General features: G+C 65.5%; 114 protein-coding genes and 1 tRNA gene (2 of these 115 running past the window's edge). 42 read left to right on the top strand and 73 right to left on the bottom strand.

Translation table 11 applies throughout. From position 1 onward, the window contains the following. The 3 genes in view from ACU0B3_RS15305 to fahA are tightly spaced (at most 12 nt apart) and all read left to right on the top strand, a layout consistent with a single transcriptional unit that may run on beyond the window. Positions 1 to 33: the final stretch of a DUF2783 domain-containing protein gene (locus ACU0B3_RS15305; RefSeq protein WP_446261739.1), read on the top strand. Its footprint begins 180 nt before the window's first position; 33 of the gene's 213 nt are visible here — the last part of the coding sequence; the start codon falls outside the window, past its left edge; its stop codon occupies positions 31 to 33. Between the two features lie 12 nt (positions 34 to 45). Continuing rightward, entirely contained in the window at positions 46 to 1,398 is a 1,353-nt protein-coding gene (hmgA, locus tag ACU0B3_RS15310) for a homogentisate 1,2-dioxygenase (protein WP_446261740.1), read from the top strand. Between the two features lie 4 nt (positions 1,399 to 1,402). Beyond that, the gene (gene fahA, locus ACU0B3_RS15315) at positions 1,403 to 2,635 is read left to right on the top strand and encodes a fumarylacetoacetase (RefSeq protein WP_446261741.1); all 1,233 of its coding nucleotides are present in this window, start codon (positions 1,403 to 1,405) and stop codon (positions 2,633 to 2,635) included. Between the two features lie 6 nt (positions 2,636 to 2,641). Here the strand turns inward: fahA and nusB are convergent, their stop codons facing one another. The 5 genes from nusB to rlmB all read right to left on the bottom strand — a co-directional run bounded on the left by nusB (position 2,642) and on the right by rlmB (position 6,062). Then, positions 2,642 to 3,145 (bottom strand): transcription antitermination factor NusB, encoded by a 504-nt coding sequence (nusB, locus tag ACU0B3_RS15320; RefSeq protein ID WP_446261742.1) that lies wholly within the window; start codon positions 3,143 to 3,145, stop codon positions 2,642 to 2,644. Continuing rightward, the gene (locus ACU0B3_RS15325) at positions 3,142 to 3,678 is read right to left on the bottom strand and encodes a 6,7-dimethyl-8-ribityllumazine synthase (RefSeq protein WP_446261743.1); all 537 of its coding nucleotides are present in this window, start codon (positions 3,676 to 3,678) and stop codon (positions 3,142 to 3,144) included. The genes nusB and ACU0B3_RS15325 overlap by 4 nt, the downstream gene beginning before the upstream one ends. After that, positions 3,678 to 4,802, bottom strand: coding sequence for a 3,4-dihydroxy-2-butanone-4-phosphate synthase (gene ribB, locus ACU0B3_RS15330; RefSeq protein ID WP_446261744.1), 1,125 nt, complete (start codon positions 4,800 to 4,802; stop codon positions 3,678 to 3,680). The genes ACU0B3_RS15325 and ribB overlap by 1 nt, the downstream gene beginning before the upstream one ends. Before the next feature lie 75 nt (positions 4,803 to 4,877). Continuing rightward, positions 4,878 to 5,240 (bottom strand): hypothetical protein, encoded by a 363-nt coding sequence (locus ACU0B3_RS15335; RefSeq protein ID WP_446261745.1) that lies wholly within the window; start codon positions 5,238 to 5,240, stop codon positions 4,878 to 4,880. Positions 5,241 to 5,297: 57 nt separating this feature from the next. Beyond that, positions 5,298 to 6,062 carry a 23S rRNA (guanosine(2251)-2'-O)-methyltransferase RlmB gene (gene rlmB, locus ACU0B3_RS15340; protein WP_446261746.1) on the bottom strand — a complete coding sequence of 255 codons (765 nt, stop codon included), beginning with the start codon at positions 6,060 to 6,062 and terminating at the stop codon, positions 5,298 to 5,300. 88 nt (positions 6,063 to 6,150) lie between these two features. Between rlmB and ACU0B3_RS15345 the strand changes: the two genes are divergently transcribed. The 4 genes from ACU0B3_RS15345 (at position 6,151) to ACU0B3_RS15360 (ending at position 9,400) form a co-directional block, all read left to right on the top strand. After that, positions 6,151 to 6,234: transfer RNA gene (locus ACU0B3_RS15345), tRNA-Tyr, on the top strand. A gap of 421 nt (positions 6,235 to 6,655) precedes the next feature. Continuing rightward, positions 6,656 to 7,591 (top strand): phosphoadenosine phosphosulfate reductase, encoded by a 936-nt coding sequence (locus ACU0B3_RS15350; RefSeq protein ID WP_446261747.1) that lies wholly within the window; start codon positions 6,656 to 6,658, stop codon positions 7,589 to 7,591. 41 nt (positions 7,592 to 7,632) lie between these two features. After that, the gene (gene pyrC, locus ACU0B3_RS15355; protein ID WP_446261748.1) at positions 7,633 to 8,691 is read left to right on the top strand and encodes a dihydroorotase; all 1,059 of its coding nucleotides are present in this window, start codon (positions 7,633 to 7,635) and stop codon (positions 8,689 to 8,691) included. A 34-nt stretch (positions 8,692 to 8,725) separates the two neighbouring features. Next, entirely contained in the window at positions 8,726 to 9,400 is a 675-nt protein-coding gene (locus ACU0B3_RS15360; RefSeq protein ID WP_446261749.1) for an orotate phosphoribosyltransferase, read from the top strand. Here the strand turns inward: ACU0B3_RS15360 and ACU0B3_RS15365 are convergent. After that, positions 9,363 to 10,085, bottom strand: a complete 723-nt coding sequence (locus ACU0B3_RS15365) for a vWA domain-containing protein (protein WP_446261750.1) — start codon at positions 10,083 to 10,085, stop codon at positions 9,363 to 9,365. The two genes, ACU0B3_RS15360 and ACU0B3_RS15365, sit on opposite strands and share 38 nt — an antisense overlap. Before the next feature lie 446 nt (positions 10,086 to 10,531). On the opposite strand from ACU0B3_RS15365, the gene ACU0B3_RS15370 reads away from it, so the two are divergent. The 7 genes from ACU0B3_RS15370 to ACU0B3_RS15400 all read left to right on the top strand — a co-directional run bounded on the left by ACU0B3_RS15370 (position 10,532) and on the right by ACU0B3_RS15400 (position 17,860). Next, entirely contained in the window at positions 10,532 to 12,043 is a 1,512-nt protein-coding gene (locus ACU0B3_RS15370; protein WP_446261751.1) for a replicative DNA helicase, read from the top strand. A gap of 80 nt (positions 12,044 to 12,123) precedes the next feature. Beyond that, positions 12,124 to 13,161 carry an alanine racemase gene (gene alr, locus ACU0B3_RS15375; RefSeq protein ID WP_446261752.1) on the top strand — a complete coding sequence of 346 codons (1,038 nt, stop codon included), beginning with the start codon at positions 12,124 to 12,126 and terminating at the stop codon, positions 13,159 to 13,161. Between the two features lie 23 nt (positions 13,162 to 13,184). Next, complete coding sequence (locus tag ACU0B3_RS15380) at positions 13,185 to 13,943, top strand: MlaE family ABC transporter permease (protein ID WP_446261753.1); 759 nt, start codon at positions 13,185 to 13,187, stop codon at positions 13,941 to 13,943. Further along, a complete protein-coding gene (locus tag ACU0B3_RS15385) occupies positions 13,940 to 14,668 on the top strand; it encodes an ABC transporter ATP-binding protein (protein WP_446261754.1) in 729 nt (242 codons plus the stop codon). The genes ACU0B3_RS15380 and ACU0B3_RS15385 overlap by 4 nt, the downstream gene beginning before the upstream one ends. Before the next feature lie 304 nt (positions 14,669 to 14,972). Further along, a complete protein-coding gene (locus ACU0B3_RS15390; protein ID WP_446261755.1) occupies positions 14,973 to 15,857 on the top strand; it encodes a DNA repair protein in 885 nt (294 codons plus the stop codon). Between the two features lie 50 nt (positions 15,858 to 15,907). Further along, entirely contained in the window at positions 15,908 to 17,278 is a 1,371-nt protein-coding gene (gene radA, locus ACU0B3_RS15395; RefSeq protein ID WP_446261756.1) for a DNA repair protein RadA, read from the top strand. A 30-nt stretch (positions 17,279 to 17,308) separates the two neighbouring features. Continuing rightward, positions 17,309 to 17,860, top strand: coding sequence for a CvpA family protein (locus ACU0B3_RS15400; protein ID WP_446261757.1), 552 nt, complete (start codon positions 17,309 to 17,311; stop codon positions 17,858 to 17,860). 109 nt (positions 17,861 to 17,969) lie between these two features. Here ACU0B3_RS15400 and ACU0B3_RS15405 read toward each other — a convergent pair whose 3' ends face one another. The 3 genes from ACU0B3_RS15405 to recA all read right to left on the bottom strand — a co-directional run bounded on the left by ACU0B3_RS15405 (position 17,970) and on the right by recA (position 22,146). Next, a complete protein-coding gene (locus ACU0B3_RS15405) occupies positions 17,970 to 18,257 on the bottom strand; it encodes a DUF1330 domain-containing protein (protein WP_446261758.1) in 288 nt (95 codons plus the stop codon). Between the two features lies 1 nt (position 18,258). Then, positions 18,259 to 20,904: an alanine--tRNA ligase gene (alaS, locus tag ACU0B3_RS15410; RefSeq protein WP_446261759.1), complete on the bottom strand. Its 2,646-nt coding sequence runs from the start codon at positions 20,902 to 20,904 to the stop codon at positions 18,259 to 18,261. Between the two features lie 162 nt (positions 20,905 to 21,066). Next, the gene (gene recA, locus ACU0B3_RS15415; RefSeq protein WP_446261760.1) at positions 21,067 to 22,146 is read right to left on the bottom strand and encodes a recombinase RecA; all 1,080 of its coding nucleotides are present in this window, start codon (positions 22,144 to 22,146) and stop codon (positions 21,067 to 21,069) included. A gap of 431 nt (positions 22,147 to 22,577) precedes the next feature. Between recA and ACU0B3_RS15420 the strand changes: the two genes are divergently transcribed. Beyond that, positions 22,578 to 23,186 carry a gamma-glutamyl kinase gene (locus ACU0B3_RS15420; RefSeq protein ID WP_446261761.1) on the top strand — a complete coding sequence of 203 codons (609 nt, stop codon included), beginning with the start codon at positions 22,578 to 22,580 and terminating at the stop codon, positions 23,184 to 23,186. Here the strand turns inward: ACU0B3_RS15420 and ACU0B3_RS15425 are convergent. The 4 genes from ACU0B3_RS15425 to ACU0B3_RS15440 all read right to left on the bottom strand — a co-directional run bounded on the left by ACU0B3_RS15425 (position 23,174) and on the right by ACU0B3_RS15440 (position 29,148). Next, positions 23,174 to 25,480, bottom strand: a complete 2,307-nt coding sequence (locus ACU0B3_RS15425; protein ID WP_446261869.1) for an ATP-binding protein — start codon at positions 25,478 to 25,480, stop codon at positions 23,174 to 23,176. The genes ACU0B3_RS15420 and ACU0B3_RS15425 overlap by 13 nt on opposite strands. 244 nt (positions 25,481 to 25,724) lie before the next feature. Then, a complete protein-coding gene (locus tag ACU0B3_RS15430; RefSeq protein WP_446261762.1) occupies positions 25,725 to 26,876 on the bottom strand; it encodes an RsmB/NOP family class I SAM-dependent RNA methyltransferase in 1,152 nt (383 codons plus the stop codon). Between the two features lie 58 nt (positions 26,877 to 26,934). After that, complete coding sequence (gene guaB, locus ACU0B3_RS15435; RefSeq protein WP_446261763.1) at positions 26,935 to 28,383, bottom strand: IMP dehydrogenase; 1,449 nt, start codon at positions 28,381 to 28,383, stop codon at positions 26,935 to 26,937. 168 nt (positions 28,384 to 28,551) lie between these two features. Beyond that, entirely contained in the window at positions 28,552 to 29,148 is a 597-nt protein-coding gene (locus tag ACU0B3_RS15440) for a biotin transporter BioY (protein ID WP_446261764.1), read from the bottom strand. Between the two features lie 134 nt (positions 29,149 to 29,282). Between ACU0B3_RS15440 and ACU0B3_RS15445 the strand changes: the two genes are divergently transcribed. From ACU0B3_RS15445 to ACU0B3_RS15460, 4 genes are all read left to right on the top strand, one after another. Further along, entirely contained in the window at positions 29,283 to 29,930 is a 648-nt protein-coding gene (locus tag ACU0B3_RS15445) for an SDR family NAD(P)-dependent oxidoreductase (protein ID WP_446261765.1), read from the top strand. Between the two features lie 73 nt (positions 29,931 to 30,003). After that, the gene (gene surE, locus ACU0B3_RS15450; protein WP_446261766.1) at positions 30,004 to 30,762 is read left to right on the top strand and encodes a 5'/3'-nucleotidase SurE; all 759 of its coding nucleotides are present in this window, start codon (positions 30,004 to 30,006) and stop codon (positions 30,760 to 30,762) included. A gap of 13 nt (positions 30,763 to 30,775) precedes the next feature. Beyond that, entirely contained in the window at positions 30,776 to 31,420 is a 645-nt protein-coding gene (locus ACU0B3_RS15455) for a protein-L-isoaspartate(D-aspartate) O-methyltransferase (RefSeq protein ID WP_446261767.1), read from the top strand. 97 nt (positions 31,421 to 31,517) lie between these two features. Further along, positions 31,518 to 32,708, top strand: a complete 1,191-nt coding sequence (locus tag ACU0B3_RS15460) for a peptidoglycan DD-metalloendopeptidase family protein (protein WP_446261768.1) — start codon at positions 31,518 to 31,520, stop codon at positions 32,706 to 32,708. A gap of 168 nt (positions 32,709 to 32,876) precedes the next feature. On the opposite strand, the gene ACU0B3_RS15465 is transcribed toward ACU0B3_RS15460, so the two are convergent. From ACU0B3_RS15465 to ACU0B3_RS15480, 4 genes are read right to left on the bottom strand one after another with little or no spacing between them, the layout of a single operon-like run. After that, positions 32,877 to 33,728: an ATP-binding protein gene (locus ACU0B3_RS15465; RefSeq protein ID WP_446261769.1), complete on the bottom strand. Its 852-nt coding sequence runs from the start codon at positions 33,726 to 33,728 to the stop codon at positions 32,877 to 32,879. Next, complete coding sequence (gene tatC, locus ACU0B3_RS15470; RefSeq protein WP_446261770.1) at positions 33,718 to 34,629, bottom strand: twin-arginine translocase subunit TatC; 912 nt, start codon at positions 34,627 to 34,629, stop codon at positions 33,718 to 33,720. Before tatC ends, ACU0B3_RS15465 begins: the two co-directional genes overlap by 11 nt. A gap of 1 nt (position 34,630) precedes the next feature. Then, positions 34,631 to 35,107 (bottom strand): Sec-independent protein translocase protein TatB, encoded by a 477-nt coding sequence (tatB, locus tag ACU0B3_RS15475; protein ID WP_446261771.1) that lies wholly within the window; start codon positions 35,105 to 35,107, stop codon positions 34,631 to 34,633. Positions 35,108 to 35,117: 10 nt separating this feature from the next. Further along, positions 35,118 to 35,375, bottom strand: a complete 258-nt coding sequence (locus tag ACU0B3_RS15480) for a twin-arginine translocase TatA/TatE family subunit (RefSeq protein WP_446261772.1) — start codon at positions 35,373 to 35,375, stop codon at positions 35,118 to 35,120. Positions 35,376 to 35,594: 219 nt separating this feature from the next. Here ACU0B3_RS15480 and ACU0B3_RS15485 point away from each other — a divergent pair, with 219 nt between their 5' ends. Next, on the top strand, positions 35,595 to 35,900 hold the full coding sequence (locus ACU0B3_RS15485) for a hypothetical protein (RefSeq protein ID WP_446261773.1): 306 nt from the start codon (positions 35,595 to 35,597) through the stop codon (positions 35,898 to 35,900). Between the two features lie 7 nt (positions 35,901 to 35,907). Continuing rightward, positions 35,908 to 36,582, top strand: a complete 675-nt coding sequence (locus tag ACU0B3_RS15490; RefSeq protein ID WP_446261774.1) for a helix-turn-helix transcriptional regulator — start codon at positions 35,908 to 35,910, stop codon at positions 36,580 to 36,582. Positions 36,583 to 36,752: 170 nt separating this feature from the next. On the opposite strand, the gene ACU0B3_RS15495 is transcribed toward ACU0B3_RS15490, so the two are convergent. The 3 genes from ACU0B3_RS15495 to ACU0B3_RS15505 form a co-directional block, all read right to left on the bottom strand. After that, positions 36,753 to 37,844, bottom strand: a complete 1,092-nt coding sequence (locus ACU0B3_RS15495) for an ABC transporter ATP-binding protein (protein WP_446261775.1) — start codon at positions 37,842 to 37,844, stop codon at positions 36,753 to 36,755. Positions 37,845 to 38,061: 217 nt separating this feature from the next. Further along, complete coding sequence (locus ACU0B3_RS15500) at positions 38,062 to 39,198, bottom strand: hypothetical protein (protein ID WP_446261776.1); 1,137 nt, start codon at positions 39,196 to 39,198, stop codon at positions 38,062 to 38,064. A gap of 12 nt (positions 39,199 to 39,210) precedes the next feature. Continuing rightward, positions 39,211 to 39,990, bottom strand: a complete 780-nt coding sequence (locus tag ACU0B3_RS15505; protein ID WP_446261777.1) for an SDR family oxidoreductase — start codon at positions 39,988 to 39,990, stop codon at positions 39,211 to 39,213. A gap of 201 nt (positions 39,991 to 40,191) precedes the next feature. Here ACU0B3_RS15505 and ACU0B3_RS15510 point away from each other — a divergent pair, with 201 nt between their 5' ends. Further along, complete coding sequence (locus ACU0B3_RS15510) at positions 40,192 to 41,211, top strand: Hint domain-containing protein (RefSeq protein WP_446261778.1); 1,020 nt, start codon at positions 40,192 to 40,194, stop codon at positions 41,209 to 41,211. Between the two features lie 49 nt (positions 41,212 to 41,260). On the opposite strand, the gene ACU0B3_RS15515 is transcribed toward ACU0B3_RS15510, so the two are convergent. Continuing rightward, positions 41,261 to 41,644, bottom strand: coding sequence for a SnoaL-like domain-containing protein (locus ACU0B3_RS15515; protein WP_446261779.1), 384 nt, complete (start codon positions 41,642 to 41,644; stop codon positions 41,261 to 41,263). 111 nt (positions 41,645 to 41,755) lie between these two features. Between ACU0B3_RS15515 and ACU0B3_RS15520 the strand changes: the two genes are divergently transcribed. The 3 genes from ACU0B3_RS15520 to ACU0B3_RS15530 all read left to right on the top strand — a co-directional run bounded on the left by ACU0B3_RS15520 (position 41,756) and on the right by ACU0B3_RS15530 (position 45,911). Further along, positions 41,756 to 43,372, top strand: a complete 1,617-nt coding sequence (locus ACU0B3_RS15520; protein ID WP_446261780.1) for a peptide chain release factor 3 — start codon at positions 41,756 to 41,758, stop codon at positions 43,370 to 43,372. Positions 43,373 to 43,440: 68 nt separating this feature from the next. Further along, positions 43,441 to 44,379: a glycosyltransferase family 2 protein gene (locus ACU0B3_RS15525; protein ID WP_446261781.1), complete on the top strand. Its 939-nt coding sequence runs from the start codon at positions 43,441 to 43,443 to the stop codon at positions 44,377 to 44,379. Positions 44,380 to 44,531: 152 nt separating this feature from the next. After that, complete coding sequence (locus ACU0B3_RS15530) at positions 44,532 to 45,911, top strand: DEAD/DEAH box helicase (RefSeq protein WP_446261782.1); 1,380 nt, start codon at positions 44,532 to 44,534, stop codon at positions 45,909 to 45,911. 54 nt (positions 45,912 to 45,965) lie between these two features. On the opposite strand, the gene ACU0B3_RS15535 is transcribed toward ACU0B3_RS15530, so the two are convergent. From ACU0B3_RS15535 to ACU0B3_RS15670, 28 genes are all read right to left on the bottom strand, one after another. Continuing rightward, positions 45,966 to 47,633, bottom strand: coding sequence for a ribonuclease J (locus ACU0B3_RS15535; protein WP_446261783.1), 1,668 nt, complete (start codon positions 47,631 to 47,633; stop codon positions 45,966 to 45,968). Between the two features lie 5 nt (positions 47,634 to 47,638). Beyond that, positions 47,639 to 48,409: a type III pantothenate kinase gene (locus ACU0B3_RS15540; RefSeq protein ID WP_446261784.1), complete on the bottom strand. Its 771-nt coding sequence runs from the start codon at positions 48,407 to 48,409 to the stop codon at positions 47,639 to 47,641. An 11-nt stretch (positions 48,410 to 48,420) separates the two neighbouring features. After that, the gene (locus ACU0B3_RS15545) at positions 48,421 to 49,158 is read right to left on the bottom strand and encodes a biotin--[acetyl-CoA-carboxylase] ligase (protein WP_446261785.1); all 738 of its coding nucleotides are present in this window, start codon (positions 49,156 to 49,158) and stop codon (positions 48,421 to 48,423) included. An 83-nt stretch (positions 49,159 to 49,241) separates the two neighbouring features. Continuing rightward, on the bottom strand, positions 49,242 to 50,678 hold the full coding sequence (gene nuoN, locus ACU0B3_RS15550) for an NADH-quinone oxidoreductase subunit NuoN (RefSeq protein ID WP_446261786.1): 1,437 nt from the start codon (positions 50,676 to 50,678) through the stop codon (positions 49,242 to 49,244). Between the two features lie 4 nt (positions 50,679 to 50,682). After that, complete coding sequence (locus tag ACU0B3_RS15555; RefSeq protein ID WP_446261787.1) at positions 50,683 to 52,239, bottom strand: NADH-quinone oxidoreductase subunit M; 1,557 nt, start codon at positions 52,237 to 52,239, stop codon at positions 50,683 to 50,685. Then, positions 52,239 to 54,305, bottom strand: coding sequence for an NADH-quinone oxidoreductase subunit L (gene nuoL, locus ACU0B3_RS15560; RefSeq protein WP_446261788.1), 2,067 nt, complete (start codon positions 54,303 to 54,305; stop codon positions 52,239 to 52,241). The genes ACU0B3_RS15555 and nuoL overlap by 1 nt, the downstream gene beginning before the upstream one ends. A 4-nt stretch (positions 54,306 to 54,309) precedes the next feature. Next, complete coding sequence (nuoK, locus tag ACU0B3_RS15565) at positions 54,310 to 54,615, bottom strand: NADH-quinone oxidoreductase subunit NuoK (RefSeq protein WP_050532271.1); 306 nt, start codon at positions 54,613 to 54,615, stop codon at positions 54,310 to 54,312. 72 nt (positions 54,616 to 54,687) lie between these two features. Further along, positions 54,688 to 55,152 (bottom strand): hypothetical protein, encoded by a 465-nt coding sequence (locus tag ACU0B3_RS15570; protein WP_446261789.1) that lies wholly within the window; start codon positions 55,150 to 55,152, stop codon positions 54,688 to 54,690. Between the two features lie 2 nt (positions 55,153 to 55,154). Next, positions 55,155 to 55,763, bottom strand: coding sequence for an NADH-quinone oxidoreductase subunit J (locus ACU0B3_RS15575; RefSeq protein WP_446261790.1), 609 nt, complete (start codon positions 55,761 to 55,763; stop codon positions 55,155 to 55,157). Further along, on the bottom strand, positions 55,760 to 56,155 hold the full coding sequence (locus ACU0B3_RS15580; RefSeq protein ID WP_446261791.1) for a carboxymuconolactone decarboxylase family protein: 396 nt from the start codon (positions 56,153 to 56,155) through the stop codon (positions 55,760 to 55,762). Before ACU0B3_RS15580 ends, ACU0B3_RS15575 begins: the two co-directional genes overlap by 4 nt. 3 nt (positions 56,156 to 56,158) lie before the next feature. Beyond that, complete coding sequence (gene nuoI, locus ACU0B3_RS15585; protein ID WP_446261792.1) at positions 56,159 to 56,653, bottom strand: NADH-quinone oxidoreductase subunit NuoI; 495 nt, start codon at positions 56,651 to 56,653, stop codon at positions 56,159 to 56,161. Positions 56,654 to 56,665: 12 nt separating this feature from the next. Next, positions 56,666 to 57,694 carry an NADH-quinone oxidoreductase subunit NuoH gene (gene nuoH / locus ACU0B3_RS15590; protein ID WP_446261793.1) on the bottom strand — a complete coding sequence of 343 codons (1,029 nt, stop codon included), beginning with the start codon at positions 57,692 to 57,694 and terminating at the stop codon, positions 56,666 to 56,668. A 6-nt stretch (positions 57,695 to 57,700) separates the two neighbouring features. Next, positions 57,701 to 58,099, bottom strand: coding sequence for a hypothetical protein (locus ACU0B3_RS15595; RefSeq protein WP_446261794.1), 399 nt, complete (start codon positions 58,097 to 58,099; stop codon positions 57,701 to 57,703). Further along, on the bottom strand, positions 58,096 to 60,108 hold the full coding sequence (nuoG, locus tag ACU0B3_RS15600; RefSeq protein ID WP_446261795.1) for an NADH-quinone oxidoreductase subunit NuoG: 2,013 nt from the start codon (positions 60,106 to 60,108) through the stop codon (positions 58,096 to 58,098). Before nuoG ends, ACU0B3_RS15595 begins: the two co-directional genes overlap by 4 nt. 3 nt (positions 60,109 to 60,111) lie before the next feature. After that, the gene (locus ACU0B3_RS15605) at positions 60,112 to 60,522 is read right to left on the bottom strand and encodes a DUF5333 domain-containing protein (protein WP_446261796.1); all 411 of its coding nucleotides are present in this window, start codon (positions 60,520 to 60,522) and stop codon (positions 60,112 to 60,114) included. Between the two features lie 116 nt (positions 60,523 to 60,638). Continuing rightward, entirely contained in the window at positions 60,639 to 60,959 is a 321-nt protein-coding gene (locus ACU0B3_RS15610) for a hypothetical protein (protein ID WP_446261797.1), read from the bottom strand. Between the two features lie 27 nt (positions 60,960 to 60,986). Beyond that, positions 60,987 to 62,282 carry an NADH-quinone oxidoreductase subunit NuoF gene (nuoF, locus tag ACU0B3_RS15615; protein ID WP_446261798.1) on the bottom strand — a complete coding sequence of 432 codons (1,296 nt, stop codon included), beginning with the start codon at positions 62,280 to 62,282 and terminating at the stop codon, positions 60,987 to 60,989. A gap of 7 nt (positions 62,283 to 62,289) precedes the next feature. Then, complete coding sequence (locus ACU0B3_RS15620) at positions 62,290 to 62,523, bottom strand: DUF5337 domain-containing protein (RefSeq protein WP_446261799.1); 234 nt, start codon at positions 62,521 to 62,523, stop codon at positions 62,290 to 62,292. Between the two features lie 20 nt (positions 62,524 to 62,543). Continuing rightward, on the bottom strand, positions 62,544 to 63,401 hold the full coding sequence (locus ACU0B3_RS15625; RefSeq protein ID WP_446261800.1) for an endonuclease: 858 nt from the start codon (positions 63,399 to 63,401) through the stop codon (positions 62,544 to 62,546). 56 nt (positions 63,402 to 63,457) lie between these two features. Beyond that, positions 63,458 to 64,654, bottom strand: coding sequence for an NADH-quinone oxidoreductase subunit E (locus tag ACU0B3_RS15630; protein WP_446261801.1), 1,197 nt, complete (start codon positions 64,652 to 64,654; stop codon positions 63,458 to 63,460). 78 nt (positions 64,655 to 64,732) lie between these two features. Continuing rightward, positions 64,733 to 64,996, bottom strand: coding sequence for a hypothetical protein (locus ACU0B3_RS15635; RefSeq protein ID WP_446261802.1), 264 nt, complete (start codon positions 64,994 to 64,996; stop codon positions 64,733 to 64,735). After that, positions 64,993 to 66,210: an NADH-quinone oxidoreductase subunit D gene (locus tag ACU0B3_RS15640; RefSeq protein WP_446261803.1), complete on the bottom strand. Its 1,218-nt coding sequence runs from the start codon at positions 66,208 to 66,210 to the stop codon at positions 64,993 to 64,995. The genes ACU0B3_RS15635 and ACU0B3_RS15640 overlap by 4 nt, the downstream gene beginning before the upstream one ends. 10 nt (positions 66,211 to 66,220) lie before the next feature. Further along, positions 66,221 to 66,583, bottom strand: a complete 363-nt coding sequence (locus tag ACU0B3_RS15645; protein WP_446261804.1) for a nuclear transport factor 2 family protein — start codon at positions 66,581 to 66,583, stop codon at positions 66,221 to 66,223. A 28-nt stretch (positions 66,584 to 66,611) separates the two neighbouring features. Next, positions 66,612 to 66,830 carry a hypothetical protein gene (locus tag ACU0B3_RS15650; RefSeq protein ID WP_446261805.1) on the bottom strand — a complete coding sequence of 73 codons (219 nt, stop codon included), beginning with the start codon at positions 66,828 to 66,830 and terminating at the stop codon, positions 66,612 to 66,614. 68 nt (positions 66,831 to 66,898) lie between these two features. Further along, complete coding sequence (locus tag ACU0B3_RS15655) at positions 66,899 to 67,510, bottom strand: NADH-quinone oxidoreductase subunit C (protein WP_446261806.1); 612 nt, start codon at positions 67,508 to 67,510, stop codon at positions 66,899 to 66,901. Between the two features lie 12 nt (positions 67,511 to 67,522). Beyond that, entirely contained in the window at positions 67,523 to 68,056 is a 534-nt protein-coding gene (locus ACU0B3_RS15660; protein ID WP_446261807.1) for a NuoB/complex I 20 kDa subunit family protein, read from the bottom strand. Between the two features lie 160 nt (positions 68,057 to 68,216). Continuing rightward, positions 68,217 to 68,582, bottom strand: a complete 366-nt coding sequence (locus ACU0B3_RS15665; RefSeq protein WP_446261808.1) for an NADH-quinone oxidoreductase subunit A — start codon at positions 68,580 to 68,582, stop codon at positions 68,217 to 68,219. Positions 68,583 to 68,716: 134 nt separating this feature from the next. Next, a complete protein-coding gene (locus tag ACU0B3_RS15670; protein WP_446261809.1) occupies positions 68,717 to 69,670 on the bottom strand; it encodes a LysR family transcriptional regulator in 954 nt (317 codons plus the stop codon). A gap of 115 nt (positions 69,671 to 69,785) precedes the next feature. On the opposite strand from ACU0B3_RS15670, the gene ACU0B3_RS15675 reads away from it, so the two are divergent. Next, positions 69,786 to 69,998, top strand: coding sequence for a hypothetical protein (locus ACU0B3_RS15675; protein WP_446261810.1), 213 nt, complete (start codon positions 69,786 to 69,788; stop codon positions 69,996 to 69,998). A 196-nt stretch (positions 69,999 to 70,194) separates the two neighbouring features. Here ACU0B3_RS15675 and ACU0B3_RS15680 read toward each other — a convergent pair whose 3' ends face one another. From ACU0B3_RS15680 to ACU0B3_RS15715, 8 genes are all read right to left on the bottom strand, one after another. After that, positions 70,195 to 70,995 carry a crotonase/enoyl-CoA hydratase family protein gene (locus ACU0B3_RS15680; protein ID WP_446261811.1) on the bottom strand — a complete coding sequence of 267 codons (801 nt, stop codon included), beginning with the start codon at positions 70,993 to 70,995 and terminating at the stop codon, positions 70,195 to 70,197. After that, positions 70,985 to 71,500 carry a DUF6653 family protein gene (locus ACU0B3_RS15685; RefSeq protein ID WP_446261812.1) on the bottom strand — a complete coding sequence of 172 codons (516 nt, stop codon included), beginning with the start codon at positions 71,498 to 71,500 and terminating at the stop codon, positions 70,985 to 70,987. The genes ACU0B3_RS15680 and ACU0B3_RS15685 overlap by 11 nt, the downstream gene beginning before the upstream one ends. Beyond that, entirely contained in the window at positions 71,497 to 72,348 is an 852-nt protein-coding gene (locus ACU0B3_RS15690) for a hydroxymethylglutaryl-CoA lyase (RefSeq protein WP_446261813.1), read from the bottom strand. The genes ACU0B3_RS15685 and ACU0B3_RS15690 overlap by 4 nt, the downstream gene beginning before the upstream one ends. A gap of 2 nt (positions 72,349 to 72,350) precedes the next feature. Continuing rightward, positions 72,351 to 73,022 (bottom strand): glutathione S-transferase family protein, encoded by a 672-nt coding sequence (locus ACU0B3_RS15695; protein ID WP_446261814.1) that lies wholly within the window; start codon positions 73,020 to 73,022, stop codon positions 72,351 to 72,353. Then, positions 73,019 to 74,974 (bottom strand): acetyl/propionyl/methylcrotonyl-CoA carboxylase subunit alpha, encoded by a 1,956-nt coding sequence (locus ACU0B3_RS15700; RefSeq protein WP_446261815.1) that lies wholly within the window; start codon positions 74,972 to 74,974, stop codon positions 73,019 to 73,021. The genes ACU0B3_RS15695 and ACU0B3_RS15700 overlap by 4 nt, the downstream gene beginning before the upstream one ends. 261 nt (positions 74,975 to 75,235) lie before the next feature. After that, the gene (locus ACU0B3_RS15705) at positions 75,236 to 76,840 is read right to left on the bottom strand and encodes a carboxyl transferase domain-containing protein (RefSeq protein ID WP_446261816.1); all 1,605 of its coding nucleotides are present in this window, start codon (positions 76,838 to 76,840) and stop codon (positions 75,236 to 75,238) included. 10 nt (positions 76,841 to 76,850) lie between these two features. Further along, positions 76,851 to 78,389 carry an AMP-binding protein gene (locus tag ACU0B3_RS15710; RefSeq protein ID WP_446261817.1) on the bottom strand — a complete coding sequence of 513 codons (1,539 nt, stop codon included), beginning with the start codon at positions 78,387 to 78,389 and terminating at the stop codon, positions 76,851 to 76,853. After that, entirely contained in the window at positions 78,386 to 78,667 is a 282-nt protein-coding gene (locus ACU0B3_RS15715; protein ID WP_446261818.1) for a hypothetical protein, read from the bottom strand. Before ACU0B3_RS15715 ends, ACU0B3_RS15710 begins: the two co-directional genes overlap by 4 nt. A 59-nt stretch (positions 78,668 to 78,726) precedes the next feature. Between ACU0B3_RS15715 and ACU0B3_RS15720 the strand changes: the two genes are divergently transcribed. Continuing rightward, positions 78,727 to 79,158 (top strand): hypothetical protein, encoded by a 432-nt coding sequence (locus ACU0B3_RS15720; protein ID WP_446261819.1) that lies wholly within the window; start codon positions 78,727 to 78,729, stop codon positions 79,156 to 79,158. Between the two features lie 56 nt (positions 79,159 to 79,214). Here ACU0B3_RS15720 and ACU0B3_RS15725 read toward each other — a convergent pair whose 3' ends face one another. The 6 genes from ACU0B3_RS15725 to ACU0B3_RS15750 all read right to left on the bottom strand — a co-directional run bounded on the left by ACU0B3_RS15725 (position 79,215) and on the right by ACU0B3_RS15750 (position 85,650). After that, positions 79,215 to 80,378, bottom strand: a complete 1,164-nt coding sequence (locus ACU0B3_RS15725) for an isovaleryl-CoA dehydrogenase (RefSeq protein WP_446261820.1) — start codon at positions 80,376 to 80,378, stop codon at positions 79,215 to 79,217. Positions 80,379 to 80,457: 79 nt separating this feature from the next. Continuing rightward, on the bottom strand, positions 80,458 to 81,369 hold the full coding sequence (locus ACU0B3_RS15730) for a hypothetical protein (RefSeq protein WP_446261821.1): 912 nt from the start codon (positions 81,367 to 81,369) through the stop codon (positions 80,458 to 80,460). Positions 81,370 to 81,375: 6 nt separating this feature from the next. Next, a complete protein-coding gene (locus ACU0B3_RS15735) occupies positions 81,376 to 82,686 on the bottom strand; it encodes a TRAP transporter large permease (protein ID WP_446261822.1) in 1,311 nt (436 codons plus the stop codon). 5 nt (positions 82,687 to 82,691) lie between these two features. Continuing rightward, entirely contained in the window at positions 82,692 to 83,213 is a 522-nt protein-coding gene (locus tag ACU0B3_RS15740; RefSeq protein WP_446261823.1) for a TRAP transporter small permease, read from the bottom strand. Between the two features lie 177 nt (positions 83,214 to 83,390). Beyond that, a complete protein-coding gene (locus tag ACU0B3_RS15745) occupies positions 83,391 to 84,368 on the bottom strand; it encodes a TRAP transporter substrate-binding protein (RefSeq protein WP_446261824.1) in 978 nt (325 codons plus the stop codon). Between the two features lie 31 nt (positions 84,369 to 84,399). Beyond that, complete coding sequence (locus tag ACU0B3_RS15750) at positions 84,400 to 85,650, bottom strand: NAD(P)/FAD-dependent oxidoreductase (RefSeq protein WP_446261825.1); 1,251 nt, start codon at positions 85,648 to 85,650, stop codon at positions 84,400 to 84,402. A gap of 204 nt (positions 85,651 to 85,854) precedes the next feature. On the opposite strand from ACU0B3_RS15750, the gene ACU0B3_RS15755 reads away from it, so the two are divergent. Together ACU0B3_RS15755 and ACU0B3_RS15760 are read left to right on the top strand one after the other, a co-directional pair. After that, positions 85,855 to 86,583 carry an aspartate/glutamate racemase family protein gene (locus tag ACU0B3_RS15755; protein WP_446261826.1) on the top strand — a complete coding sequence of 243 codons (729 nt, stop codon included), beginning with the start codon at positions 85,855 to 85,857 and terminating at the stop codon, positions 86,581 to 86,583. A gap of 120 nt (positions 86,584 to 86,703) precedes the next feature. Next, positions 86,704 to 87,036, top strand: a complete 333-nt coding sequence (locus ACU0B3_RS15760) for a hypothetical protein (protein ID WP_446261827.1) — start codon at positions 86,704 to 86,706, stop codon at positions 87,034 to 87,036. A gap of 131 nt (positions 87,037 to 87,167) precedes the next feature. Here the strand turns inward: ACU0B3_RS15760 and ACU0B3_RS15765 are convergent, their stop codons facing one another. The 5 genes from ACU0B3_RS15765 to ACU0B3_RS15785 form a co-directional block, all read right to left on the bottom strand. Beyond that, positions 87,168 to 87,860, bottom strand: a complete 693-nt coding sequence (locus ACU0B3_RS15765; RefSeq protein ID WP_446261828.1) for an SOS response-associated peptidase — start codon at positions 87,858 to 87,860, stop codon at positions 87,168 to 87,170. Between the two features lie 3 nt (positions 87,861 to 87,863). Beyond that, complete coding sequence (locus ACU0B3_RS15770) at positions 87,864 to 88,109, bottom strand: DUF2798 domain-containing protein (protein WP_446261829.1); 246 nt, start codon at positions 88,107 to 88,109, stop codon at positions 87,864 to 87,866. 67 nt (positions 88,110 to 88,176) lie between these two features. After that, complete coding sequence (locus ACU0B3_RS15775) at positions 88,177 to 89,373, bottom strand: class I SAM-dependent methyltransferase (RefSeq protein WP_446261830.1); 1,197 nt, start codon at positions 89,371 to 89,373, stop codon at positions 88,177 to 88,179. Positions 89,374 to 89,382: 9 nt separating this feature from the next. Further along, positions 89,383 to 89,940 (bottom strand): GNAT family N-acetyltransferase, encoded by a 558-nt coding sequence (locus ACU0B3_RS15780; protein WP_446261831.1) that lies wholly within the window; start codon positions 89,938 to 89,940, stop codon positions 89,383 to 89,385. Between the two features lie 53 nt (positions 89,941 to 89,993). Beyond that, on the bottom strand, positions 89,994 to 91,574 hold the full coding sequence (locus tag ACU0B3_RS15785) for a bifunctional metallophosphatase/5'-nucleotidase (RefSeq protein ID WP_446261832.1): 1,581 nt from the start codon (positions 91,572 to 91,574) through the stop codon (positions 89,994 to 89,996). Positions 91,575 to 91,747: 173 nt separating this feature from the next. Here ACU0B3_RS15785 and ACU0B3_RS15790 point away from each other — a divergent pair, with 173 nt between their 5' ends. The 10 genes from ACU0B3_RS15790 (at position 91,748) to ACU0B3_RS15835 (ending at position 102,786) form a co-directional block, all read left to right on the top strand. Next, positions 91,748 to 92,095, top strand: coding sequence for a DUF952 domain-containing protein (locus tag ACU0B3_RS15790; RefSeq protein ID WP_446261833.1), 348 nt, complete (start codon positions 91,748 to 91,750; stop codon positions 92,093 to 92,095). Continuing rightward, entirely contained in the window at positions 92,088 to 93,137 is a 1,050-nt protein-coding gene (locus ACU0B3_RS15795; RefSeq protein WP_446261834.1) for a quinone-dependent dihydroorotate dehydrogenase, read from the top strand. The genes ACU0B3_RS15790 and ACU0B3_RS15795 overlap by 8 nt, the downstream gene beginning before the upstream one ends. Positions 93,138 to 93,412: 275 nt before the next feature. Next, positions 93,413 to 93,814: a MerR family transcriptional regulator gene (locus tag ACU0B3_RS15800; RefSeq protein ID WP_446261835.1), complete on the top strand. Its 402-nt coding sequence runs from the start codon at positions 93,413 to 93,415 to the stop codon at positions 93,812 to 93,814. Positions 93,815 to 93,860: 46 nt separating this feature from the next. Further along, complete coding sequence (locus tag ACU0B3_RS15805; protein WP_446261836.1) at positions 93,861 to 95,639, top strand: acyl-CoA dehydrogenase C-terminal domain-containing protein; 1,779 nt, start codon at positions 93,861 to 93,863, stop codon at positions 95,637 to 95,639. A 54-nt stretch (positions 95,640 to 95,693) separates the two neighbouring features. Beyond that, positions 95,694 to 96,833 (top strand): acyl-CoA dehydrogenase family protein, encoded by a 1,140-nt coding sequence (locus tag ACU0B3_RS15810; RefSeq protein ID WP_446261837.1) that lies wholly within the window; start codon positions 95,694 to 95,696, stop codon positions 96,831 to 96,833. A 322-nt stretch (positions 96,834 to 97,155) separates the two neighbouring features. Further along, complete coding sequence (locus tag ACU0B3_RS15815) at positions 97,156 to 97,788, top strand: glutathione S-transferase family protein (RefSeq protein ID WP_446261838.1); 633 nt, start codon at positions 97,156 to 97,158, stop codon at positions 97,786 to 97,788. Positions 97,789 to 97,791: 3 nt separating this feature from the next. Then, positions 97,792 to 98,253 carry a cupin domain-containing protein gene (locus ACU0B3_RS15820; protein WP_446261839.1) on the top strand — a complete coding sequence of 154 codons (462 nt, stop codon included), beginning with the start codon at positions 97,792 to 97,794 and terminating at the stop codon, positions 98,251 to 98,253. A 32-nt stretch (positions 98,254 to 98,285) separates the two neighbouring features. Further along, positions 98,286 to 99,497 (top strand): acetyl-CoA C-acetyltransferase, encoded by a 1,212-nt coding sequence (locus ACU0B3_RS15825; protein ID WP_446261840.1) that lies wholly within the window; start codon positions 98,286 to 98,288, stop codon positions 99,495 to 99,497. Positions 99,498 to 99,504: 7 nt separating this feature from the next. Beyond that, complete coding sequence (locus tag ACU0B3_RS15830; RefSeq protein ID WP_446261841.1) at positions 99,505 to 100,524, top strand: hypothetical protein; 1,020 nt, start codon at positions 99,505 to 99,507, stop codon at positions 100,522 to 100,524. Between the two features lie 60 nt (positions 100,525 to 100,584). Then, a complete protein-coding gene (locus ACU0B3_RS15835; protein WP_446261842.1) occupies positions 100,585 to 102,786 on the top strand; it encodes a 3-hydroxyacyl-CoA dehydrogenase NAD-binding domain-containing protein in 2,202 nt (733 codons plus the stop codon). Between the two features lie 39 nt (positions 102,787 to 102,825). Here the strand turns inward: ACU0B3_RS15835 and ACU0B3_RS15840 are convergent, their stop codons facing one another. Further along, positions 102,826 to 103,431: a TetR/AcrR family transcriptional regulator gene (locus ACU0B3_RS15840; RefSeq protein ID WP_446261843.1), complete on the bottom strand. Its 606-nt coding sequence runs from the start codon at positions 103,429 to 103,431 to the stop codon at positions 102,826 to 102,828. Positions 103,432 to 103,503: 72 nt separating this feature from the next. Between ACU0B3_RS15840 and ACU0B3_RS15845 the strand changes: the two genes are divergently transcribed. After that, positions 103,504 to 104,103: an FMN-dependent NADH-azoreductase gene (locus ACU0B3_RS15845; RefSeq protein ID WP_446261844.1), complete on the top strand. Its 600-nt coding sequence runs from the start codon at positions 103,504 to 103,506 to the stop codon at positions 104,101 to 104,103. A 228-nt stretch (positions 104,104 to 104,331) separates the two neighbouring features. Here ACU0B3_RS15845 and ACU0B3_RS15850 read toward each other — a convergent pair whose 3' ends face one another. Next, positions 104,332 to 104,982, bottom strand: a complete 651-nt coding sequence (locus tag ACU0B3_RS15850) for a sulfotransferase family 2 domain-containing protein (protein WP_446261845.1) — start codon at positions 104,980 to 104,982, stop codon at positions 104,332 to 104,334. Then, entirely contained in the window at positions 104,979 to 105,872 is an 894-nt protein-coding gene (locus tag ACU0B3_RS15855; RefSeq protein ID WP_446261846.1) for a DMT family transporter, read from the bottom strand. Before ACU0B3_RS15855 ends, ACU0B3_RS15850 begins: the two co-directional genes overlap by 4 nt. 73 nt (positions 105,873 to 105,945) lie before the next feature. Here ACU0B3_RS15855 and ACU0B3_RS15860 point away from each other — a divergent pair, with 73 nt between their 5' ends. Both ACU0B3_RS15860 and ACU0B3_RS15865 read left to right on the top strand, forming a co-directional pair. Further along, on the top strand, positions 105,946 to 107,571 hold the full coding sequence (locus ACU0B3_RS15860) for an AMP-binding protein (RefSeq protein WP_446261847.1): 1,626 nt from the start codon (positions 105,946 to 105,948) through the stop codon (positions 107,569 to 107,571). 399 nt (positions 107,572 to 107,970) lie between these two features. After that, complete coding sequence (locus ACU0B3_RS15865; RefSeq protein WP_446261848.1) at positions 107,971 to 108,996, top strand: hypothetical protein; 1,026 nt, start codon at positions 107,971 to 107,973, stop codon at positions 108,994 to 108,996. 4 nt (positions 108,997 to 109,000) lie between these two features. Here ACU0B3_RS15865 and trmB read toward each other — a convergent pair whose 3' ends face one another. Both trmB and metK read right to left on the bottom strand, forming a co-directional pair. Beyond that, complete coding sequence (gene trmB / locus ACU0B3_RS15870) at positions 109,001 to 109,705, bottom strand: tRNA (guanine(46)-N(7))-methyltransferase TrmB (RefSeq protein ID WP_446261849.1); 705 nt, start codon at positions 109,703 to 109,705, stop codon at positions 109,001 to 109,003. A 155-nt stretch (positions 109,706 to 109,860) separates the two neighbouring features. Further along, on the bottom strand, positions 109,861 to 109,946 hold the final stretch of the coding sequence (metK, locus tag ACU0B3_RS15875) for a methionine adenosyltransferase (protein WP_446261850.1). 1,093 nt of this gene lie beyond the right edge of the window; only the last 86 of its 1,179 coding nucleotides appear in the window; its start codon lies beyond the right edge, outside the window; its stop codon occupies positions 109,861 to 109,863.

The following is a 109,946-nucleotide window of genomic DNA, read 5'->3' on the forward strand; positions in this document are numbered from 1 at the left end:
GCCAAGATCGCAAGCGATGCAACGACCTCTTGAAAGGAGTTCGACATGAACGTGCAGGACGTGAGAAACATCACGCAAGCGCCTGATACCCATGCATCTTCTCCCGGTTACATGCCCGGGTGGGGCAATGATTTCGAGACCGAGGCGCTGCCGGACGCGCTGCCGCAAGGGATGAATTCGCCGCAAAAATGCGCCTACGGGCTTTATGCCGAACAATTGAGCGGGACAGCATTTACAGACGTGCGCCCGGAGCGGACATGGTGCTACCGTATCCGGCCGTCGGTCAAGCACTCGGGGCGGTACCGCGCCATCGACGTGCCTTACTGGAAGTCCGCGCCGCATGTACCTGAAAACGTGACATCTTTGGGTCAGTACCGTTGGAATCCGGTGCCGCATACCGAGGCGCCGCTGACGTGGCTCACAGGCATGCGCACGATGACCACGGCGGGTGACGTCAACACGCAGACCGGCATGGCGGCGCACATCTACCTTGTCACGCAGTCGATGGTCGACAGCTATTTCTACAGCGCCGACAGTGAGTTGCTGGTCGTTCCTCAAGCCGGACGCCTGCGGTTTCACACCGAGCTTGGGATCCTCGACGTTGCACCCCAGGAGATCGCGATTCTGCCGCGCGGGCTGGTATATCGGGTTGAACTGCTCGAAGGGCCGGCGCGCGGGTTTGTTTGTGAGAATTACGGGCAGAAATTCGAGTTGCCGGGACGTGGGCCGATTGGAGCAAATTGTCTTGCGAACCCAAGGGACTTTAAGGCGCCGGTGGCTGCGTTCGAGGATCGCGAAGTGCCGTCGACGCTGACGATCAAATGGTGCGGGCAATTTCATGAGACGGAAATCGCGCAGAGCCCGCTCGACATCGTGGCGTGGCACGGGAATTACGCGCCCGTGAAGTACGATCTGCGCGCCTACTGCCCCGTCGGCGCGATCCTTTTCGACCATCCCGATCCGTCGATCTTTACCGTTCTGACGGCGCCGTCGGGTCAGCCGGGGGTGGCGAATATCGATTTCGTGCTGTTCCGCGAGCGCTGGCTGGTGGCGGAAAACACCTTCCGCCCGCCGTGGTACCACAAGAACGTCATGTCGGAACTTATGGGAAACATTCACGGAATCTACGATGCGAAGCCGCAGGGATTTGTGCCGGGTGGGATGTCGCTCCACAACATGATGCTGCCGCACGGCCCGGACAAGACGGCCTTTGAAGGCGCGTCAAACGCAAATCTGGGACCAGATAAGCTCGATAACACGATGTCCTTCATGTTCGAGACGAGGTTCCCCCAGCATCTCACTGAATTCGCTGGGAAAGAGGCGCCTCTACAGGACGATTACATTTCGTGTTGGGCGGACCTCGTGAAACACTTCGATGGCTCGAAGAACGGCACGTAACCTCATGGGATTGCTCCAATCTTGGGTCGATAGTGCCAACACTGCGGAGACGGACTTCCCGCTCAACAATCTGCCTTATGGCGTATTCTCCACGGGCGGCGGACCGGCTCGGTGCGGCGTTGCGATTGGGGATCAGGTGCTGGACCTCGCGGCGCTCGAAGCGCGCGGTCAGCTGGCCTATGGCGGGACTTTTGCGCAGGACGATTGGCGGGCCTTTATGGGGCTGGGTCAGGCGGCGTGGGACGAGCTGCGTGCGTGGTTGCAGATGGCTTTGGGCGCAGGTGGGGACACCGGTTTGAGCGCGCTGCTGACGCCGCTAGACGAGGCCGCGCTGCATCTGCCGTTTCGGGTGACTGAGTTCACGGATTTTTATGCGTCGCGCCACCATGCGACAAACGTCGGGACGATGTTCCGCGGGGCGGAAAATGCGTTGCCGCCCAATTGGTTGCACATGCCGATTGGGTATAACGGGCGTGCCTCATCGGTGGTTGTTTCGGGCACGCCGCTCACGCGGCCGCATGGTCAGATTAGGGGCATTGATGAAGCCATGCCTCGGTTTGAGCCCTCTGCGCGGTTCGATTTTGAGCTGGAGCTGGGGGCGGTGGTCGGGCAGCCGTCGCGGGGGCCGGTGACGGTGGCTGAGGCGGACGCGATGATTTTTGGGTACGTGCTGCTCAACGACTGGTCGGCGCGGGACATTCAGGCGTGGGAGTACCAGCCGCTGGGTCCGTTTCAGGGGAAAGCGACGGCGACGACGATCTCTCCGTGGATCGTGACGCGCGCGGCGCTGGAGCCGTTTCGGGTGGAGACACCGCCGTCGGAGGTCGAATTGCTCCCGCATCTGAAGGCGCCGGGGCCGATGCTCTATGACATCGATCTGGAGGTTGGGTTAACGCCAGAGGGCGGCGCGGAAACGCGGATCACAAAGACGAATTATCGTGAGATGTCATATTCTTCGGCGCAGCAGCTCACGCATCACGCGAGCTCTGGGTGCCCGATGCGGGTGGGTGATCTACTTGGGTCCGGGACGGTGTCCGGGCCGGACCGGGAGTCGCGCGGGGCGCTGCTCGAGCTGAGCTGGGGCGGGCAAGAGCCGGTTAACCTTGCGGGCGGAATTCAGCGGACTTTTCTCGAAGATGGAGATACTGTCACGCTTTATGGTGCTGCGCGAGGCGACGGTTACCGGATCGGGTTCGGAGCTTGTGCGGGACAGGTTCTGCCTGCCCGGAAGCTTTAGGGCAGCTTAGAACGCTTCGGGTTTCATTTCGCGCGCCATGTGGTCGAGCACGGCGTTGACGAACTTGGGCTCTTTGCCATCGGGGAAGAAGGCGCGGGCGACGTCGACGAACTCAGTGATCACCACGCGGGGCGGCGTGGAAGCGAGGCCGATTTCAGCGCCGGCTGCGCGGAAGAGCGCGCGCAAGGTCGGGTCGATCCGGGCGATCGGCCATTTGGCGACAAGCGCGCGGTCGGTGGTCTGGTCGATAGCCGCCTGACGCGTCACGGCGCGCTCGAGGAGGTCGCGGAAGAGGTCCATGTCGCCGTCGATCATCTCGTCGCCGTCGACGGTCGCGCCGAACCGATGGTCGAGAAATTCGCGGCGGACGCGGTCAACGGAGTGGCCGGCCTGCTCCATCTGGAAGAGCGCCTGAACGGCGTAAAGACGCGCGGCGGAGCGCATCTTGCGCTTTTGGTTGTTCGACAGGGTCGGTTTTGGCGCCTGTTCGGGGGCCGCGTCGGAGGTCATACAGTTGTGCCTCCGGTCGCGTAGAGCGTGTCGTCGCCGAGCGGCTTGAAGCCGATGCTAGACGACGTGCCGCCAAACTTGCGGGTGAGCGCGATGAGGTGGAGCGCCGCTGCAGCCGCACCCCCGCCCTTGTTCTGTTCGCCGGCGCGAGCCTCAGCCTGGGCACGGTTTTCGACCGTGAGGATGCCGTTGCCGATGCAGAGCCCTTGCAGACCGAGCAGCGTGATGGCGCGGGAGCTGTCGTTGCAGACTGTGTCATAATGCGTGGTCTCGCCACGGATCACGCAGCCAAGCGCGACATAGCCGTCGTACTCGCCGAGCCGTTCGGCGATGCCGATTGCGGTGGGCACTTCTAGCGCGCCGGGCACTTCGATGACCTCGGAGGTGCCGCCTGCAGCAGCGATCTCGGCCTTAGCCCCCGCAACCAGATCATCCGCGATGTCCTTGTAATACGGCGCGACGACGATCAGCAGCTTGACCGGCGCGTCGAACGACGGGCGCGGCAGGGTGTAGTGGTTTTCGTTTGCGGCCATCAGCCCAGCTCCGAGATTTTGCGGGTTCCGACGATCTCGAGCCCATAGGCATCGAGGCCCACCACCCGCGGCGTCGGAGAATTCGTGAGGAGAATCAAGTCGCTGAGCCCCAGCGACGACAGGATCTGCGCGCCAAGACCGTACTGTCGCAAAGTGTTGGGGGAGACGCCCGCGTCAGGCTCGAGCTTCATCGTTGTGTCGCGCAACAGCACGATCACGCCGCGGCCCTCCCCCTCGACCGCTTTCATGCAGTCGCGGAACTCGTCCGCGCGGCCCTTGGGTCCGGTCCCCACAACGTCGAGCATCGGGTCCATTGCGTGCATCCGCACCAGCACCGGCTCGGGGGTCGAAACGTCGCCCTTGATCAGCACGATATGCTCGGCGCCCTGCGTCTCGTCGGTGTAGATGCGCAGCGTCCAGTCGCCGCCGAATTCGGAGGAGATCGTCTCCTCGCGGCGCACGCCCACCAGATTATCGTGGCGGCGGCGGTAGGCGATGAGGTCGCTAATCGTCCCGATCTTGAGCCCGTGCAGCTGCGCGAACGACACCAGCTCGGGCAGGCGCGCCATGCTGCCGTCCTCGTTCATGATCTCGCAGATCACACCCGACGGGTTGAGCCCGGCAAGGCGCGAAATGTCGACGGCGGCCTCGGTATGGCCGGCACGGACCAGCACGCCGCCCTTGCGCGCGCGCAGCGGAAAGACGTGGCCGGGGGTCGCGATGTCCGCCTCGGTCGAGGCGCTGTCGATCGCGACGGCGACGGTGCGCGCCCGGTCGTGGGCGGAGATGCCGGTGGTCACCCCCTCCCGCGCCTCGATGGACACGGTGAACGCGGTCTCGTGGCGGGAAGAATTGTTGGTCGACATCAGCTGCAATCCCAGCGCGTCGAGCCGGTCGGCAGTCAGCGCGAGGCAAATGAGCCCGCGCCCGTGCTTGGCCATGAAGTTGATCGCATCCGGCGTCGCCATCTGCGCGGGGATCACCAGATCGCCCTCGTTCTCCCGGTCCTCGTGGTCGACCAGCACGAACATGCGCCCGTTGCGCGCGTCGTCGATGATCTCCTCGACCGAGCTGATCGCATCGCGCCAGCTTTCCTCGACGGCTCCGGGGGTTTCGTAGCTCATGGGTTCTCCCAACGGGTGGTGCCCGGCGTGTAGGCCATCGCGTGCGCGGGATAAAGGCCCGACGTCGCGCAAAACTCAGTCAAAAATGTCCTCGATCACGTCGAAAGCCTCGTCAAAGAGCTTGGACATCAGGCCCTTGCGGCGCTTCTTGCGCTTTTTGAGGGGTTTGGACTTGCCCCTGGCGATCTCGCCGAACGCCTCGCTGGCCTGGAGCGCGGCAAAGAAGCCGCCTCCCGCCGGCCCCTGGTGCGAGATCGCAGGCTTGGGGGTTCCCGCCTTCTTCTTGGCTTCGGAAGTCTTGGCGCTTGGCAGGCGTTTCATGTTGTGCAGCGGCGCGCCGCAGTTCGAGCACGCGAGCTCGTGCCGGTCACTGCCCCGCAGCGTCAGCGCCGTGCGTGCGCCGCAATAACAGCATGTCGCGATCTTTTCGTAGGCCATGCGGGCTCCGTCCTCGTCGCCTAGGATATAGGGCGCGCACCGCCCGGTCGAAAGGGCCTAGGGGCGCAGCGCATAGAGCGCGACCGCCGCCGCGTTCGAGACGTTGAGCGAGCCGAAGTCCGAGGCAAAGGGGATTTTCACGAGGTGATCCGCGACCTCCTTGGTTCGCGCGCGGAGGCCCGGCCCTTCGGCGCCCAGAACCAGCGCGATCGGCAGGTGACGGATCGGGGCGGCGACCTCTTCGAGAGTCTGCTCCGCCTCCCCGTCGAGCGCCAGCACGGTGTAGCCGAGCGCCTTGAGCGCCTCGATCGTCTCGGCGAGGTTGCGTTCGCGCAGGTAAGGCTGCCGCTCGAGCGCGCCTGACGCCGTCTTGGCCAGCGCGCCGGTTTCGGGCGCGGCGTGGCGCTGGGTGCCGATGACGGCGGTTGCGCCAAACACCTCCGCCGAGCGCAGGATCGCGCCCACGTTGTGCGGGTCACTCACCCGGTCGAGCAGCACGACGCGCTCGGCAGCCACCGGCGCGCAGACCTCGTTCACGCTCCCCCAAGCCAGCGGCTTGACCTCGAGCGCAGCGCCCTGGTGGACCGAGCCCGCGTCGAGCGGCACCGGGAACTTGCGCGCATCGGCCAGCTCGGCTTCCATGCCGCCGATGGTGTCCGCGAGGCGGTCCCGCGCGTTCCTCGTGACTACCAGACGCAGCTTTTCCCGGGCCGGGTTCAAGAGCGCATCGCGCACCGCGTGCAGGCCAAAAAGCCAGACTGTCGCTGCCTCTTCGGCGCGCCGCGCCTGCTCCTTTTCGATGACCCACTTGGGTTTTTTCATGCCTGCGATCCCGTCCCCATGCGCCCGCCGGTAGGCCCGATTTTGCCGCTTGACGCAACCCTGCCCCTTGGGTATCCCGCGCCGCAGTGGGCGACAGGCCGCAAGGTGTGGCAGGGGACTGTAACTCCCTCGCGGAGACGCACGCTTGGTTCGATTCCAAGGTCGCCCACCATCTCATTTACCAATATTAGCGTTGCAAGGCATTCGCTCAGAAACGCATGCGTTTTCCGGCGCGCGCAAGGTGTGGCAGTGGCCGCCTGCGGCTCCCTCGCGGAGACGCACGCTTGGTTCGATTCCAAGGTCGCCCACCACCTACCGACATCAGCCTCGTCAGGCATTCGCTTGAAAACGCATGCGTTTTCTTACGCGAGCAAGCTGTGGCAGTGGCCGCCTGCGGCTCCCTCGCGTAAACTAGCAAATGTGCCGGGTGTTATTTGCCAGCAAGCGTCTTTAATCCGACCCTCTCTTCCGGCTCCAACACCCCCAAATCACTCCCCAGCCCCCGCATTGGTGCAATTCTTTCTTAATTCTGCCCACTTGCCCGCCTATCGCACCACAACTCAAACGCGACGAACAGGCAGCGAGGCTGACCTATGCAAGACCAGGCAGACATCTTCGACACGCCCATGCAGGGGCTGAACCTGGCCGACTGGACCGCCGCGCTCACGCAGATCGCGTCCGAGCACGGCTTCTTTCAGGACCTCGGCCCCAAGCACATGTCGACCTACGTCGACCGCGGCAATGTCCTTCTGGTCACTTTCGAGACGCGCCAGGGCATCCAGGCGCTGTCGGACAGCGGACAACCGCTCGGGTTCGAACTTGTGCGCGAGATGGACTGGTCGCACCTCTGCGTGGTCTCCGAGGGTGACACCTGGTTCCGCGACCCAGCCGTCTACGAATATTTCGACAACCTCACCGACGACGGCTTTTTCGACGAGTTCGAATCCGTGCTCTTTTACGGCGCCGGCCCCTGTGGATACGCGGCCTGCGCCTTTTCGGTTTCGACCCCCGGCGCCAAGGTCGTCGCGGTCCAGCCGCAAGCGACGCTCGATCCGCAAGACGCCGGCTGGGACGACCGTTTCACCGAGATGCGGCGTACCGATTTCACCTCGCGTTACGGGTTCGCGCCCGACATGCTCGAGGCGGCCCACCAGGTGCACCTGATCCACGACCCGTTCGTGCAGCTCGACGCGATGCACGCCGCGCTTTTTCGCGCGCCCAACGTTACCCAGCTGCGGATGCCGCTGATGGGCGAGGCGCTGCAGTCGGACCTGCTCGAAATGGAGCAGCTCTTCGACGTGCTCTCCCTCGCCTGCAAGGAGCGCCTGACGCCGGCCCGCTTTGCCAAGCGTCTGCGCGCGCGGCGCGAGCATCGCCCCTACCTGCGTGCGCTCCTCTCCCGGCTTGACCGGGACGACCGACCCGGCCTTGCGCGCCTCCTCTGCCGCAACGTGATCGCGCGCATGCCCGCGCCGCAATTCGAACGCCGGCTCGAGGCGCTGGACGCCGCAGCCACGCAAGACGCCTAAGACGCCTACCCAAGGCCCGCAGGCCGTGCTAGGCGCGCGGCATGACCCAGACGCTGACCCTGCGCCGCCCCGACGACTGGCACCTGCACCTGCGCGATGGCGCCGTGCTCGAGGCCGTGCTGCCCGAGACTGCCCGCGACTTTGCCCGCGCGATCATCATGCCGAACCTCGTGCCGCCCGTGGTCACCGGCAAAGACGCCACAGCCTACCGGGACCGCATCCTGGCCGCCCTGCCCGAGGGCTCCGACTTTACCCCGCTGATGACGCTCTACCTGACCGAGGACACCGACCCCGCGGACGTCGTCACAGCGCACCAAAGCGGCCTCATCACGGCGGTCAAACTCTATCCAGCTGGCGCAACCACCAACTCCGCCTCTGGCGTGCGCAACATGGACAAGGTCCGCCCGGTGCTCGAATCCATGGCAGACCACGGCGTCCCCCTCTGCATGCACGGCGAGGTCACCGACGCGGACATCGACATCTTCGACCGGGAGGCCGTCTTCATCGACCGCGTCCTCGACCCGCTGCGCAGGGCCCTGCCCGAGCTCAAGGTGATCATGGAGCACATCACGACCGCCCAGGCTGTCGGCTACGTCAAGGCCGCGAACAAAAACCTCGCGGCCACGATCACGACGCACCACCTGGTGATCAACCGCAACCACCTGCTCGTCGGCGGCATCCGCCCGCACTACTACTGCCTGCCCGTGGCCAAGCGCGAGGAGCACCGCCAGGCGCTGCGCGCCTTCGCCACCTCCGGCGACAAACGCGTCTTCCTCGGCACCGACAGCGCGCCCCACGTGGACGCCACCAAGGAGACGGGATGCGGCTGCGCTGGCTGCTTCACAGCAACCAACACGCTCTCCATCCTCGCCCACGTCTTCGAGGACGAAGGCGCCCTGGACCAGCTCGAAGCCTTCGCCTCGCTGAACGGCGCCGCCTACTACGGCCTGCACCCCAACGCCGCGAAAATCACCCTCACGCGACACCCGGACCCCGTCTCCTACCCCGAAAAGATCACCTGCCCCGCAGGCCCCATCACCGTCTTCGACCCGGGCTTCCCGCTCTACTGGCGCGCCTCGGGTCCACCTTCTTCTGGCTAAAAATATCCAAATTCCGCACGAGGCCACAGGCACCATGATCCCCAGCACATACCCCGCGCCCGACACGATCGCCCAGCTGACGGCGGGCATGTTGCTCGACATCGAGGCGGTGCATTTCAACGCGCGCGAGCCCTTCACCCTCGCCTCCGGCCTGCCTTCGCCAACCTATATCGACTGCCGAAAGCTCATCTCCTTCCCGCGCATCCGCAGCACGCTCATGGACTTTCTCGCGGTCACAGTGATGCGCCGTGCTGGCCTCGAGGCATTCGACAATGTCGCCGGAGGGGAGACGGCGGGCATCCCCTTCGCAGCCCTCGTCGCTGAGCGCATGGCCCTGCCCATGACTTATGTGCGCAAAAAGCCCAAAGGGTACGGGCGCAACGCACGGATCGAGGGGGCGATGCACGAAGGGCAGCGCGTTCTCTTGGTCGAGGATCTGACCACCGACGGCGGCTCCAAGCTCTCCTTCGTGGACGCCATCCGCGAGACCGGCGCCACCTGCGGGCACACGGCGGTGATCTTTTCCTACGGCATCTTTCCGGAGACCGAAAAGACGCTGGGCGATCACGACATCACGCTGCACCACCTCTGCACCTGGTGGGATGTCTTGGCCGAGGCGAAAAGGCGCGGCAGTTTTGATGCCGAAACGCTGGCGGGCGTTGAGGACTTCCTCAAGAGTCCCCGTGCCTGGCAAGCTGCGCGGTCCTGAAAGGAGCCTGCGGAAGAGGCGCAAGACCCACAACCGGACAGCCCAGCGTTTCGTCCAGCGCGCGCACAAGATCGTCCACCGTTTCCGCCGAAGTGTAAGTGCCGCCAGTCAAATCCGAGAGGCACCGCGCCACAGTGACCTCGGTCTCGTGATCGCCGCCCTCGCCGCTTTCCCAGTCAAAATAGGGCGCGCGCACACGAAAGCCGATGACATGCACGGTCAGGTCTGCGGCCGCGAGGGCCAGGTCCTGGGCCAAGGCGCAGGGCGCGCCGCCACAGGTCTCCTTCCCGTCGGTGACCAGCACAATGACCCCGGGCTTTGCGCGGAAGTCGAGCACCGCTGCCGCCTGCGCCACGGACGCCGTGAGCGGCGTTGATCCCCCCGGCACAAGCCGATCTACCTCGGAGATGATGCGCAAAGACGAGTCCGAAGCGGGCGCAAAGCGCAGGTCGATCGACCGGCACCCAACAGACTCCGATACATGCTCTCCCGGTCCATCGCCGGGCGTCCCATTGGGGCCGTAAACAAGAAGACCAACGCGGCGCACCGGCGCTATCTGCGGAAGAGCCCGCGCCAAAGCCGCCCGCGCCTCGACAATCCGCGGCACCCGGGTGCGCGCATCTCCCGTCTCAGCCATCGAGGCGGAGCCGTCAAAGACCAGCATCGCGTCGCTCAAGCAGGACATGGCGGCCCAAGCCGGCGCCACGCCCAGCCAAACACCCAGCGCCGCCGCACATCCGCTCTTAAAGCTTCTGCTCCATCTGCCAGTCATGCGGCCCTCCCCTCACACAAGGGTAGACCCTAAAAAGCGCTTCGCCACAAAGCTGGGGAAATTCGCGCCAAGCCTGCGGAAAAGTCGCGATTCGACGCTTGGTCAGAGACAAGATGTTGTGATCTTTGCGCTGCATGGTACTCTATCTGCTAAGGCGCAGGTTTGCCCACAGGGTTTTCCCGCAGATGTTCGCTGAAGATATGCCGATTTGCGGCTCACCGCTTTTCTGGCATCAGACCGGTTAACAACCACGGGACATCAGCCTCAGACGCATTTGGAAGGACCCGAGACGCACCAAAAGGTGCGGCGAGGCGCTCCCAACCCAGGCGTGGCCCAAAAACAAAGGGACGAGCGGCACTATGAACGATCTGACAGCTTTCCGCGCAGCAGACCCGGCCAAGCCGGACCCGGATGCCGCTGGTGTCATGCCGCACTCCATCGAGGCGGAGCAGCAGCTCCTCGGCGCGGTGCTGACCAACAACGACGTCTACGACCGCGTCGCCAGCCTCATCGGCCCCCAGCACTTCTACGATCCCGTGCACGGCCGCATCTTCGAGATCGCCGCCGCCCGCATTGCCAAGAACAACCTGGCCTCCCCCGTCACCCTCGCCGCCTTCCTCGAAGACGACGAAGGGCTCAAGGTCCTCGGCGGCAAGACCTACCTCGCCCGCCTCGCCTCCATGGCCATCTCCGCCTTTGCCGTGCGCGAATACGCCCAGATGATCTACGATCTCGCCATCCGGCGCGAGCTCATCGGCCTCGGCCAGGACATCAGCGCCCGCGCCGCCAAGGTCGACGTGCAGTCCGAACCCAAGGAGCAGATCGTCGCCGCCGAACAGGCGCTCTACAAGCTCGGCGAGCAGGGCCAGACCGACAGCGGCTTCCAATCCTTCCTCAAGGCCGTAACCGACGCCGTGAACGTCGCCAACGCCGCCTACCAGCGGGACGGCGGCCTTGCCGGCGTCTCCACGGGGCTCGAGGACATGGACAAGAAACTGGGCGGCCTGCACCGCTCGGACCTTCTGATCCTTGCCGGCCGCCCCTCTATGGGCAAGACGTCGCTCGCCACCAACATCGCCTTCAACATAGCCAAAGCCTACCAGCGCGGCACACTGCATGACGGCTCCGAAGGCGCGGTGAACGGCGGCGTCGTGGGCTTTTACTCGCTCGAAATGAGCGCCGAGCAGCTCGCCGCCCGGATCCTCTCCGAAGCTGCCGAAGTCCCCTCCGAGCAGATCCGCAAAGGCGACATGACCGAGGCCGAGTTCCGCCGCTTCGTCGAAGCCGCCAAGGCGCTCGAAGCCTGCCCGCTTTACATCGACGACACGCCCGCGCTGCCGATCTCGCAACTCGCCGCCCGCGCCCGCAGGCTCAAGCGCACCCACGGCCTCGACGTGCTGATCGTGGACTACCTGCAACTCGTGCGCCCAGCGTCAGCCAAAGACAGCCGCGTCAACGAAGTCTCTGAAATCACCCAGGGCCTCAAGGCCATCGCCAAAGAGCTCGACATCCCCGTCGTCGCCCTCTCCCAGCTCTCGCGTCAGGTCGAAAACCGCGAGGACAAGCGCCCGCAGCTGAGCGACCTGCGCGAATCCGGCTCGATCGAGCAGGACGCGGACGTCGTGATGTTCGTCTTCCGCGAGGAATACTACAAGGAACGCGAGAAACCCGGCGATCACGACCTCGAAAAGATGGCGACCTGGCAGGAGGAGATGGAGCGTCTTCACGGCCGCGCCGAAGTCATCATCGGCAAGCAGCGCCACGGTCCCATCGGCACGGTCGAGCTCAGCTTCGAGGGGCGCTTCACCCGCTTCGGCAACCTCGTCAAACCCTGGCAATCGGGCAGCGGCGGCGGCGACGTCGGGTTCTGAGCCTGAGCGCAGCGCCGCCTGCCGCGCAAGCGCCGCCAAACGCCCCTTGACCAGGCCTGCGCGCCGCAGGACAAGGCCGCATGGCCACCGGACGTCTCTTTATCAGCCTCGACGCAATCGCCGCCAACTGGCAGGCGCTCGACCGTCTGTCTGGCCCGCATGTCGAAACCGGCGCCTGCGTCAAGGCGGACGGTTACGGCCTCGGTGCCGCGGCTGTTGCCACGCGCCTCGCGCAAGCCGGCGTCCGCCGCTTCTTTGTCGCTGTCGCCGAAGAGGGCGTCGCCTTGCGCAAGGCCCTCGGCCACGGCCCCGAGATCAACGTCTTTTCCGGCCATATGGACGGCGACACCGAGGCCCTGAGAGACGCGCAGCTGACGCCGCTCCTCAATTCCATCGACCAGATGCTGCGCCATGTCGAAGCGCTGCCCGGCCACGCCTTCGGCATCCAGCTCGACAGCGGCATGAACCGCCTCGGGATGGAGCCCGCCGAATGGGCGGCTCTGCGCGAGATCGCCGAGGCCGAAAAGCCGACGCTGGTGATGTCCCACCTCGCTTGCGCGGACGAGCCCGAACACCCGATGAACGCCCAGCAGCTGCAGGTGTTTCTCGAGATGACCCAAGGGCTTGGCTGCCCGCGCTCGCTTGCCGCGACAGGTGGCACGCTTCTCGGACCCGCCCTGCACTTTGACGTCACCCGCCCCGGCATCGGCCTTTATGGCGGGCTTCCGTTCGAGGCGGCACGCCCCGTGGTGCAACTCGACCTGCCCGTCATACAGGTTCGCTCCGTCGCACCCGGAGAGACCGTGGGCTACGGCAACACCTTCACAGCCACGCGCGACACGCAAGTCGCTACCGTCGCCGCAGGCTACGCCGACGGCCTGATCCGCGCGGCCAGTGGCAATTGCGCGCTCTGGGCGCATGACGTGCCCTGCCCTATCGTCGGGCGCATCTCGATGGATCTCATCACCGTCGACGTGACCGACGTGGCGGACATGCCGACCCACCTGACAATTCTCGGCGCGCACCAAGGCGTCGACACCTTTGCGACCGCCGCCGGCACCATCGGCTACGAGGTCCTCACCTCCCTCGGCGCGCGCTACGATCGGCACTATTCGTGACCACCCTGCTGCGACCCCTGGGCATGCTCGGCGCAGCCGTCCTCGGCGCGCTGGGCGCCGTCGGGCGCGTCACGCTCTTTGCAGGCTCCGCCCTCTCGCACTGCCTGCGCCCGCCGCTTTACTTGCCGGCCCTCGCGCAACAGCTCTTCCAGATTGGCTGGCTCTCGCTGCCTGTGGTCGGCCTCACCGCGCTCTTCACCGGCGCCGCGCTCGCGCTGCAAATCTACGCCGGCGGCGCGCGGTTCTCGGCCGAAGAGGTCGTGCCCTCCATCGTCGCCATCGGCATGGTGCGCGAGCTTGGACCGGTGCTGGGCGGGCTCATGGTCGCCGCCCGCGTCGCCTCTTCCATCGCCGCCGAAATCGCCACGATGAAAGTCACCGAGCAGATCGACGCCCTGGTGACGCTCTCAACAAACCCGCTCAAATACCTCGTCGTGCCGCGCCTCGTCGCCGCCACCCTCACCGTACCGGTGCTCGTCGCAGTCGGAGACGCCGTCGGCATCTTCGGCGGCTACGCGGTTGGCATCACGCGGCTCGGGTTCAATCCGGCAGCCTACCTGCAGAACACCGTCGACTTTCTCGAACTCTGGGACGTGCTCTCCGGCCTCGTCAAAGGCGCCGTCTTCGGATTTCTCGTCGCGCTCATGGGGTGCTATCACGGCATGACCGCCGGCCGCGGCGCCGAAGGCGTGGGCGCCGCCACGAAATCCGCCGTCGTCTCCGCCTCTGTGCTGATCCTCGCCGCCAATTACCTGCTGACAGAGGCGTTCTTCGCGGCATGATCAGCTACAGGGACGTGCACAAATCCTTTGGATCAAACGCGGTCCTGCGCGGCCTCGACCTCGAGGTCGCCACGGGCCAGTCCATGGTCATCATCGGCGGCTCCGGCACCGGCAAATCCGTCGCCCTCAAATGCGCGCTCGGCCTCGTCACCCCCGACCGTGGCACGATCACTGTGGACGGCAAACCCGGCATGCCGCCCGAAACGCTCGCCCGCTTCGGGATGCTCTTTCAAGGCGCCGCCCTCTTCGACAGCCTGCCAGTCTGGCGCAACGTCGCCTTCCGCCTCCTACGTGACAGGCCCAAACACGAAGCCCGCGAGATCGCCATCGAGAAGCTGCGCCGCGTCGGCCTCACACCTGAGACCGCCGACCTCTTTCCCGCCGACCTCTCAGGCGGCATGCAAAAACGCGTCGGCCTCGCGCGCGCCATCGCCGCCGAGCCGGACATCATCTTCTTCGACGAGCCGACCACCGGGCTCGATCCGATCATGTCCGGCGTCATCAACGACCTCATCCGCGAGATCGTCACCGAGATGGGCGCGACCACGATGACGATCACCCACGACATGACCTCGGTACGCACCATCGCCGACCGCGTTGCCATGCTGCACGCCGGCCGCATCCAATGGACCGGCCTCATCGCCGACCTCGACCAATCCGGCGACGCCCATGTCGACCAGTTCATCCACGGCCGCGCCACCGGCCCCATCGAAGCGGTACGCTGACTTCCGCCGACGCCCGCCGCAAAGCACAGCCCCAGCAGCTTCTTCTGGCTAAAAATATCCCCGCCGGAGGCTCCCGCAAGCGACGTCAGACCGGCCATCGCAAGGCGGGCGTTTCGCTCCAAAACCGCACAATCGCGCCTCAGCTAAGGCACCGTTTCCGCAGCGAAAACAATAAAGGCAAGGAATTCCTGACTACCCTGCGACAGGGGAAAAATGCCCTGATTTCACCTCACGGGAACCTATCTGCCGCGCTAGTGGTTAACGCGGTAAGCGAAAAGTTGCCAACAGAGGTCCGATGATGAAGATGTTCCGCCAGATTGCCCGGCTTACGCACGGGGTGCTGCAAATCTTCATGTACGGCCTCGTCATCCTCCTGGCCCTTGCAAGTCTCGCCCTCCTCGGAGCCGGCCTGGCAGGCTATCTGCCCTGGCCCGAGGTCATGGTCGATCTCGGCGAATTCGGCACCCACAACGCTGGTCCCTGGCTGATCGGCGCCGTTGCCGCGTTCTTCGTCGGGCTGGCGAGCTTTCTGCCGTCCAACAAGCGCATCCTCCAGCTCGAAACCTCGCATCGCAATTTCCACATCCGGATGGAGGACGTGGCCAAAGCGTATTACGTCGCCCACCAGGCCGACCGGACGGGCGTGTTCACCATGACCTCCGAGTTCGACGGCGTGCGCGAGCGGCTGGCGTTCCTGCGCGATCACCCCGATCTCGCGACGCTCGAAGCTGGCGTGCTCGAGGTCTCCGCCCAGATGAGCGAGACCTCCCGCGACCTGGCCACCACCTATTCGGACGAGGCCGTGGCGCGCGCGCGCAACTTCCTCGATGAGCGCACCGAAGAGCTCCTGAGCATCCGCCGCCGCATCGACACCGCCAAGCGCGAGATGACCGACATTCGCAGCCGGACCGAGGCGACGCTGGCCGCCAGCTACGCCACCAAAACCGAAGTCGAGGAGCTGCGCATGGCCGCCGAATCCATGCTCTCAGACCTCAGCGACATCCCGGTGCAGGCCGCCGCCAAACAGGGCCCCAAGCTCAAGGCCGTCACAACCGAAGAGCCCGCACCCACCAAGCCGCGTACGGCGACCGCCAGGAAACGCAGCGCCACCGCAAAACCACGCCGGCCCAAGACCGGCAAGGCTGAAAACAGCAACGTCACACCGCTTCTGCGCGAGCCTGCCGAATAAGGCGCACACCACCCGTTGTGTCCGCGCGCCTGCCGGTCCACAAGACAGGCATGGCCGCGAAACCCGTCACCTCCTTTGTCTGCTCCGCCTGCGGCGCGCGCACGGCCAAATGGTCAGGGCGCTGCGATGCCTGCGGCGAGTGGAACACGATCTCCGAAGAAAAACCGCTGAGCGCCGGTCCGGGCGCCAAATCGCTCGGCGCACGACGCGGCAACGCCGTGGCGCTGGGCGATCTCAGCACAGACGAGGCGCCTCCGCCGCGCACGACCTCGGCCCTGTCCGAGCTCGACCGCGTGCTCGGCGGCGGGCTGGTGCCGGGCTCGGCAAGCCTCGTCGGCGGCGATCCCGGCATCGGCAAATCCACACTGCTCTTGCAGGCCGCAGCTGCCTTTGCCCAGGCCGGGCTCAAAACGGTCTATGTGTCGGGCGAGGAAGCCTCTGCGCAGGTGCGCATGCGCGCCGGGCGGCTCGGGCTCAAGGGCGCGCCGGTGCAGCTCGCCGCCGAGACCAACCTGCGCAACATCCTGACAACGCTCGAAGCGGAAAAGCCGGATCTCGCGATCGTCGATTCGATCCAGACCATGTGGCTTGACACGGTCGAGGCCGCTCCGGGCTCGGTCAGCCAGGTCCGCGCCGCGGCGCACGAGCTGACGACGTTTGCCAAACGGACCGGGACGGCGGTGATCCTCGTCGGCCACGTGACCAAGGACGGGCAGATCGCCGGTCCCCGCGTGGTCGAGCACATGGTCGACACCGTGCTCTATTTCGAAGGCGAGCGCGGGCATCAGTTCCGCATACTGCGCGCGGTCAAGAACCGCTTTGGCCCCGCCGACGAGATCGGTGTGTTCGAGATGACCGGGCGCGGGCTGACGGAGGTCGCCAACCCCTCGGCGCTGTTTCTCGGGGACCGAGACAGCTCGACGCCCGGCGCGGCGGTCTTTGCCGGGATCGAAGGCACGCGGCCCATGCTGGTCGAAATCCAGGCGCTCGTCGCGCCGACGCCGCACGCCCAGCCCCGCCGCAGCGTGGTCGGCTGGGACGGACAGCGCCTCGCGATGATCCTCGCAGTGCTCGAATCGCGCTGCGGCGTGCCCTTCACCGGGCTCGACGTCTACCTCAACGTCGCGGGCGGGATGAAGATCACCGAACCCGCCGCCGATCTCGCCGTCGCCGCCGCGCTGCTGAGCGCCCGCGAGGACAGCGCGCTGCCACAAGCGTCGGTTGTCTTTGGTGAAATATCGCTCTCCGGCGCGCTTCGGCCGGTCTCTCAGGCGGAAAATCGGTTGAAAGAAGCGGCAAAACTTGGTTTCACGTCGGCGATTGCGCCCACGGCGAGCAAGGCTTTGTCGGTCCCGGGCATGTCAATCATGACGATGTCGGACCTGACGGCCTTTGTGGGCGACGTGTTCGGCGCCGGGTAACGCGGAACGACAGCAAGGCAGGCGCGCGCGATGGAAGGTTTCACAATCGTTGACGGGGTTGTCGCGCTCACCGTGGTGATGTCCGCCCTTCTGGCCTACTCGCGCGGCTTCGTGCGCGAGGCTTTGGCGATTGCGGGCTGGGCGCTGGCGACCATTCTGGCGTTCATGTTCGCGCCGAGTATCGAGCCTCTGGTTAAGGAGATCCCCGTCATCGGCGGGTTCCTCGCCGACAGTTGCGAGCTGGCGGTCATCGCCGCCTTCGCGGTGGTCTTTGCAATCGTTCTGGTGATCTCGTCGCTCTTCACGCCGCTCTTTTCATCGGTGGTGCAGCGCTCGTCGGTCGGCGTGTTCGACCAGGGGCTGGGCTTTCTCTTCGGCGTGGCGCGCGGCATCCTGCTGATCGCCATCGCCTTTTTCGTCTATGATACGATCATGACGGCGCAGAACATCTCGATCATCGATGAAAGTCGCTCGGCCCGTGTCTTCACGCGGTTCACCGGCAACATCGAGAACCAGGACCCCGAAGCGGCGCTGGGCTGGATCACGCGTCAGTACGAAAACCTGGTCGGCGCCTGCGAGTAACTTAGCACCCCGGCTGCCCAAAATGCCCGCCCCGGGCTTGACCCGGGGCCTCGTCATTCATCAGCGCTGCAGGTAGCAAAAAGGTCCCGGATCAGGTCCGGGACGGGCGTCACTCGGACGTTTCCACGATCACCAACTCACGTTGGGACGCACCGCGCGCATGCTCCAGCGCGGCCTGATAGGCGTCGCTGCGGTAGCATGCCTCGGCGGTCTCGAGGTCCGGGAACCTGGCCACCACGTTGCGCGGACGGTCGGTGCCCTCGAGCTGCACATACCGCCCACCACGCGCGATGAAGGTCCCGCCGTGGGCGGCGATCGCCTCGGTCGCGCCTGCGGCGTATTTCTTGTAGGCCGCCTCGTCCGTGACGGTCACATGAGCGATCCAGAGTGCTGGCATCTTATCCTCCCAAAACCTGTTTTGCAGCAGCGATGGCGGCCTCCGCGTTGTCCGCGCTCGGGCCTCCGCCCTGCGCCATGTCCGGCCGGCCTCCGCCGCCCTTGCCGCCCAGTTCCGCCACCGCCGCCTTGACCACATCGACCGCTGAGACGTCGACACCCGCCGTGCCCGCCGCCACCGCCGCCTTGCCGCCCGTGTCCGCGATCAGCAGCACGACGCCCTTGCCCATCCGCTCCTTGTGCGCGTCGATAAGCGGGGGCAGGTCCTTGCCCGTCACGCCGGTCAGCACCTGCGCGAGGAACTGTACGCCGTTCACCTCTTCGGCGGCCGGGTCTGCGCCGCCGCCACCCCCCGCCATCGCCAACTCACGCCGGAGTTGCGCCACCTCGTTCGTCAGCGCCTTGCGTTCGTCCATCAGCGCCCGCACGCGGTCCGCGACCTCGCCCGGCTGCGCCTTGAGCTCGAGCGAGAGAGCGGCCATCCGGTGGTCCTGCGCGCTGAGGTAGTCGAACGCCGCCGCCCCTGTCAGCGCCTCGATCCGGCGCACGCCCGCGCTGCTGGCGCTGTCGCCAAGCGTCACGAACACACCGATGTCGCCCGTCTGGCGCACATGCGTGCCGCCGCAGAGCTCGATCGAGTAGGTCTGGCCGTCCTGCCCCTTGCCGGTCTGGGCCTGGCCCATGCTGACCACACGCACCTCGTCGCCGTACTTCTCGCCAAAGAGCGCCTGCGCCCCGATCGCCCGCGCGTCGTCGGGCGTCATGATGCGCGTCTCGACGCTCGAATTCTGGCGGATATAGGCGTTCACCTCCTGCTCAACCTGTTTCAGCTCATCGAGGCTCAGCGCCTTGGTATGGCTGAAATCGAACCGCAGACGGTCCTCGGCATTGAGCGAGCCGCGCTGCGCGACGTGCTCGCCGAGCGCATTGCGCAGCGCCTCGTGCAGCAGGTGCGTCGCGGAGTGATTGGCCCGGATCGCGTTGCGCCGCGCATGATCGACCGCCAGCACCGCCGCCGCGCCCTTGGCGATCTCGCCCTCGGTCACTTCGGCCACGTGGATAAAGACGCCCGCAACCTTGCGCGTGTCCGTGATCCGCGCCTTGCCCGTGTCTGTGGTGAGTGTGCCTTCGTCGCCCACCTGCCCGCCGCTTTCGGCGTAGAAAGGCGTCTGGTTCAGCACGACCTGCACGGCCTCGCCGGCCTTTGCCAGGTCCGTCTCGGACCCGTCCTGCACCAGCGCGAGCACCTGCCCTTCGGCCTGCTCGGTGTCGTACCCGAGGAAATCCGTCGCGCCATGCGCCTCTGCAAGGTCGAACCAGATCGCCGCATCCGCCGCATCTCCCGAGCCGGACCAGGCCGCGCGCGCCTTCGCCTTTTGCTCGGCCATGGCCGCGTCAAAGCCCTCGGTATCGACGCCACGTCCCTTTTCGCGCAGCGCATCCTGCGTCAGATCGAGCGGGAAGCCGTAGGTGTCATATAGCTTGAACGCCGTCTCGCCCGGCAAATCCGCGCCTTCATCAAGGGCGCCAAGCTCGTCGTCGAGCAACTTGAGCCCCCGGTCCAACGTCGCTTTGAACCGCGTTTCCTCGAGCTTGAGCGTCTCGGTGATCAGCGCCTGCGCCTGACCAAGCTCAGGGTACGCCTGCCCCATTTGCTGCACCAACGCCGGCACCAGACGGTGCATCAGCGGGTCCTTGGCGCCAAGCAAATGCGCGTGCCGCATCGCGCGGCGCATGATCCGGCGCAGCACATACCCCCGCCCGTCATTCGACGGCATCACGCCATCGGCCATCAAGAACGAGGTCGAGCGCAGGTGATCCGCGATCACCCGATGGTGCGTCTTGCCCGGACCGTCCGGCTCGCTCGACGTCGCATCCGCGCTCGCCTCGATCAGCGCCCGCATCGTGTCGGTGTCGTAATTGTCGTTCGAACCCTGCAGCAGCGCTGCGATCCGCTCGAGCCCCATGCCGGTGTCGATCGATTGCATGTCAAGCGCGCGCATCGAGCCGTCCTCGAACTGCTCGTTCTGCATGAAGACGATGTTCCAGATCTCGATGAACCGGTCGCCGTCCTCCTCGGGCGAGCCCGGAGGTCCGCCCCAGATGTGATCGCCGTGATCATAGAAGATCTCGGTACACGGCCCGCACGGCCCCGTCGGGCCCATCTGCCAAAAGTTGTCGGACGTATCGATGCGGATGATCCGGCTTTCCGGCACGCCCACCTTCTTCCAAATCTCGAACGCTTCGTCGTCGGTATGGTAAACGGTTGTGTAAAGCTTGTCCTTGGGGATGCCGAAATCGCGCGTGATCAGCTCCCAGGCAAACGGGATCGCCTCGGTCTTGAAGTAATCGCCGAACGAGAAATTCCCCAGCATTTCAAAGAACGTATGGTGCCGCGCCGTGTACCCGACATTGTCGAGATCGTTGTGCTTGCCGCCCGCCCGCACACATTTCTGCGAGCTTGTCGCCCGCACGTAGTCGCGCCTTTCCAGGCCGGTAAAGAGGTTCTTGAACTGCACCATCCCGGAGTTCACGAACATCAGCGTCGGATCGTTGCGCGGGACAAGCGGGCTCGACGGGACCACCGCGTGGCCCTGCTTTTCAAAGTAGCTCAGGAAGGTCGAGCGGATCTCGTTCATCGTCGGCATGGCGCAGCCCTTTTCTCGCGTCTGTTCCGCGTTCTAGGGCAGGCACAGGCCAAGGAAAACCGCCAAAACGAAGCGAGGCGGCCCCGTCAGGCCGCCCCGCTCCGAGTATTCTCCGTTCCGCGTCCGAAACGTGGGGGTTTCTGCTGTCCCCGTCAGCGACCGTCACGCCTCGAGGATGTCGTCATCCGCCCCGCGTTCATCTTCGGGCATATCGAAATCGAGCCCATGTGCCGCGCGGATCTTGTCCTCGATCTCAAGCGCCACACGCTTGTTTTCGCGCAGGAAATTCTTGGCGTTCTCACGGCCCTGACCAATCCGTTCGTCACCATAGCTGAACCACGAGCCGGACTTCTCGACCACGCCCGCCTTGACGCCCAGGTCCAGAAGCTCGCCCATCTTCGAGATGCCCTCGCCGTACATGATGTCGAACTCGACCACCTTAAAGGGCGGCGCCACCTTGTTCTTGACCACCTTGACCTTGGTCTGGTTGCCCACAACCTCGTCGCGATCCTTGATCGACCCGATGCGGCGGATGTCGAGACGCACGGACGAGTAGAACTTGAGCGCGTTGCCGCCCGTCGTCGTTTCGGGCGAGCCGAACATCACGCCGATCTTCATCCTAATCTGGTTGATGAAGATGACCATGCAATTCGAACGGGAGATCGCCGCCGTCAGCTTGCGCATCGCCTGGCTCATCAGGCGCGCCTGCAGGCCCGGCGCGCTGTCGCCCATGTCGCCTTCGAGCTCCTTTTGCGGCGTGAGCGCCGCCACCGAGTCGACGACAACCATGTTCACCGCACCCGAGCGCACCAGCGTCTCCGTGATCTCGAGCGCCTGCTCGCCGGTGTCCGGCTGCGAAATCAAGAGCTCGTCGAGGTCCACGCCCAACTTGCGCGCGTATTGCGGGTCGAGCGCGTGCTCAGCATCGACAAAAGCGCAGACGCCGCCTTTCTTTTGCTCTTCTGCCACGCAATGCAGTGTCAGCGTTGTCTTGCCGGAGCTTTCCGGGCCGTAAATCTCGATGATCCGCCCTTTCGGCAGACCGCCGATGCCCAGCGCGATGTCGAGGCCCAGCGAGCCCGTCGAGGTTGCCTCGATCTCCTGCACGGCATTTTCGCCGCCCAGCTTCATGATCGACCCCTTGCCGAACTGCCGTTCGATCTGCGCCAGCGCGCTGTCGAGCGCCTTTTGCTTGTTTGCGTCTGCTTTCGAGCTCATCGTCAATAGGTCTGCCGTTGCCATCGTTTGCGTCCTTATTCCACACGCCGCCCCGGGCGGCAATCACCGCCATGTTCTTGCCTTGTTCTTATTAACCTTAATGAGACCAAAAAGAGAACATGGCAAGGGTTTTGTTGCCATCTCACCCTGCGCGCGTTGGCTTAAGGAATGATTGACGCCGCTACGACGCGCGCACTTTTTTTCGTCGATGTCCGAGAAAGTGGCCAATCGCCGAAGCCTCCGGCGGGGATATTTTGGGCCAGAAGAAGTGACGAGGTCCCTCCCAGCTTCTTCTGGCGGATAAATATCCTCCCCGAAGGGCCGCTCTGCCACTTTGCGCGGCGCTGGAATCGTGGCGCGCGGGACTCAGTTCAAGCCCTCCCGATCCCATGCCCGGTGCGAGCGTCGCAGCACCGTGATACCTACGCTCAAAATAAATTGGCGAGGTGCGGTGCATGTTGGTGTTCTGGAAAGAGCGGCTGGTGTTTCTGGCGGTGCCCAAGACGGGCAGCACCGCTTACGAAAGCGCGCTGGGGCCGAGGGCGGACATCGTGGTGTCGAACCCGCCCGAACTCAAGCACGCGCCGATTTATCGATATAACCGTTTCTTCAGGCCGATGTTCGAAAAGAACGGTGCGCCGGACATGGAGTCGCTGGCGGTCGTGCGCGAGCCGATTTCATGGCTGGGGAGCTGGTACCGCTTTCGCCGGCGTCCATTCATGGAAGGCAAACCCAACTCGACGCATGGCGTGACCTTTGACGACTTTGTTGCGGCCTATCTGGAAAAGGAGCGGCCGGCCTTTGCGAACGTTGGCTCGCAGGCCAAGTTCCTGGAACCGCGACCGAACGGGACGCGGGCGACCTACCTTTTCCGCTACGAAGAACAGGGGCGGCTGAGGCGCTTTCTCGAAGCGCGGCTGAACGTGACGCTCGAGACCGAGCAGCGGAACGTGTCTCCGCAGATGGAGCTGTCGCTGGACCCCGGCCTCGAGCGGAAACTGCGGCGGCGGCATGCGGACGACTTCGCGCTCTGGGAAGAGATCGGCACCGATCAGCAGAGCTGACGGTGCACGGCGTCGGTCAATTCACCGAGTGAAAAGGGTTTGGGCAGGAACGTCGAGTTCGGCACCTTTTGCTGGCTGTCGGTCAGCGCGTCCTCGGCATAGCCCGAGACAAAGATCACGCTCACATCGGGCCGCGTCTCGCGCGCCTTGCGCACCCAGGTCGGCCCGTCGAGGCCGGGCATGACCACGTCGGTGACAAAAAGGTCGATCTCGAGCGCGGCGTCCTCGAGAAGGTCCAGCGCGGTCTCGGCGCTGTCGGCCTCGACCACCGTGTATCCGCGCAGGCGCAGCGCGCGGGAGGCGAAGGCGCGGACGGGCGCCTCATCCTCGACCAGCAGCACCGAGCCTTCGCCCGCGCGGGCGGTCGTCGGTGCCTTGGCGGCGGGGCTTTGCGCTTCGGCGCTTTCTGCGCCTTCTGCGTTGGCGGGCAGGAGCACCGTGAATTCGGTCCCGACGTTGAGGCGCGACTCGACAAAGATGAAACCGCCCGTCTGTTTGACGATGCCGTAGACGGTCGAGAGGCCAAGCCCAGTGCCCTCGCCGGTGCGCTTGGTGGTGAAGAAGGGCTCGAAGACCTTTTGCAGCTTGTCGGCCGGGATGCCGTGGCCTTCGTCGATGACGCGGATCGCGACATAGGCGCCGGGCGGGACGACGGCGCGTTCGCGCTCGAGCGGGACGGTGAGCACGTGGTGCTCGGTCTCGATCCGTATCTCGCCGCCCTCCGGCATGGCGTCGCGGGCGTTTACGACAAGGTTCATCATCACTTGCTCGAGCTGGCGGCGGTCCGCGCGGATCGAGGCGACGTCGGGGCCGTGCAGCAGCTTGAGCTGAACCCGTTCGCCCACCAGCCGGTTGAGCAGATGGGCCATGTCGGAGACGCATTCGCGCAGGTCGAGGATCTCGGGCCGCAGCGTCTGCTTGCGCGAAAACGCGAGCAGCTGGCCGACAAGCGAGGCCGCGCGGTTGGCATTCTGGTGGATTTGCACGAGGTCGGCGTAGTCGCTGTCCTGCTGGTCATGCTTGAGCAGCAGTAGGTCGCAATGGCCTGAAATCGCAGTCAAAAGGTTGTTGAAGTCGTGCGCCACGCCGCCGGCGAGCTGGCCAATGGCCTGCATCTTTTGGCTCTGCACGAACTGCGCCTCGAGCGTCTTGAGCTCGGTGGCGTCGTTGAGCACGGCAACGAGACCGGGCTCGCCCTGTTCGATCGTGCGCTTGAGCGTGACCTGCACGAAGACCTCTCGGTCGTCGCGCTGGACGCGCAAAAATTCGGTGTGGTGCGAGGCGCGGTCGGTGATCGATTCCTCGAGCCAATCGGGGATCGAGCGGCCAAGCCCCTCCATGAGGCCACCGATGGGCTGGCCCTGCACGTCGGCGCGCCCGAGGAGCCGCCCGGCCTCGGCATTGGCGCGCAGGACGGTGCCGTCCTTGGCGATCTTGAGCATCGGCACGGGCAGCTCTTCAAAGGCCACCGGGTCGCGGGTCTCGGGCGTGCGCGGCTCGACGCCCGGCAGGAAGTAATATTCGCGCCGACCCGGGCGCGACGAAAGCTCACCCACAAGGCAGTGCGCCTGTCCGTCCTCGGTGTGGATCGCGTTGACTTCGCCGGGGCGCAGAGGCGGGCTGACGAGCATCTGCTCGAGCAGCTTGACGCGTTTGCCGATCATGTCCCGCGCGGCGGGGTTCATGTGAAGGACCGCGCCGTTGCGCCCGATGGTCACCAGCGGCAGGTCCGCCTGATCGGGGAGCGGTGTTGCGGGGCGGTCCGGGTTGAACTCCTCGCAGCGCCACAGGAACGTCGCGGGCCCGACGCGGGTGACGCTGAGGCGGTGATGCGAACGGCCGACGATGACATCTTCGAGCCCGGCGCCGTGCGCCTCTGCCCGGGCCTGCAGGCGGGCAATGAGTGGCGAGGGGTTTGCGACGATCGGGTTCAGGAGCGCCGAGAGCGTCGGGCGGGCATGGCCGCCCAGACTGCGCCGCGCGGTGCTGTTGGCAAACCGCACCTCGCCAGTGTCGTCGCACACAAGGCACATGGCGGCATCGTTGAGGACAAAGGCGCCGATCGCGCCGCTGGTGCGCAGTTGCAGGAACCGCAGCCACCCCTCACGCACGCCGAGCGCGATCACGATGGCCGAGAGCGTCAGCACCCCGGCGTAAAGCCCGATCTGCGCCCGTTGGTAGGGCATGAAGGCCGCCGCGAGGAGCAGCAGCAGGCACACCACCGACAGGCTGACAATCTTGCGCCACCGCAGCAGACGCACCGGCACGGGGCCGGTGTGGGGGCGCATCACCATCGTCACGGGCGGTCTCTTCCTTTGTTGCGCAGCATCTTTCTCCGCGTCAGTTTCAGGGCGTGGCGCAGCATGTCAGCGCGACCCGCGTGGCGCGGTGCGAGTCGCATGGAGCTGTTAAAGCGCACGACCCGTTAAGGGCGGATTAAAGATGGCACGGTTTTTGCCCGGTTGCAAAACTTCGATCAACTCTCCCTTTAGGTGAGTTGCGAGCTTGCACAAGAGGTTAGTGCTCGGGCGCGACCGGTCAGCTGCGGGTCAGGAGCGCGAGGTAAAAGCCGTCTCCGCCCTCTGACACGCGCCAGGACCTGTCGCTGAGGCACGTCCACCGAGGGTGTCTGGCGACAAAGGCGCGGACGCGGTCGCCATTTTCGCAGGCAAGCATCGAGCAGGTTGCGTAGGCGAGGACGCCTCCTTCGGCGACGCGGGCGGCGGCGGCGTCGAGGACGGCATCCTGCGCGGTTTCGAGGCGCGTGAGATCGTCCAGGGTGAGGCGCCACTTGGCGTCCGGGCTGCGCCGCCAGGCGCCCGAGCCGGAACAGGGCGCGTCCGCAAAGACGAGGGCGTAGCTTTTGGAGGGCGGCTCCGCGAGGCACGTGATGCGGGCGCCGGCGCGCGCGGCACGGGCGGGGATGTCCCGCATCCGACGCGGGTCGATGTCCCAGGCGTCGACGGGTTTGCCGTAGCGCGCCGCGAGCGCGAGGGTCTTGCCGCCTCCCCCAGCGCAAGTGTCGAGGATGGAGCCGGCGACGTCGGGCAATGCGGCAACGGCCGCCTGGCTGTGCACGTCCTGTGGCTCCACCAGACCGTCCAGAAAGGCGCGCGTCTGGCGGAGGCGGTGGCCGCCCTCGATCAACTCCAGCGCATCGGGTGCGGCGTGGTGCGGACGGGCGGCGATCCCCTCATCCGCGAGCGCTTTGACGGCCGTGTCTGGAGAAGTTTTCAACCGGTTGACGCGCACAAACAGCGGCGCGCGCGTCTGCAGCGCGAGGGCCTCGGCCTCGGCTTGCGGTCCGAGCGCGGTTTGAAACGCCTTCACCAGCCAGGGTGGCAAGTTCCAGCGGGCGGCCACGTCCGGGTCAGTCTCGCGCGGGCCGTCAGCCTCGGACAAAGGTGCCGGGCAGAAACGGTCCCCGGTGAAAAACGCTTTCGGGTCAGTGCCTTGCGCCCGGAGCGTGCCGAGCATGAGGCCGCGACCGGTTGCGCGGCCGCCGAGGTGCGCGGCGAGCGCCTTGACCCGCAACGCGTCAAAGACATGGTCGCGCACGGCGCGGCGGTCCTTGGACCCTGCATAGCGGTTCGCGCGTGCCCAGCGGGTGAGTGCCTGCTCGGCGGGCGCGCCATCGGTGATGGCATCGAGAACCTCGATGGCGGCCTGGATGCGCGCGCCGGGGATCATGTGTGCGGCACCTTGCGGAGGGCTTCCAGCGTGAAGGTCGAGCGTGGCACAGCCGCGCTCACATCACGCGATAATTGGGGCTTTCGCGGGTGATCTGCACGTCGTGCACGTGGCTTTCCTTGAGCCCGGCGCCGGTGATCTTGACGAAGGAGCAGCGCGTGCGCATCTCCTCGACCGTGGCATTGCCGGTGTAGCCCATGGCCGCGCGGAGACCACCCACAAGCTGGTGCACCACCGCGCCCGCGGGACCTTTGTAGGGCACCTGGCCTTCGATACCTTCGGGCACGAGCTTGTCAGAGGCGGCGTCCTTTTGGAAATATCGGTCCGCCGAGCCGCGCGCCATGGCGGCCATCGAGCCCATGCCCCGATAGGCTTTGAAGGAGCGGCCTTGGTAGAGGATGACTTCGCCCGGAGATTCGTCCGTACCTGCGATCATCGAGCCCACCATGGCGCAGGAGGCGCCGGCGGCGATGGCTTTGGCAAAGTCGCCCGAGAACTTGATCCCGCCGTCGGCGATGACAGGTGTATCCCCGGCAGCCTCGGCGCAGTCCATGATGGCGGTCAGCTGCGGCACGCCGACACCTGCAACCATGCGGGTGGTGCAGATGGAGCCCGGGCCGATCCCGACCTTGATCGCATCCGCGCCTGCGCCGATCAGCGCCCGGGTCGCCTCGCCCGTGGCCACGTTGCCAGCCACGACCTGCACGTCGTTCGAGAGACGCTTGGTGCGCTCGACGGCTTTGGCGACGCCCTCGGAATGGCCGTGCGCGGTGTCGATCACGATCATGTCGACGCCCGCATCGACCAGCGCCTCCGAGCGTTCAAAGCCCGCATCGCCGACGGTCGAGGCCGCCGCGACGCGGAGCCGGCCCAGTTCGTCCTTGCACGCCACGGGGTTGAGCACCGCCTGTTCGAGGTCCTTGAGCGTCAAAAGGCCGGTGAGCTTGCCGCTCCCGTCGGTCACAAGCAGCTTTTCGATCCGGCGCGCCTTCATCAGGCTCTTGGCGTCCTCGCGGTTGGCGGGCTCGGTCATCACGGCGAGGTTTTCGGTCGTCATCATCACGCGCACGGGCGTGTCGTCATCGGTGGCAAAGCGCATGTCGCGGTTGGTCACGATGCCCACCACGCGCCCGTCCGGGCCGACCACGGGAAAGCCCGTGAGGCGGTAGCGTTCGGCCAGCGCCTTGGCATCGGCCAGCGTCTGGTCGGGCGTCAGGGTGATCGGATTGTAGACGATGCCCGAGACAAACCGTTTGACGCGGCGCGCTTGGCGGGCCTGCTCATCGACGTCGAGATTGCGGTGCAGGACTCCCATGCCGCCGGCCTGCGCCATGCAAATCGCCATGCGCGCCTCGGTCACCGTGTCCATCGCCGAGCTCAAAAGCGGGATGTTGAGGTCGATGCTGCGTGTCACGCGCGTGCGCGTGTCGGCGGTGGCGGGCAGCACCGAGCTTTCCGCGGGAACAAGCAGGACGTCGTCGAAGGTGAGCGCCTCGCGAATCTCCATGGCAGACCTCTTGGGGTGGGAGTTTCGATTGACGCTGCGCTATCTCACGGGCAGCAGAAAAAGAAAAGCCCCGACCTACGCGGGCGGGGCTTGGGCGAGGATGGGTGCAAGCACCGCATCCTACTTTTGGGCGTTCGCGTAGGATGGGTGATTTCACCCATCCCTGCTTCAGCGTTTCACGAGGCTCCAGCCGCCCGCGACGACCAGCGCGGCCAGCACGGCCTTGATGACGTCACCGGCGATGAAGGGGCTGACCCAGCCTGCCCAGAGCGACGCCGCCGTTGTGCCGACCCAGCCGCCTTCGACGCCAAACACGCCGGCCACGGCCATCGGCCAGAGCACGCCCGGGATATAGAGCGCGACCGTCGCCACGAGGCCGGTCAGCGCCAGCACCACAACGCCGCGCGCGCCCCGGTCCGCCGCGAGACCGGCGATAAACGCCATCAGGACAAAGCCGAAGAGAAAGCCCGTGGTCGGCCCCGCAAAGAGCCACGCCAGACCCGCCTTGCCGCCGGCAAAGACCGGCAGGCCCGCCGCGCCATAGGCAAGGTACAGGCCCAGCGCCGCCGCGCCCATGCGCGCGCCCAGCACAAAGCCGACCGTGAGCACTGCAAGCGTCTGCAGCGACATCGGCACCGGCCACATCGGGATCGAGACCTGCGCGGCCAGCGCCACAAGCCACGAAGCGGCCAGAACGAGGGCCGTCTTGGCCCAGAGCGCGTCGGTGCCCGTGACGGCACGGCTCAGCGTGGTGGAAGTCTGCATGTCTGATCCCTCATCTGACGGGTGTGTCCCAATCCTAGCTCGCGTTGTTTGATGCTGCGGCTGCATTGTCAACAGCCCACAGCACGCGTGGCCCCATGCTTGCGCTAACCTGTCACTTCTGGCAAGGCGCGCGCATGACAGAACTTCCCTTGGCCCTCGTAACCGGCGCCTCGCGCGGCCTCGGCGCGGCGCTCGCGCTCGAGCTCAGCGCCACGCACCACATCGTCGCCGTGGCCCGCACCACCGGCTCGCTCGAGGCGCTCGACGACCGCATCCAGGCGGCGGGTGGCTCGGCCACGCTGGCGCCGATGGACATCACCAACGCCGATGCGATGGCCACGCTCTGCCGCAGCCTCTTCGACCGTTGGGGAAAACTGGCGCTTTGGGTGCACACGGCGATCTACCCGGCCTCGCTCGCGCCGGTCACCTCGCCCGACCCCAAGGACATCACCCGCTCGATCGACACCAACATCGCGGCGACTGCGACGCTGATCGCCTATATCGCGCCGCTCCTCGGCACAGACGGGCGGGCGGTCTTCTTTGACGATGACAAAGCGGGTCACAAATTCTTCGGCGCGTATGGCGCGAGCAAGGCGGCGCAGATGGCCTTTGCCCGGTCCTGGCAGGCCGAGACGGCGCGCACCGGGCCGCAGGTGAAGATCCTCGCCCCGCCCCCCATGGCGACCCCCACGCGCGGGCGGTTCCACCCCGGCGAAGACCAGAGCACGCTTGTGACCGCCAACGACGTGGCCAAGGCGCTGCTGCCGGACGTGCTTGGCTAGGGTCGCGCTTGCCCCGCTTGGCGCGCTCGGCTAGAGCCGAAGCACCCTGCCCCCAGCCAAGGCCCGCACCCCGATGCGCATACTCCTGACCAACGACGACGGGATCACCGCCCCGGGCCTCGCCACGCTCGAGGCGATCGCGGCAGAGCTTGGCGGCGAGATCTGGACCGTCGCCCCCATGACCGAGCAGTCGGGCGTCGGGCATTGCATCAGCTACACCCGGCCCGTCCGCTACGAGCAGATCTCCGCGCGCCGCATTGCCGTCGACGGATGCCCCGCCGATTGCGTCATCACCGCTTTGCATGTTTTCATGGAGGGCACCCTCCCAGACCTGATCCTGTCAGGCGTGAACCGGGGCAACAACTCGGCAGAAAACGCGCTCTACTCCGGCACGCTTGGCGCGGCGATGGAGGGCGCCTTGCAGGGCGTGCCGTCGATTGCACTCTCACAGTACTACGGCCCTGACAACGTTCGGCTCGAGGACCCCTTCGAAGCCTCCGCCGCGCACGGTGCGGACGTTGTGCGCGACATTCTTGCGCGGAATGATGCCAGCAAGGCGGGATACGTGCCATTCTACAACGTGAACGTCCCGCCTGTGCCTGCCGCCGCCGTCAAGGGCAGCCGATGGGTGCCGCAAGGGCGCAGGCCCGACGTGAATTTCTCGGGCACACTGGCGGACGCCCCGAACCGGCGGTCGTTCGTCTGGATCGGCGGCGGCAACCAGCACGGCCCCGGGCCCGAGGGCACGGACGCGGCGGTCAACCTCGATGGGTGGATCTCGATCACGCCGATGCGCGCGGATCTCACCGCGCACGACCTCTTGCCGGACTAGGCGCAGATACGTCATGGCGCTGACCCCGGAAATCCAGATGCAGTTCCTCTTTGCTCTCCGCTCGCACGGCGTGACGGATGCCAAGGTGCTGAACGCGATGGAGAAAATTGACCGGGGGCCGTTTATTCGCGGGCATTTCGCGGACCGCGCCTATGACGACATGCCGCTGCCGATCGCCTGCGGCCAGACGATCTCACAGCCCTCGGTTGTGGGCCTGATGACGCAAGCGCTGAACGTCAGCCCGCGCGACAAGGTGCTCGAAGTCGGGACCGGCTCGGGCTACCAGGCCGCCGTGCTCAGCCAGCTCGCGCGCCGGGTCTACACGGTCGACCGCCACCCGCGCCTTGTGCGCGAGGCGCGCGTGATCTTTGACGGGCTCGACATCACCAACATCACTGCGCTGACCGCCGACGGCTCGCACGGGCTGCCGGACCAGGCGCCCTTTGACCGTATCCTTGTGACCGCAGCTGCCGAGGACCCGCCCGGCCCGCTCTTGGCGCAACTCAAAATCGGCGGTATCATGGTCGTGCCGGTGGGCCAGTCGGACGCCGTGCAGCACCTGATCCGGGTCACGCGCTCGGAGACGGGCTTTGACTATAACGAGCTGCGGCCGGTCCGTTTCGTGCCCCTGGTCGAAGGCGTCAGCCGCGAAGAATGAACCGCCGCCGCGCGCCCGCGCGGGTGGCCCCCGAGACAGGCGCAGCAGCCCCGGACCAACATGGGAGCGCTGCATGAGGATGCACAGGATCAGGCCCATGCCGTTTACCGCCCAAACGACCGCCCAGACGCCCGCCCGCTTTTCACGCTCCAGCGGAAAGGCGGCCCGCCTGAGGCTCGCGCTCGCCGGCTCCGCGCTCCTCGCTCTTGCGGCCTGCGGCGACCAGCCGATGGATTTCGACCTGCGCGGCAAACTCTCGCAGAACAAGTTCGACACCTCCGAGGCGGCGCGCAACGCGGTGATCGACCGGCCTGATCCCGACAGTCTCGGCGTGATCTCCTACCCGACCTATCAGGTGGCGGTGGCCCAGCGCGGCGACACGCTCACGACGCTCGCCGCCCGCGTGGGCGCGGACGTGAACGCACTGGCGCGCTTCAACGGGATCGAGCCAGATGACATCCTGCGCAAGGGCGAGATCGTCGCCCTGCCCCGCCCCGTCGCCGCTGAGACCCAGCAAAGCGTCACGGACCTCGCCTCCGGCGCGATCGACAGCGCAGCGCCGACCCCGATCCAGACCGCCTCGCTCGGCCCGATCCAGACCGGCCCGGAACCCACACGGCACACCGTGGAACGGGGCGAGACGGCCTACACCATAGCTCGGCTCTACGACGTGCCCGTCCGGGCGCTTGCGGACTGGAATGGTCTCGGCGTCGACTATGCCGTGCGCGAAGGGCAAAAGCTGATCATCCCGGTGACCGCGGACACCGCCCCGACACCGGCCTCCTCGAACGACACGCCGCGCCCGGGATCGGGCACCCCGACCCCCACGCCTCCCTCGGCAGCGCAGCCTCTGCCGGACGAAGACGTCTCCGCCGCCGCCCCCGTGGCAACACCCGCCGCGCCCGACCTCGGCGCCAATGCCCCGGCACAAAGCGCGGACGCCGCGATGGTCATGCCGGTCACCGGCCGCATCATCCGCGCGTTTTCCAAGGGCAAGAACGACGGCATCGACATCGGCGCCGCCGCCGGCACTGCCGTCAAGGCGGCAGATGCCGGGACGGTCGGCCACGTCACCTCGACCGCCGACCAGGCCAAGTTCATCGTGATCAAGCACGCAGGCTCGATCCTCACGGTCTACCTCAACGTCGAGGGGATTTCGGTCCAGAAGGGCGACCGCGTGAGCCGAGGGCAGACGATCGCAAAGGTCGCGGACACGAACCCGTCGTTCCTGCACTTCGAAGTGCGGGATGGAACGGACGCCGTGGATCCGATGCTGTACTTGAAGTGACTTCATTTTCCGGCCGCAGCGCGGGCTGAAACGTTGGAATTTGGATATTTATAGCCAGAAGAAGCCAGGGACGCCGCGTGCCATGTCAGGCGCAGGTCCCCAGCTTCTCTGGTTCAAAAATACCTAAATCCAAACGTTGCCGCGCGTGCCGCTGCTGGCAGTGGTGCGCTAGGCGAGTGTGATCCCGTGGCGGCCGGCAAGGTCGGTGAAGAACTGCCAGGCGACGCGGCCCGAGCGGGAGCCGCGGGTGGCTTGCCATTCGACGGCTTCGGCGCGGAGACCCTCATCGGAGATCGTCACGCCATAGGCGTCGCAGTAGCCGCGGACCATGGCGAGGTAGGCGTCCTGATCGCAGGGGTGGAAGCCGAGCCAGAGGCCGAATCGGTCCGAAAGGGAGACTTTCTCTTCGACGGCCTCCCCTGGGTTGATGGCCGAGGACCGCTCGTTCTCGATCATGTCGCGGGGCATCAGGTGGCGGCGGTTCGAGGTGGCGTAAAAGATCACGTTCTCCGGCCGTCCTTCGATGCCGCCGTCGAGCACCGCCTTGAGCGATTTGTAGTGCTGGTCGTCGTGGCTGAAGCTGAGGTCGTCGCAGTAGAGGAGGAACCGGTGCGGCGCGGCGCGCAGCTGGTTGAGGAGGCGGCCCACCGACGGCAGGTCCTCGCGGTGCAGCTCGACCAGTTTGAGGCCCGGGTGATCCGTTTCAAGCGCGCCGTGCACGGCCTTGACGAGGCTCGACTTTCCCATGCCCCGCGCGCCCCAGAGGAGCGCGTTATTGGCGGGCAGCCCTTGCGCGAATTGCAACGTGTTCTGCATCAGCGTTTCGCGGGCGCGGTCGATGCCGACCAGCAGGTCCAGCGCGATGCGGTTCACCTCTGGCACGGGGACGAGGCGGTCGGGCTCGGTCTGCCAGACATAGGCGCTGGCGGCGAAGTCGGGTGTAGGCTCAGGCGGAGGGCTGACACGCTCGAGGGCTTCGGCAATGCGGTTTAGCGCGTCAGCGGAGAAGTCAGTGGGCAAGGTCTTCCTCGTCCTCGTCGTCGTAGAACCCGTCCTCGCGCAGGCGCTGCTCGCGGCTCTTTTCGACCCGGCGCACGAGGAAGATCGACACTTCGTAGAGGCCGTAGACCACGGTGAAGAGGATCAGCTGCGTGACCACATCCGGCGGTGTCACCAAAGCGGCAAGCACCAGGATGCCGACCATCGCGTATTTGCGCACGTTTCCAAGGCCCTCGGCGGAGACCAGCCCGGCCTTGCCCATCAGCGTCAGCAGCACCGGCAACTGAAAGCAGAGGCCAAACGCCATGATGAAGACCAGCGTAATCCCGAGGCTCTCGTTCACCTTCCCGAAAAAGGTGATGCGCACGCCCTCCTGGCTTTCCGGCACAAGCGCCGCGTCGGCGGGCAGTGCGGGGACCTGTCCCAGCAGCCCGGCAAAGATGGACGAGACGTCTGCGAAACCGAGAAAGAACGCCATCGCGAGGGGCGTGACGACGAAATGTGCGAAGGTCGCTCCCAGAAAGAACATCACTGGGGAGGCGATGAGGAACGGCAAGAACGCCGACTTTTCAGAGCGATAAAGCCCTGGCGCCACGAACCGCCACATCTGGTGGGCGATCACCGGGAAGGCGAGCGCAAAGCCGAACACCATCGAGATGCGAAAGAGCGTAAAGAGGTACTCCTGCGGTGAGGTATATTGCAGCGTCGGCGACGGGTCCCCAAGCTGGCGCAGCGTCTCGGCGATGGGCGCGAGCAAAAACTCGAGGATGTGCTCGGCGATGAACTGGCCCTGGATCGGGATAAAGCAGAGGCAAACACCGATCAGCAGCGCCACGACCGAGCGGATGAGGCGCGTGCGCAGCTCGGCCAGATGCTCGATCAGCGGGGCGGAGCTGTCGTCGATGTTGTCGCTTTGCGCCATGTCACGCGTCCTTTGATTGCGCAGCGGTCTCGGCCGGTTTCGGCGCCTGCACGTCGGCCAGCTGCGCCTCGGCGTCTTCTGCGGCCTTCAGCGCGGCTTCGGCCTCCTTGGCCTTGCGCTCGGCGGCGGCGCGGGCGGAGGCGGCCTTGATCTTGGCACTGTCCTCGGCGCGCTTGGCGGCCAGCTTGCCGGTCTCGCTTTCGGGGTCGAGGTCCATGATCTTGGTCGTCGTGTCGCGCACCCCCTGCGCGGCGGCCTGCACCGGGTTGGCGGCAGCCTTGAGGCCCTTGGAGATGTCCTTGACCCCCGCCTCGTCCGCGGCGTCGTTCATCGCGCGCGAGAACTCCCGCGCCATGCCGCGCGCCTTGCCGACGAACTGGCCGACCTTGCGAAAGAGGCCCGGCAGGTCCTTGGGACCGACGACGATCAGCGCCACGATCCCGATGACCATGAGCTCGGCCCAGCCGAGATCAAGCATCGCTCAGCCCTCAGCTTTTCGAGCGGTCGGCTTTGTCCGGGTCCGCCGTGGCCGTGTCGATGTCGCCGCGCTCGGGCGGAGTGACGTCCTTGGCCTCGGCGGTGCCGTCTTCGATCTCTTTCGAGCTGTCGTTCACGCCTTTCTTGAAGGCGGTGATGCCCTTGCCGACCTCGCCCATGAGCGACGAGATCTTGCCGCGTCCAAAGAGGACGAGAACGACGATTGCGATGAGGATGAGGCCCGGAAGGCCGATGTTGCCAATGCCCATGACACTGCTCCGATAACGGGCCCTGAGATGCGGGCCGGTGAAACTCGAGGTTTTGAGATACGCCGCAATGCTGCGCTGCAAAAGAGCGATTGCGCGCAAAACTGGGACCGGGACGGGTCGACTTGCGCTTTTTGTGACAGTATCCTGTCAGTTGCCAGCTTCGTGGCAGGAGGGGGCTGTCATCATCGGTGCGTCAACGCGAATCGCAAAGGAGATGACATGGACAAGACAAGCGCGCCGGTGGCGGAAATCGTGACCTTCGAGGTGCACGCGGGTGTTTCAGATGCAGACGTGGCCGCTGCCGCGCGCGGCATGATGGACCTGCTCGCGGCAACGCCGGGGTTCGAGGCGCGGCACCTGAGCAAAGGGGAGACCGGATGGACAGACTACATCCTGTGGACCGACATGGAGGCTGCGCGTGCGGCTGCAGCCTCGGTGGTCAAGGCGCCAGAGGCCGCGCCGTTCATGCAGATGATCGACGCGCCATCGGTGGCCCTGCGGCACGAGGTGCGCGTTCTGGGGTAGACGCCTGATGCCGCGGTCGGACAGGCTTTTTGACCTGATCCAGATCCTGCGCGACGGGCGGCTGCACCGGGCGCAGGATCTCGCGGACCGGCTGGAGGTGTCGATCCGCACGATCTACCGCGACATGGACACGCTTGTGGCCTCAGGGATCCCGATCCAGGGCGAGCGGGGGCTGGGCTATATGGCGACGGCGGCGATCACGCTGCCGCCGCTCAACCTGACGATGACCGAGCTCGAGGCGCTGCACCTTGGTATGGCGGTCGTGGGCGAGGCCGCAGACGAGGAGTTGCAGGCCGCGGCCCGCTCCCTTTCGGCGAAGATCGACGCGGTGCTGCCGGAGGACAGGCAGGCACCGCCCACGGGCTTTGGCTTTGCGGTCTACCCGTTTGCCGATGCCGCCAAGGGGTTCGACCACATGCCGGCAATCCGGGGCGCGATCCGCGCGCGGCAAAAGCTGCGCATCACCTACCGGGGCCTCGACGAGGCAGAGAGCACGCGTGTCATCCGCCCTCTGCAGATGGAGTACTGGGGCCGCGTGTGGACGGCGACCTGCTGGTGCGAGCTGCGCGAGGCGTTTCGCGTGTTTCGGGTGGACCGGATCAAGGCGCTGACGGTGCTGCCGGCGCTCTTTCTCGAAGAGGAAGGGAAGACGCTGCCGGATTATTTGGCGACGTTGGAGTGAATTGTTTTGGACGGGTGATATTTTCCACTCGTCTTGCATTACACTAGTTCACGCGCCGTCCCGCGGGGTGGCGCATCGCGCCGCCCCAGGGGGGCGGGTCGGCGCGGCCTGACGTGACCGTCAGGCGGGCGCTTGGATCTGAGCGAGTGCACGAATGGCTAAAGACCGCCCTACCGCTTAAATATATGACACCTGTTCCGAGGCACCGTCAGCCAGAACACCGTACCGGGCTTCGGCAGGAACACGTTCGGCAGAAGCGCCCGGATGTGCAGCCCACCATCCACATCGAAATCGACAAGGCTCTCCGAGCCCATGAACCGCGCCCGCCGCACCGTCGCGCGCGCCGCGACACCGTCGTTGATCGTCGGGTTCGGCCCGCGCCCCTGCCGGTCAAAGTCGATCTTGACGTGCTGGGGGCGGAAGACGATCTCGACCCCGCCGCCATCCGGCACGCCGGGACACAGGAACTGGCCAAAGGGCGTCTCGACCAGCGCTCCCTTGGCCACCCCTTCGATCACGTTCACGTCGCTGAAAAACGCCACCGCATGCTTGTCGACCGGGGCGTTGTAGATGTTGTAGGGCGCGCCCTTCTGCACCAGCGCCCCGTCGCGCATCAGCGCGATCTCGTCGGCGGTGCCCATTGCCTCTTCGGGTTCGTGGGTGACCAGCAGGACCGAGGTCCCCTCGTCCCGCAAGACCTGCAAGGTCTCGTCGCGGATGCCGTCGCGCAGGCGGTTGTCGAGGCCGGAGAATGGCTCGTCCATCAGCATCACCTTCGGCTTTGGCGCCAGCGCCCGGGCAAGCGCCACGCGCTGCTGCTCACCGCCCGAGAGCTCATGCGGATAGGCGTCCAGCAAATGCGACAGCGACACCTTTTCAAGGAGTTCGTCGACCCGCGCCATGCGCTCCGCCTTGGCACCGCGCAGGCCAAAGCCCACGTTGCCCGCCACCGATAGGTGCGGGAAAAGCGCGAAGTCCTGGAACATCAGCCCCACCCCGCGCTGCTCGGGCGGCAGGCGCAGGGCGTCGTCGCAGATCACCTCTCCGTCGACCCGGATCTCGCCGCTGTCGGGATGCTCGACACCCGCGATCATGCGCAGCGTCGTCGACTTGCCGCAGCCTGAAGGTCCCAAAAGGCAGGTCACCTGCCCCGGCGCGATGGAGAACGACACGTCCTCGACCACCGTCACATCGCCGAACGCGCGCGTGAGCGATCTGACTTCGAGGCGGGCGGACGTTGACGGCAAATTTGGCTCCGGCATGTGTAAGTTTCCGAGCCTTTTGCTAAGAGAACGGTGGCAGGGTTGCAAGGCGCTGGCTATCGTGGGCGACCTTCAACCTGGAAGCTTCGAAACGGATAAGCACGCGCCGACCCGAGGTGTGGCGCAATCGCGCCGCCCCATTGGGGCGGGTCGGCGCGGCCTGACGTGGCCGTCAGGCGGGCGCTTTGAATTTGTGTGTCAGGTTTGGGTGTGCCCCCTACACCGTCAACTCGAACGCCTGCGCGGCGCGGATCACGCCGTTCACCTGCACCTTGAGCACCTGCCGCCCGGGGTGCAGCGTAAAGGTCGTCGCGTCCCCCTTGAACCGGTGGTTCTTGTCCAGCCGCAGCGCGCCGTCCAGCCCCAGCTTGGCTTGCTTGAGCTTGAACACCTTGGGCGCAGTCTGGCCGCCCGCCTTCACGAGCTCGAGCACGTAATCGACCAGCACCCCCGCCCCTGCCGGCCCCGAAAGCGTCACCGCAAAGGGCATGACCCCGCCAATCGCGCAGCTCTGCGGCAGATCGAGCCTAACGTCGACGGAGAGCGCCGGGTCATAGCCCACCAGCCCCATCGCGCGCGGATGGCCCTGCTTGACCAGCGTGCGCAGCGCGTGGGTGGTCATCCAGGCGAGCTCCTTGTCGGTCTGACGACCCTCCGCCCTCCACGCCTCCAGCCGATCCATCACCACGTCGGGCTGGACCTTGGCAATGTCGTTGAGGTGGTTTGCCACCGAGCGCGTCACGTACCGCGTGGGATCGCCATAGAGCGCGTCGAGCAGCGGCAGAGGCGTCAACAGATCGAGGTCGATCTTCTTGGCCCAGGGAAGTTTCGGCCGCGTCCCCTCGCTCACCAGCCGCCGCACGTGGTAATTGCCGTCCTCCGCCCAAAGGCGCAGCCGCGCCAGCGTCTCCTCAGGCCAGCGGTTGAGAAAGGGACGGATGTAGAACTCCATCGAGAACCGCTGCGTCGCCTGATACAGCAGATCGAGCGCCCGCTCGCGGTGATCCTCAAGCCCGTGCCGCACGGCGAGGATACCCGGCACCGCGTGAATGAACCGCCCGAAGTCGTCATCGCGCAAGCTGGGGTCGAGCGGGTCCAGCATCGCGGCCTCGAGCGCGTCTGCCATGGCCGGGAAATCCTGCGGCAGCTGCCGTTCGAGGCAATCGGCGATCCAGTCGAGCCGCGCCAGCAGCTCACGGCCCTCGAGGCCCGGCAGCACCTCCGACAGAAACCGCTCGGGATCAAAGCCCGGCAGCACCGCGTGTTCGCGCGCCAGATCCCCCAGCGTTTCCGCGTTGAAGAGGTGATCCTTGAGCGAGAACCGCTCCGCTGCCGTGCCGCCTTTATCTGCCATCTTTACAGATCCTTACAGCGTCGCGTTCACCTCACCGCCGTCGAGCAGCAGGTTTTGGCCCACGATGAACCCGGCGTGCTGCGAACAGAGGAAGGCGCAGGCGGCCCCGAACTCCTCGGACGTGCCGTAACGCCCCGCAGGGATGCCGCGCTCGCGCTCGGCGCGCACGTCCTCCGGGGACCGCCCCTCGCGCGTCGCCTGCCCCTTGTCGAGCATCACGCCCCGGTCCGTGTCATGCACGCCCGGCAGCAGGTTGTTGATGGTCACGCCATGGCTCGCCACTTGCCGCGCAGTGCCCGCCACATAGCCGGTCAGCCCAGCCCGGGCCGAGTTCGAGAGCCCCAGCGCCGGGATCGGCGCCTTCACCGATTTCGAGGTGATGTTGACGATGCGCCCCCAGCCCCGGTCGATCATGCCCGGCAGGCACGCCTTGATGAGCGACACGGGGGTCAACATGTTGGCGTCGATGGCCTTGATGAAATCGTCGCGGTCCCAGTCGGACCAGAGGCCCGGAGGCGGACCGCCCGCGTTGGTCACGAGGATATCGATGTCACCGGCGGCATCGAGCACCTTGGCCCGGCCCTCCTCGGTGGTGATGTCGGCGGCCACGGCAGCAACGCCCACCTGATACTCGGAATGAATTGCCACGGCGGTGGCATCGAGCGCCTCGGCGCCGCGCGCGTTCAGAACCAGATCGCAGCCCGCCGCCGCCAAAGCCTCCGCGCAGCCCCGGCCCAGACCTTTGCTCGACGCACAGACCAGCGCTTTTTTCCCGGCAATTCCCAAATCCATCGCGATGTCTCCTGTCGCTTAAGCTCTTGCCTTTCAAATCGCCGGTCTGTCCGGCAATTGCAACCGCGCCGCTTTGCCTGAAAATCACCGGGCGCCCGGCACGTTTTGGTCACAGACGGCGCTTAGCACCGTCTTAAGGCGCCCTGCGTAGAAGAGCGGGACGCACAAGGGACAACAACACTGGGAACGGCAGCACCGGCCATGTCAGACGTGATCGAAGTCGCAAAACAGCCGCAGGCCGTCACGGTCTACGACAGTGCGGCCTTTTGCGTGACGAACGGCGCGAACATGGGTGATCCGCTGTCCTTTGCCGACGAATTGCAACCCGACGACATCTATACGCTGGACGCCGAGGCTCGCCGCACGCGCCTCTTGCTGCGCCCGGTCAAGGACCGCCAGTTCCTCATCGACGCGCAGTCCGAGGCCGGGACCCCGACGCACCGCGTCATCCTCGATTCGGCGCTCACCTTCATGTCGCCCGACGGCTCGACCACCGAGGTGCTCGTGCTCGTCGAGGTCGACAGCGCCGGCGATGTGGAGGCCGTCTACGCCCTGCCCCTCGCGCCCATGGTGCGCCGGGGCGACTATACGCTTGTCGGTGTCGACCGCGAGAACGCCCCTCTGAAACTGGCGCAGGTCGCCTGCGTGTCCTTCACCCGCGGCACGATGATCACCGTCGCCTCGGGCGCGCAGGTCCCGATCGAAGAGCTCGAAGTCGGCGACCGCGTCCTCACCCGCGACGACGGCCCGCAGGAGGTGCGCTGGATCGGCCAGACCACCGTGCGCGCCGTGGGCGCCCTCGCCCCCATCGTGATCAGCGCCGGGACGCTCAACAACGCGGGCGACCTCGTCGTCAGCCCCGACCACCGCCTCTTTATATACCAGCGGCAGGATCACCTCGGCGCTGGCCGGTCCGAGCTGCTGGTCAAGGCGCGCCACCTCGTGAACGAGGACAGCGTCTACCAGATGCAGGGCGGCTATGTGGACTACTTCCAGCTGATCTTCGACGATCACCAGATCATCTATGCCGAAGGGATTGCGGCAGAATCGCTCTTGGTCGACACCCGCACCCGAGACGCCCTGCCCCGCGAGCTGAGCAAGTCGCTCGCCGACAAGCTGCGCCGTCACAACCCGAGCGCACTGCGCGACTACGAGGTGACCGAGCGCCTGCTCAATCGTCCCGACGCCGCCGCCGTGCTCCGCAAGTCCTCGACCGGGTAAAGCCGCATACGGCAAGCCCGCCCCCTCAAGGGACGCGCGCACCTATGGCTTACTTCGGCGCCTCTTCGAGCGGATAAAAGAACTCTTCCCGCACGATCTTGCCATCCGCCACATGGTAGACGCCGATCTCGTGCATATCATCGACCTCGCCGCTCTCCTTGTTGCGCGTCTTCACCTCGAACAGCACCGCAAAGCTCTCCTCGCCGTGCCAGTAGGGACCCGTCACCTTAGCCTCGAGCGTCTCGAACGTGCTGTCCCACCAGGCGTGCTTGCCGCGAATGCCCTCGAGCCCCCGCGTCTCGCGCCCGGTTCCGCCCATGTCGGCGGCCTCGACCGACACCGCGTCTTCGGCGTAAAGCTTGCCGAGGTTCTCGTTTTCGCGCCCCTCGCGGCAACCCGCCACCAGTTCCTGCGCGATTTCCATGAATGTCATGACGTCTTCCTTTCGAGTCTTCACCGCCACTTCTACCGCCGCACCCTGACAGTTCCTGTCAGCATAGGCGCCCCATTGCGCGGCCTGCGGCGGGGACATAAAAGCAGCGCCATGCTTGACAGTGACCCCTCCTCGCCGAACCGTCCAGACCTGCCGCCCGAGATCGCGCGCCGCCGGACCTTTGCGATCATCTCGCACCCCGACGCGGGCAAGACGACGCTGACCGAAAAGTTCCTGCTGTTCGGCGGCGCGATCCAGATGGCTGGCCAAGTGCGCGCCAAAGGCGAGGCCCGCCGCACGCGCTCGGACTTCATGCAGATGGAAAAAGACCGCGGCATCTCCGTCTCCGCTTCCGCGATGTCGTTCGATTTCAAAGAGTTCCGGTTTAACCTCGTTGACACGCCGGGTCACAGCGACTTCTCCGAGGACACCTACCGTACGCTCACCGCCGTCGACGCCGCCGTCATGGTGATCGACGGCGCCAAGGGTGTCGAGAGCCAGACCCGCAAGCTCTTCGAGGTCTGCCGCCTGCGCGACCTGCCGATCCTGACCTTCTGCAACAAGATGGACCGGGAGAGCCGCGACACCTTTGAGATCATTGACGAAATCCAGGAAAACCTCGCCATCGACGTGACCCCGGCCAGCTGGCCAATCGGCGTCGGGCAGGACTTTCTCGGGTGTTACGACATGCTCAACGACCGGCTCGAGCTGATGGACCGCGCCGACCGCAACGTGGTGGCCGAGACCGTCGCCATCGCCGGGCTCGACGATCCCAAGCTGGCCGAACACGTCCCCGCCCACATGCTCGAACAGCTGATCGAGGAAGTGGAGATGGCCAAGGAACTGCTTCCCACGCTCGACCCGCAGGCGGTGCTCGACGGGACGATGACGCCGATCTGGTTCGGCTCGGCCATCAACTCGTTCGGCGTCAAAGAGCTGATGGAGGGGATCGCCGGCTACGGCCCGCAGCCGCAAATCCAGTCCGCACAGCCCCGCCAAATCCTGCCTGAAGAGAACAAGGTCGCCGGGTTCGTCTTCAAGGTGCAGGCCAACATGGACCCCAAGCACCGCGACCGCGTCGCTTTCCTGCGCATGGCCTCCGGCCATTTCAAACGCGGCATGAAGCTTACGCATGTGCGCACCAAAAAACCCATGGCGGTCTCGAACCCGGTGATGTTCCTCGCCTCTGACCGCGAGCTCGCAGAAGAGGCTTGGGCAGGCGACATCATCGGCATTCCCAACCACGGCCAGCTCAGGATCGGCGACACGCTGACCGAGGGCGAGGCCTTGCGCGTCACTGGCATCCCGTCCTTCGCGCCCGAGCTCTTGCAAGGCTGCCGCGCCGGCGACCCGCTCAAGGCCAAGCACCTGGAAAAGGCGCTCATGCAATTCGCCGAGGAAGGCGCCGCCAAGGTCTTCAAACCGAACATCGGCTCCGGCTTTATCGTCGGCGTCGTCGGCGCATTGCAGTTCGAAGTGCTCGCGAGCAGGATCGAGCTGGAATACGGCCTGCCCGTCCGCTTCGAGCCAACGCAATACACCTCCGCCCGCTGGGCGACCGGGCCCGACAAGGCGGTCGACACCTTCGTCAACGCCAACAAACAGCAGATCGCGCATGACCACGACGGGGACATCGTCTATCTCACGCGCCTGCAATGGGACATCGACCGGGTGGTGCGCGACTACCCCGACGTGACGCTCAGCGCGACCAAGGAGATGATGGTTTAACGTTAAACTATCTCGGAAGGCCGCACTCCGGCTTGACCTGATGGCCCCGTCGCTCCGATAACCATCCCATGCGCTGGGGCCTTGTCACCACGACCAACGCGCCGACGAAAACGGTGCTTGATTTTGCAGCCTATCACCTCGATCAGGGCGCGGCGCGGCTGTGGCTCTTTCTCGATGCACCAAACCCGGAACTGGCGGAGTTGCTCAGCAAACACCGCCAGATCAAGGTGGTCGAGACGGACGACGCCTACTGGGCCAAGAAAGGCCGTCGCCCCGACATGCACCAGCCCCGGCAGGCGGTAAATGCGCGGCACGCCTACAACCGCTCCAAACGGCTGGGTTGGCTGGCGCATATCGACGTTGACGAGTTCCTCTGGCCCGAGACGCGCGTCGCGGATCACCTTTCCACCCTGCCGGACACTTGCCACGTTGCGCGGATGCGTCCGGTTGAGGCACTGGCGCCGGACCCCGCGCACCCGCAAGAGACGCACTACTACAAAGCCACGCCCATCGACCGCAAAGCGCGCGCCGCGGTCACCGCGCAGCTCTACCCCGACTATGCCGGGCTGATCGACGACGGCTTCCTGAGCCATGTGGCGGGCAAAATCTTCGTTCGCTGCGGGCTGCAACAGGTGAAGATCAAGATCCACAACGCAACCGTCGCGGACGTCGAAAACCCGGGCCAGCAAGAGCTGCCCGCGATCTCCCTCTGCCATCGGCACGCGGAGGATTGGCAGACCTGGCGGGAGCGGTTCGACTACCGGCTGGAGCGCGGCGCCTACCGCTCGTCGCTCGGGCGCAAAGGGCCAAGCGGGCTGACGCTGCACGAGGTGTTCGTGGCCCTGCGGGACCATGGCGGCGAGCACGCGCTCAAGGCGTTTCACACCGCGCTCTGCACCGCCACGCCCATGCATCTGGCCGCACTAGAACGTGCCGGGATGCTCCACGAGCGGCCACTCGATTTGGTGCAGAAACGTCAACGATACTTCCCCGACGTGACGGATTGACACTAATTCGAAAACAATCGCCGCACCGCGGCGACCTATTTGCGTTTTTGTGCATAATCGGCTAAGCGCTTTGCAATCCTGCGGCCATCCGGGCCAGGGCAGGAACACACGCGGCGGGCCTAGAATTCGTGTCCGTCTGATGATTGGACGACATGACCAAATTTTCCGAGTTGAACCTCAGCCCGAAGGTTCTCAAGGCCATCGACGAAGCCGGCTACGAGAGCCCCACCCCCATCCAGGAAGGCGCCATCCCGCCCGCGCTCGAAGGGCGCGACGTGCTCGGGATCGCCCAGACCGGCACCGGCAAGACGGCGAGCTTTACGCTGCCGATGATCACCGCGCTGGCCCGAGGCCGCGCCCGGGCACGGATGCCGCGCTCTCTGGTGCTGGCGCCGACCCGCGAACTTGCCGCGCAAGTTGCTGAAAACTTTGACCAATATGCCAAGTATGTGAAGCTGTCCAAGGCGCTTCTGATCGGTGGGGTCTCATTCAAGGAACAGGACCTGCTCATCGACAAGGGCGTCGACGTGCTGATCGCCACGCCGGGCCGCCTCCTCGACCATTTCGAGCGTGGCAAGCTGATCCTGTCCGACGTGAAGGTGATGGTCGTCGACGAGGCCGACCGGATGCTCGACATGGGGTTCATCCCCGACATCGAGCGCATCTTTGGCCTGACGCCGTTTACCCGGCAGACGCTTTTCTTCTCCGCCACGATGGCGCCGGAGATCGAGCGGATCACCAACACTTTCCTGTCGAATCCCGCACGCGTTGAGGTTGCACGGCAGGCCACTGCCTCCGAGACGATCGAGCAAGGCGTGGTGATGGTCAAACCCTCCCGCCGCGACCGTGAAGGCACCGAAAAGCGCAAGGTGCTGCGGGCCATCATCGACGGCGAGGGCGAGGCTTGCTCGAACGCGATCATCTTCTGCAACCGCAAGACAGATGTGGATATCGTCGCGAAATCGCTCAAGAAATACGGCTACAACGCCGCCCCGATCCACGGCGATTTGGACCAATCACAGCGTACACGGACGCTAGAGAGCTTCCGTGAAGGTGCGCTGCGCATTCTCGTCGCCTCAGACGTCGCGGCCCGAGGCCTTGACGTGCCGTCGGTGAGCCATGTCTTCAACTTTGACGTGCCGGGCCATGCCGAGGATTACGTGCACCGCATCGGCCGCACGGGCCGTGCCGGGCGCGAGGGCAAGGCGTTCACCATCTGCGCGCCGCGCGATGAGAAGAACTTCGCCGCCGTCGAAGCGCTGATCCAGAAAGAGATCCCGCGCGTCGAGAACCCGGTGAAGCCTGCTGAAAAGCCGGAGAAACGTGCAGCGGCGGAGCCGGCAGAGATCGAGGCGGCACCCGCGCCCGAGGCCGACACCGACGACATGCCGCAACGCGGGCGCCGCTCGCGCGGGGGCCGGGGCCGTGGTAGAGGCCGTGACCGCGACGATGCACCCATCAATGTCGTCGGTATGGGCGACCACCTGCCATCCTTCATCGCGCTCAGCTTTGAAGAGCGCCAGGCGGGCTGATCGCTTGATTTGGGCGAGGCGCAAGCGCCTCTCCCTCTAAGTTGGGTCGCCCTCTTAAGCGAGCCGACTCACAACCACGGTCACCTCAGGCTTCTTCCCGATCTCGTCCTGCGCCGTATTCCGCGCGACGCGGCGCAGCTCGTTCTCGAGCGCATCGTCGTTCGCACGCGTCTTGGCCCCCGCACGGTTGAGGAACTGGCCGAGGTCCTCCTCCAGCACCTCCTGCAAGGCCGCGCGCGACCGACCGGTCTCGGGAAGGCCCATCAGCTCGCACCAGGGATCGCCCAGCGGCTCGTCCTCTTCGTCGAGAATCACGGTCACGACGACATGCCCGTTCAGCGCCATGCGCACACGGTCCCGCACCACGCCGTCGAGCGCGCCGATCTGCACCGAGCCGTCGAGATAGGTCCGCCCGGTCTCCACGAACTCCGTCACCGTCGGCGCATTGCCACTGAGGTCCAGCATTGTTCCGTTCACCGCAACAATCCCGGTCCGACCCTTGGATTGTGCAACCTTTACGTGCTCGCGCAGATGCCGGTGCTCCCCGTGCATCGGAATCACCATCTGGGGGCTGACGATGTCGTGCAGCGCCTCGATGTCCGGGCGGTTGGCATGGCCCGAAACATGGTAAAGGCCCGAGCTGTCGTCGATCACATCCACCCCCATCTCGGAGAAATGGTTGATGATGCGGATCACGCCTTTTTCGTTGCCCGGGATCGTCTTGGACGAAAAGAGGAAGGTGTCGCCTTCCTTCATCTCGAGCCCATGAAACTTGCCGCGCGCCAGCTGCGCCGAGGCCGCGCGCCGCTCACCCTGGCTGCCGGTCACCAGCAGCATCAGGTTTTCGCGCGGGATGTGCACGGCGTCCTCGGGACCCACCACCTTGGGAAAGCCAGAGAGCACGCCCGTCTCGACCGCCGCCTCGATCATCCGCCGCATCGCGCGCCCTAAAAGGCAGATCGACCGCCCTGCCCGCTCGCCCGCTTCGGCCAGCGTCTTCACCCGGGCCACGTTCGAGGCAAAGGTGGTCGCGACGACCATGCCCTTTTGTTCGGACACCAGCTTTTCGATTTCAGGCCCGACTGTCGCCTCGGACCGACCCGGCTCGCGATTGAAAACATTGGTGGAATCGCACACCAGCGCCTTGACGCCCGGCTTGGCGATCTCCTCCCACATGTCAGGGTCGAACCCCTCGCCCACGATCGGCGTCTTGTCGATCTTGAAGTCGCCCGAGTGGATCACCCGGTCCCGGCCCGCCTCGATCAGCAGCGCTGACGATTCGGGGATTGAGTGCGAGACCGGCACAAAGGACACCTCGAACGGGCCTGCCTTCACCGTCTCCGGGTAGGCCGACACGGTTGTCACCGCCTCGCGCGGGTGGCCGTGCTCCTCCATCTTGCGGCGCGCGATGTTGGCGGTGAACGCGCGCGCATAGACCGGCGCCCCGAGCGCGTCGTAGTAATGCGCCACCGCGCCCACGTGATCCTCATGCGCGTGCGTGATGAACACCGCCTCGAGCCGATCTGCGCGCTCCTTGAGCCAGGTGATATCGGGGAAGATCAGGTCCACCCCCGGCGTGCCGTCCATGTCGGGAAAGGCAACGCCGATGTCCACCAGGATTAGGCGCTCCGCCCCATCGGGACCGTAGCCGTAAACGTAGGCGTTCATGCCAATTTCGCCCGCCCCACCGAGGGGCAGGTAGATCAATCTGTCAGAGCTCAAAACTGCTACTTTCTCACATTGTGCTGATAGATCACGGTTAACCCGTGCATCGTTAAGTCATCTTCAAAGGCGTCGAAAAGCGCCTCGCTCTGCTGGAAAAGAGGCGCCAGCCCGCCCGTTGCGATGACCTTCATCTCGCGCTCGTGCTCGCCTTTGATGCGCTCACAGATCTCGCGGATGAGGCCGATATATCCCCAAAAGACGCCCGACTGCATGCAGGCGACGGTGTTGGTGCCGATAACGCGCTGCGGTTTGGTGATGTCCACATGCGGCAAAGCGGCTGCCGCGAGATGTAGCGCCTCGAGCGAGGTATTCACCCCCGGCGCGATCACCCCACCGATATAGGCGCCGTCGTGGTCGGCTACGTCGAATGTGGTGGCTGTGCCGAAATCCACAAGGATCAGGTTGCCGCCGTGCCGCGAATAGCCCGCGACCGTGTTCACCAGCCGGTCAGGCCCGACGGCTGTGCCTGCGTCCACCCGCGCCTCGACCGGCAGCTCGCAGCCCGGCTTGCCGACGACGTAAGGACGCACGCCATAGTACCTGTCGGCAAAGACGCGCAAGTTGAACACCACGCGCGGCACCGTGGACGAGACGATCACCGCCTCGATGTCCGGGCTCAGCCCGTGATGATCGCAGAGCGTCGAGAACCAGACAAAGTACTGGTCCGCCGTACGTTGATGCTCGGTCGAGGTGCGAAAGGTGCAGATGAACTGCGTGCCATCCCAGACGGAAAAGACGGTGTTGGTATTGCCGCAATCAATCGCCAGAAGCATCGCGCCCGCCTTTAGAAGAACACATCGGCGGCGGGCAGATGCACGCGGCCTTGCGCGGTCTTGAGCACAAGCTGGCCGTCCTTGTCCACCGTCTCGAACGTGCCTGTCGTCTCTGCAATGCCGGTCCGCGCGGTGACGACCTCCCCCAGACGCGCCGCACGGGCGAGCCACGCTTCCCGGATCGGCGCAAACCCGTAGGTGGTAAACTGCGCCTCCGCCTCGGCATAAGCCGCCGCCAGCGCGTCGAGGAACGCCTCAGGCCCGACCCGCACCCCAGTCTCCGCGAGCAGCGACACAGGCCGGACTGCCCCGGGCTCTACGTTTTCAGCCCCCGGCGCCGCCACGAGGTTCACCCCCACCCCGATCAGCAAAGGCGCATCGACACCCTGCCGCTCGAGCAGAATCCCGGCAAGCTTGCCTCCGCTCAACAGAACATCGTTCGGCCATTTCAGCGCAAAGCCCTCCGGCGCGCCCGTCACCTCGGCGCACGCCTCGTAGAGCGCCAACGCCATGACAAAGGACCGCAGCGCCACCACCTCCGGCGCTTCCCGCACCGGCAGAACAAGCGTCGCGGCAAAGTTGCCCTCCGGCATGACCCAGGGCCGCCCACGCCGCCCCCGCGCCGCGCTCTGGCGCCGTGCCATCACCCAGGTCGGACCCAGCACCTCACCCGCGCTGCGCGCCGCCTCGGACATGGTGCTGTCCACCTCTTCGAGGACAACCCGCGCGACGCCTGCAGGAAAGGTCACGCCCGCTCCCTCTTCATCTTCCAAAATAAACTCAAAACACGCCGCATGCCGCACGCGCGCCGCTCAAAATTCAAGCGCCGCACCTAGTTGACCAGCGTCGCCGCCGCTGCCGCCGCCGCGCCTTCGATGCCAAAGAGGTTCACGACCCCGATCAGCATCGCCGCCGCTGGCACCATCAGGAACACCCAGAGGATCGGCTCATGCCCGTCCGTCAGCGGCTCCTCGCTCTCTTCCCCGAAGTACATGAAGAAGACGATGCGCAGGTAGTAATACGCCCCGATCACCGAAGCGATCACACCCGCGATGGCGAGCCACGCTAGGCCGCCGTCATAGGCCGCGCGCAGGACGTAGAACTTGCCAAAGAACCCCACAAGCGGCGGCACCCCCGCCAGCGAAAACAGCAGCAGCAGCATCGCCAAAGCCTTGCCCGGCTCATGTTTGGCGTAGCCATTGAGCGCCGAGATTTCGACCACCGGCGTGCCATCGCGCTCCATCATCAGGATAAAGGCAAACGTGCCGACATTCATCGTCACATAAATCGCCATGTAGATGAGCATCGCCTGCACGCCAAACGCCGTGCCCGCCGCGAGGCCCATAAGCGCATATCCCATATGCGCGATGGACGAGTAGGCCATCAGCCGTTTGATGTTGGTCTGACCAATCGCGGCCACGGCACCGAGGAACATCGACAAAAGCGAGATCAGCGCGATCACCTGGCTCCAGTCGCTGACCGCCGTGCCAAAGGCGTCGTGCAGCACACGCGCAAAAAGCCCCATCGCGGCAACCTTCGGCGCGGTGGCAAAGAACGCGGTGACCGGCGTCGGCGAGCCCTGGTAGACGTCCGGCGTCCACATGTGGAACGGCACGGCAGAGATCTTGAACGCCAGTCCCGAGATCACGAGCACCAGCCCGATGAGCAGCCCGATGTTCAGCTCTCCCACATCGAGTGTCGTGATGATGCCCGCAAAGGCGGTTGTCCCGGCAAAACCGTAAACCAGCGACGCGCCGAATAGCAGCAGACCCGAGGACAAGGCGCCAAGGACAAAGTACTTGAGCCCCGCCTCGGTCGAGATCACCGAGTCCCGCCGCAGGGAGGCCACCACGTAAAGCGCCAGCGACTGCAGCTCCAGCCCCATGTAAAGCGCCATCAGGTCCCCGGCAGAGACCATCAGCATCATGCCCACGGCCGCGAGAGCGATCAGCAAGGGGTACTCGAACCGCAACAGGTCGCGGCGCGCCATATACCCCTCGCTCATGAGCAGCACGCACGCAGCGGACACCAGCACCACCGCCTTGGCAAAGCGCGAGAACCCGTCGTCGATGAACATCCCGTCGAACGCCAGCCGCGTCGTGTCGCCCTGCACCACCACAAACGCCAGCACCAGCAGCACCACGGAGGTCACCCACAGGATCGGGCGCGCCAGCTTGTCCTGTCCCAGATACGCGCCCCCCACGAGGGTAAAGAGCGCATAGAGCGACAGAATGATTTCCGGCAGGATGATGTTCAGATCGTTGGCCATCGTCTTACTCCTCCGCTGCCGCTTGGGCTGCGAACTGGGTCTGTGCGGCGTAATCGGCGCGGGCGGTCTCGACATCCGTGATCAGAGCCGTCACCGACGGCCCGATCCGGTCGAGGATCGGCGCGGGGTAGACCCCCATCCAGATCGTCATGACCACCAGCGGGGCAAAGATCGCCTTCTCGCGGAAGGTCATATCCTTGATCGTCTTGAGGCTCTCCTTGATGAGATCACCCATCACAACCCTCCGGTAGAGCCAGAGCGCATAAGCCGCCGACAAGATCACACCCGAGGTCGCGATCAACGCGATCCACGTGTTCACCTGGAAAATACCCACCAGCGTCAGGAACTCGCCGATAAAGCCCGAAGTCCCCGGCAGGCCCACATTGGCCATGGTAAAGAGCATGAAGATCAGCGCGTAAGCCGGCATCCGGTTCACGAGCCCGCCATAGGCGTCGATCTCCCGCGTGTGCATCCGGTCATAGATCACGCCCACGCAGAGAAAGAGCGCGCCCGATATGAACCCGTGGCTGATCATCTGAAAGATCGCGCCGTCAATGCCCTGCTGGTTCGCCGCAAAGATGCCCATCGTCACGTAGCCCATATGGGCGACCGACGAATAGGCGATGAGCTTCTTCATGTCCTCCTGCACCAGCGCCACGAGCGAGGTGTAGACGATGGCGATCACCGACATCCAGAGGACCAGCGGCGTCAGGACCTCCGCCCCGATCGGGAACATCGGCAGGGAGAAGCGCAGGAAGCCGTAGCCCCCCATCTTCAAGAGGATCGCCGCCAGCACGACCGAGCCTGCGGTGGGCGCCTGCACGTGCGCATCCGGCAGCCAGGTGTGGACCGGCCACATCGGCATCTTGACCGCGAAAGAGGCAAAGAACGCCAGGAACATCAGCGTCTGCGCGCCCCCGATGATCTGAATTCCGAGCAAACTGAACGTCTCGGACCCGAACTGGTGCTGCAAGAGCTGCTCGATATCCGTCGTGCCCGCATCAGCAAACATCGCCACCATCGCCACCAGCATCAGCACCGAGCCGAGGAAGGTGTAGAGGAAGAACTTGAACGACGCGTAGATCCGGTTCGCCCCGCCCCAGATCCCGATGATCAGGAACATCGGAATGAGGCCCGCCTCAAAGAAGAGGTAGAACAGCACAAGATCCAGCGCCATGAAAACGCCGAGCATCAGCGTCTCCAGCACGAGGAAGGCGATCATGTACTCCTTGACGCGCAGCTTCACGTCCCAGCTGGCCCAGATGACCAGCGGCATGATGAAGGTCGTGAGCATCACGAAGAGCACCGAAATGCCATCGACACCCATCTTGTACTGCAGGCCCAGCAGCCACTCGGCCTCTTCGACCATCTGGAAGCCCGTGTCCGAGGGATCGAACTGCGCCAGGATAAAGAGCGAGACAAAAAACGTCAGGCCCGTGGCGACCATCGCCACCCACTTGGCCGCGCGCTGCGCCGCCGCGTCGTCTCCACGCAGGAACAGGCCCAGGATCAGCGCCGCCAGCGCCGGAATGAACGTCGTGATCGAAAGAAGGTTGTCCATCAGCCCGCTCCCCCGATGACCATCCACGTGATCAGGCCGACGATCCCCAGCACCATCGCAAAGGCGTAGCTAAAGATGTAGCCGGTCTGCACACGCCCCGCGAGCCGGGTAAAGAAGGGCACGATCCCCATCGACACGCCGTTGATCGAGCCGTCGATGATCGCGCCGTCCCCCCCCTTCCAGAAAATCCGCCCAAGCGCCTGCGCGGGCTTGATGAAGAGGAAAGTGTAGATCTCGTCGAAATACCACTTGTTCAGCAGGAACAGGTACAGCGGCCGCTGCTGCTCGGCGAGGCGTTTCGGCAGCGCCGGGTTCACGATGTAGAACCAGTAAGCCACGATCAGACCCAGCAGCATTGCAGCGAATGGGCTAAACTTTACCCAGTTCGGCACATAATGCGCTTCGTGCAGGATCGTGTTGTCGGGCGCCATGTAGATCGCCGCCTCACCCGGCGCGCTCTCCATCACGTATTTCAGCTCGGAGGCTTTCGGGCTACGCTCGGCCACGGCCTCCTTGAGGTCTGTTGCGGGCGCCTCGTACTGGCCGCCGAAGTAGGTGATCACTTCGTTTGTCTTGCCGAAGAAGGACGAATACCAGATCGCCCCGGCAAAGATTGCACCCATCGCCAGCACACCCAGCGGGATCAGCATGACCACCGGGCTTTCATGCGCGTGCTCGTGCGTGTGCTTGTCGCCGCGCGGTTTGCCGTAGAACGTCAGGAACATGAGCCGCCACGAATAGAACGAGGTAAAGAGCGCCGCGATCACCAGCATCCAGAAGGCGTAGCCGCCAGGAGCAAAGGCATAGGCGCTTTCGATCACCGCATCCTTCGATGCGAACCCGGCGAAGCCAATCCATCCGGTCAGCGGGATACCAACGCCGGTAATCGCCAACGTGCCGATCATCATCGCCCAGAAGGTGTAGGGAATCTTTTTCCGCAGCCCGCCGTAATTCCGCATATCCTGCTCGTGGTGCATCGCATGGATGACCGAGCCCGCGCCGAGGAACAGCATCGCCTTGAAGAACGCGTGGGTGAAGAGGTGGAACATCGCCACCGAGTAGACGCCTGCACCGGCTGCAACGAACATGTAGCCCAGCTGCGAGCAGGTCGAATAGGCGATCACGCGCTTGATGTCGTTCTGCACAAGGCCAACGGTGGCAGCAAAGAACGCCGTCGTCGCGCCGAGGAAGACGACAAAGGCCATCGCCTCAGGCGCGAACTCCATCACCGGCGACATGCGGCAGACGAGGAAGACACCCGCCGTCACCATGGTCGCCGCGTGAATGAGCGCCGACACCGGCGTCGGCCCTTCCATCGCGTCCGGCAGCCAGGTGTGCAGGATCAGCTGCGCCGACTTGCCCATGGCTCCAACGAACAGCAGGAACGCGATCAGGTTCGCCGCATTCCACTCGGTCCAGAGGAACGTCAACTGCGTCTCGGCAAGCTCCGGCGCGGCGGCAAAGATGTCGTCAAACCGGATCGAGTCCGTCAGGTAAAAGAGCGCGAAAATCCCCAGCGCAAAGCCGAAATCGCCCACGCGGTTGACCACAAACGCCTTGATCGCCGCGGCATTCGCGCTGTCCTTGCGGTAATAGAACCCGATCAACAGGTACGAGGCGACGCCCACGCCCTCCCAGCCAAAGAACATCTGCACCAGGTTGTCAGACGTCACGAGCATCAGCATCGCAAAGGTAAAGAACGACAGATACGCAAAGAAGCGCGGCTTGTAGGTCTCCCCTTCGAACTGCGGATCATGCGCCATGTAGCCGAAGGAATAGAGGTGCACGAGCGCCGAAACCGTCGTGACCACGATCAGCATAATCGCCGTCAGACGGTCGAGCCGGATCGACCAGTCGGTGCTCAGCGTCCCGCTCTCGATCCAGCGCATGATCTGGATTTGCTCGGCATCCGGGCCAAGCCCGAGAAAGACGATCCAGCTCAGAACGCAGGCAAGAAAGAGAAAGCCCGTCGCCACCCAGCACGCCGCCGTCTCGCCGATCAGCCGCCAGCCAAACCCGCAGAGAAGCGCGCCAACCAGCGGGGCAAAGAGGATGATGGTTTCCATGTCCCTACCCCTTCATCACGTTGACGTCTTCGACCGCGATCGTGCCGCGGTTGCGGAAGAAGCAGACGAGGATCGCAAGGCCAATCGCCGCCTCGGCAGCCGCCACCGTCAGGACAAAGAGCGTGAAGACCTGCCCCGTCAGATCGCCCAGATGCCAGGAGAAGGCGACGAGGTTGATGTTCACCGCCAGCAGCATCAGCTCGATCGACATCAAGAGGATGATGACGTTCTTGCGGTTCAAAAAGAGGCCGAAGATGCCGATCACGAAAAGCGTGCCGGCCACGGTGAGATAGTGTTCAAGTCCTATCATCGTCTTCCATCCTTCGAGGCTGGCTTGCCTCACCCGTTCCCTTGGTCGGTGGGCCTGCGCCCACCCTACGTATCAGCCCAGCACAAACGGCGCCTTGTCGCCCCGCAGCTCTGGGTAAAGCGCCGCGCAGGCGCATGTCTCGCCCTTCAGCTCCGTGATCGCGATGTCGCGCGCGACCTTGTCGAGGTCCGCCGCCATCCGGTTAAACGTGGCAAAGGCGCGCGCGCCCTCCTCGTGAGAGGCGATCACCTTGAGCGCCTTGTCGGTCTTGTCGAAGGGAAGACGGTCGTTCATCCGCTCCTCCGCCGTCCGAAAGCGCAGCGCGTGGCCCGAGCCGCAGTCTGCAACCGTAAAGTCGCTGGCCGTGCCCTCCTGGCTCCACCAGTCGCGCCACATCACCCGCCCCTCACCGAGGTCGCGGTGCATGTCCTCGCCCCCGTGGCTGATATGTGTGGTGCGCGCGCACTCCTGCAGCGTCACCGCGTGGGCGGGGAGTGCAAGGCACAGGGCCAGGATCGTGAGCAGCGCACCCTTCACCTTTAGAGCCCTTGCCCCGGTTTGACGTCCTTCAGCTCCATCGCTTTCGCAGGGTCGCGGTACATCTGGGCGAGGATATCCTGGCGCTTCACATCCGAGCGGTGGCGCAGGGTCAGCACGATCGCGCCCACCATCGCCACCAGCAGGATCAGGCCGGAGGTCTGGAAGAGGAGGAAATACTTGTCATAGAGGATCAGCCCCAGCGCCTGGGTGTTGTGCGTGCCTTCGGGCTGGACATTGGCGACAAGATCAGGCGCTTCGGGCGCGGTCTCCCAGGTGCCGAAGACCAGCACCAGCTGCATCAAGAGCACCACGCCGATGAGCAGGCCCAGCGGCAGGTAGCGCGCCATCTCGGCCTTGAGCTCGGCAAAGTCCACGTCGAGCATCATGACAACGAAGAGGAAAAGCACCGCTACAGCGCCCACGTAGACGATGATCAGCAGCATCGCCACGAACTCCGCGCCCATGAGCACGAAGAGGCCAGCCGCCGACAAGAAGGCGAGGATGAGCCACAGCACAGAGTGCACCGGGTTGCGGCTGATCACGGTGAAGAGCCCGCCGACGATGGTCGACAGGGCAAAGAGGTAGAAGGCAAGGGCGAGAGCGGTCATGGGCTTTCCTTTGTCTCCAGCTGCGCGCGCGCGATCTCGGTGGCGCGGGTCATTGCGGGCAGACCGGCGAAGGCGCCGGCGAGCGTGAGCGTCTCGTAGATTTCCTGGCTGGTCGCGCCCGCCTCGGCCGCATGGCGCACCGTCTGGCGGAGTGCAAGCTCGTTCTGCGCGCCCTGCGTTGTGAGCCCCACCAGCGTGATCAGAAGCCGCGTCTTGGCGTCGAGGCCGTCGGGGCTGGCGCCCTTGCCCATCATCTGTTCCATCACGTCCTTGGACATGACGGGCCACATCTCTGCGAGCTTTTCAGGCGAAAAGTCCTTGGCCGCTTGCCCCATAGCCTCGGACCACTGGCGCATCATCGCCTCAAAGGGGTTCTGGTCAGCGGGGCTCATGGCTTACCTGTAAGGCGCGTCCAGCTCGAGGTTGCGGGCGATTTCGGCCTCCCAGCGGGCGCCGTTGTCGAGCAGTTTTTGCTTGTCGTAGTAGAGTTCTTCACGCGTTTCGGTGGCGAACTCGAAGTTCGGGCCCTCGACGATGGCATCGACCGGGCAGGCTTCCTGGCAGAAGCCGCAATAGATGCACTTGGTCATGTCGATGTCGTAGCGCGTGGTGCGGCGCGAGCCGTCCGCGCGCGGCTCGGCGTCGATGGTGATGGCCTGCGCCGGGCAGATCGCCTCACAAAGCTTGCAAGCGATGCAGCGCTCCTCGCCGTTCGGATAGCGCCGCAGCGCGTGCTCACCGCGGAACCGCGGGCTGAGCGGGCCTTTTTCGTGCGGGTAGTTGAGCGTCGCCTTGGGCGCAAAGAAGTACTTGAGCCCGAGCCGCAGCCCCTGCCAGACATCGGCCAGCAGGAAGTACTTGGCCGCCCGTCCATAGTCGATATTTGCCATTGGATTACTCCTTTAAACCCAACGCGCCCAGAAGCCACCCAGGACTTCGAACTTGGCGAGGAAGGACACGATCACGACCCAGACGAGGCTGAAGGGCAGGAACACTTTCCATCCCAGACGCATCAGCTGGTCGTAGCGGTAGCGGGGCGTGATCGCCTTCACCATCGCAAAGAGGAAGAAGAAGAACGCCATCTTCCCGACCATCCAGAGCGCGCCGTCGGGCAGGCCAGGAATGGGCGACAGCCAGCCGCCGAAGAACAAGAGCGTCGTCAGCGCGCACATCAGGAAGATCGCGATGTACTCGCCCGCCATGAAAAGCAGGAACGGCGTCGAGGAATATTCCACCTGATAGCCAGCCACGAGCTCGGACTCGGCTTCGGGCAAGTCAAAGGGCGGACGGTTCGTCTCCGCCAAGGCACTGATAAAGAACAGAAACACCATCGGCAGGTGCGGCAGCCAATACCAGCCAAAGAACCCCCAGCCGGTGTCCTGCGCGGCCACGATCGAGCCGAAGTTCATCGAACCGGTCGAGATGATGACGCCGATGATGATGAGCCCGATGGAGACTTCATAAGAAATCATCTGCGCCGCCGAGCGGAGCGAGCCGAGGAAGGGATATTTCGAGTTCGACGCCCATCCGCCCATGATCACGCCGTAGACCTCGAGCGAGGAGATGGCGAAGACGTAGAGGATCGCGACGTTGAGATCGCTCAGCACCCAGGTCTCGTTGAAGGGGATGACCGCCCAGGCGATCAGCGCCAGCACGAACGACAGCATCGGCGCGAGCATAAAGACCGTCTTGTCGGCGCCCGCCGGCACGACGATCTCCTTGACCACGTATTTGAGCGCATCCGCCACGGTCTGCAAAAGGCCGAATGCGCCGACCACGTTGGGACCCCGGCGCATCTGCACAGCGGCCCAGATCTTGCGGTCGCCGTAGACGAGGAACAGAAGCGAGATCATCACAAAGGCAACCACCGCCAGACATTGCGCGGCAATGATCACCCCTATGCCTAGGGGCGTTGCAAAGAAATCAGCCATGTTCCCTCACACCATAGGTATGTTGCGCTCGGCGCAGTTGGCGACGACGATCTCGGCATCCAAGGTCTTGAGGCCCTCGGGCAAGCTCGCTGAGATGGTGTAAACCGCATCTGCGGTCCAAATACCATCCTCTTCGTCCACATTTGTACGCAAATGACGGGCAAAACCGTAGCCTCTGATGAGCGTATACTGCGCTGCAGCACATTCGGCATAGTCGATGACATCCTGCGGCGCGCGGGCGCCCGTCATGGTCACCAGAAAGCGCACCAGATCGCCATCCAGCAGCTGCGTTTCGACCCCTTGATAGGTGGGGTCGAACGGCAGTTGGTCGATCGGCACCGGCTCCTCGGGCGCCAGGCAGGCGCTGAGCAAAAGGCCCGCCGCTATGACCGGCAGCGCTCTCATTCGGCGGCGAGCTTGGCTCCTGCGCGGGCAGCGGCGTTTGCCGAGAGCTCGGCCATCACCTCGCTGGCGCGAGCAATGGGGTTGGTTAGGTAAAAATCGGTGATCGGCAGGGTAAAGTCCCCAGAGCCAAGCGTGCCTTGCTCCAGCGCCTCGCCGGTTTTTTCCGCGACCTCGCCCACATGCGCCAGATGCGGAACCTCTTTGATGAGCGCCTTGCGCAGCTGCGCGAGCGAATCGAAGGGCAACGTGGCGCCAAGTTCGCCCGAAAGGGCGCGCAGGATGGCCCAGTTTTCCTTGGCCTCGCCGGGTGCAAAGCTGGCGCGGAGCGTCAGTTGCGGGCGGCCTTCGGTGTTGACGAAGAGGCCGGGTTCCTCCGTCCAGGCGGCGGCAGGCAGGATGACGTCGGCGCGGTGCGCGCCCCGGTCGCCGTGGCTGCCCTGGTAGATGACGAACGCGCCATCCGCGATGGAGACTTCGTCCGCGCCGAGGTTGTAGACCACGTCCGCGTTTTGCAATGCGGCCATGCCATCGGGGTTGGTCGCATTCACGTCCATCGCGCCCAAGCGAGAGGCGGCGGTGTGGAGGACAAGCAGTTTCGCGTTGCCCATCTCGGTAAGCTGTTGGGCCACGGCCAGCACGGCGGCACCGTCTGCACCCTGCAAGGCGCCCTGCCCGACCACGATCACGCCGCCTTCCTTGTCGGAATGGTCCTGATCCAGAAGCGCGCCGAGCGCCGCGCGGTCAGAACCGAGTTCGACCACGTCATAAGTGAGGTCTACCGACGGGCCTACGCGGCCCACGGTTGCGCCTGCGAGCCACGCCTTACGAATGCGCGCATTGAGCACCGGCGCCTCGACGGCTGGGTTGGTGCCGATCAGCAGGATCATCTGCGCATCATCGATGTCTTCGACCATCGCCGTGCCGGCATAGGCCGCGCGGTTGCCGGAGGGCAGCTTGGCGCCATCGGTGCGGCACTCGACGACACCGCCCTGCCCTTCGATCAGCTGTTTCAGCGCGTAGGCCGCCTCGACCGGGGCGAGATCACCCACGAGGCCGGCGAGGCTCGATGCGCCTTGCACCGCCGCAGCGGTCTTTTGCAGCGCCTCGCCCCAGCTTGCCGGACGCAGCTTTCCGTTCTCGCGCACATAAGGCTTGTCGAGCCGCTGGCGGCGCAACCCATCCCAAACAAAGCGCGTCTTGTCGGAGATCCACTCCTCGTTCACGCCGTCATGGTTGCGCGGCAGGATGCGCATGACCTCGCGCCCCTTGGTGTCGACGCGGATGCTGGAGCCGAGCGCGTCCATCACATCGACGGTCTCGGTCTTGGTCAGCTCCCACGGGCGGGCTGTGAAGGCGTAGGGCTTCGAGACCAGCGCGCCCACTGGACACAGGTCGATGATGTTGCCCTGCAGGTTCGAATCGAGCGTCTCACCGAGGTAGCTGGTGATCTCGCTGTCCTCGCCGCGCCCGGTCTGACCCATCTGGGTGATCCCGGCCACTTCGGTGGTAAACCGCACGCAGCGGGTGCAAGAGATGCAGCGCGTCATGTGCGTCTCGACCAGCGGGCCAAGGTCTAGATCTACCGCCGCCCGCTTGGGCTCGCGGTAGCGCGAGAAATCCACGCCATAGGCCATCGCCTGGTCCTGCAGGTCGCACTCGCCGCCCTGGTCACAGATCGGGCAATCGAGCGGGTGGTTGATCAGGAGAAACTCCATCACCCCCTCGCGGGCCTTCTTGACCATGGGCGAGTTCGTCTTGACCTCGGGCGGCTCGCCGTTGCGGCCGGGGCGCAGGTCCTTGACCTGCATCGCGCAAGAGGCTGCGGGCTTGGGCGGCCCGCCAACCACCTCGACAAGGCACATCCGGCAATTGCCGGCGATCGACAGGCGCTCGTGATAGCAAAAGCGCGGGATCTCGATCCCCGCCTCCTCGCACGCCTGGATCAGGGTCAGCGCCCCGTCGACCTCGTGTTCGTCCCCGTCGATGATGATCTTGCGCAGATCGCTCATGGTCTACCTTTCCCTCAAAAGCTGCCCAATCTGGGAGCCTCGGTTGATTTCGCTCACCCCAAAGGCGCAAAAGCCCGCCTTTTGATCCGGGGAGACGCCCTTGGAGGCGAGCCAGCTGGTGGCTTTCGCCTCCATCCGGCGTTTCTCGGATTTGGAGGTGACGTAGTCGTCGATTTCAGCGTTCGAATAGCCGCGCTCGGTGGCGGCATCCTTGAGTGCCTCGGCATAGCTCAGCGCCCGGATCATCCGCGCGCCGATGTTGCCGCAATCCTTGCGCAGCCGGTCGGCGATGGCGAGGTACATCAGCCCGTTGTCGATCTCGGCCACGTCGCGCAGCGCCGGCTTCGCCGTGGCGGTCCCGGCCAGAGGCAGCGCCAGCGCGAGGGCCAGCACGGCAGTGGTCACATAGCGCATCATTCCACTCCTTTGGTCATGCGTCAGTCCCGCATGAGGTGTGAAATCGCGCGCTGCTATGCAATAACCGCGCCCGCTTGGCCTGGATATGAGCCCCTTCCCGCGCATCGTCGGCGTTATTCCACGCATGTCCCGGTGAGGATCAGCGTGTCGCCTTCGAGCACGTCGGTGCCGTCGTCCGGGCCGTTCTCCCAATCGACGAGCGAGGTGCCGAAGAAACGCAGGCAGTGCTGGGTCGCCTCGTAGCGCCCCGCCTCCCGCGCGCCTTCGAGCGTTTGGGTCGCCTGCCGCACCTCGACGCGGAACTCGGCGCGGTTGCTGCGCTGTGACTTGGCGTCAGCGCGAAAGAAGACGCCGTCGAACTGGTGGTAATTGGTGCGCTCGGTGCACGACGCCAGCGCCCCGAGGGCCAGCACCAGGATCATAGCGTTGCGCATCTGTCTCTCCTGTCCGCTGCGGCGCGCTTACTCGGCGGCGACAGCGCTGAGCTTACCGGTCCGTTTGGCGGCGATCCGGTCCTCGATCTCGTCGCGGAAATTGCGGATCAGGCCCTGGATCGGCCAGGCGGCCGCGTCCCCCAAAGCGCAGATCGTGTGGCCCTCGACCTGTTTGGTCACGTCGAGCAGCATGTCGATCTCTTCGGGCTCCGCCTCGCCTTTCACCAGCCGATCCATCACGCGCATCATCCAGCCCGTTCCCTCTCGGCAGGGCGTGCACTGGCCGCAGCTTTCGTGCTTGTAAAAGGCCGAAAGGCGCCAGATCGCTTTGATGATGTCGGTGGACTGGTCCATGACGATGACCGCTGCCGTGCCAAGGCCCGACCGCTGCTCGCGCAGGTAGTCGAAGTCCATGATGGCGTCTTTCATGTGCTCCCCGCGGATGCAGGGCACCGAAGAGCCGCCGGGGATGACTGCCTTGAGGTTTTTCCAGCCGCCGCGGATGCCGCCGCAGTGCTTTTCGATCAGCTCCTCGAAGGTGATCGACATGGCCTCTTCGACCACGCACGGATTGTTCACATGGCCCGAGATGGCAAAGAGCTTGGTGCCGTGGTTATTCTCGCGTCCGAACCCTTTGAACCACTCGGCGCCGCGCCGCAGGATGGTCGGGACCACCGCGATGCTCTCGACGTTGTTCACCGTGGTCGGGCAGCCGTAAAGCCCCGCGCCCGCCGGGAACGGCGGCTTCATGCGCGGCATGCCCTTCTTGCCCTCGAGGCTCTCGATCAGAGCCGTCTCTTCGCCGCAGATATAAGCCCCTGCCCCGTGGTGCAGGTAGAGGTCGAAATCCCAGCCGGAGCCTGCGGCGTTCTTGCCCAGCAGGCCGTCCTCGTAGCAAGCGTCGATGGCCGCTTGCAGCGCCTCTTTCTCGCGGATGTACTCGCCGCGGATGTAGATGTAGCAGGCGTGCGCGTTCATCGCGAAGGAGGCGATCAGGCACCCCTCGATGAGCGTGTGGGGGTCATGGCGCATGATCTCCCGATCCTTGCAGGTGCCGGGCTCGGATTCGTCGGCGTTCACCACAAGGTAAGCAGGCCGTCCGTCCGATTCCTTCGGCATGAAGGACCACTTGAGCCCCGTCGGGAAGCCCGCGCCGCCGCGCCCGCGCAGGCCGGACGCCTTCATCTCCTCGACGATGGCCTCGCGTCCGCGCTGGATGATCGATGCCGTGCCGTCCCAGTGCCCGCGCGCCTTGGCGCCCGCGAGCGAGCGGTCGTGCATGCCGTAGAGGTTGGTAAATATGCGGTCCTGATCGTTCAGCATCTCTCAGTCACCTGTCGTGGTTTTGGCGTTTCTTCCACATGTCATAGATATTCACGAAGGCCCAGATCAAAGCCGCCCCTGCCGCAAGGTCAAAGAGCAGCGCGACCCGGCCCGGCAGGCCCAGAGCCCCGCCGATAAAGTTGGCCGCGACCCAGAGGACCATCGCGCCGGCGATCACCAGGGCGGTGATGCGCCCCTGGCGGGCGAGGCGGTCTTCGAGAGGGTCGCGGCGTTCCGTCATGCGTGGTGTGCGCGGCGGCGTCAGTAGACGTCGCCACCCTCCACGCGTTTGGAGAACTCTGTCTCGCCGCCCTCGGCGAGAATCTTGGCCTGGGCGACCCATTCGTCACGCGTTACGCGGCCCTTGAAGCCCTCGAGGTTGGCGTTGACCCAGGCGACTTCATCCGCCGACCAGTTTGCGATCTGGTCGAAGTGATAGAAGCCGAGCTGGTTACAGAGCTTTTCAAGCTTGGGTCCGATCCCCTTGATTTCCTTGAGGTTATCGGCCTTTCCGCCGCGCGGTCCGTCGAGCGCTTCGGGGCGGGTGCCTTCGTTCTCGCCCTCAGCGGCGCCGTCACCGTCATAGTCGGGTGTGCTCGCCTTGGCGGTTGGCGCCGCTGCCGGGGCTGCGGCTGTCTTGGCGGCGCCGTCGCCTTCGTACTTCCAGTCACCCTTGCGTGCGTCGAGGTCTGCCTCGCCGTCGAGCGCCTTGGAGGGTTTGACGGCGGCTTCGGCCTTGGCGGGCGCGGGCGCTGGCGCCGGCGCGGGTGTTGCCGCCGGTGCAGGTTCGGCGCTTGAGGCAACCGGTGCGCTGGTGGCAGCTGCGGCAGCGGGCCCCGCTCCGGTTGCAATCTTGGGCGCTTTTTCCGGCGCCGCCCGGGTCTCGTCGGCGGCATCGCTGCCCGGCTTCGGCGCCTCGCCTAGCTTGGGCAGCGGCGCGCAGCAGAGCCACATCAGGAGCAGGCCAAGGAGTATGAACACCACTGCCGCGAGAAAGAGCGCGGCAAAGACCTTGTAGCCGCCGAGCGCCAGCAAGAGCACGAAGGTCAGAAAGCCCGCCCCCGCGGCCAGTGCCCAGACGCCTATGGCGCAGCTAGTGCCGTTTTTCGTGTCGCTCATCTCAAGTCTCCCCGTTCAATTTGGTGGCTGCGGTGCGCAGTTTACGGCAGGGCAGCTCATTTGACACGGGAAGAAAATTCGGTTTCTCCCCCGCTTGCAAGGATTTTGGCCTGAGCGACCCAGTCGTCGCGGCTTACGCGGCCTTTGAAGCCTTCGAGATTGGCATCGACCCAGGCCACCTCGGCGTCGGTCCAGCCGGCGACCTGGTCGAAATGGTAGAACCCCAGCCGGTGCAGGAGCGCTTCGAGCTTGGGCCCGACGCCCTTGATCTTTTTCAGGTTGTCGGGGACTCCTTCACGGGCGGCCTCGAGCGTGGCAGGCTTTTCGCCGATGTCGGCGCTGTCGGGGTTGCGCTTGGAGGGCGGTTTGGCCGCCGACATTTCGGTGGCCTGGCGCTTGTCGACGCCGGTGGCATCGACGGGCGCGCCTTCGGCGCTGGCGCCACCGGGCGTGTTTTCGGCAACCGCGTCGAGCTCGTCCTTTGGCGTGGGCTGCGCGGGTGCCTCGGAGCGCGGCGCATCGCCCGTGTTGGCGGCATCGACGCCGTGGGTGACCCAGGGCGCGAGGTACGGCACTTCGGTGCCATCGATGCGCTTTACGGTGTCGCCGATGTCGGTGGCGAGCGTCACGCTGGCGTTGCTGGCATGCGCGTCCGATTTGAACTCGGTGAGTGTCGTGAGGCCCGACGCGGGCTCGGACGCCCAGCGGCCGTTTTGAGGACCCGGGGTCGGGACGTCGCCCTTGGCGAGCGCATCGAGCATGGCGGCAAAGCCGTCTGCGGTCAGGTCTTCGTAGTAGTCCTTGCCGATCTGGGCCATGGGTGCGTTGGCGCAGGCGCCGAGGCACTCGACCTCTTCCCAGGTGAACTTCCCATCGGCGCTGAGCGTGAAGGGCTGGGGAGCGATCTTGTCCTTGCAGACCGCGACGAGGTCCTCGGCGCCGCAGATCATGCAGGACGTGGTGCCGCAGATCTGGACATGCGCCACCGAGCCGGTCGGTTTGAGCTGGAACATGAAGTAGAAGGACGCGACCTCGAGGCCGCGGATGAAGGCAAGGCCCAGCATTTCCGAGACATGCTCGATGGCCGGGCGGCTGAGCCAGCCCTCTTGTTCCTGCGCGCGCCACAGGAGCGGGATGATCGCGCTGGCCTCGCGTCCCTCAGGGTACTTCTTGATCTGCGCCTCCGCCCATTTCTGGTTGTCAGGCGTGAAGGCGAAGGTCTCGGGCTGGTCTTGGTGCAGGCGGCGGAGCATCGTGTCATCCGTTTGGTTGGGCTGAGGCGGCGGGAGCCTCCGGCGGGGATATTTGGGGCCAGAAGAAGCTGGAGCGCGTCACTTTGTGCAGGCGGGCGGGAGCAGGACGAGCGTTTCCTCGTCGCTGGCGAAGGTGGCAATGCCCTCGGTCATCATCTGCCGCGAGAGCGCGATGGCGGCGGGGCGGGTGATGCCGAGCCGTGGCAGGACCTGGCTGGCCTCGGCGGTGGTCAACGTGCAATCACTGGCATTCATCGCGGCGATCAGCGCGGCCTTCTGGTCCGCGGTCTGCGCCGTTGCCGCGAAGGGCATCAGCGCGAGCAATGCGGCGGTGCGGATCACCGGTCGATCTCTCCGAAGACGATGTCCATCGTGCCGATGATGGCGGCCACGTCGGCAAGCTGGTGGCCGGAGGCGACGTGGTCCATGGCTTGCAGGTGCGGAAAGCCCGGGGCGCGCAGCTTGGCGCGGTAGGGTTTGTTGGTGCCGTCCGCGACGAGGTAGACGCCGAACTCGCCCTTGGGCGCCTCGACGGCGCAGTAGACCTCACCGGCCGGCACGTGGAAGCCTTCGGTGTAGAGTTTGAAGTGGTGGATGAGCGCCTCCATCGAGGTTTTCATCTCGCGGCGGTTCGGCGGCGTGATCTTGCCGCGGGCGAGGATGTCGCCTTGCCCTTCGGGCGCGCGGAGCTTGTCGATGGCCTGGCGGATGATCGAGACGGACTGGCGCATCTCCTCCATCCGCACGAGGTAGCGGTCGTAGCAGTCGCCATTCTTGCCGACGGGGATCTGGAAGTCGAACTCGTCGTAGCACTCGTAGGGTTGCGCGCGGCGCAAGTCCCAGGCGAGGCCCGAGCCGCGCACCATCACGCCGGAGAAGCCCCAGTCGAGGATCTCCTGTTCGGTCACGATGCCGATGTCGGCATTGCGCTGCTTGAAGATGCGGTTCTCGGTCAGGAGGCCGTCGATGTCGTCCATGAATTGCGGGAACGTCTCGGTCCACGCCTCGATGTCGTCGAGCAGCTCGGGCGGCAGGTCCTGATGCACGCCGCCGGGGCGGAAGTAGGCCGCGTGCAGGCGCGCGCCGCAGGCCCGTTCGTAGAACACCATGAGCTGTTCGCGCTCTTCGAACCCCCAGAGCGGCGGGGTGAGCGCGCCGACGTCCATCGCCTGCGTCGTGACGTTCAGGAGGTGGTTCAGCACGCGCCCGATCTCGGAATAGAGCACCCGGATCAGCGAGGCGCGGCGGGGGACCTCGACGCCGGTCAGCTTTTCGATGGCCAGACACCAGGCGTGCTCCTGGTTCATCGGAGAAACGTAGTCGAGGCGGTCGAAATACGGCAGGTTCTGGAGGTACGTCCGGCTCTCCATCAGCTTTTCCGTGCCGCGGTGCAGAAGGCCGATGTGCGGATCGCACCGCTCCACGATCTCCCCGTCGAGCTCGAGTACGAGGCGCAGCACGCCGTGCGCCGCCGGGTGCTGCGGGCCGAAGTTGATGTTGAAGTTGCGAATCTGCTGTTCGCCCGTGAGGGCATCGTCGAATTTCGAGCCGTCCATCATCGTCTCCTCACGCTGCCGGGATCACGCGGCAGAGCTTCGTCAGAAGTTTCCATTTGTCGCCCACCTGGACAAAGCCGAGGTGGTCTTCGAACCTTGTGCCGGGGATTTCCACCCACATGTGTACGCGCGCCATGGGACCGGCCACGTCGATCGCGTGGATGCCGTGGGGGGCGGGACCCGTGGCGGCTTCGCGCGCGGCGACGCGGGCCACAAAGGCGTCCTTGTCCCAGTGCTGTGTCTCGCCGGCCGCGTCCGTCAGGGTCATGGCAAAGGCGTCGTGGCACATGTCCTCGAACACCGCCTCACGCGCATACCAGACCGCCTCGGCATAGCGCAGGGCCTCCGCGTCGAGTGCGGCTAGCGCGCTCATCGGCGTGCCTCGGTATGGGTGTGGGCGTTCACGCGGCCTGTTCTTGCTGCGCGTACCACGCCAGCGCGATTGCCTGGATGACGTAGACCGTGGCACCGGCGGTCCCCACGAGGATCGCCCACCACGGGTTCCAGCCGACATGCGGCAAGAGGTAATAGAGCGGGCCGAAGAACATGCAGAACCAGAACGCCGTAAAAAACAGCGGACGCACGGAGGCCGCGGTCAGGGACAGGAGCGATGAGAGCATGCTTGATCCTTTCTAAGCGTCCGGCAGCGTCAGCGTAACACGCCGCCCAGGACTCTGAGTGCGACGCGTCAGGCCGCGCCTTCCTCTTTCTTTTCGTCGCCGGGCAGCACGTATTCGGCGCCCTCCCAGGGGGACATGAAGTCGAACTGGCGGTATTCCTGCACCAGCTTGACGGGTTCGTAGACCACGCGCTTTTGCACTTCGTCGTAGCGCACTTCGGTGTAGCCGGTGGTCGGGAAGTCCTTGCGCAGCGGGTATCCCCGAAAGCCGTAGTCCGTCAGCAGGCGGCGCAGGTCCGGGTGGCCGGAAAAGAGCACGCCGAACATGTCGAAGACCTCGCGCTCGAACCAGTTGGCCGAGGGGTGCACGTCGATGATCGAAGGGACCACCGTCTCCTCGCGCACCTTGCACCGCAGGCGGATGCGCGTGTTCTGGTACATCGACAGGAAGTGGTAGACGATGTCGAACCGCTTGTCCCGCTCGGGGTAATCGACGCCGGTGATGTCGACGAGGGTCGAGAACTGGCAGGTGCGGTCGGACTTGAGGAACTCGACAAAGCCCACGATGTTGGCGGGCGCAATCTGCATGGTCAGCTCGCCGCGCGCAACTTCCCATTTCACGACGCAATCGGGGCGTTTGGCCTCGATATAGGCGCCAAGCTCTTTGAGGGCGTCAGACATGTGCGGCCTTTCCTAGCGGACCAGCGTGCCGGTGCGGCGGATTTTGCGTTGCAGCGCCATGATGCCGTAGAGCAGCGCTTCGGCGGTCGGCGGGCAGCCCGGGACGTAGACGTCGACCGGCACGATGCGGTCGCAGCCGCGCACCACCGAGTAGCTGTAGTGGTAGTACCCGCCCCCGTTGGCGCAGGACCCCATCGAGATCACGTACCGCGGCTCGGGCATCTGGTCATAGACCTTGCGCAGCGCGGGCGCCATCTTGTTGGTCAGCGTGCCGGCAACGATCATCAAGTCCGACTGACGCGGGCTGGCGCGCGGGGCGGTGCCGAACCGCTCCAGATCGTAGCGCGGCATGGAGGTGTGCATCATCTCCACCGCGCAGCACGCGAGCCCAAAGGTCATCCAGTGGAGCGAGCCGGTGCGCGCCCAGTTGATGATGTCCTCGGTGGAGGTCAGCAGGAAACCCTTGTCCTGCAGCTCCTTGTTCAGCTCCTGCGTGGCGACTTCGCGATCAAAGTCCGCCGTGTTGGCGCCTGCCATCACACCCATGCAGAGTCTCCTTTGGTTCCCACGCACCATCTAAGCGCCCGGCCCGGTGCGGTCAACGCGTCAGCGGCGCGCAGCGGCGGGTTTTGTATACCGTTGGGTTCTGTGTCGGAGGGAGCTAGAACCCAAGACACCGATCAAGTGCTCTAAGGCTGCCCCGGCCCTACTCCCACTCCATGGCGCCCTTGCGCCACTCGTAGGCGAACCCCGCCGCCAGAACGCCGAGGAACACCATCATCGACCAGAAGCCGACCAAGCTCACGTCCTGGAACGCCACCGCCCATGGGAATAGGAACGCGATCTCGAGATCAAAGATGATGAAGAGGATCGAGACGAGGTAGAACCTCACGTCGAACTTCATCCGGGCGTCGTCGAACGCGTTGAACCCGCACTCGTAGGCGGACACCTTTTCGGGGTCCGGGCTCCGCACCGCGATCACGGCAGCGGCAAGGATCAAGACAAGGCCAAGGCCAATGGCGATGGCCAGGAAAATCAGGATCGGGGCGTATTCCCGAAGCAGCTCGTCCACGTGCGGCTCCCTTGCTTGGACGCACCGCCCACCTTTGGGCGCGTGCCGGGCCGGCGATGCCCGTGGCCCTTGGTCTATCGCTGCGGTGCGGAAGGGTCAACGGGCAGAAGGGCGCAACGCGGCCTGCCCGTTGGTCACGGCTTGGCAGCCTCCACACTCAGCGCCGAAGCCTCGCCCAGCACTTCGATCTGAGGGCCACTGCTGATCCCGGCCAGATCGGTCATCACCCGGTCCTGATCGGCCAGAATGCGCGCGACCGTCGCGCCCAGCGCCGCCTCGGCGCCGCTCCGCAGGTCGGCAGCGATGTCCTCCCGCCAGATTGCCCAGACCGGGTAGGGAAAGCGCGGGGCGTCGGGCACCAGATGCAGCGCCCCGCTGTCGAGGTGGCGCGTCACCGACCGCGCCGGCAGGTAGGCCGACCGCCCGCGCGTGACGATGTACTCCGTGCTCAGCGCGGCCAGCGCAAAGGTCAGGCCCGTGTTCACCAGATGCGGCAGCTCCAGCGCATGCGCCCGGATGAACTCCGGCCCCCAGTCGACAAAGACATAGGTCGCGGCAATCTCGTCGAGCGTCGCGGGCTTGGCAGAGACGAGCACCAGCTCCTCCTCCATCACCCGCTGGGCGACGAGCCCGGGCCGAATTTGCGGCATGTACATGAGCGCGACGCTCACGACGCCCTCGGTCAGGAACCGCGTCAGACGGTCGGGCATCCCCAGCTCGGTGCGGATGTTGAGCGTCGGGCGCTCCGCGCGCAGGCGGTCGATCCAGCCAAACCCCAGCTGCGGCCAGAGCGAATACTGCGCGCCGATCGTGAGCGACTGGTCAAAGCCCTCGGGCAGCCCGACCTGCTGGCGCGCCTCCTCCCACAGCTTGAGCATCGACAGCGCGTAGGTTTCGAAGGCTCGCCCCGCCGGCGTCATCTCCGCGCCCGCCTTGGACCGAGTGAAGAGGGTCTGGCCGAGCGAGTCCTCGAGCCGCTGCACGCGCAGGCTGACCGCCGATTGCGTGACAAAGAGCCGGTCGCTGGCCGCCACGAAGGAGCCGGTCGCCGCGACTTCGAGAAAGGTGCGCACAAGGGTGATGTCCATGCGGCAATCAATAAGCACGGCTCACCTGAAATGCAATTATTATTCGTTATGCTATTCTCATCGTGGGAGGATATACCGTGCGCATCGAAACCCCCTGACAAGAAAGGGACCTGCCATGAACCGCTTTGTCACCAAGATTGCCCGCGCCGCCGCGCTTGTCTCGCTTGTCGGGATCACCGCCGCCTGCTCCACGCAGCAGGTCGCCGACACCACCGGCGATGCACTTGGGATGGCTGGTCGCGGCGCCGTCAAAGTCGTCGCCGGCACCGGCAAGCTTGCCTACAACGGCACCAAAGCCGCCGTCAAAGCCGTCCGCGACATCGACTAACACGCTGGATTCACGAGATAAGCCTGCCCCACTCCCACCGGGGCCACCTGGGGCGCGCCGGAATGAGCCGGTGCGCCCTTTTTCCTTTGTGGCGAGGCTTCTCTTTCAAGCCGTCAGACCAACGTTCAAATTCCTGAATGTCCGTTCAGTTTCCTGAATGCCTGTCAAACGCCTTTTACAGGCACCTCGCGGCATCTCAGCCTTTGGCCCAATCCGGCTTTCGTTTCTCGAAAAACGCCGTGATCCCCTCTTGCGCCTCCTCGGTCTCCCAACGCGCGGCGAGCATGTCCACCAGTTCGGCGATCCGCGCCTCGCTCGGGGTGTCGGCAAAGGACAGGAGCAGCGCCTTGGCCTCCGCCACAGCCCCCGGCGCGCAGGCCAGATATGGCGCGATCTCGTCCTCGAGCGCGGTATCGAGCGCATCCGCTGGCACAACCGCCGAGACCAGCCCCATCGCCAGCGCCTCTTCCGACGTGAAGGTCCGCGCCGACATGAAGATGCGCCGCGCCGCGCCGACGCCGATCTTGCCAACGACATATGGCCCGATATTGGCTGGAATGATCCCCAGCTTGGTCTCGGTCAGCGCCATCTTGATGCCCGGCACCGCGATCACTGCATCACACACGCTGAGAAGACCCAGCCCGCCGGCAATCGCATGGCCATGCACCCGCGCGATCAGAGGCTTGGGCATTTCGTTCATTGACTTGAGCATACGCCCCAACTTTGCCGATTCCGCTGCGCGCGTGGCGGCGTCCATGCCGAACTGCGCCTTCATCCAGCCCAGATCCGCACCTGCCGAAAAGCTCCTCCCCCGCCCCGCGAGCACCACGACGCGCACGGCCTCATCCGCGCCGAGCCGCGCAGCGACCGCCTCAAGCTCAGCCAGCATCTCTGCGGACATGGCGTTGTGCGTCTCGGGCCGGTTCAGCCACAGCGTCGCGACGCCGCGCGCGTCCCTTTCGATCTCGAGCGTTTGAAGTTTGGCGTCATAGCTCATGAGGATCCACTCCCGGCACGGGGCGGCCTCGGCGCCGCCAGTCTTCAAAAATCCAGACCATCCGGTCTGCAAACCACGCTTTTGGCCCGATCGCCAGGACAAGGCCGAAGAGCGTCCAGTCCGCCGCAAGCGTCCACAGCCCCCAGGCCAGCACCAGCACCCCGGGCACGCTTGCCGCGGCCAGGGCGTGCGCCGCATGGCGGTGGTGGGCCGGGATTTCGGCACGGTGCTCCAGAAAGATGCGCTCACCCAGCAGGCCTTTCGCCGACCAGCTGTCGAACCGGACGGGCGGTGCAAAGAGGCGCGGGTTGATCCAGGTCCAGGCCAGCGCAAGCGCCAGCGGTCCAAGCGCGCCCCAGCCAAGCCATGTGCGGCTCCAGAGCGCCAGCGCGATCAAGGGCAGGACGGTGAACCGGGTGGCGACGGACCAGCCGTTGGCGTGGCGGCGCCAGGCCGCATCATCCATCCGCATGAGGCGCTCGGCACCGCGAAAGACGTCGATCACGCGCGCAGGCTCCGCGCCAGCTTTGCCGCCTCAGACACGGCTGCGGCATCGAGTCCGGTCTCGCAGCCCAGTTCCGTCAGCCGCGCCAGCACCGCCTCGGTCGCGACATTGCCGGCCGCGCCGGGCGCGTAGGGACAGCCCCCAAGGCCGCCCACAGCCGCATCGAACATGCGAAGGCCCTTGTCCAGCGACACCTCGATCGAGGCCAGCGCCTGCCCGCTTGTGTCGTGGTAATGCCCTGCCAGCTTCTCGGCTGGCACCACCGTCAAAACAGCGTCCAGCATCGTGCCGATCTCGTCTGGCGTCGCCCGCCCCAACGTGTCGCCCAACGACACCTCGGCGCAGCCCATCGCCATCAGCGATTCGGCCACTTCGGCAACCGCCTTCGGCGCAACCTTCCCATCGTAGGGACAGTCCACAACGCAGGAGACATACCCGCGCACCGGCACACCGGCCTCGCCAGCACGCGCCACGACGGGGTGAAACCGTTCCAAGCTCTCCGCAATGCTGGCGTTGATGTTGGCGCGTGAAAATCCCTCCGACGCCGCGCCAAACACGGCCACCTGATCCACGCCTACGGCCAGGGCATCCTCGAGCCCGCGCATGTTCGGCGTGAGCGCGACATAGGCGACGCCCTCCGCGCGCGTGATCCCGGCCATGACCTCCGCCGAGCCGGCCATCTGCGGCACCCACTTGGGGCTGACGAACGACGCGCACTCGATCCGCCGGTACCCGGCGCCCGAAAGCATGTCCACGAGCGCCACCTTGTCCGCGACGGAAATCGGCGTGGCTTCGTTCTGCAGCCCGTCGCGCGGGCCCACCTCAAAGATCTCGACGAAATCGCCCAAGCCTAGCCCTCCCACGCGGGATAAAAGTCCTGCGCGTAGAGCGTCTCCTCCCCCGCCTGCGGCAGGCTCGCCTGAAACGCCGGGCGCTCGGTGATGCGCGCGTACCACGCCGCCACCGCCGGATGCGCCTCCAGCCCGCGAAAGTGCCGCGTCATGTAGACCGCCTGCCCCACGCTCACATCCACCGCCGAAAAGCCGGAGGTCAGGAGCGTGTCGCGGTTCTCGATCGGCGTCGACAGGCGCGCCTCGAGCGCGTCGTAGCATTTGCCGATCCGCGCCGCCTCGAGCTTCATCACCACCGGCGAGCGCATCGCGTCCTCGTAGAGCATGATATGCTGCTGGGTGAGCGCCGCCGCGTGCTGGCTCAGCGTCTCGGCAAAGTGCAGCCAGACGAGCCACGCCATTCGGTCCGGGGAGCCGGGCGAGCGCCCCATGCCATCTGGTGAGAAACGCTCGCAGAGATACTCGGTGATCGCACCCGTCTCGAACATCCGCTCGCCCTCGATCTCGAGCGCGGGCACCCGTCCCGCCGGAGAGCGCGTCAGGAATTCGGGGCTGCGCAGCGTCTTGTCGAAGGGCAGCGTGACCAGCTCGAACGGCACTTCGAGTTCGTGGAGCAGCCAGAGCGAGCGCATCGAGCGGCTCTGCGGCACATGGTAAAGCGTGATCGTCATGCCGCGTCCTCCCCGGCGTAGTCCATGCGCACGAGCGGGTCGCCCTGGCTGACCTGCGCGCCGGAGGTCGTGAGCACCTCGGCCACGGTGCCAGCAACGGCGGCGCGGAAGACATGCTCCATCTTCATCGCCTCGAGCACCGCAAGCGGCGTGCCGGCCTCGACGGTGTCGCCCGCCTTGACGTGGACCGCCTGGACAAGCCCGGGCATGGGCGCGAGGATCAAGCCCTCTGCCGCCGCATCCCCACCGCCACGCTCCAGCGGATCGAGGAGGGTGATCACATGGGCATGCCCGCGGTCAAAGAGCGTGACGGTGCGCTCCGCCACATGCGCCTCTGGTGCACGCGTTCCGTTCAGGGTCCAGCCCGCGCCGGTGCGTCTTGCCTCCACGCGGTCGTCGCCAATCGCGACGTCGATCTGCTCCGGTCCATGAGGCGTGATGCGGCAAGAGACGGTCTCATCTCCGAGCTGTACCACCACCGTCTGCACCAGAGGCGCCCAAAGCATGAAGCCAAAGCCCGGCTTCTCCGCCGCAGAGACAAACCCACCGCCCAGCAAAGCCGCCCAGGCCAGCATCTCCGGCGTTGTCTCAGGCTGCTCCGTCAGCTCGTCAAGCTCTGCCGCAATGAGCCCAGTATCCACATCGCCGCTCGCAAACCGAGGATGCCGCGCCAACGCGCCCAGAAATCCGAGGTTCGTCACGAGCCCGGCAACCTGCGTCTCTTCCAATGCCCGCGAGAGCCGCGCCAGCGCCACGTCACGTGTCGGCCCGTGCACAACCACCTTGGCGATCATCGGATCGTACCACGGGCTCACCGCATCGCCCGTGTGCACGCCCGTCTCGGCGCGCACGCCTTCGGGGAAGGCCAGATGCGTCAGCGTCCCCGTCGCCGGCAGGAACCCCGCCGGCACGTCCTCCGCATAAAGCCGCGCCTCGAACGCATGCCCCGCCAGCGGAATATCCTCCTGCCGCATCGGCAGCGCCTCGCCCATCGCCACGCGCAGCTGCCATTCCACGAGGTCGATCCCTGTGATCTCCTCCGTCACCGGATGCTCGACCTGCAGGCGCGTGTTCATCTCCATGAAGTAGAACCGGTCCGCGCGCAGCCCTTCGCTGGCATCGACAATGAACTCCACCGTGCCTGCGCCGGAATACCCGATCGCCTCCGCCGCGCGCACCGCCGCCGCGCCCATGGCTTGCCGCATCTCCTCGGTCATGCCGGGCGCGGGCGCCTCCTCGATCACCTTCTGGTGGCGCCGCTGGAGCGAGCAGTCACGTTCGTAAAGATGCAACGCACGCGTGCCATCCCCGAACACCTGCACCTCGATGTGGCGCGGTTTCGAGACGAACTTTTCTACCAGCACATGGGCGTTGCCAAAGGCGCCTTTGGCCTCCGCCCGGGCCGCGCGCAGGGCCTCGGCAAAGTCCTCGGCCCGGTTCACCTGCCGCATGCCCTTGCCGCCGCCGCCGGCAACCGCCTTGATGAGCACCGGGTAGCCGATCCTGTCCGCCGCATCTGCCAACACGTCGTCCGACTGGTCACTGCCGTGATAGCCCGGCACAACCGGCACGCCCGCCGCCTCCATCGTCGCCTTGGCCGCGTCTTTTAAACCCATCGCGCGCATCGCCGCCGCCGAGGGCCCGACAAAGGTCAGCCCCGCCTCGGCGCAAGCCTCCGCAAACTCCGGGTTCTCGCTGAGAAACCCATAGCCCGGATGAACCAGCTCCGCCCCCGTCGCCTTTGCAGCCGCAATGATCTTTTCCCCGAGAAGGTAACTCTCCCCCGGCGCCGCCCCGCCAAGGCTCACGGCTGCATCCGCCAGCGCCACATGCAGCGCACTTGCGTCGACATCCGAATGCACCGCCACCGTGCGCAGCCCCATGGCCCTCGCCGTGCGGATTACCCGGCACGCAATCTCCCCCCGGTTCGCGATGAGAAGGGTTTTAGGCATGGCTCACGTCCTCCCGGCTGAGTGCCAGACCCAGAACTCGACCGAGCGGCAAAACCTTAACACAATGCCCATACAAGGATCGCACAGCGCATCGCTCCCCCTTCATCTTCCCAAAGGGCTTCGCCCGTTCGCGTGCAAAACGTTCCCCATTCATCTTCCCCAAGGGCTCCGCCCGTTCGCGGGCAAAACGCTCCCCCGGAGCGTTTTCGAGAAGCCCGCTCACCCCACCGCCGGAGGCTCCCGTACGCAAACCCAAGCGCCTCACATCCGAAAGACGCCAAACCGCGTCTCCTCCACCGGCGCGTTCAGCGCGGCCTGCAACGACAACGACAGTACCTCCCGGCTCTTGCGCGGGTCGATGACCCCGTCGTCCCAAAGACGCGCGGAGGCGTAAAGCGGGTGCGACTGCTCTTCGAACATCGCGAGCGTCGGCGCCTTGAAGGCGGACTCCTCGTCCGCGGACCAAGTCCCGCCCTTGCGCTCGATCCCGTCGCGCTTGACCGTCGCAAGGACCCCCGCCGCCTGCGCGCCGCCCATCACGGAGATGCGCGAGTTCGGCCAGGTCCAGAGAAACCGCGGGTCGTAGGCCCGTCCCGCCATGCCGTAGTTCCCGGCCCCGAAAGAGCCCCCCACCAGCATGGTGATCTTGGGAACCGAGGTCGTCGCCACCGCCGTCACCATCTTGGCGCCGTGCCGCGCGATGCCCTCGTTCTCGTACTTCTGGCCCACCATGAACCCCGTGATGTTCTGCAGGAACACAAGCGGGATCTTCCGCTGCGAACAGAGCTCGATGAAGTGCGCGCCCTTCTGCGCCGCCTCCGAAAAGAGCACGCCGTTGTTGGCGACGATCCCGACCGGCCAGCCGTCGACATGGGCAAAGCCCGTGACCAAAGTCTCGCCGAACCGCGCCTTGAACTCATCGAACCGGGAGCCATCGACCAGCCGTGCGATCACTTCGCGGATGTCATACGGCGTGCGCAGATCGGCAGGCACGACGCCCAGGATCTCTTCGGGGTCATAGGCAGGCGGCTCGGGCGTCAAGCGAGGCGGCCCAGACGGGCCGACGAGCGCCAGGTTTCCAACCGCGCGCCGCGCCAGAGCCAAGGCATGCGCGTCGTCCTCGGCGAGGTAATCGGCCACGCCCGAAAGCCGTGTGTGCACGTCCCCGCCGCCCAGGTCCTCGGCACTCACCACTTCACCCGTTGCGGCCTTCACCAGAGGAGGCCCGGCGAGAAAGATCGTGCCCTGCTCCTTCACGATGATCGTCACATCGCTCATCGCCGGCACATAGGCGCCCCCTGCCGTGCACGAGCCCATGACAACCGCGATCTGCGGGATGCCCTTGGCACTCATCTGCGCTTGGTTAAAGAAGATGCGGCCAAAGTGCTCGCGGTCGGGAAAGACCTCGTCCTGGTTCGGCAGGTTCGCGCCACCGCTGTCCACGAGGTAGACGCACGGCAGACGGCACGCCTCCGCGATCTCCTGCGCGCGCAGGTGCTTTTTGACCGTCATCGGGTAATAGGTGCCGCCTTTGACCGTCGCGTCGTTGCAGATCACCATCACCTCGCGGCCCTGCACCCGGCCCACGCCGGCGATGACGCCGGCACAAGGCGCAGCACCCTCGTAGAGCCCGTGTGCCGCCGTCGCTCCGACCTCCAGAAAGGCCGACCCGGGATCGAGCAGCCCCGCCACCCGCTCCCGCGGCAGCATCTTGCCCCGGCTCAGATGCCGGTCGCGTGCCTTCTCCCCGCCGCCTGCTGCGGCCAGATCGGCGGCGGCCCGGATCTCTTCCAGCGCAGCCAGATGCGTCGCGCGGTTGGCCTGAAAGCTCTCGCTCGTGGGAAGGGCCTGGGACTGCAGTTTCATCGCGTCTTCCTCATGCGTCCGCCGCTTGGTGTGCCCGCGCTTCAGCCGCCGCCCGCGCGCGCAGCTCCTTGCGGATCACCTTGCCGGTCACGGTCATCGGCAAGGCCTCGACCAGCGCCACCTCGCGCGGGTAGCTGTGCGCCGCCAGCCGCGTTTTCACATGCGCTTGCAGCGCCTCAGGCGCGACCTTGGCGCCCTCTTTCAGCACCACATAGGCTTTGACGATCTCCGTACGAAGATCGTCAGGCTTGCCCACAACGCCGCAGGTCGCAACGGCCGGATGCGTCAGCAGGCAATCCTCGATCTCCGCCGGGCCAATCCGGTAGCCGGCGGAGGTGATCACATCGTCCTCGCGCCCGACAAAGCGCAGGAAATCGCCGTCCCACACGCCCCGGTCGCCGGTCAGCATCCAGTCGCCACGAAACTTCTCCGCCGTCGCCTCGGGCTGGTTCCAATACCCCAGCATCATCGACGCGGCGCCCTTGTGGATGGCGATGCCGCCTTCGCCAGTCGTCTCCTGCCCCGCGTCGTCGATCACGCTAATACGCACGCCTGGGGCAGGTTTGCCGATGCAGCCGGGCTTGGCGGCAAAGACAGCGCCGCAGGAAGACGCGACCATGTTGCACTCGGTCTGGCCATAGAACTCGTTGATTGTGACGCCCAACGCCTCGCGCCCCCAGGCCAGCATTTCCGCACCCAAAGGCTCACCGCCCGAGGCCACGGACCGCAGGCTAGTTGCCGTAGCACCCGCCGCCTTGAGCATCCGCAGGGCTGTGGGAGGCAAAAAGAGATTGCGCGCCCCGGCCTCCACCATCGCCGCAAAATTTTCCTGCGAAAATTTTTCTGGTCGCCCGGCGATCACCGGCACGCCCAGCCCAAGCCCCGGCATCAGCACGTCGAAAAGCCCACCGATCCACGCCCAGTCGGCAGGCGTCCAGAGCATGTCACCCGGCTGGCCGAGAAAGTCATGGCTCATCTCGACCCCCGGCAGATGCCCCATCAGCACCCGATGCCCATGCAACGCTCCCTTGGGTTTGCCCGTCGTGCCGGAGGTGTAGATCAGCACCGCAGGCGTCTCGGGCCCGGTGTCGGCGTACTCGGTTTTGCCCTGTTCAAATGTCTCTGGATGCACACCCTCGAGGCCCGGGATCAAACCAGCCACCCGCTCGGGAACATCCGTCAGAACCAGCGATACGCCAGCATCAACCACTCGCGTCTTGAGCGCATCCTCTTGAAAAAGCTTGAAGAGCGGGACCGAGATTGCCCCGATCTTCCAAACCGCCAGATGGCTCGCCGCGCACCAGGGGTCCTGGCCAAAGAAGACGCCGACCCTGTCTCCTTCCCTGATGCCTCGCGCCAAAAGGCCCGACGCGACCTGATCCACCATCGCGCTCAGAGCGCCAAAGGTGATCTCGCGACGCCCCTCCCTCAGGTCAAGAATGGCGAACTGCTCCGGCGCCTTTTCCTCCAAGACCTGTGCAGCGATGTTCAGCCGCTCGGGCAACTCAGGCAAGGGCCCGTCGAGCCTTCCACCCAGCACCGGCGTCATGCCTGCGGCCCCTCAGGCCGGGACGTAAACACCAGCCGCCCCGACCGACTCGCGTGATAGATAAACCCTTTGCAATGCACCTCGATCCAGACGCGCCCCTCACCGGGGACCGCCAGACAATCCGTCCGCCGCGCCCCCTCGCCCGCCTCCGCCAAATACCGCGCGGCATAGCGCTCGATCACATCCGTCTCCGTCACCCCGCGCACCTGCCAACCCGCGACAAAGGCGATCACCCCCGTTGCAAGAACCAGCGCACCAAAGGGGAGCCAGCGGGTCATGGCAGCTCGACCTCCGCAAACTGGGCTGCAATCACATCGAGGATGAGGAGCTGATAGGATTGCTGTTCAAACAAGCAGGCTCTGTCCACATCCTCGATCAATGGATCACCCGTGCGGTGGGAGCATGTGTGCGGGAAGCCGGCCTCAACCTGTTCCAGCAACTTTATGGCGCGCGACGCAAGAAGATTGTCCTCGCCGTGGGACGCAACCTCGAGCTTCGCCAAGAGCGGGTCCATCGCGTGTTCCGCGATAAGGCGATCCAAGTACGGCTGCGCCTCATCGAAACAATCCGCCGAAAAGCGCCGCCCGCGCGCAGCGCAGATTTCGACGATTTCCGCGACGCAGGCTTGGCGCGCGTCTTTGATAAGATCGTCAGGTGCAAAGTCCACGCAGGATCCAGCGGCCTGACACGGCGCATCCGCCCAGGTCGCAAAGGCTTCGGCTTCCGCCCGCGATCCTATGCAGTCCTGAAATCGCTCTTCGGTGGTTAGGTCCGCCCAAGCCGCCGTGCACGAGGTAAGAAGCCAGAGAAGGACGGCGGTTGCTCTCACCCCATCTGCCCCATCAGCTCGCGACCGATGAGCATGCGGCGGATTTCGGATGTGCCGGCGCCGATCTCCATCAGTTTGGCGTCGCGGAAGATGCGGGCGGCGGGCGAGTCGCTTAGGAACCCAGCACCACCGAGGGCCTGGACCGCCTGGTGGGCGACCTTCATCGCCTCTTCGGAGGCGTAGAGCACGCAGGCCGCGGCGTCCTGGCGGGTGACCTTGCCGCGGTCGCAAGCCTTTGCGACCTCGTAGACGTAAGCGCGCGCGGAATTCATGGCGGTGTACATGTCGGCGATCTTGCCCTGCATCAGCTGGAAGCTGCCCACCGGCTGGCCGAACTGCTTGCGCTCGGACACGTAGGGCATGACCACGTCGAGGCAGGCCGCCATGATCCCCGTGCCAATCCCTGAGAGCACCACGCGCTCGTAATCGAGCCCGGACATCAGGACCGCGACGCCGCGCCCCTCCTCGCCGAGCACATTCTCGAAAGGCACTTCGCAGTCGTCGAATATCAGCTCGGCGGTGTTCGACCCGCGCATCCCGAGCTTGTCGAAATGGGGCGAGGTGGTGAACCCCTTCATCTCCTTTTCGATGAGAAAGGCGGTGATCCCTTTCGAGCCCGCCTCGGGGTCCGTCTTGGCATAGACCACCAGCGTGTCGGCGTCCGGGCCGTTGGTAATCCAGTACTTGTTGCCGGACAAACGGTAGTGATCATTGCGCTTTTCGGCGCGCAACTTCATCGAGACGACGTCGCTGCCCGCGCCCGGCTCGGACATGGCCAGCGCACCCACGTGTTCACCGCTGCACAGCTTCGGCAGGTACTTGGCCTTTTGCTCGGGCGTCCCGTTCAGCTTGATCTGGTTCACGCAAAGGTTCGAATGCGCGCCATAGCTGAGGGAGACGGAGGCCGACGCGCGCGCGATCTCTTCGACCGCGACGACGTGCGCGAGGTAGGACATGTCGGCCCCGCCATACTCCTCCGGCACGGTGACGCCGAGAAGGCCGAGCTCGCCCATCTCTTCCCAGAGCACGGCGGGAAAGACGTTGTCGCGGTCGATATCGGCGGCCATCGGCGCGATCCGGTCCTGCGCCCAGCGGTGCACCGCCTCGCGCAAGGCCTCGACATCCTCGCCCAGATCGAACGTCATCGAGCCGTAGTACATCGCTTGTCCTCCCCGCTCTGCGCCTTTGCACGCGCAGAATTGAACACTTGTTCAGATACTACGCCGACAGTGGCAAAGGTCAATGGGGGGCAGATGTGTCGGGCCGAGCCTTGGGCAAGAGCTTGGGCAGGATGAGCGGCGTGAGGAACATCGGGATTTGGTAGCAGCCGAGAAAGACCAGCACCGGCGCCATCGTCTCGGGCGAGAGGGCGGCGAGGAAGAGCGACTTGTTGCGGTTGCCTGCGACCACCGCTAGATCGAGCGATCCGGTGAGCTGGTAGCCGAGCCATTGCAGGCCAAAGTTGGCGGCAAAGGCGGCGGCGAGCCAAAGGAGGAGCGTTCCCGGCGAGGCGAGCCAGGTGGCGGCGATGGCCGGCATCAAGGCGATCACGAAGATGGCGAGGACGAGGGCATTGAGGCCATCGACCTGGCGCAAGCGGGTCTCGGAGACGTTGCCTGAGAGCTTGCGAAACCCAAAGCCGAGCGCGACGGCGCCAAGCACAAGCGCGGCAAGGCGGAGCGCGGCGGAGAGGGCATCTCCAAAACCTCCCGCGCCAAAGAGCGCCCAGAGAACTGCGATGACCGTGATCGGCAGGACGGCGCTGCCAAGGACGAGGAGACGCATGGCCCGCGCGCCGTCCCCGCCCATCATCTGGCAAAGCGCGGGGGCTGCCATGATCGACGGGGCAGCCAGCATCAGCACAAGCGATAACACCAGCGGATGCGAGACGACGCCAAACGGCGCGGCGAGCATAACCAATCCCAAAGGCAAGACCAGCTGCAAGACCAGCACCGCCCTTAGATCGGCAAGCCCTGCTCCCCGCAGCCCTGCCAAGAGCCCCGGCCCGATGCGGAACGCGGTCAAGGCGAGCAGCACCGCCACCATCACTTGCAGCCAGGGCGTCAGCACCGCCGCCCACCCGGGCAACAGCACGCCCGCGATCAGCCCGGCGACCAGCACCCAGCGGGCATGGCGCGCCAGAAACAGCATGCCGCGCTACCTTTGCCTGATGTTGTCCGGCAGCCAAGTCGCGATCTCCGGCACCCAGATCAGGACAAAGCACATCAGCACCATGATAAGGAACATCGGGATCGCTGCCTTGGCGATATACCCCATCTCGTGATCGGTCATGCCCTGCAGTACAAAGAGGTTGAACCCGATGGGCGGCGTGATCTGCGCCATCTCAACGACGACCACCACAAAGATGCCGAACCAGATGAGGTCGATCCCCGCCTCGCGCACCATCGGCTCGACTACGGCCATGGTCAGGACCACTGCCGAGATCCCATCGAGGAACATGCCGAGGATGATGTAAAAGACGAGCAGCGCCATCAGCAGCTGGAAGCGCGAGAGCTCCAGCACCGCGATCCAGTCCGCCAAAGCGCGCGGGATGCCGGTAAAGCCCATGGCTTGTTTCAGGAACGCCGCGCCCGCCAGGATCAGCGCGATCATCGCCGAGGTGCGCATCGCGCCCATGAGCGACGCCGTAAAGGTGCTGCGGTTGAGCGAGCCTTGGGACGCCGCGAGCGCCAGTGCGCCCAGCACCCCGATGGCCGAGGCTTCGGTGGCGGTGGCGTAGCCGAGATACATCGACCCGATCACCACGATGATCAGCAGGAAGACGGGAATGAGGAACCGCGAATTCTTGAGCTTGTCTGCAAAGCTCATCCCGCGCTCGACATCCGGGTTCCAGGTCTTGGACGTCTTCGAGACAATCGCGACATAGGCCATGAACATCGAGGCCAGGAGGATGCCTGGCAGAACGCCCGCGAAGAAAAGCTTGGTGATGCTCTCGTTCACCGTCACCCCGTAGACGATGAGCGCCAGCGAGGGCGGGATCATCAGGCCCAGCGTGGCTGCGCCCGCCAGCGTGCCGATCACCATGTTCTCGGGGTAGTTGCGCGCGCGCAGCTCGGGGATCGACATCTTGCCTACCGTGGTGAGCGTCGCGGCCGACGAGCCAGACACAGCGGCAAAGACCGTGCAGCCGACGATGTTGGTGTGGACCAGACCTCCGGGAAGGCGTGCCAGCCATGGGGAAAGCCCGCGGAACATGTCTTCGCTGAGGCGTGTGCGAAAGAGGATCTCCCCCATCCAGATGAACATCGGCAGCGCCGTGAGCGTCCAGGAGGAGGAGGAAGACCAGATCTCGGACACCATGTTGGTGCCGGTCTGCAGGTTCTTGTCCGTCAGGAATTCCGACGCGAACCAGGCCGCGCTGACAAGCGACAGACCGACCCACAGGCCAGAGCCGAGCAGCAGGAAGAGGACCGCCACGAGGACGAGGGTGATGCCGACGATGCTCATGACGCCTACTCCGAATGGGCCGCGACGGTGTCCCGGACGATCCGGTGCTCCCCGCGCAAGATGAGGTGGATGAGGTTGTCGAGAAAGGCGAGCGTCAAGAGCGCCCCGCCGATCACCATGACCGACTGCGGCATCCACAAAAGCGTCTTGTCCTGCCCCTGGCTGATGTCATTGAAGCGCCAGGAAAAGTAGACGAACTGATAGGCGTGATAGGTGAAATAGGCCGAGATGATCCCGCCAAGGCCAAAGCACCAGAGCTCCATGAGATACTTGAGCTTGCCCGGCACGGCGTTGAGCAGGATCGACACCCGGATATGCGCGCCGCGCCCCAGCGCGTTCGCAAACGCAAAGAACGATGCGCCGGCCATCGCGTAGGAGGCATATTCGGGCGCACCCGGGAAGACCTCACCCGTCCAGCGCGCCAGCATCTGCATCACGATCAGCGACAAGATGGCGATCAGGCAGAGCGCGGCCAGAAGGCCCGAAACAAGGTAAAGCGCGTCCATCACGCGGCGAAAGGCAGGCATGGGCGCACTCCCGGGGCTGCTTTGGATTGTTGTGTCTTTCGGCAGTGCCCACCTTACCAGTAAGGTGGGCACTGCCGTTCTGAATGGGCGAGGATGGGTGAAATCACCCATCCTACGGGGGCGGCACGAAAATGTAGGATGGGTGCTTGCACCCATCCCGATCCGCAAAACGCCGCGCTACTCTGCCATGAAGGCGTCGACGATCGCCTGACCGGCCTCGCCTGCGTTCTCGAGCCACTCGGCGGTCATCGTCTCACCGATGCCCTTGAGCTCGCCCACCAGCGTCTCGGAGGCCGGACCGACGGACATGCCGCCATCGGCGAGACCCTTCATAGTGAAGTCGGTGTACTGGACCGAGCGCCAGTAGCCCGCGTATTCCGCCAGCTCCGCACAGCCGGTGAAGACATTCTGCTGCGCCTCGTCGAGACCGTTCCACGCGTCCGAGTTCACCATGATGTAGTTGCGCGGGAGCCAGGCATCGACCTGGTAGAAATAGTTAAGCGATTCCCACACCTTGCGATCGTAGCCCGTGGCGCCTGAGGACACCATCGCGTCGGCCACACCCGTCGCGAACGCCTGGCTGATCTCGGCCGCCTCGATGGTCACCGGCAGCATGCCCGTCAGCTCAGCCAGGCGCGAGGTCGCGTTGTTGTACGAGCGGAACTTGACGCCCTCCATGTCCGCGACCGAGTTCACCTCGTCGCGGAAATAAAGCCCCTGCGGCGGCCACGGCACCGAGTAGAGCAGCGTCAAGTTCTGCTCGGCGAGCAGCTCTTCGAGCGGACCCTTGGCGGCGTCATAAAGCTTGTTGCTGGCCTCGAAGGACGTCGCCAGGAACGGTACCGAGTCAAACCCAAAGAGCGCGTTCTCGTTCTGGTGGCCCGACAGCAGACGCTCGCCGATGTTGACCTGGCCCGTCTGGATCGCACGCTTGATCTGCGCGCCGGGGAAAAGCGAGCCCGACGGGTGCGTCGTGATCGCAATCGCGCCGCCGGTACCGGAGGTCACGCATTTGCCGAATTCGGCGGCCGTCACCGAGTGAAAGTTCGAACCCGAGTACGCCAGCGGCATGTCCCAGGTCTGCGCATGGCCGTCGGCCAAAGCGGCTGTCGCCGTCAGCGCGGTGGCGCCCAGCAAAGCTGTCAGTTTCGTCATCGTGTAGTCTCCCTTGTTGGTCGATGAAGTCTTATGAGGCAAAACGTGCAGGCGCATAGGGCGCCAGGTCAAGGTTGGGGCGCTGCCCCGCCACCAGCTGTGCGAGCAGCCGGCCCGTCCGGGGCCCCGCCGTCAGGCCGATGTGGTGGTGGCCAAAGCCGGTGAACGCGCCTTCGAGCCCCGGCACCGCGCCGATCACCGGGATCGAATCGGCAGGCGCGGGGCGATGGCCCATCCACTCCTCCTCGCGCACCCAGGTCAGGCCCGGCAGCGCGGCCTTGAGGTTCCGGCGCAAAAGATCGAACGGCGCGCGCGAGGGCGGCGCCTCCAGCCCGCCGAACTCCACCACGCCCGCGAGCCTCAAGCGGCCCTCCATCGGGGTCGCCACGAACTTGCCGCTGGCCACCATCACTGGCGCCTTCGGCATATGCGACGGCTCCCAGAGCTCGATATGATACCCGCGCTCGCTTTCAAGCGGCACCTTAAGGCCCAGCTTGCGCGCAAGCGGTCCCGACCAGACGCCGGTCGCCAGCACCGCCCCGTCGCAGGCGATCGTCTCACCTCCTGCCCGCACACCGGTCACGCGACCACCCTCCCGCACGATGTCCTCGACATCCGCGATCCTGAGCGCCGCGCCCAGCCGCTCCGCCTCCCGCGCCAGCGCCTTCACATAGGCGCCCGGATCACTGATCCGCCCGTGATCGCCCATCTTGACCGCGCAGGTCACGTCTTCGGCCCAGGCCGGGTCCCAGGCCGCAACCCCGGCACGATCGAGCAGCTCCCACGTCAGCCCGTGCCGCTTGCGGATATCCCAGGCAAAGCCGTCCGCCTCGAACGCCTCCTTCGAGCGGTAGAGGTAGTAATAGTCCGACGGCACCACGTACCGCGCCGCCTCTGTGCCCGCCGAAAGCGCCTGATGCTCCTCGAGGCTGCCCGCCACCACGCCCTCGATCGCCTCGGCGATCCGCAGGGTGTCGTCGGCATTGGCGTGGCTGAGGTACTTTGCCAGCCACGGCACCAACCTCGGCAGGTACCCCCACCGCAGGAAAAGTGGTTGCGCCGGGTCGAGCAGCATGCCCGGCGCCTTGCGCACCAGACCCGGCCCGGTCACCGGCACCATCGCGCAGCGCGCCAGCACGCCGCCATTGCCGAACGACGCCCCCTCCCCCGGCCCCTTGCGGTCGACCAGCGTCACACGAAAGTTGTCCCGCCGGAGCCACAGCGCGGTGGACACGCCGACGATGCCGGCTCCGATCACGACGATGTGGCGCGGGGCATCCATACGGGGGTCACAACCTCTCGGCTTGCTTGCGTTCCGTGCACTCGACCATCACAAAGACGTTACGTCAACAATTCATTTGCAATTTGTCGACGTTTTATCGCCATTGCCCAGTCGTGCGGCAGCGCGAGCTTGCGAGGCGGGCTGGCTTCGTGTCAACTTTTGCCGCGAGGCGCGGTGTCTCGGCAGAGCGCAGGAGCACGCGGGATGATCTCGGACGGCACGATCTCGGAGGGCAAGGCGCTTCACGGCGCGTTGGTCGGGATCCTCATGCTCGAGACGCAGTTCCCGCGCATCCCCGGCGACATCGGCAACGCATCGACCTTCGACTTCCCGGTCGCCTACCACATCGTGCCCGGTGCCAGCCCGGACCTCGTCGTGCGCCGGGGCGCAGGCGGCACGCTCGATGCCTTTGTCGCGGCAGGCCGCACACTTGTGGCGGGTGGCGCCGACGGGATCGCCACGACCTGCGGGTTTCTCAGCCTCTTTCAGGACGATCTGCGCGCAGCGCTTGGCGTACCGGTGCTCACCTCCGCACTGATGCAGGTGCCACTGGTACAGATGACGTTGCCGCACGGGCAAAGGGTCGGCATCCTGACGATCAGTGCCGCGTCGCTCAGTCCCGCGCATCTCGCAGCGGCCAGAGTGCCGGACGGCACACCCATCGGCTCCACCGAAGGCGGCAACACTTTCACCGCCTCGATCCTCGGGAACGCGCCGACCCTCGACATCGCGGCCGCCGAAGAGGACAACGTCGCCGCCGCACGCAACCTTTGCGCAGAGCATCCCGAGGTCGGCGCGCTTGTGCTCGAATGCACCAACATGATCCCCTACGCCGCCGCGATCCGCGCTGCCACCGGACGCCCCGTCTTCAGCATGGAGACCGCCCTGCGCTGGTTCCAGAGCGGGCTTGTGCCGCGCCGATTCCCGCGTTGAAACTGGTTCCTCGCCCAGCCTGCCTTCCGGTCTTCACGCAAAGGCCGCAATTTCGCCCAAACTCCGAGGTAAGCAGCACATTCCGGTAGCTGCGCCGGAGTGTAACCTGGGATTTGTTAGATGTCGCGTTTCACCGCCTCGTTGGCTGTAGCCGTGCTCATGGGCTCTGCCGCCCCTGTCGCTGGAGACGAACATGTCGTCGCCATGCTCGGGCAGGGCTTCTTTCCGATGAACGTGTATCTCCAAAGCGGAGACACGGTGCGGTTCATGAACTTTACGAACAACGTGCAGGTCGCCGCCGCCGACGATGGCAGCTGGACCACCGGCGAGGTCGCCGCCGGCGCCGATCACGTGGTCACCATCCTCAGCGGGATGCGCCAGACGTTTCTCGCCAACGGCACGGCAGAGATTCAGGGCGCGTTCTACTTCGGCGTGCCGCCGCTGCACTACTGACGCCGGTCGGCGTTGGACGTCGCAAGAAGGGCAAGCGCCTCACCGAGTGAGGCTTGAGATTTGGGATTGAGAACGGGGGCCAGACACAGGAGGCAAAGCACCATGTGCAACGCCACGAAATGCGCGGGATGTCAGCGCGTCACAGGCGCAATAAGCTGCGCTCCGCTGGCCCTGTTGGAGTTGACCGCCCGGTCTACCGGATGCGCCGACACGGCGCCATCGGCCAACGGCTCCATCAGCCGGGCCGCGCCCTTGCCTGCCTCTCCGAGCCAAAGCGCCCAGTCCGAAGGCTCGAGGATCACCGGCATCCGGTGATGGATTTTCGCCATCTCCGCGTTCGCGGTGGTGGTCACGATGGCGCAGGTGGTCAGCGGCGCAGAGTCTTCGCCGCCCTTACCTTCGCCTCCCTTTTTGTCCCAGACCTGCCAAACCCCGGCGAGCGCCATGGGCGCGTCATCGGTGCGCGTGACGTACCAGGGCCAGCGCTGGCCCTCGGCATCCTTGGTCCATTCGTAGAACCCCGACACCGGGATGATGCACCGCCGCGCGCGGCACGCGTCGCGAAAGGCGGGCTTTTCGGCAATCGTCTCGCTGCGCGCATTGATCAGCAGCGGCCCATCCGTCGGCGTCTTGTACCACCGCGGCAGGAACCCCCAGCGCATCGGTCGCAGGCTGCGCCCCGTCTCGCCGCTTGACACGGTGGCGATCTGCATCGTTGGGCAGACGTTATAGTTCGGCACATCCGGCAGATCGTTGGCCGGCTGCGCAGCAAAAAGCTGCGCCATCGCGTCCGGCGGCAAGGTCACGGCAAAGCGCCCGCACATGGCCTAGTCCCGCGCCGGCGGCAGCGTGATCCGCGCGACCAGCCGGTGCACGCCAGGCGCCACGACGAGCACCGCCGGAAAGGCAATCGCCCAGGCCGTGATCCAACTGGTCAGCCACATGAGCAGGACGCCCGGCGCCAGGCCCAGAGCGAGCAGCGTCGCAACCCCCGACACGAGGAACGTCATGAAGCACGACAGGAAAAAGCCGAAGGCGAGGTTTTCAAACTTGTGCGGCAAGAACGGGCGCATGGGCCACCTGTGAAGAGCGTTGCAGTATCTCAGCATGCGCGGCACGCCGGTTCAAGGCGCCGCTGGGCTAAGTGCCGCGCGGCCGCAGGAGGCCAGACGTGCGTACAAGGCCCCAGGGCTCGAGCGCCGACCGGACCTCTGCCCACCGCGCCTGTGCGGCAAACGGGTCGAGGCGGAGCGCCGCGCCAATCTCCTGCACGGTGTGCCGCCCCGTGATGCGCGCCACGAAAGGCGCCGTCTCGCGCGGCAGGGACAACGTGCCAGAGACACCTTGCGCTGCAACCGGCACCGGCTTTCCGGCGCTCACCGCCTTGGCGAGCTTGGCCGCGTCCGCAATCAGGTGCGGCACCGCGCGCGGGCCTGCGCCCTTGGGCGCGGTCGCGTCGGCAGGACGAGCATAGCCCACGTGTTTGCGGATGGTCCCATTCAGCCGTTCGGCCATGGCGCGCGTTTGGCGCTCGGTCATGCCGTCCGGCGCGTCCGTAAGACGTCTGAGATCGTAGAGTACGGGCGGGCAAAGCCCCGCCATGGCAAACCCCGCCTCTGCGAGCAGCGCCTCCCACGTGTCGATCCCATACGCCTGGTCCTGGCTGTGCAGCAGCAGATCGTAAAAGCCCGCGTCGCTTTGCTCGTGATCCACGACTTGCGTGTTGCGCTTGAACGGGTGGCCGTCCGGAAGCTTGGCAAAAAGCGCCTTGGCCCGGGTCAGCCGCTCCCGGGGCTCGAGCCCCTCGAAAAGCGCGCCAAACGCCTCCTGCAGCGGATAGACCCCGCTGCGCCCATACGGCGCGTAGACCATCCAGCCGAGCCCGCCCTCGGGTTTGCACGCGGCGCGCAGCGCCTTGAGCCCTGCGAGCGGATCGGGCAGATGGTGCAGCACTCCACAGCAGTCGATATAGTCGAACGTGCCGTGCTCGGGCGCATCCAGAAGGCTCCCGGTATGAAAGGTGATCGACGTCAGGCCGCGCGCCTTGGCCCGCGCTTCGGCGATGCGGCGCGCCTCGCGCGACAGATCGATATAGGTGATCTCGTGCGGGACCTTGGCCGTGGTCAGCACCTGCGCCAACTGGATCAGCGCGTCGCCTGTGCCGCCACCCGCCACCAGCGCTCGAAAGGGCTGCGACCAATCCCGCGCGCCGCCAAAGAGCATGTGGTCGATCTCGACCGGGTGCGACGGGGACCCGGTGATGAGGCGCTTTGCCTCGTCCTTCGGGTCGCGCTCGGGATAGGGGTACGCGTCGTACTGGGCGGTGATCTCGGACATGAGGCGGCTTTAGCCGGTGCCGCCCGCGCCGTCAAAGCGGCGGATGCTATGGTGGCAGTCGGTGCAGGTCTCCCCGTCGTAGACCGCCTCTTCGGCATGGGTGAAGACAAGCCCCGCCCGTTCAAGCATCCCAAGCGAGGCCGTGTTGCGCGCATCGGCGATGCCGCTGATATGTGTGATCCGCGGGTCCTGCCAGAGGAGCGTGAGCCCCGCGCGATACGCCTCCGTCCCGAGCCCCTGCCCCCAGTGCTGCCGCGCCAGCGTGATCCCCAACTCCGCCGCGCCATGCGCACGGTCGATGTAAATCCCAAGATCACCGAGCAGCGCCCCATCCGGCGCGCCGATGGCAATCTGGCTCCACGTTCCGTCCTGAAACAATGGCCCTTCCGCCGCTGCGGCGAGAAAGGCTTTCGCCGTGTCACGGTCCATCACCTCCCAGCTTTGGTAGCGGGCGACCTCAGGGTCCGTGCGGTAGTCGAGGAACGGGCCCAAATCAAAAGGGCCGAACCGTCGCAAAACGATCCGGCCCGTTTCGAGCAGCAACCGAGGATGGGTGGAACCACCCATCCTACTGGCGCGCCGGATGCGTAGGATGGGTGATGTCACCCATCCCGGCACATTTACTTCTGTGCGATGCGGCCATCGGTGTAGGGCGTGTAGGCCCCGCCCTGCGCGGCCATGTACTCGGCCACGACATCGGCGAGGTCCGGGCCGAAGTCATAGGCGTTCTCGGCATCGACGAACATCTTGTAACCGTCACCGCCGCCGCGGACGTAGTTGTTGGAGACGAGCCCATAGGTCTTGGCCGGATCGATCGGCACGAAACTGTCGCCTTCCATCACCATCACGTCCTGGATGCGGCCCTCGCCGGGCGCCACCGACGCGTCCCAGGTGAACTTGAGACCTGCGACCGCGGGGAAGCGGCCCTTGACCTCTTCGACCTGGCTGACGCCATTCTCGAGCGCGTCGATCACCGTCTGGCCCGACACCTGGAAGGTGGAGAGCGTGTTCTGGAACGGCAGCACGGTCAGCACTTCGCCCATGGTTACCTCGCCCGCGTCGATGGAGGCGCGCACGCCGCCCGCGTTCTGGATGGCAATCGAGATGCCCTGATCCTTGACCCGGTCGAGCATCGCGTCGGCCACGAGGTTGCCCATTGCGCATTCCTGCACGCGGCAGACGTTGCGGTCACCCTCGATGGCGGCGGCGGCCTCGGCCACGACGCGCGTCTTCATCTCTTCGATGGGACCCGAAAGCTCGGCCACGCGCGCAACGATGGCCTCGTCTTCGGCGACCGAAGCATCCAGAAGGATCGTGTCGCCCGTGGCTTCGGTCACGTTGCCGGCGTCATCGAAGGTCAGTTTCAGGTGGCCGACGTATTTGGAATAGGCGTAAGCCTGCACCACAGGCGTGCCGTTCACCATCTGCGGGTAAGCCATCGCGTCCTCGTCCGTGTTGGACATCAGCGAGTGCGAGTGACCACCGACAATGGCGTCGAGACCGTCGACGGCCTCGGCCAGCTCGCGGTCACGCGGCAGGCCCACGTGCGTCAGGGCGATGATCTTGTTGACGCCCTCGCCTTCGAGCGTGGCAATGTCGGCGGCAAGGCTCTCGGCCTCGTCGGTAAAGATCACGGCGTTCGACGGCGAGGAGGTCTCGACCGTGTCCACGGCCAGCGCCGAGACGATGCCGATTTTCTGACCGCCCACTTCGAGCACCACGTGGTTCTCGACCTTGCCGGCGAGCACGTTCGAGGACGACACGTCGATGTTGCCGGAGATCACCGGGAAATCGACGCCGTCCGCGAGCTTGGCCAGCCCCTCGTCACCGTCATCGAACTCGTGGTTGCCGACCGCCATGGCGTCGAACCCGATCGCGTTCATGAACTCGATCTCGGCGTCGCCCTTGTAGGTCGTGTACATCAGCGAGCCCTGGTACTGGTCGCCGGCGTCCAGAACGATCACGTTCTCGCCGGCCAGCTCCTCGCGCAGCTCGGCAATCTTGGTGGCAACGCGCGCGACCCCGCCAAAGCACTTGCCCTCGGCGTTGTCTTCGGCGCCGCAGGTGCTGTCGAACCGGTTGATCGGCTCGATCCGGCTGTGAAGGTCGTTGATGTGGATCACGTGCAGCGTGAAATCGGCCTGCGCGACGGTCGCGGTCATCGCAAGGGCAGCGACGCTGGTAAGTGTGCGAATGGTCATAAAGGGCATCCTCCTGAAAGATGCGGGTAGCCAAGCCTCTGCGCGGCAGAGAGTCAAAGGCTGATTGCGCCGCTGCCGTAAAGGCAGGCTGTGACACGCCGATGACGCCGCCTCTTGCGCCATCCGTGCGCCGCACCTTGACGCCGCGCGCGCCAGCCCGCATCACCGCGCCCATGCTGATCTACAAGATATTCCGCGCCCCCGAGTGGCAGGCGCTGCGCGCCGAAGGCACGACGCTTGGCGCGCCCATCGACCTTGCCGACGGGTACGTGCACTTTTCGACTGCCCAGCAGGCCGAGGAGACGGCGGCCAAGCACTTTGCCGGGGAGGACCATTTGTTCCTCGTGGCCGTCGAGACCGACCGGCTGGGCGATGCGCTCAAATGGGAAGTCTCGCGCGGCGGGGCGGAGTTCCCGCACCTTTACCGCGAGATGCGGATGGAGGACGTCGCCTGGGCGCAGCCCCTGCCCCTGACCGAGGCCGGACACGCCTTCCCGCCGGGGTTTGCCACCAGTGCTTGAACGGATCGGACTGCCGCTCTTGCGTCAGATCGATCCGGAGCGCGCGCATGGGCTCGCGCTCAAGGGCGTGCGGATGGGGCTCGCGCCCAAAGCGGACCCGTTTGTCTCCGAACGGCTTGAGGTGGACCTCTGCGGGCTGCGACTGCAAAATCCGCTAGGGCTGGCTGCCGGGTTCGACAAGAACGCGACAGCGCTGGCGGGGCTCAGCCAGGCAGGCTTCGGCTTTCTCGAGGTGGGCGCCGCGACCCCGCGCCCGCAGCCGGGCAACCCCCGCCCGCGCCTCTTCCGGCTCAAGGAGGACCGTGCGGCGATCAACCGGTTCGGCTTCAACAACGACGGGATGGAGATGATTGCCCAGCGGCTCAAGGCGCATCATGCCACGATCCCGGTGGGCCTGAACCTGGGGGCCAACAAGGACAGCACCGACCGCGCGGCGGATTACGCCAAGGTGCTCACGCGCTGCGCGGCCGAGTGCGATTTCGTGACGATCAATGTCTCTTCACCCAACACCGAAAGCCTGCGCGACCTGCAAGGCAAAGACGCGCTGACCGCGCTCATCTCGAACGTGCTCGAGGCGCGGGCAAAGCTCGACTGCTGGGTGCCGGTGTTCGTGAAGATCGCGCCGGACCTCACCGATGCCGAGGTCGCGGATGTGGCGGACGCGGCGCGGCAGACCGGCATCGACGGGCTGATCGCCACCAACACCACGATCTCGCGCGAGGGCCTGCGGAGCACGCACCGCGGCGAGACCGGCGGGCTCTCGGGCGCGCCCCTGCGCGATGCCTCGACGCGCGTGCTGGCCAAGCTCTTTGCCGCGACCGAAGGCACCCTGCCGATCATCGGCGTGGGCGGCATCGCCTCCGCCGAAGACGCCTATGCCAAGGTCTGCGCGGGCGCGACGGCGCTGCAGCTTTACACCGCGCTTGCGTATGAAGGGCTCGGCCTCGTGCCGCGCATCCTCCACGGCCTCGACGCGATCTTGGAGGAGCGCGGCCAGACCATGACCTCCGCCCGCGGCACCGCCGCCCCGGACTGGCTCTGACACACAGGATGGGTGCAAGCACCCATCCTACGACACCGCGCGCCCTGTAGGATGGGTGGTTCCACCCATCCTCCGCCAGGACTCAAAAGCCCCCAAACAATATGTCCGCCGGCCCCACCGCCACGACATTTTCGACAAGCCAAATGCCTCCCCCCGCGTCACCCTGAAAAGTGACGTGACGTCGCGGTTACGTCAACTTCGATCGCCATTGTAGGCTTTGCCCAAAGCGCACACATGACGGATCGCTGAACCAGATGTTTGACGGACCTGTGGACATGACCGACGAGACGATGACGATCCGCGCGATGTGCGATGCCTTCGACGTGACCCCGCGCACGCTGCGCTTTTACGAGGCCAAGGAGCTGCTCTTTCCGCTCCGCATCGGCCAGAAGCGCCTCTTTACCAAGCGCGACCGCGCCCGGCTCAAGCTGATCCTAAAGGGCAAGCGCTTCGGCTTCTCGCTTGAAGAGATCCGCCAGCTGCTGGACCTTTACGACAAGGGCGACAACCAGCGCACGCAGCTGACGGCGGCCTATTCGGTGGCCCGCAGCCGCCTCGACGAGCTGGAGCGCCAGCGCGCCGAGCTCGACGTCGCCATCGCCGACCTCAAGGACATGATGAAATGGGGCGAGGAGATCATCGCCCAGTTCGACGAACGCCGCGCAGCCACCGGCTGAGCCGCCCCCCAAAAAGACACAGACGTACCTGCGGAGGAGACCTCACATGCCGACCTACATCGCCCCCACCAAGGACATGCAATTCCTGCTGCACGAGGTCCTCAAGGCCAGCGAAAGCAGCGTGCCGGGGTACGACGAGCTGGAGCCCGACTTCACCGGCGCCGTGCTCGAAGAGGCCGGCAAGCTCGCGTCAGAGGTCCTGCAACCGCTCAACGTCGTCGGCGACACCGAGGGCTGCACCTTCGAGAACGGCGTGGTCCGCACACCCGAGGGCTTCAAGGCGGCCTTCGACCAGCTGCGCGAAGGCGGCTGGACCGCGCTCGACTGCGACCCGGAGTATGGCGGCCAGGGCATGCCGTACCTCCTTGGCACGGCTGTCGGCGAGATGTTCGTGTCGGCCAACATGGCCTTCAACATGTACCAGGGCCTGACGCACGGCGCCTATTCGGCGATCCATGCCCACGGCTCGGACGAACAGAAGGCAACCTACCTGCCGAAGATGGTGACCTGCGAGTGGACCGGCACCATGAACCTGACCGAGCCGCATTGCGGCACGGACCTTGGCCTCATGCGCACCAAAGCGGTCCCGCAGGACGACGGCACGTACAAAGTGTCGGGGCAAAAGATCTTCATCTCCGCCGGTGACCACGACATGGCCGAGAACATCATCCACCTGGTCCTCGCCAAAATTCCCGGCGGCCCGGACGGCATCAAGGGCGTCTCGCTCTTCATCGTGCCAAAGTTCCTGGTGAACGAGGACGGCTCGCTCGGCGCCCGCAACGGCGTCTCGGTCGGCAAGATCGAAGAAAAGATGGGCATCCACGGCAACGCCACCTGCGTGATGAACTACGACGAGGCGACTGGCTACCTCATCGGTGAGGCGCACAAGGGCATGCGCGCGATGTTCACCATGATGAACGAGGCGCGGCTCGGCGTGGGCCTACAGGGCTATGCGCAATCCGAGGTCGCCTACCAGAACGCCCTCGCCTATGCCGTCGACCGTCTGCAAGGGCGTGACGTGACCGGGGCCAAGAACCCCGACGGGCCTGCCGATCCGCTGATCGTGCACCCTGATATCCGTCGCAACCTGATGGACCAGAAGAGTTTTACCGAGGGTGCCCGCGCATTCACCTTCTGGGGTGCCTCGCTCATCGACGCGGCTCACCGGTCGGGTGACAAGGACGCGGACGGTCTCATCTCGCTCCTGACCCCAGTGATTAAAGGCTTCCAGACCGACAAGGGCTTCGAGATGGCCACGAACGCCCAGCAGGTCTACGGCGGGCACGGCTATATCGAGGAATGGGGCATGTCCCAGTTCGCCCGCGACGCCCGGATCGCCATGATCTACGAAGGGGCGAACGGCGTTCAGGCGCTCGATCTGGTGGGCCGGAAGCTGGCTCAGGACGGCGGCAAGCACGTGATGGGCTTCTTTGAGATGGTGAAGACCTTCTGCAAGGAGAACGCCGGTGATGCGGCTTTTGACGCGGAGTTCCTGAACCCCCTCAAGGCCGCGTCCAAGGACCTGCAGGCGGCGGGCATGTACTTCATGCAGAACGGGACCAAGAACCCGAACCACGCGCTCGCAGGCTCGTATGACTTCATGCACATGTTCGGCCATGTCTGCCTCGGCTACATGTGGGCGCGCATGGGTCTGGCCGCGAAACAAGCTCTGGCGGCGGGCGCCTCGGACACCGAGTTCTACGAGACCAAGCTCACGACCGGGCGCTACTACATGGCGCGGCAATTGCCCGCGACGGCCATGCACCTGGCGCGCATCCAGTCGGGTGCAGACACGGTGATGGCGCTCAAGGCGGCAAACTTCTAAGCTTTGGCGGGTGGGCCTCGGCCCAACCTACGCACGGCTCGACGGAGGCTTTTAATGACCGCCCACTGGCGCACCGACGAACACCAGATGCTCGCCGAGATGACGGCCAAGTTCATCACCGAAGAATGGTCGCCGCATTTCGACCGCTGGCGCAAACAGGGCGAGATGGACCGCGAGACCTGGCAACAGGCCGGGGAACTCGGTCTTCTTTGTCCCTCCGTGCCGGAAGAATACGGCGGCGCGGGCGGTGACTTTGGCCACGAGGCGGTGATCTTGATGGAAGGGTCCCGCGCCAACCTCGCCTCCTGGGGCCACGGCATCCATTCGGGCATCGTCGCGCACTACATCCTCGCTTACGGCACCGAGGATCAGAAACAGCGCTGGCTGCCAAAAATGGTTTCCGGCGAGCTGGTGGGCGCTTTGGCCATGACCGAACCTTCGGGTGGCTCCGACGTGCAGGCGATCAAGACCCGCGCCGTGCGCGACGGCAATGCGTACCGCCTCTCGGGGCAAAAGACCTTCATCACCAACGGCCAGCACGCCAACCTGATCGTGGTCGCCGCCAAGACCGACCCCAAGGAGCGCGCCAAGGGCGTCTCGCTTGTGGTGGTCGAAACCGACGGCGCAGCAGGCTTTTCCCGCGGCCGCAACCTCGACAAGATCGGCTGCCACGCCGCAGACACGTCCGAGCTTTTCTTCGACAACGTCGAGATTCCGCCGGAAAACATCCTCGGCCAGGAAGAGGGCCAGGGCTTTTACCAGATGATGAAACAGCTCCCGCAGGAGCGGCTCATCATCGCCTGCGGCGCAATCGGCGCCATGCAGGGCGCGGTCGAACGCACCGTCGCCTATTGCAAGGAACGCGAGGCGTTTGGCGGACCGCTCACGCAGTTCCAGAACACCCGCTTCAAACTCGCCGAATGCCAGACCAAGACGGCTGTGGCCGAAGCGTTCGTCGACGCCTGCATCACCGAACACCTGGCTGGTGAGCTGACCGTCGAGAAAGCCGCGATGGCCAAATACTGGACGACCGACACGCAAGGCGAAGTGCTCGACGAATGCCTGCAACTGCACGGCGGCTACGGCTACATGCAGGAATACGCCGTCGCCGAGATGTGGACCGACGCCCGCGTGCAGCGCATCTACGGCGGCACAAACGAGATCATGAAAGAGCTGATTGCGAGGGCGTTGTGAGCTTTCCCAGGACCAGCGCCTTGGGCAAACCGGCCCTCCGGGGGGAGTTTTTCCGGGAAGATGAAGCGCGGAGCGTGGCGCAAAGCTCCACCCCGCGCGCTGCGTCGATCTCGCTAGGCGGCACTCGACTGCGGCGGCGGGGCTTCACCTTCCATACGGCTCAACTCTCCAGTCTGCCGCACCTCTCGACCATGAACCCATTAACCTTAACGGGCCGTGAACAGGAAAAGGGCGCGGGCTCCTTTCTGCTTCATCTTCCCAAATAAACTCCGGGGGTCCGGGGGCTGGCCCCCGGTCCGACGCCAAACCAAAGGACCATCCCATGACGATCAAGCTCTACTGCTTCGGAGAATCCGGCAACGCCTACAAAGCGGCGCTTGCGCTTGAGCTGAGTGGACTCGACTGGGAGCCGGTGAAGGTCGACTTCTTTGGCGGGGAGACGCGGTCTGACGCTTATCGGGCGGACGTGAACCCGATGGGGGAGGCGCCGGTGCTGGTCGATGGGGACGTGCGGCTCACGCAGTCGGGTGTCATCCAGCAATACGTGTCGGACAAGAGCGGCAAGTTCGGCGGCGGCGACCAGCACTACGAGGTGCTGCGCTGGGTGCTATGGGACAACCATAAGCTCTCGTCGCAAGCGGGGATAACGCGGTTCCTAATGAACTTTTTGCCCGAGGACAAACGCCCGCAGGAGGTGATCGGCTTCATGCAGGGGCGGCTCAAGGCGGCCTACGCAGTGCTCAACGATCACCTTGAAGGGCGGGACTGGATCGTCGGGGACGGGATTACCAATGCCGACATCTCCTGCTGCGGGTACCTCTTTTACCCGGAGCCCTTTGGGTTTGACCGCGCGGACTGGCCGCACATCGATCGCTGGCTTTCCAATATCCAAGCGCTCGACGGGTGGAAGCATCCCTATGACCTGATGCCCGGCTCTCCGGCGGACCGGGCGTAGACGATGCCAAAGATCGACCTCGCCTCGGTGCCCGTCAAAAGTGGCTCCACCTACCCTGCCCCCTTCGATCAGGAAGTTGCAGGGCGCACCTCGCAGCGTATTGGGGATGCGGGAGGGCTGACGCAGTTTGGCGCCAACATCATCCATCTCGCGCCGGGCGCCGCCTCCTCGATGCAGCACTGGCACGAGCGGCAGGACGAGGCGCTGGTGGTCCTCACCGGCACGCCCACGCTCATCGAAGAGACCGGCGAGACTTTGCTTGCGCCGGGCGATGTGGCGACCTTCAAGGCGGGCATCGCCAACGGGCATCACCTTGTGAATCGCACCGGCACGCCAGCGAGCTTTTTTGTCGTCGGAACGCACACGGACACCGAGGTCGGGCACTACACAGGCCGAGATCTCAAGGTCACCAACGACGGTGACACCTCAATCTTTACCAAGAACGACGGATCGCCGCTCGACTGAGCCGAGGGGTCCACAGACGAAAGGATGCACCCATGACCGAAGCCTATATCTACGACGCCCTGCGCACGCCGCGCGGGAAGGGGCGCAAGGACGGCAGCCTCCACGAGGTCACCTCGCTGCGGCTGTCGGCAGAGACGATGAACGCCGTGAAAGAGCGCAACAACCTCGATGGCCACGCAGTCGAGGACGTCATCTGGGGGAACGTCACGCAAGTGGGCGAGCAAGGCGGCTGTCTGGCGCGCTCCGCCGTGTTGGCGAGCGACCTCGACGAGCGCATCCCGGGCCTTGCGATCAACCGCTTTTGCGCGTCGGGGATGGAGGCGGTGAACCTGGCCGCCAACCAGGTGCGCGGCGGTGCAGGCGACGCCTATATCGCGGGCGGGGTAGAGATGATGGGGCGCGTTGCCATGGGAAGCGATGGCGCGGCGATTGCCGTTGACCCGAGCCTCGCGATGAACAGCTACTTTGTCCCGCAAGGCATCTCGGCGGACATCATCGCAACCGAGTACGGCTTTTCCCGCGACGACGCGGACGCGCTGGCGGTCGAATCCCAGAAACGCGCTAAGGCGGCCTGGGACGACAAGCGCTTCGACAAGTCGGTCATCACCGTGCGCGACATCAACGGCCTGCCGATCCTCGACCATGACGAGTACATGCGCCCCGGCACCGACATGCAATCGCTCGGCGGTCTCAAGGCGAGCTTCAAGGACATGGGCGAGGCGATGCCCGGCTTCGACAAGATTGCGCTGATGAAGTACCCCCATCTCGAGCGCATCAACCACATCCACCACGCCGGGAACTCCTCGGGGATCGTGGATGGTGCCGCTGCCGTGCTGATCGGAAACAAGGAATTTGGTGAAAAGCACGGGCTGACACCCCGCGCGCGGATCAAGGCGACCGCCAAGATCGGGACCGATCCGACGATCATGCTCACAGGCCCGGTGCCGGTGACCGAAAAGATCCTCGCCGACAGCGGGATGAGCATCAGCGACATCGATCTCTTCGAGGTGAACGAGGCGTTTGCCTCCGTGGTTCTGCGCTTCATGCAAGCGTTCGACGTGGACCATGACAAGGTGAACGTGAACGGCGGCTCGATCGCAATGGGTCACCCGCTGGGTGCGACCGGCGCGATCATCATCGGCACGCTCCTCGACGAGCTCGAGCGGACGGGCAAAGGCACGGGCCTCGCCACGCTCTGCATCGCGTCCGGCATGGGCGCGGCAACCATCATCGAGCGGATCTGACGCGCCGATGACGCGCAGGCCGGTCTCCCACACACCTGCCCCGCCCCCCGAGGGCGCGGAAAAGGTCGTGGCGCATCCGATGACGGTCTACCAGGCCTTCATCGACCGGCTGAGCGCGATCAATCTGGCCCGCGATACGGACGCCTGGCTCGATCATTCGGAGTACCCCTACAGCGTGCACACCGATCTGACCGACAAGGTGATCGAGACGCGGGGGGAGGCCGAGGCGTTCATCGCGTCGGTCAATGCGCTGGTCGCGGACGAGGAGATCGACAGCTTCGTGCGCCAGGCCGACCACGCCGAGTACCTTGCCCCGTCGCTCATCATCGGCCACCACACGACCACCCTGTCGCGGCGCGGCGCGGTGATCGTGGGTCCGCTGCTGAGCCGGATGGTGATCCGCAACACGACCGGCGCCTGGCGGTTGATCTCGGTGACCAACGCGGTGTCGAACACCGACTATCCCTATGCGATGCCTGAGCCGTCGGACGGGCTGCTGCCCGAGGCCAACATCCGCGCGCGGCGCATGGCTTCGGCGCAGCCGGGCACGCCGGCGCACCTCGGGCTGACGGAGGACGAGGCGGATGCGGAAGTGATCTACGACGCCTTCCTCACCGCCTTTACCGCCGCCAATGTGACCGGCGATTTCGCCACCTGGAACGCGCTGCACGTGGACCGCGTGCGCAAACACACGCCGACCACCGAGACCACCGTCGAGACCGGCCTGCACCGGCGCGGCATCTTTGACGCCATCACCAAAGAGATCACGTCCCGCGGCGGCACTGGCCTGAGGCGCGAGCGGCAAAGTGCCCAGTGGAGCGGACCGGGCGAGATCAGCGGCACGCACCTCACGATGATCCTCGCAGAAGGCAAACTTGCCGCCGAGCAGATGCGCGGCCAGTTCATCCTCCGACGCACGGACGGCGCGTGGAAGCTCGCCGATGTCACCAACGACCGCGACGTGGACGCGGCCCCGATCCCATCGGCCGAGACTCTGAAACACCGAACCAAACCTACGCAGCCCTAGGCGCGTGGACCTCGAACTTTGGGAGCGGCCCCGCCCCTCCCGCACGAAAGGAGAAAGACCATGACCGATTTCACCTACGAGGTGGACGCCGACGGCGTCGCAATCGTCACCTGGGACGCCCCCGGCAAGTCGATGAACGTGCTGACGCGCGAGGCCTTTGGCCTGGTCGAGGAGTACATCGACCGCGCGCTCGCCGATGACGCCGTGAAGGGCGTCGTGATCACCTCGGGCAAGAAGGACTTTGCCGGCGGCATGGACCTCAACGTGCTCGCCTCGATCCGCGAGGAGAGCGGCGAGAACCCGGCGCAGGGCCTCTTTGACTTCACCATGAACGGCCACCGCATCCTGCGCAAACTCGAGCGCGCCGGGATGGATCCCAAGACCAACAAGGGCGGCAAGCCCATCGCCTGCGCCATCAACGGCACCTGTGCCGGCATCGGCACCGAGATCGCGCTGGCCTGCCACCGCCGGTTCATGACCGACAACGTAAAGGCCAAGATCGGCCTGCCGGAAATCCTGCTCGGCATCTTCCCCGGCGGCGGCGGCACGATCCGCTACTCCCGCATGGTGGGCGCCATGGCCGCCTCTCCGGTCCTCCTCGAGGGGAAGATGATGGCCCCCAAACAGGCCAAGGGCGCGCAGCTGGTGGACGAAGTCTCCGCCGACCCCGTCGCCGATGCCAAGGCGTGGGTGCTGAGCGCGACTGACGCCGACATCGTGAAACCCTGGGACGCCAAGGGCTACAAGATGCCCGGCGGCGCGCCCTACCACCCGGCAGGCTTCATGACCTTTGTCGGCGCCTCGGCGATGGTGAACGGCAAGACGCAAGGCGTCTACCCCGCTGCCAAAGCGCTCCTCTCGGCGGTCTACGAAGGCGCGCTTGTGCCCTTTGACACCGCGCTGAAAATCGAGGCGCGTTGGTTCACGCACGTCCTAATGAACCCCTCGTCCTCCTCGATGATCCGCTCGCTCTTCATCAACAAGCAGGCCCTCGAAAAGGGCGCGAATCGCCCTGCCGTGGACGACCAGACCGTGAAAAAAGTCGGCGTGCTCGGCGCCGGCATGATGGGCGCAGGCATCGCGCTTGTCTCGGCGCAGGCCGGCATCGAGGTCGTCCTGATCGACCAGACGCAAGAGGCGGCTGACCGCGGCAAAGCCTACACCGAGACCTACGCCGACAAAGGTATCAAACGCGGCAAGGCCACGCCCGAGAAGAAGGAAGCGCTGCTCAGCGCCATCACCGCGACCACCGATCTGGACGCGCTCAAAGGCTGCGACCTGATCGTCGAGGCGGTGTTCGAGGACCCATCCGTCAAAGCCGAGATGACCAAGAAGGTCGAGGCCGTCGTGGGCGAGGACTGCATCTTTGCCACCAACACCTCGACCCTGCCGATCTCGGACCTCGCAAAAGCCTCGGTCCGGCCCGAGAAGTTCATCGGCATCCACTTCTTCTCGCCTGTCGAAAAGATGATGCTGGTCGAGATCATCAAGGGCCGTGAAACCGGCGACGTCGCGGCGGCCAAGGCACTCGATTTCGTGCGGCAAATCCGCAAGACGCCGATCGTGGTGAACGACGCGCGCTTCTTCTACGCCAACCGCTGCATCATCCCCTACATCAACGAGGGCATTCGCATGGTCGGCGAAGGGGTCTCCCCCGCGCTGATCGAGAACGCCGCGCGGATGGTCGGGATGCCGCTCGGACCGCTCCAACTGGTGGACGAGACCTCCATCGACCTCGGCGTCAAGATCGCCAAGGCCACCCGCGCGGCGATGGGCGACGCCTACCCCGACGGAGCGGTGGACGACGTCCTCTTCTGGATGGCGGACGAAGGGCGCATGGGCCGCAAGTCGGCAGCGGGCTTTTACGCCTACGACGACAAGGGCAAACGCGGCCTCCTCTGGGAGGGCCTCGCGGCCAAGTACCCGGTTGCGGGCGACCAGCCCGACCTGCACGAGGTCCAGCACCGCCTGCTCTTTGCCCAAGTGCTCGAGGCCGTGCGCGCGTTCGAGGACGGCGTGCTCGAGGACATCCGCGAGGGCGACGTCGGCGCGATCCTCGGATGGGGCTTTGCGCCCTGGTCGGGTGGTCCATTCTCCTGGCTCGACATCGTCGGCGCGCCCTGGGCCGCCGAACAATGTGACGCGCTCGAAGCGAAATACGGCGCCCGCTTTGCCTGCCCCGCCCTCTTGCGCGAGATGGCCGACAAGAACGCCAGTTTTTACGGACGCTACGGCAATGGCGAGCAAGCCAAGGCGGCCTGAGACCCCGGCAGGCGCCCATCGCGGCGTCTGCCCCAAGACCTAAGCCAGGATCGCGGCAACGCGGTCCGGCACCTCGCGCGCCAGCTCCTCCGCAGACTCCCCCATCCGGGCGCGGAACGCGAGGCCGAACATCATGTCCTGCACCAACCGCGCGCGGAACGCGGACGGAAACCCCTCCGGCAATGCGCCTTCGGCGACGAACGCCTCGAACCGCTCGGCAAAACAGCTGACAAATCCCGCTTGGCCGTCGCGCAAACGTGCGGCCACTTCTGCGTCCCGCCCTGCTTGCGTGCCGGCACAGGAGGCAACAAGGCACCCGCCCGGCGCATCGCCTTTCGCGCGGTGCCCCGCGATCATCATCTCGAAAAACGCCGTCAGCGCCGTCTCGGGCGTCTTGCCAGCAAGGAATGCGCGCACTGCAGCCGCGCCCGAGGTCTCGCCATAGCGCGCGAGCGCTTCGAGAAAGAGCGCCTGCTTGTCCCCGAACGCGCCGTAAAGGCTCGGCCGGTTGATGCCCATGGCGCGGGTCAAAAGGTCCATCGACGCGCCATCGTACCCCTCGGCCTGGAACACCCCCACCGCCGCATCGAGCGCTGCCTCGCGGTCGAACTTGCGCGGGCGGCCTTTCTTTTTTGTATCGATCATTACAAATATCTCTTGAATACCTGTTCAGCTTTTATATGTACCTTTCAGTACAAATTAAAAGAGGACAGACCGATGGGTGAGACCGCGGCAAAGACCATTCTCAAGATCAACTCGAGCGGACGGGTCACCGGCTCGCATTCCCGGCGCCTGCTGGACAAGCTCGCGGCGAAACTGCAGTCTGAGGCGCCCGGCGCGCAGGTGATCGAGCGCGACGTGTCTGCGGGCATGGAGTTCCTCGACGAGGCGTGGATCGGCGCGAACTTTACGCCGGCAGACACAAGAAGCGATGCGCAAGCGGCGCGACTTCAGGGCTCGGACGCGCTCGTGGCCGAAGTGCAGGCGGCGGATACGCTGCTGATCGCCGTGCCGATCTACAACTTCGGCGTGCCGGCCGCGCTCAAGGCGTGGGTCGACCAGATCTGCCGCGCTGGCGTCACCTTCCGCTACGGCGCAAACGGTCCCGAAGGGATGCTCGAAGGCAAGACAGCGCACCTCGTCGTCACCTCGGGCGGCACCAGGTCCGGCTCGGAGATCGATTTTGCCACCGGCTACATGCGGCACGTCCTTGGCTTTGTCGGGATCACCGACGTGCGGGTGATCGCCGCGGACCGCCTGATGGCCGGAGAGGCGGAAAAGCTGGCAGAAGTGGACGCCCTGATCGCCGCCGCGTAAGCGGAGCAATGAGAGGCGCGCCGAGGAACTAGGCTCGGCGCGCCCCGCCCACTGCAGGGGTTGAGCAGCAGACCACAGAACTGTCTGGGACTGTGTCATGCGAGCCACGTCGCCGCGGCTCGTGACCACTTACCGCCGATTCCATGGCCTGAATTGGCGGCAAATAAGGCGAAGCGGTGTCATTGGCCGCGGGCCGGAAACGCTCCGCATCGCGCGCGCCGATTGGCTTCAATTCGGATCAAATACGTATCCAAATTTCGCCACATCTTCGCAGCATGCCTTACCCACGGCCTGACGTGCAGCCGAATCGTAGTAGACGCGAAAATCCTCGCGGCGCGCGCTTGCGTTCGCGCGGGGCATCTCGATCCGAAAGCCCAGATGCGCCTCGATCGGGGCAAGGTCCTCGGCCAGATGCTCGAGCCGCACGAAATGCGCGCGGCAGACCCCGTCGGGGTCCGTCACGTAGCTTGCGTAGGAATTCGCCGCAAAGGCGGCCCGGGTCTCGGGATGCTGGACAAAGTCGCCGAACTCCATCGACTTGGCGCGCGCCACCGCCGGGTGGTCAAAGCCCTGTTCGCGCAGCCAGTGGTAGTAGCTCACCGCCCGGTCCCAGGGATTGCGCACCAGCGTAAAGACGCAGAACTTGGCCCGCATCTCTTCGGTCACCAGCCCGTCCACATCGCGGAGCGTACTGTGCTTCCAGAGGCGCCCCGGCACGGAGAGCCCCTTGAGCCGCCCCTTGCGCTGCCGCGCCTTGGGCGTGTCGCCGATCATGATATCGTCCTTCATCGCGCGTGCCTCGAGCGCCAGCGCCATCGCCGTCCCGCCCGTCTTGGGAATGTGCACGAATATCAGCCGCCGCCCCGGAGAGATGATCATGCCCGGCTCCTCAGCGCGATGAGCGTGCCGGCGCAGATGATGCAGGCGATCCCCAAAAGACCCAGCGGGCCGAGCGCCTGACCATAGGCCACCCAGGCCACCAGTGGGCCGAAGACCAGCACCGTGTATTCGAAGACGGTCACATGGCTCGCCTCCCCGTGCTGGTACGCCCAGATGATGAGCCCGACACCGACCAACGAGAACACGGCCTGCACCACGATCCAATGTCCGACAGAATGGATGTCCCAGGTCCAACCGCGCGTGATGAAATCGTCGCCACCGCCGGTCAGCGCCAGTCCCACGACCCCAAAAAGCGCCTGCGCCAGGAACATGCCGAGCAGCATAGACAGCGTGCCCTCCCCGTCGCAGAGTGTGCGCGTGATGACCGAGCCGCTGGCGTAGAGCAGCCCGCCCAGCATCGGTACCAGCGCGGCGGGATGCAGGCCCTCGTCTCCCGGCTGCAGGACGAGCAGCACGCCGGCAAACCCGATGGCGACGGCGACGATGCGCACCGGACCGATGGCCCGCCCCTGCACAAAGGCAGAGATCAGCAGCACAAAGATCGGCGCGGTGAAAAGCCCGGCCAGCGCCTGCGCAAAGGGCACGAACCCCAGCGCGCCAAAGTAGAACGCCATCGCCGCCGCGATCAACATCGATCGCAGCGCAACCGCACTCCAACGCTCGGGCCGCAGGCGCGCACCCCAAACCCACGCAATCGCCACGATCAAAGGCGCCGCAAGCGCCGTGCGCAGGATAAAGAACTGCCAGACGCTCATCACCTTGGCGATGTCGACCACGGTGGTGTCGATCAGGCCGACGATGGCCATCGCGCTCAGCATCGCCAGCGCGGCGCGCCGGGGTCTCAGAGGCGTGGCGGGCGCAGCTGTCATTTCCCGTCTTTCCAAGCGGTTGAATGTAGGCCAATGTCCCGAGCCGGGACACGAGGCACCACGGGAGGGCACCATGGGGTGGATGGCAGACGAAACCGGTCTGGACAAGTGCGCGGCGAACTATGTGCCGCTGACACCGCTCTCGCACCTGCAGCGCGCGGCGCGCGTTTTTCCCGACCGGCTGGCGGTGGTCTACGGCACGCACCGCACCTCGTACGCCGACTACCACGCGCGCGTCTCGCGGCTGGCCTCGGGCCTTGCCGGCCTCGGCGTCAAGCCCGGTGAGGTCGTCGCGACGGTCCTGCCCAACGTCCCCGCGCAGGTCGAGGCATCGTTCGGCGTGCCGGCCTGCGGCGCGGTGCTGAACACGATCAACACCCGCCTCGACACCGACACGATCGCCTACATCCTGGACCACGGAGAGGCCAAAGCCGTGATCGTCGATCCGCAATTCCTCGGCGCCGTGACCGAGGCGATCAGCCTGATGGACGGCCCCGCCCCCACCATCATCGAGGCGGCGGACGAGCATGCCGGCTTTCCTGCCTCCGGCGCGCACCTGACCTACGAGGGGCTTCTGGCCACCGGCGATTCTTCCTTTAGGTGGATCATGCCTGAGGACGAGTGGGAGAGCCTCTCGCTCAACTACACCTCCGGCACCACCGGCCGCCCCAAGGGCGTGGTCTACCACCACCGCGGCGCCTACCTGATGACGATGGGGACGGTAGTGAGCTGGCGCATGGTGCTGCACCCGGTTTTCATGGCGATCGTGCCGCTCTTTCACTGCAACGGCTGGAACCACACCTGGATGATGCCGCTTGTGGGCGGCACGGTGGTCTGCTGCCGCGACATCTCGGCCGAGGCGATCTACGACGGCATCGCGGGCGAAGGGGTCACGCATTTCGGAGGCGCGCCCATCGTGCTCAACATGATCGTGAACGCGCCTGCCGAGGTGCGCCGCGCCTTCGACCACATTGTCGAGGTCTTCACCGCCGGCGCGCCGCCCGCGCCCGCCACTTTGGCTGGCATGGCCGACCTCGGGTTCAACGTCACGCAAGTCTACGGCCTGACGGAGACCTATGGCCACGTCACCGAGTGCCTCTGGCGCGAGGACTGGGACGCCCTGCCCGCCGCCGAACAAGCCGCGATCAAGGCCCGCCAGGGCGTCGGCTTCCCGATGATGGAGGACATCGGCGTCGTCGAGGCGGACATGACCCCGGTCGCCATGGACGGCACGGCGCAAGGCGAGATCGTGATGCGCGGCAACTCGGTGATGAAGGGGTACTTCAAGAACCCCTCCGCCACCGAAGAGGCGTTCAAGGGCGGATACTTCCACTCCGGCGACATCGCCATCCAGCACCCCGACAGCTATGTTCAGATCGCCGACCGGATGAAGGACATCATCATCTCCGGCGGCGAGAACATCTCTTCGGTCGAGGTCGAAGGCACGCTGATGGCCCACCCCGCCGTCTCGCTCTGCGCGGTGGTCGCGAAACCGGACGATAAATGGGGTGAGGTGCCTTGCGCCTTTGTTGAACTGATCGAGGGCAGGGAGACCGACGAGGCCACGCTCATCGCCTTCGCCCGCGAAACACTCGCGGGGTTCAAGGCGCCGAAAAAGGTGGTGTTCCAGGAACTGCCCAAGACCTCCACCGGCAAGATCCAGAAGTTCGAGCTGCGCAAGCTGGCCAAGGCGTTTTGACGGCGGGGTCCGGGCAGCTTGCGCGGGAAACGTGCCGCGCTTGGCTCGCAAGGGCTGCCCTCGTCGAGACCGCACGCCTCTCCCGCACTAGCCCTCCCGTAAGGTGGGCACTGCCAAACGCGCGCCACCTCCGGTCCGCGTCTGCGCAGACCCAAAGCGCGGTGCCATGCCAACAAAGACGCTCTGCGCGAGACGTTCAAGACCGCGCCCCGTCCGCACCTCCGCCGCACCCTATCCCCTCACCGTAAGGTGGGCACTGCCGAAGACCCGCCTTTTCCTTGGACCTCCCCCACGTAAGGTGGGCACTGCCGAACCGGCACTCCGCCCCTCCGCAATTGCACGGGACCGAGGCGCCGTGCTACGCTTCACCCAAAGAGGCAGAGCAGGCCCACCACAGACATGACAGCGCTGGACGCCTATCAGCGGCTCGAGGGGCTCGGGCTATGGCGTGCGTCTCCCGAGGCGCAGCGCCGTGAGGTCGTTGTCTCGCTTGGCGATGCGACGCTGACCATCCACACCACCGCCGGCGCGCCGCTCACCCACTGGTCGCTCGCCGCAATCGAACGGGTCAATCCCGGCACGCGCCCGGCGCTCTTTCACCCGCATGGCGACCCAGATGAAGTGCTCGAGCTGGGGCCTGACGCGGGCGAAGTCATCGACGCGCTCGAAAAGCTGCGCAAGGCCGTCGCCCGCCGCCGCCCCAAGCGCGGCGCGCTGCGGCTGGTGCTGCTGCTGGCCGTCCTCGTGACAAGTGCCACGCTCCTCTGGACCTGGCTGCCGGGCGCGCTCACCGCGCACGCGGTCAAGGTCGTGCCGGAGGTCAAACGCGCCGACATCGGCGCAGCCCTCGTGAGCCGGATCACCCGCATCAGTGGCCCGGCCTGCGCCGCGGACACCGGCCAGCGCAGCCTCGACCGCCTGACGCGCCGCCTTCTGGGACCGGCCACGCAGACGCGGGTGCGTGTCCTGCCCGCCGGGATTGCCGCCGCCACCCATGTGCCGGGCGACACGATCCTGCTCGGGCGCGCGGTGGTGGAGGACCACGACACACCCGATGTCGTCGCCGGCTATATCCTCGCCGAAGCGCAGCGCCGCACGCAGGCCGACCCGCTCGAGGCACTCCTGGAGCACGCGGGTCCAATGGCCGCCATTCGCCTCCTCACAACCGGCCAGCTGCAGGGGAAAACGCTGGACGCCTACGCCGAAAAACTGGCTCGCGCGCCCGCAGCCCCGCTCGACACCGAAGCCACCCTCACCCGTTTCGAAGAGGCCGGCGTGCCGGTCACGCCCTACGCCTTTGCCGTCGATCCGTCAGGAGAGCAAACGCTCGAGCTGATCGAGGCCGACCCCCTGCGCGCCGCCCTGCCGGCCCCACTCCTCGACGACACGTCCTGGCTGCTGCTGCAAGCGATCTGCGAGCGTTAGAGCGTCAATCCCGCACAAACGTCATGTAATGCGGCACGCGCCCCTCACGGAGCGCCTTCTGCTCGTACCGCGTCGACACCCAGTCGCCCCACGGCACGCGCCAGTCGCCAGGCCCCTCGGCAAGCCAGCGAAACCCGGCCTTTGGCACTTCCAAAAGCGTCTGGCGCACGTAATCCGGGATGTCGGTCGCCACCCGCAACTCCGCACCGAGCTTCAAGGTGCGCGCCAAAGGCTCCAGATGCTCCGCGGTCACAAACCGCCGCCGGTGGTGCCGCGCCTTTGGCCAGGGATCGGGATAGAGCAAAAACGCCTTGTCGATCGACTCCTCCGGCAGCACATCCATCAGATCGCGTGCATCCCCCGGGTGCAGCGCCACGTTGCCCTCGACCCCGGCACTCCGGATCTTGCCCAGCAGCATCGCCACACCATTGATGTAGGGCTCCGCCCCGATGATCCCGATGTCCGGGTTTTGCTCGGCCTGATGCACCAGATGCTCACCGCCGCCAAAGCCCACCTCGAGCCAGACCGGCCTGCCCCCGAACCGCGCCCCTAGATCAAGCGGCAACCGCTCCGGGTTCTCGTCCCAGCCGACCCCGTCCAGCGACAAGGCGCCGAGGTCTTCGGCCACATACCGCTCCTGGCTCGCTTTCAGGTGCTTGCCCTTGCGGCGGCCATAAAAATTGCGATGCGGTCTGACAGGCGTGGACATGCGCCGCCTCTAACGCAAGCAGTCTTCCAAGCGCAAGGGGCGCAAGCTCACTGCCCACGCCCCTGCTTCTCTGGTTCGAAAATACCTCGGGGGGAGCGTTGAAACTCCCCCGGAGTTTCAACGTGGGGGGCAGAGCCCCCTCCCCGCCCGAAGGCTCAGATGGCTTTCTTGAGCGCCTCGGCCAAATCCGTGCGCTCCCACGAGAACCCGCCATCGGCTTCCGGAGCGCGGCCAAAGTGCC

This window comes from Pseudaestuariivita sp., assembly GCF_052825805.1.

Excerpts from the sequence above, each read along its gene's own strand:
- hmgA (WP_446261740.1), top strand. The coding sequence starts at position 46 with ATGAACGTGCAGGACGTGAGAAACATCACGCAAGCGCCTGATACCCAT.
- fahA (WP_446261741.1), top strand. The coding sequence starts at position 1,403 with ATGGGATTGCTCCAATCTTGGGTCGATAGTGCCAACACTGCGGAGACG.
- nusB (WP_446261742.1), bottom strand. The coding sequence starts at position 3,145 with ATGACCTCCGACGCGGCCCCCGAACAGGCGCCAAAACCGACCCTGTCG.
- ACU0B3_RS15325 (WP_446261743.1), bottom strand. The coding sequence starts at position 3,678 with ATGGCCGCAAACGAAAACCACTACACCCTGCCGCGCCCGTCGTTCGAC.
- ribB (WP_446261744.1), bottom strand. The coding sequence starts at position 4,802 with ATGAGCTACGAAACCCCCGGAGCCGTCGAGGAAAGCTGGCGCGATGCG.
- ACU0B3_RS15335 (WP_446261745.1), bottom strand. The coding sequence starts at position 5,240 with ATGGCCTACGAAAAGATCGCGACATGCTGTTATTGCGGCGCACGCACG.
- rlmB (WP_446261746.1), bottom strand. The coding sequence starts at position 6,062 with ATGAAAAAACCCAAGTGGGTCATCGAAAAGGAGCAGGCGCGGCGCGCC.
- ACU0B3_RS15350 (WP_446261747.1), top strand. The coding sequence starts at position 6,656 with ATGCAAGACCAGGCAGACATCTTCGACACGCCCATGCAGGGGCTGAAC.
- pyrC (WP_446261748.1), top strand. The coding sequence starts at position 7,633 with ATGACCCAGACGCTGACCCTGCGCCGCCCCGACGACTGGCACCTGCAC.
- ACU0B3_RS15360 (WP_446261749.1), top strand. The coding sequence starts at position 8,726 with ATGATCCCCAGCACATACCCCGCGCCCGACACGATCGCCCAGCTGACG.
- ACU0B3_RS15365 (WP_446261750.1), bottom strand. The coding sequence starts at position 10,085 with ATGTCCTGCTTGAGCGACGCGATGCTGGTCTTTGACGGCTCCGCCTCG.
- ACU0B3_RS15370 (WP_446261751.1), top strand. The coding sequence starts at position 10,532 with ATGAACGATCTGACAGCTTTCCGCGCAGCAGACCCGGCCAAGCCGGAC.
- alr (WP_446261752.1), top strand. The coding sequence starts at position 12,124 with ATGGCCACCGGACGTCTCTTTATCAGCCTCGACGCAATCGCCGCCAAC.
- ACU0B3_RS15380 (WP_446261753.1), top strand. The coding sequence starts at position 13,185 with ATGCTCGGCGCAGCCGTCCTCGGCGCGCTGGGCGCCGTCGGGCGCGTC.
- ACU0B3_RS15385 (WP_446261754.1), top strand. The coding sequence starts at position 13,940 with ATGATCAGCTACAGGGACGTGCACAAATCCTTTGGATCAAACGCGGTC.
- ACU0B3_RS15390 (WP_446261755.1), top strand. The coding sequence starts at position 14,973 with ATGTTCCGCCAGATTGCCCGGCTTACGCACGGGGTGCTGCAAATCTTC.
- radA (WP_446261756.1), top strand. The coding sequence starts at position 15,908 with ATGGCCGCGAAACCCGTCACCTCCTTTGTCTGCTCCGCCTGCGGCGCG.
- ACU0B3_RS15400 (WP_446261757.1), top strand. The coding sequence starts at position 17,309 with ATGGAAGGTTTCACAATCGTTGACGGGGTTGTCGCGCTCACCGTGGTG.
- ACU0B3_RS15405 (WP_446261758.1), bottom strand. The coding sequence starts at position 18,257 with ATGCCAGCACTCTGGATCGCTCATGTGACCGTCACGGACGAGGCGGCC.
- alaS (WP_446261759.1), bottom strand. The coding sequence starts at position 20,904 with ATGCCGACGATGAACGAGATCCGCTCGACCTTCCTGAGCTACTTTGAA.
- recA (WP_446261760.1), bottom strand. The coding sequence starts at position 22,146 with ATGGCAACGGCAGACCTATTGACGATGAGCTCGAAAGCAGACGCAAAC.
- ACU0B3_RS15420 (WP_446261761.1), top strand. The coding sequence starts at position 22,578 with ATGTTGGTGTTCTGGAAAGAGCGGCTGGTGTTTCTGGCGGTGCCCAAG.
- ACU0B3_RS15425 (WP_446261869.1), bottom strand. The coding sequence starts at position 25,480 with ATGGTGATGCGCCCCCACACCGGCCCCGTGCCGGTGCGTCTGCTGCGG.
- ACU0B3_RS15430 (WP_446261762.1), bottom strand. The coding sequence starts at position 26,876 with ATGATCCCCGGCGCGCGCATCCAGGCCGCCATCGAGGTTCTCGATGCC.
- guaB (WP_446261763.1), bottom strand. The coding sequence starts at position 28,383 with ATGGAGATTCGCGAGGCGCTCACCTTCGACGACGTCCTGCTTGTTCCC.
- ACU0B3_RS15440 (WP_446261764.1), bottom strand. The coding sequence starts at position 29,148 with ATGCAGACTTCCACCACGCTGAGCCGTGCCGTCACGGGCACCGACGCG.
- ACU0B3_RS15445 (WP_446261765.1), top strand. The coding sequence starts at position 29,283 with ATGACAGAACTTCCCTTGGCCCTCGTAACCGGCGCCTCGCGCGGCCTC.
- surE (WP_446261766.1), top strand. The coding sequence starts at position 30,004 with ATGCGCATACTCCTGACCAACGACGACGGGATCACCGCCCCGGGCCTC.
- ACU0B3_RS15455 (WP_446261767.1), top strand. The coding sequence starts at position 30,776 with ATGGCGCTGACCCCGGAAATCCAGATGCAGTTCCTCTTTGCTCTCCGC.
- ACU0B3_RS15460 (WP_446261768.1), top strand. The coding sequence starts at position 31,518 with ATGCCGTTTACCGCCCAAACGACCGCCCAGACGCCCGCCCGCTTTTCA.
- tatC (WP_446261770.1), bottom strand. The coding sequence starts at position 34,629 with ATGGCGCAAAGCGACAACATCGACGACAGCTCCGCCCCGCTGATCGAG.
- tatB (WP_446261771.1), bottom strand. The coding sequence starts at position 35,107 with ATGCTTGATCTCGGCTGGGCCGAGCTCATGGTCATCGGGATCGTGGCG.
- ACU0B3_RS15480 (WP_446261772.1), bottom strand. The coding sequence starts at position 35,375 with ATGGGCATTGGCAACATCGGCCTTCCGGGCCTCATCCTCATCGCAATC.
- ACU0B3_RS15485 (WP_446261773.1), top strand. The coding sequence starts at position 35,595 with ATGGACAAGACAAGCGCGCCGGTGGCGGAAATCGTGACCTTCGAGGTG.
- ACU0B3_RS15490 (WP_446261774.1), top strand. The coding sequence starts at position 35,908 with ATGCCGCGGTCGGACAGGCTTTTTGACCTGATCCAGATCCTGCGCGAC.
- ACU0B3_RS15495 (WP_446261775.1), bottom strand. The coding sequence starts at position 37,844 with ATGCCGGAGCCAAATTTGCCGTCAACGTCCGCCCGCCTCGAAGTCAGA.
- ACU0B3_RS15500 (WP_446261776.1), bottom strand. The coding sequence starts at position 39,198 with ATGGCAGATAAAGGCGGCACGGCAGCGGAGCGGTTCTCGCTCAAGGAT.
- ACU0B3_RS15505 (WP_446261777.1), bottom strand. The coding sequence starts at position 39,990 with ATGGATTTGGGAATTGCCGGGAAAAAAGCGCTGGTCTGTGCGTCGAGC.
- ACU0B3_RS15510 (WP_446261778.1), top strand. The coding sequence starts at position 40,192 with ATGTCAGACGTGATCGAAGTCGCAAAACAGCCGCAGGCCGTCACGGTC.
- ACU0B3_RS15515 (WP_446261779.1), bottom strand. The coding sequence starts at position 41,644 with ATGACATTCATGGAAATCGCGCAGGAACTGGTGGCGGGTTGCCGCGAG.
- ACU0B3_RS15520 (WP_446261780.1), top strand. The coding sequence starts at position 41,756 with ATGCTTGACAGTGACCCCTCCTCGCCGAACCGTCCAGACCTGCCGCCC.
- ACU0B3_RS15525 (WP_446261781.1), top strand. The coding sequence starts at position 43,441 with ATGCGCTGGGGCCTTGTCACCACGACCAACGCGCCGACGAAAACGGTG.
- ACU0B3_RS15530 (WP_446261782.1), top strand. The coding sequence starts at position 44,532 with ATGACCAAATTTTCCGAGTTGAACCTCAGCCCGAAGGTTCTCAAGGCC.
- ACU0B3_RS15540 (WP_446261784.1), bottom strand. The coding sequence starts at position 48,409 with ATGCTTCTGGCGATTGATTGCGGCAATACCAACACCGTCTTTTCCGTC.
- nuoN (WP_446261786.1), bottom strand. The coding sequence starts at position 50,678 with ATGGCCAACGATCTGAACATCATCCTGCCGGAAATCATTCTGTCGCTC.
- ACU0B3_RS15555 (WP_446261787.1), bottom strand. The coding sequence starts at position 52,239 with ATGGACAACCTTCTTTCGATCACGACGTTCATTCCGGCGCTGGCGGCG.
- nuoL (WP_446261788.1), bottom strand. The coding sequence starts at position 54,305 with ATGGAAACCATCATCCTCTTTGCCCCGCTGGTTGGCGCGCTTCTCTGC.
- nuoK (WP_050532271.1), bottom strand. The coding sequence starts at position 54,615 with ATGATAGGACTTGAACACTATCTCACCGTGGCCGGCACGCTTTTCGTG.
- ACU0B3_RS15575 (WP_446261790.1), bottom strand. The coding sequence starts at position 55,763 with ATGACCGCTCTCGCCCTTGCCTTCTACCTCTTTGCCCTGTCGACCATC.
- ACU0B3_RS15580 (WP_446261791.1), bottom strand. The coding sequence starts at position 56,155 with ATGAGCCCCGCTGACCAGAACCCCTTTGAGGCGATGATGCGCCAGTGG.
- nuoI (WP_446261792.1), bottom strand. The coding sequence starts at position 56,653 with ATGGCAAATATCGACTATGGACGGGCGGCCAAGTACTTCCTGCTGGCC.
- nuoH (WP_446261793.1), bottom strand. The coding sequence starts at position 57,694 with ATGGCTGATTTCTTTGCAACGCCCCTAGGCATAGGGGTGATCATTGCC.
- ACU0B3_RS15595 (WP_446261794.1), bottom strand. The coding sequence starts at position 58,099 with ATGAGAGCGCTGCCGGTCATAGCGGCGGGCCTTTTGCTCAGCGCCTGC.
- nuoG (WP_446261795.1), bottom strand. The coding sequence starts at position 60,108 with ATGAGCGATCTGCGCAAGATCATCATCGACGGGGACGAACACGAGGTC.
- ACU0B3_RS15605 (WP_446261796.1), bottom strand. The coding sequence starts at position 60,522 with ATGCGCTATGTGACCACTGCCGTGCTGGCCCTCGCGCTGGCGCTGCCT.
- ACU0B3_RS15610 (WP_446261797.1), bottom strand. The coding sequence starts at position 60,959 with ATGCGCAACGCTATGATCCTGGTGCTGGCCCTCGGGGCGCTGGCGTCG.
- nuoF (WP_446261798.1), bottom strand. The coding sequence starts at position 62,282 with ATGCTGAACGATCAGGACCGCATATTTACCAACCTCTACGGCATGCAC.
- ACU0B3_RS15620 (WP_446261799.1), bottom strand. The coding sequence starts at position 62,523 with ATGACGGAACGCCGCGACCCTCTCGAAGACCGCCTCGCCCGCCAGGGG.
- ACU0B3_RS15625 (WP_446261800.1), bottom strand. The coding sequence starts at position 63,401 with ATGAGCGACACGAAAAACGGCACTAGCTGCGCCATAGGCGTCTGGGCA.
- ACU0B3_RS15630 (WP_446261801.1), bottom strand. The coding sequence starts at position 64,654 with ATGCTCCGCCGCCTGCACCAAGACCAGCCCGAGACCTTCGCCTTCACG.
- ACU0B3_RS15640 (WP_446261803.1), bottom strand. The coding sequence starts at position 66,210 with ATGGACGGCTCGAAATTCGACGATGCCCTCACGGGCGAACAGCAGATT.
- ACU0B3_RS15645 (WP_446261804.1), bottom strand. The coding sequence starts at position 66,583 with ATGAGCGCGCTAGCCGCACTCGACGCGGAGGCCCTGCGCTATGCCGAG.
- ACU0B3_RS15650 (WP_446261805.1), bottom strand. The coding sequence starts at position 66,830 with ATGCTCTCATCGCTCCTGTCCCTGACCGCGGCCTCCGTGCGTCCGCTG.
- ACU0B3_RS15655 (WP_446261806.1), bottom strand. The coding sequence starts at position 67,510 with ATGTCTGACGCCCTCAAAGAGCTTGGCGCCTATATCGAGGCCAAACGC.
- ACU0B3_RS15660 (WP_446261807.1), bottom strand. The coding sequence starts at position 68,056 with ATGGGTGTGATGGCAGGCGCCAACACGGCGGACTTTGATCGCGAAGTC.
- ACU0B3_RS15670 (WP_446261809.1), bottom strand. The coding sequence starts at position 69,670 with ATGGACATCACCCTTGTGCGCACCTTTCTCGAAGTCGCGGCGACCGGC.
- ACU0B3_RS15675 (WP_446261810.1), top strand. The coding sequence starts at position 69,786 with ATGAACCGCTTTGTCACCAAGATTGCCCGCGCCGCCGCGCTTGTCTCG.
- ACU0B3_RS15680 (WP_446261811.1), bottom strand. The coding sequence starts at position 70,995 with ATGAGCTATGACGCCAAACTTCAAACGCTCGAGATCGAAAGGGACGCG.
- ACU0B3_RS15695 (WP_446261814.1), bottom strand. The coding sequence starts at position 73,022 with ATGACGATCACGCTTTACCATGTGCCGCAGAGCCGCTCGATGCGCTCG.
- ACU0B3_RS15700 (WP_446261815.1), bottom strand. The coding sequence starts at position 74,974 with ATGCCTAAAACCCTTCTCATCGCGAACCGGGGGGAGATTGCGTGCCGG.
- ACU0B3_RS15705 (WP_446261816.1), bottom strand. The coding sequence starts at position 76,840 with ATGAAACTGCAGTCCCAGGCCCTTCCCACGAGCGAGAGCTTTCAGGCC.
- ACU0B3_RS15710 (WP_446261817.1), bottom strand. The coding sequence starts at position 78,389 with ATGACGCCGGTGCTGGGTGGAAGGCTCGACGGGCCCTTGCCTGAGTTG.
- ACU0B3_RS15715 (WP_446261818.1), bottom strand. The coding sequence starts at position 78,667 with ATGACCCGCTGGCTCCCCTTTGGTGCGCTGGTTCTTGCAACGGGGGTG.
- ACU0B3_RS15725 (WP_446261820.1), bottom strand. The coding sequence starts at position 80,378 with ATGTACTACGGCTCGATGACGTTCGATCTGGGCGAGGATGTCGAGGCC.
- ACU0B3_RS15730 (WP_446261821.1), bottom strand. The coding sequence starts at position 81,369 with ATGCTGTTTCTGGCGCGCCATGCCCGCTGGGTGCTGGTCGCCGGGCTG.
- ACU0B3_RS15735 (WP_446261822.1), bottom strand. The coding sequence starts at position 82,686 with ATGAGCATCGTCGGCATCACCCTCGTCCTCGTGGCGGTCCTCTTCCTG.
- ACU0B3_RS15740 (WP_446261823.1), bottom strand. The coding sequence starts at position 83,213 with ATGCCTGCCTTTCGCCGCGTGATGGACGCGCTTTACCTTGTTTCGGGC.
- ACU0B3_RS15745 (WP_446261824.1), bottom strand. The coding sequence starts at position 84,368 with ATGACGAAACTGACAGCTTTGCTGGGCGCCACCGCGCTGACGGCGACA.
- ACU0B3_RS15750 (WP_446261825.1), bottom strand. The coding sequence starts at position 85,650 with ATGGATGCCCCGCGCCACATCGTCGTGATCGGAGCCGGCATCGTCGGC.
- ACU0B3_RS15755 (WP_446261826.1), top strand. The coding sequence starts at position 85,855 with ATGATCTCGGACGGCACGATCTCGGAGGGCAAGGCGCTTCACGGCGCG.
- ACU0B3_RS15760 (WP_446261827.1), top strand. The coding sequence starts at position 86,704 with ATGTCGCGTTTCACCGCCTCGTTGGCTGTAGCCGTGCTCATGGGCTCT.
- ACU0B3_RS15765 (WP_446261828.1), bottom strand. The coding sequence starts at position 87,860 with ATGTGCGGGCGCTTTGCCGTGACCTTGCCGCCGGACGCGATGGCGCAG.
- ACU0B3_RS15770 (WP_446261829.1), bottom strand. The coding sequence starts at position 88,109 with ATGCGCCCGTTCTTGCCGCACAAGTTTGAAAACCTCGCCTTCGGCTTT.
- ACU0B3_RS15775 (WP_446261830.1), bottom strand. The coding sequence starts at position 89,373 with ATGTCCGAGATCACCGCCCAGTACGACGCGTACCCCTATCCCGAGCGC.
- ACU0B3_RS15780 (WP_446261831.1), bottom strand. The coding sequence starts at position 89,940 with ATGGGTGGTTCCACCCATCCTCGGTTGCTGCTCGAAACGGGCCGGATC.
- ACU0B3_RS15785 (WP_446261832.1), bottom strand. The coding sequence starts at position 91,574 with ATGACCATTCGCACACTTACCAGCGTCGCTGCCCTTGCGATGACCGCG.
- ACU0B3_RS15790 (WP_446261833.1), top strand. The coding sequence starts at position 91,748 with ATGCTGATCTACAAGATATTCCGCGCCCCCGAGTGGCAGGCGCTGCGC.
- ACU0B3_RS15800 (WP_446261835.1), top strand. The coding sequence starts at position 93,413 with ATGACCGACGAGACGATGACGATCCGCGCGATGTGCGATGCCTTCGAC.
- ACU0B3_RS15805 (WP_446261836.1), top strand. The coding sequence starts at position 93,861 with ATGCCGACCTACATCGCCCCCACCAAGGACATGCAATTCCTGCTGCAC.
- ACU0B3_RS15810 (WP_446261837.1), top strand. The coding sequence starts at position 95,694 with ATGACCGCCCACTGGCGCACCGACGAACACCAGATGCTCGCCGAGATG.
- ACU0B3_RS15815 (WP_446261838.1), top strand. The coding sequence starts at position 97,156 with ATGACGATCAAGCTCTACTGCTTCGGAGAATCCGGCAACGCCTACAAA.
- ACU0B3_RS15820 (WP_446261839.1), top strand. The coding sequence starts at position 97,792 with ATGCCAAAGATCGACCTCGCCTCGGTGCCCGTCAAAAGTGGCTCCACC.
- ACU0B3_RS15825 (WP_446261840.1), top strand. The coding sequence starts at position 98,286 with ATGACCGAAGCCTATATCTACGACGCCCTGCGCACGCCGCGCGGGAAG.
- ACU0B3_RS15830 (WP_446261841.1), top strand. The coding sequence starts at position 99,505 with ATGACGCGCAGGCCGGTCTCCCACACACCTGCCCCGCCCCCCGAGGGC.
- ACU0B3_RS15835 (WP_446261842.1), top strand. The coding sequence starts at position 100,585 with ATGACCGATTTCACCTACGAGGTGGACGCCGACGGCGTCGCAATCGTC.
- ACU0B3_RS15840 (WP_446261843.1), bottom strand. The coding sequence starts at position 103,431 with ATGATCGATACAAAAAAGAAAGGCCGCCCGCGCAAGTTCGACCGCGAG.
- ACU0B3_RS15845 (WP_446261844.1), top strand. The coding sequence starts at position 103,504 with ATGGGTGAGACCGCGGCAAAGACCATTCTCAAGATCAACTCGAGCGGA.
- ACU0B3_RS15850 (WP_446261845.1), bottom strand. The coding sequence starts at position 104,982 with ATGATCATCTCTCCGGGGCGGCGGCTGATATTCGTGCACATTCCCAAG.
- ACU0B3_RS15855 (WP_446261846.1), bottom strand. The coding sequence starts at position 105,872 with ATGACAGCTGCGCCCGCCACGCCTCTGAGACCCCGGCGCGCCGCGCTG.
- ACU0B3_RS15860 (WP_446261847.1), top strand. The coding sequence starts at position 105,946 with ATGGGGTGGATGGCAGACGAAACCGGTCTGGACAAGTGCGCGGCGAAC.
- ACU0B3_RS15865 (WP_446261848.1), top strand. The coding sequence starts at position 107,971 with ATGACAGCGCTGGACGCCTATCAGCGGCTCGAGGGGCTCGGGCTATGG.
- trmB (WP_446261849.1), bottom strand. The coding sequence starts at position 109,705 with ATGTCCACGCCTGTCAGACCGCATCGCAATTTTTATGGCCGCCGCAAG.